The organism is Thermococcus eurythermalis (assembly GCF_000769655.1).
GTDB lineage: Archaea > Methanobacteriota_B > Thermococci > Thermococcales > Thermococcaceae > Thermococcus > Thermococcus eurythermalis.
Window position 1 is genome coordinate 556,848 of record NZ_CP008887.1, and the last position, 114,956, is coordinate 671,803.

Annotated in this window: 112 protein-coding genes and 1 other RNA gene (2 of these 113 cut by a window edge); 55 read left to right on the top strand and 58 right to left on the bottom strand. The window is 51.2% G+C overall.

The genetic code is table 11. The features are described 5' to 3' along the window. Window positions 1–1,513: the 3' portion of a tRNA uridine(34) 5-carboxymethylaminomethyl modification radical SAM/GNAT enzyme Elp3 gene (locus tag TEU_RS02960; RefSeq protein WP_050002375.1), read on the top strand. The gene continues 257 nt to the left of window position 1, outside the view; 1,513 of the gene's 1,770 nt are visible here — the last part of the coding sequence; its start codon lies off the left edge, out of view; it ends in the stop codon at window positions 1,511–1,513. Between the two features lie 84 nt (window positions 1,514–1,597). Here the strand turns inward: TEU_RS02960 and TEU_RS02965 are convergent, their stop codons facing one another. The 4 genes from TEU_RS02965 to TEU_RS02980 form a co-directional block, all read right to left on the bottom strand. Beyond that, on the bottom strand, window positions 1,598–2,074 hold the full coding sequence (locus tag TEU_RS02965) for an HdeD family acid-resistance protein (RefSeq protein ID WP_227738760.1): 477 nt from the start codon (window positions 2,072–2,074) through the stop codon (window positions 1,598–1,600). A gap of 100 nt (window positions 2,075–2,174) precedes the next feature. Further along, window positions 2,175–4,109, bottom strand: coding sequence for an NEW3 domain-containing protein (locus TEU_RS02970; RefSeq protein ID WP_081947189.1), 1,935 nt, complete (start codon window positions 4,107–4,109; stop codon window positions 2,175–2,177). Then, window positions 4,109–5,104, bottom strand: a complete 996-nt coding sequence (locus TEU_RS02975) for an ABC transporter permease (protein ID WP_050002377.1) — start codon at window positions 5,102–5,104, stop codon at window positions 4,109–4,111. Before TEU_RS02975 ends, TEU_RS02970 begins: the two co-directional genes overlap by 1 nt. Next, entirely contained in the window at window positions 5,101–6,036 is a 936-nt protein-coding gene (locus TEU_RS02980; protein WP_081947190.1) for an ABC transporter ATP-binding protein, read from the bottom strand. Before TEU_RS02980 ends, TEU_RS02975 begins: the two co-directional genes overlap by 4 nt. Window positions 6,037–6,128: 92 nt before the next feature. Between TEU_RS02980 and TEU_RS02985 the strand changes: the two genes are divergently transcribed. From TEU_RS02985 to TEU_RS03030, 10 genes are all read left to right on the top strand, one after another. Next, window positions 6,129–6,644 (top strand): YkgJ family cysteine cluster protein, encoded by a 516-nt coding sequence (locus tag TEU_RS02985; RefSeq protein WP_050002379.1) that lies wholly within the window; start codon window positions 6,129–6,131, stop codon window positions 6,642–6,644. A gap of 30 nt (window positions 6,645–6,674) precedes the next feature. Next, window positions 6,675–7,181, top strand: a complete 507-nt coding sequence (locus tag TEU_RS02990; protein WP_050002380.1) for a PUA domain-containing protein — start codon at window positions 6,675–6,677, stop codon at window positions 7,179–7,181. A gap of 670 nt (window positions 7,182–7,851) precedes the next feature. Next, the gene (locus tag TEU_RS02995; RefSeq protein ID WP_050002381.1) at window positions 7,852–8,124 is read left to right on the top strand and encodes a hypothetical protein; all 273 of its coding nucleotides are present in this window, start codon (window positions 7,852–7,854) and stop codon (window positions 8,122–8,124) included. A 15-nt stretch (window positions 8,125–8,139) separates the two neighbouring features. After that, a complete protein-coding gene (locus TEU_RS03000; protein ID WP_050002382.1) occupies window positions 8,140–9,147 on the top strand; it encodes a hypothetical protein in 1,008 nt (335 codons plus the stop codon). Next, on the top strand, window positions 9,144–9,914 hold the full coding sequence (locus TEU_RS03005) for a hypothetical protein (RefSeq protein WP_050002383.1): 771 nt from the start codon (window positions 9,144–9,146) through the stop codon (window positions 9,912–9,914). Before TEU_RS03000 ends, TEU_RS03005 begins: the two co-directional genes overlap by 4 nt. Continuing rightward, entirely contained in the window at window positions 9,911–10,330 is a 420-nt protein-coding gene (locus tag TEU_RS03010; RefSeq protein ID WP_050002384.1) for a hypothetical protein, read from the top strand. Before TEU_RS03005 ends, TEU_RS03010 begins: the two co-directional genes overlap by 4 nt. Beyond that, window positions 10,327–10,983 (top strand): ABC transporter ATP-binding protein, encoded by a 657-nt coding sequence (locus tag TEU_RS03015; RefSeq protein WP_174412691.1) that lies wholly within the window; start codon window positions 10,327–10,329, stop codon window positions 10,981–10,983. Before TEU_RS03010 ends, TEU_RS03015 begins: the two co-directional genes overlap by 4 nt. After that, window positions 10,937–12,577, top strand: a complete 1,641-nt coding sequence (locus TEU_RS03020) for a PEGA domain-containing protein (RefSeq protein ID WP_081947191.1) — start codon at window positions 10,937–10,939, stop codon at window positions 12,575–12,577. Before TEU_RS03015 ends, TEU_RS03020 begins: the two co-directional genes overlap by 47 nt. A 101-nt stretch (window positions 12,578–12,678) precedes the next feature. Next, window positions 12,679–13,425, top strand: coding sequence for a KaiC domain-containing protein (locus TEU_RS03025; RefSeq protein ID WP_050002386.1), 747 nt, complete (start codon window positions 12,679–12,681; stop codon window positions 13,423–13,425). Between the two features lie 21 nt (window positions 13,426–13,446). Beyond that, a complete protein-coding gene (locus tag TEU_RS03030) occupies window positions 13,447–13,992 on the top strand; it encodes a hypothetical protein (RefSeq protein WP_050002387.1) in 546 nt (181 codons plus the stop codon). Here the strand turns inward: TEU_RS03030 and speD are convergent. Beyond that, window positions 13,989–14,408 carry an adenosylmethionine decarboxylase gene (gene speD, locus TEU_RS03035; RefSeq protein ID WP_050003923.1) on the bottom strand — a complete coding sequence of 140 codons (420 nt, stop codon included), beginning with the start codon at window positions 14,406–14,408 and terminating at the stop codon, window positions 13,989–13,991. The two genes, TEU_RS03030 and speD, sit on opposite strands and share 4 nt — an antisense overlap. Window positions 14,409–14,722: 314 nt before the next feature. Here speD and TEU_RS03040 point away from each other — a divergent pair, with 314 nt between their 5' ends. From TEU_RS03040 to TEU_RS03110, 15 genes are all read left to right on the top strand, one after another. Beyond that, complete coding sequence (locus TEU_RS03040) at window positions 14,723–15,631, top strand: protein translocase subunit SecF (protein WP_050002388.1); 909 nt, start codon at window positions 14,723–14,725, stop codon at window positions 15,629–15,631. Further along, on the top strand, window positions 15,628–17,148 hold the full coding sequence (locus TEU_RS03045; protein WP_050002389.1) for a preprotein translocase subunit SecD: 1,521 nt from the start codon (window positions 15,628–15,630) through the stop codon (window positions 17,146–17,148). Before TEU_RS03040 ends, TEU_RS03045 begins: the two co-directional genes overlap by 4 nt. After that, the gene (locus TEU_RS03050; RefSeq protein ID WP_050002390.1) at window positions 17,148–17,825 is read left to right on the top strand and encodes a potassium channel family protein; all 678 of its coding nucleotides are present in this window, start codon (window positions 17,148–17,150) and stop codon (window positions 17,823–17,825) included. The genes TEU_RS03045 and TEU_RS03050 overlap by 1 nt, the downstream gene beginning before the upstream one ends. A gap of 170 nt (window positions 17,826–17,995) precedes the next feature. Beyond that, on the top strand, window positions 17,996–18,307 hold the full coding sequence (locus tag TEU_RS03055; RefSeq protein ID WP_050002391.1) for a V-type ATP synthase subunit H: 312 nt from the start codon (window positions 17,996–17,998) through the stop codon (window positions 18,305–18,307). Window position 18,308: 1 nt separating this feature from the next. Next, window positions 18,309–20,318 carry a V-type ATP synthase subunit I gene (locus TEU_RS03060; protein WP_050002392.1) on the top strand — a complete coding sequence of 670 codons (2,010 nt, stop codon included), beginning with the start codon at window positions 18,309–18,311 and terminating at the stop codon, window positions 20,316–20,318. Window positions 20,319–20,321: 3 nt separating this feature from the next. Beyond that, window positions 20,322–20,807, top strand: a complete 486-nt coding sequence (locus TEU_RS03065) for an ATP synthase subunit K (protein WP_050002393.1) — start codon at window positions 20,322–20,324, stop codon at window positions 20,805–20,807. Window positions 20,808–20,846: 39 nt separating this feature from the next. Next, window positions 20,847–21,458, top strand: coding sequence for a V-type ATP synthase subunit E (locus TEU_RS03070; protein WP_050002394.1), 612 nt, complete (start codon window positions 20,847–20,849; stop codon window positions 21,456–21,458). Next, window positions 21,458–22,558: a V-type ATP synthase subunit C gene (locus tag TEU_RS03075; protein WP_050003924.1), complete on the top strand. Its 1,101-nt coding sequence runs from the start codon at window positions 21,458–21,460 to the stop codon at window positions 22,556–22,558. Before TEU_RS03070 ends, TEU_RS03075 begins: the two co-directional genes overlap by 1 nt. Beyond that, complete coding sequence (locus TEU_RS03080; RefSeq protein ID WP_050002395.1) at window positions 22,555–22,863, top strand: V-type ATP synthase subunit F; 309 nt, start codon at window positions 22,555–22,557, stop codon at window positions 22,861–22,863. The genes TEU_RS03075 and TEU_RS03080 overlap by 4 nt, the downstream gene beginning before the upstream one ends. 6 nt (window positions 22,864–22,869) lie before the next feature. Next, entirely contained in the window at window positions 22,870–24,627 is a 1,758-nt protein-coding gene (locus TEU_RS03085; protein WP_050002396.1) for an ATP synthase subunit A, read from the top strand. Window positions 24,628–24,632: 5 nt separating this feature from the next. Further along, the gene (locus TEU_RS03090; RefSeq protein ID WP_050002397.1) at window positions 24,633–26,024 is read left to right on the top strand and encodes an ATP synthase subunit B; all 1,392 of its coding nucleotides are present in this window, start codon (window positions 24,633–24,635) and stop codon (window positions 26,022–26,024) included. Window positions 26,025–26,049: 25 nt separating this feature from the next. Next, complete coding sequence (locus TEU_RS03095; protein WP_050002398.1) at window positions 26,050–26,688, top strand: V-type ATP synthase subunit D; 639 nt, start codon at window positions 26,050–26,052, stop codon at window positions 26,686–26,688. 106 nt (window positions 26,689–26,794) lie between these two features. Further along, entirely contained in the window at window positions 26,795–27,562 is a 768-nt protein-coding gene (locus TEU_RS03100; RefSeq protein ID WP_050002399.1) for an oxygen-binding di-iron domain-containing protein, read from the top strand. Window positions 27,563–27,571: 9 nt separating this feature from the next. Next, window positions 27,572–28,342, top strand: coding sequence for a methyl-accepting chemotaxis protein (locus TEU_RS03105; RefSeq protein WP_050002400.1), 771 nt, complete (start codon window positions 27,572–27,574; stop codon window positions 28,340–28,342). Further along, entirely contained in the window at window positions 28,335–29,561 is a 1,227-nt protein-coding gene (locus TEU_RS03110) for an alanyl-tRNA editing protein (protein ID WP_050002401.1), read from the top strand. Before TEU_RS03105 ends, TEU_RS03110 begins: the two co-directional genes overlap by 8 nt. A 27-nt stretch (window positions 29,562–29,588) precedes the next feature. On the opposite strand, the gene TEU_RS03115 is transcribed toward TEU_RS03110, so the two are convergent. Genes TEU_RS03115 through TEU_RS03135 form a run of 5 tightly spaced genes read right to left on the bottom strand, consistent with a single transcriptional unit; the run spans window position 29,589 to window position 34,032 of the window. Further along, window positions 29,589–30,419 (bottom strand): 7-cyano-7-deazaguanine synthase, encoded by an 831-nt coding sequence (locus TEU_RS03115; RefSeq protein WP_050002402.1) that lies wholly within the window; start codon window positions 30,417–30,419, stop codon window positions 29,589–29,591. Between the two features lie 31 nt (window positions 30,420–30,450). Beyond that, a complete protein-coding gene (locus TEU_RS03120) occupies window positions 30,451–31,119 on the bottom strand; it encodes a hypothetical protein (protein ID WP_227738761.1) in 669 nt (222 codons plus the stop codon). Window positions 31,120–31,170: 51 nt separating this feature from the next. Continuing rightward, on the bottom strand, window positions 31,171–32,076 hold the full coding sequence (locus TEU_RS03125; RefSeq protein ID WP_050002404.1) for a radical SAM protein: 906 nt from the start codon (window positions 32,074–32,076) through the stop codon (window positions 31,171–31,173). 47 nt (window positions 32,077–32,123) lie between these two features. Further along, window positions 32,124–32,825: a dihydroorotate dehydrogenase electron transfer subunit gene (locus TEU_RS03130; protein WP_050002405.1), complete on the bottom strand. Its 702-nt coding sequence runs from the start codon at window positions 32,823–32,825 to the stop codon at window positions 32,124–32,126. Further along, complete coding sequence (locus tag TEU_RS03135; protein WP_050002406.1) at window positions 32,809–34,032, bottom strand: dihydroorotase; 1,224 nt, start codon at window positions 34,030–34,032, stop codon at window positions 32,809–32,811. Before TEU_RS03135 ends, TEU_RS03130 begins: the two co-directional genes overlap by 17 nt. Window positions 34,033–34,380: 348 nt before the next feature. Here TEU_RS03135 and TEU_RS03140 point away from each other — a divergent pair, with 348 nt between their 5' ends. The 8 genes from TEU_RS03140 (at window position 34,381) to TEU_RS03175 (ending at window position 43,618) form a co-directional block, all read left to right on the top strand. Then, on the top strand, window positions 34,381–36,807 hold the full coding sequence (locus TEU_RS03140; RefSeq protein WP_050003925.1) for an ABC transporter substrate-binding protein: 2,427 nt from the start codon (window positions 34,381–34,383) through the stop codon (window positions 36,805–36,807). A 179-nt stretch (window positions 36,808–36,986) separates the two neighbouring features. After that, window positions 36,987–38,036, top strand: coding sequence for an ABC transporter permease (locus TEU_RS03145; protein WP_050002407.1), 1,050 nt, complete (start codon window positions 36,987–36,989; stop codon window positions 38,034–38,036). Window positions 38,037–38,047: 11 nt separating this feature from the next. Further along, a complete protein-coding gene (locus tag TEU_RS03150; RefSeq protein WP_050002408.1) occupies window positions 38,048–39,466 on the top strand; it encodes an ABC transporter permease in 1,419 nt (472 codons plus the stop codon). A gap of 10 nt (window positions 39,467–39,476) precedes the next feature. Next, the gene (locus tag TEU_RS03155) at window positions 39,477–40,436 is read left to right on the top strand and encodes an ABC transporter ATP-binding protein (RefSeq protein ID WP_050002409.1); all 960 of its coding nucleotides are present in this window, start codon (window positions 39,477–39,479) and stop codon (window positions 40,434–40,436) included. Window positions 40,437–40,446: 10 nt separating this feature from the next. Further along, window positions 40,447–41,454: an ABC transporter ATP-binding protein gene (locus TEU_RS03160; protein WP_050002410.1), complete on the top strand. Its 1,008-nt coding sequence runs from the start codon at window positions 40,447–40,449 to the stop codon at window positions 41,452–41,454. 57 nt (window positions 41,455–41,511) lie between these two features. Further along, window positions 41,512–42,024 (top strand): hypothetical protein, encoded by a 513-nt coding sequence (locus tag TEU_RS03165; protein ID WP_050002411.1) that lies wholly within the window; start codon window positions 41,512–41,514, stop codon window positions 42,022–42,024. Continuing rightward, on the top strand, window positions 42,005–42,766 hold the full coding sequence (locus TEU_RS03170; RefSeq protein WP_050002412.1) for an NAD+ synthase: 762 nt from the start codon (window positions 42,005–42,007) through the stop codon (window positions 42,764–42,766). Before TEU_RS03165 ends, TEU_RS03170 begins: the two co-directional genes overlap by 20 nt. 9 nt (window positions 42,767–42,775) lie before the next feature. Then, window positions 42,776–43,618, top strand: coding sequence for an EamA family transporter (locus TEU_RS03175; protein ID WP_050002413.1), 843 nt, complete (start codon window positions 42,776–42,778; stop codon window positions 43,616–43,618). Window positions 43,619–43,623: 5 nt separating this feature from the next. On the opposite strand, the gene glnA is transcribed toward TEU_RS03175, so the two are convergent. After that, window positions 43,624–44,946, bottom strand: coding sequence for a type I glutamate--ammonia ligase (gene glnA / locus TEU_RS03180; RefSeq protein WP_050002414.1), 1,323 nt, complete (start codon window positions 44,944–44,946; stop codon window positions 43,624–43,626). 223 nt (window positions 44,947–45,169) lie between these two features. On the opposite strand from glnA, the gene TEU_RS03185 reads away from it, so the two are divergent. The 4 genes from TEU_RS03185 to rnpB all read left to right on the top strand — a co-directional run bounded on the left by TEU_RS03185 (window position 45,170) and on the right by rnpB (window position 47,869). After that, a complete protein-coding gene (locus TEU_RS03185; RefSeq protein ID WP_050002415.1) occupies window positions 45,170–45,574 on the top strand; it encodes a DUF61 family protein in 405 nt (134 codons plus the stop codon). A gap of 5 nt (window positions 45,575–45,579) precedes the next feature. Next, entirely contained in the window at window positions 45,580–45,852 is a 273-nt protein-coding gene (locus TEU_RS03190) for a hypothetical protein (protein ID WP_050002416.1), read from the top strand. A gap of 32 nt (window positions 45,853–45,884) precedes the next feature. Then, window positions 45,885–47,510 (top strand): hypothetical protein, encoded by a 1,626-nt coding sequence (locus TEU_RS03195; protein WP_144244804.1) that lies wholly within the window; start codon window positions 45,885–45,887, stop codon window positions 47,508–47,510. 37 nt (window positions 47,511–47,547) lie between these two features. Then, an RNA gene (gene rnpB / locus TEU_RS11415) (RNase P RNA component) lies at window positions 47,548–47,869 on the top strand. Between the two features lie 337 nt (window positions 47,870–48,206). Here the strand turns inward: rnpB and TEU_RS11845 are convergent. From TEU_RS11845 to priL, 3 genes are read right to left on the bottom strand one after another with little or no spacing between them, the layout of a single operon-like run. Further along, window positions 48,207–48,656 carry a DMT family transporter gene (locus TEU_RS11845; RefSeq protein ID WP_050002418.1) on the bottom strand — a complete coding sequence of 150 codons (450 nt, stop codon included), beginning with the start codon at window positions 48,654–48,656 and terminating at the stop codon, window positions 48,207–48,209. Then, window positions 48,653–49,690 carry a DNA primase catalytic subunit PriS gene (gene priS / locus TEU_RS03205; protein WP_050002419.1) on the bottom strand — a complete coding sequence of 346 codons (1,038 nt, stop codon included), beginning with the start codon at window positions 49,688–49,690 and terminating at the stop codon, window positions 48,653–48,655. The genes TEU_RS11845 and priS overlap by 4 nt, the downstream gene beginning before the upstream one ends. Further along, complete coding sequence (gene priL / locus TEU_RS03210; RefSeq protein ID WP_050002420.1) at window positions 49,683–50,888, bottom strand: DNA primase large subunit PriL; 1,206 nt, start codon at window positions 50,886–50,888, stop codon at window positions 49,683–49,685. Before priL ends, priS begins: the two co-directional genes overlap by 8 nt. A gap of 232 nt (window positions 50,889–51,120) precedes the next feature. Between priL and TEU_RS03215 the strand changes: the two genes are divergently transcribed. Genes TEU_RS03215 through TEU_RS03225 form a run of 3 tightly spaced genes read left to right on the top strand, consistent with a single transcriptional unit; the run spans window position 51,121 to window position 54,184 of the window. Next, complete coding sequence (locus TEU_RS03215; protein WP_050002421.1) at window positions 51,121–51,873, top strand: ATPase domain-containing protein; 753 nt, start codon at window positions 51,121–51,123, stop codon at window positions 51,871–51,873. 45 nt (window positions 51,874–51,918) lie between these two features. After that, the gene (locus TEU_RS03220; RefSeq protein WP_050002422.1) at window positions 51,919–53,082 is read left to right on the top strand and encodes a hypothetical protein; all 1,164 of its coding nucleotides are present in this window, start codon (window positions 51,919–51,921) and stop codon (window positions 53,080–53,082) included. Beyond that, on the top strand, window positions 53,054–54,184 hold the full coding sequence (locus TEU_RS03225; protein ID WP_320407205.1) for a tripartite tricarboxylate transporter permease: 1,131 nt from the start codon (window positions 53,054–53,056) through the stop codon (window positions 54,182–54,184). Before TEU_RS03220 ends, TEU_RS03225 begins: the two co-directional genes overlap by 29 nt. Window positions 54,185–54,186: 2 nt before the next feature. Here TEU_RS03225 and TEU_RS03230 read toward each other — a convergent pair whose 3' ends face one another. Beyond that, a complete protein-coding gene (locus TEU_RS03230) occupies window positions 54,187–54,498 on the bottom strand; it encodes a DUF5748 family protein (RefSeq protein ID WP_050002423.1) in 312 nt (103 codons plus the stop codon). A 94-nt stretch (window positions 54,499–54,592) separates the two neighbouring features. Between TEU_RS03230 and TEU_RS03235 the strand changes: the two genes are divergently transcribed. Next, the gene (locus TEU_RS03235; RefSeq protein ID WP_050002424.1) at window positions 54,593–55,783 is read left to right on the top strand and encodes a class I SAM-dependent rRNA methyltransferase; all 1,191 of its coding nucleotides are present in this window, start codon (window positions 54,593–54,595) and stop codon (window positions 55,781–55,783) included. Between the two features lie 269 nt (window positions 55,784–56,052). Next, window positions 56,053–57,240 (top strand): site-specific integrase, encoded by a 1,188-nt coding sequence (locus tag TEU_RS03240; RefSeq protein WP_050002425.1) that lies wholly within the window; start codon window positions 56,053–56,055, stop codon window positions 57,238–57,240. Here the strand turns inward: TEU_RS03240 and TEU_RS03245 are convergent. The 21 genes from TEU_RS03245 to TEU_RS03350 all read right to left on the bottom strand — a co-directional run bounded on the left by TEU_RS03245 (window position 57,208) and on the right by TEU_RS03350 (window position 71,370). Then, window positions 57,208–57,504 carry a hypothetical protein gene (locus TEU_RS03245; RefSeq protein WP_144244805.1) on the bottom strand — a complete coding sequence of 99 codons (297 nt, stop codon included), beginning with the start codon at window positions 57,502–57,504 and terminating at the stop codon, window positions 57,208–57,210. The genes TEU_RS03240 and TEU_RS03245 overlap by 33 nt on opposite strands. Window positions 57,505–57,943: 439 nt before the next feature. Then, window positions 57,944–58,327, bottom strand: coding sequence for a hypothetical protein (locus tag TEU_RS03255; RefSeq protein WP_050002428.1), 384 nt, complete (start codon window positions 58,325–58,327; stop codon window positions 57,944–57,946). A gap of 46 nt (window positions 58,328–58,373) precedes the next feature. Next, window positions 58,374–61,340, bottom strand: coding sequence for a hypothetical protein (locus TEU_RS03260; protein WP_050002429.1), 2,967 nt, complete (start codon window positions 61,338–61,340; stop codon window positions 58,374–58,376). Between the two features lie 126 nt (window positions 61,341–61,466). Then, entirely contained in the window at window positions 61,467–61,925 is a 459-nt protein-coding gene (locus tag TEU_RS03265; RefSeq protein WP_050002430.1) for a hypothetical protein, read from the bottom strand. A gap of 167 nt (window positions 61,926–62,092) precedes the next feature. Then, entirely contained in the window at window positions 62,093–63,031 is a 939-nt protein-coding gene (locus TEU_RS03270; RefSeq protein ID WP_158506633.1) for an ATP-binding protein, read from the bottom strand. Then, a complete protein-coding gene (locus TEU_RS03275) occupies window positions 63,012–63,476 on the bottom strand; it encodes a hypothetical protein (protein WP_050002432.1) in 465 nt (154 codons plus the stop codon). Before TEU_RS03275 ends, TEU_RS03270 begins: the two co-directional genes overlap by 20 nt. Before the next feature lie 421 nt (window positions 63,477–63,897). After that, on the bottom strand, window positions 63,898–64,239 hold the full coding sequence (locus TEU_RS03280; protein ID WP_050002433.1) for a hypothetical protein: 342 nt from the start codon (window positions 64,237–64,239) through the stop codon (window positions 63,898–63,900). Between the two features lie 101 nt (window positions 64,240–64,340). Continuing rightward, the gene (locus TEU_RS03285) at window positions 64,341–64,649 is read right to left on the bottom strand and encodes a hypothetical protein (protein ID WP_050002434.1); all 309 of its coding nucleotides are present in this window, start codon (window positions 64,647–64,649) and stop codon (window positions 64,341–64,343) included. Then, window positions 64,649–65,227 carry a hypothetical protein gene (locus tag TEU_RS03290; protein WP_050002435.1) on the bottom strand — a complete coding sequence of 193 codons (579 nt, stop codon included), beginning with the start codon at window positions 65,225–65,227 and terminating at the stop codon, window positions 64,649–64,651. Before TEU_RS03290 ends, TEU_RS03285 begins: the two co-directional genes overlap by 1 nt. A gap of 31 nt (window positions 65,228–65,258) precedes the next feature. Further along, on the bottom strand, window positions 65,259–66,098 hold the full coding sequence (locus tag TEU_RS03295; protein WP_050002436.1) for a hypothetical protein: 840 nt from the start codon (window positions 66,096–66,098) through the stop codon (window positions 65,259–65,261). Window positions 66,099–66,219: 121 nt separating this feature from the next. Then, a complete protein-coding gene (locus tag TEU_RS03300) occupies window positions 66,220–66,711 on the bottom strand; it encodes a hypothetical protein (RefSeq protein WP_050002437.1) in 492 nt (163 codons plus the stop codon). Between the two features lie 124 nt (window positions 66,712–66,835). Next, window positions 66,836–67,216, bottom strand: a complete 381-nt coding sequence (locus TEU_RS03305; protein ID WP_050002438.1) for a hypothetical protein — start codon at window positions 67,214–67,216, stop codon at window positions 66,836–66,838. Further along, window positions 67,209–67,448 (bottom strand): hypothetical protein, encoded by a 240-nt coding sequence (locus TEU_RS03310; protein WP_050002439.1) that lies wholly within the window; start codon window positions 67,446–67,448, stop codon window positions 67,209–67,211. The genes TEU_RS03305 and TEU_RS03310 overlap by 8 nt, the downstream gene beginning before the upstream one ends. Then, window positions 67,441–68,106, bottom strand: coding sequence for a recombinase family protein (locus TEU_RS03315; RefSeq protein WP_050002440.1), 666 nt, complete (start codon window positions 68,104–68,106; stop codon window positions 67,441–67,443). The genes TEU_RS03310 and TEU_RS03315 overlap by 8 nt, the downstream gene beginning before the upstream one ends. Next, window positions 68,103–68,462 (bottom strand): hypothetical protein, encoded by a 360-nt coding sequence (locus TEU_RS03320; protein ID WP_144244807.1) that lies wholly within the window; start codon window positions 68,460–68,462, stop codon window positions 68,103–68,105. The genes TEU_RS03315 and TEU_RS03320 overlap by 4 nt, the downstream gene beginning before the upstream one ends. Beyond that, the gene (locus tag TEU_RS03325; RefSeq protein ID WP_050002442.1) at window positions 68,459–68,716 is read right to left on the bottom strand and encodes a hypothetical protein; all 258 of its coding nucleotides are present in this window, start codon (window positions 68,714–68,716) and stop codon (window positions 68,459–68,461) included. The genes TEU_RS03320 and TEU_RS03325 overlap by 4 nt, the downstream gene beginning before the upstream one ends. A gap of 29 nt (window positions 68,717–68,745) precedes the next feature. Beyond that, complete coding sequence (locus TEU_RS03330; RefSeq protein WP_050002443.1) at window positions 68,746–69,156, bottom strand: hypothetical protein; 411 nt, start codon at window positions 69,154–69,156, stop codon at window positions 68,746–68,748. Continuing rightward, window positions 69,153–69,380 carry a hypothetical protein gene (locus TEU_RS03335; protein WP_050002444.1) on the bottom strand — a complete coding sequence of 76 codons (228 nt, stop codon included), beginning with the start codon at window positions 69,378–69,380 and terminating at the stop codon, window positions 69,153–69,155. The genes TEU_RS03330 and TEU_RS03335 overlap by 4 nt, the downstream gene beginning before the upstream one ends. Next, the gene (locus TEU_RS03340; protein ID WP_050002445.1) at window positions 69,373–69,870 is read right to left on the bottom strand and encodes a hypothetical protein; all 498 of its coding nucleotides are present in this window, start codon (window positions 69,868–69,870) and stop codon (window positions 69,373–69,375) included. The genes TEU_RS03335 and TEU_RS03340 overlap by 8 nt, the downstream gene beginning before the upstream one ends. Before the next feature lie 232 nt (window positions 69,871–70,102). Continuing rightward, a complete protein-coding gene (locus tag TEU_RS03345; RefSeq protein ID WP_050002446.1) occupies window positions 70,103–70,312 on the bottom strand; it encodes a hypothetical protein in 210 nt (69 codons plus the stop codon). A 56-nt stretch (window positions 70,313–70,368) separates the two neighbouring features. Continuing rightward, on the bottom strand, window positions 70,369–71,370 hold the full coding sequence (locus TEU_RS03350) for a PD-(D/E)XK nuclease family protein (RefSeq protein ID WP_050002447.1): 1,002 nt from the start codon (window positions 71,368–71,370) through the stop codon (window positions 70,369–70,371). Between the two features lie 277 nt (window positions 71,371–71,647). Here TEU_RS03350 and TEU_RS03355 point away from each other — a divergent pair, with 277 nt between their 5' ends. Continuing rightward, window positions 71,648–72,094 carry a hypothetical protein gene (locus tag TEU_RS03355; protein ID WP_050002448.1) on the top strand — a complete coding sequence of 149 codons (447 nt, stop codon included), beginning with the start codon at window positions 71,648–71,650 and terminating at the stop codon, window positions 72,092–72,094. A gap of 527 nt (window positions 72,095–72,621) precedes the next feature. Here TEU_RS03355 and TEU_RS03360 read toward each other — a convergent pair. The 9 genes from TEU_RS03360 to TEU_RS03405 form a co-directional block, all read right to left on the bottom strand. Further along, on the bottom strand, window positions 72,622–75,714 hold the full coding sequence (locus TEU_RS03360; protein ID WP_050002449.1) for a hypothetical protein: 3,093 nt from the start codon (window positions 75,712–75,714) through the stop codon (window positions 72,622–72,624). Then, window positions 75,711–76,166, bottom strand: coding sequence for a hypothetical protein (locus TEU_RS03365; RefSeq protein ID WP_050002450.1), 456 nt, complete (start codon window positions 76,164–76,166; stop codon window positions 75,711–75,713). Before TEU_RS03365 ends, TEU_RS03360 begins: the two co-directional genes overlap by 4 nt. 175 nt (window positions 76,167–76,341) lie before the next feature. After that, window positions 76,342–76,731, bottom strand: coding sequence for a hypothetical protein (locus TEU_RS03375; RefSeq protein WP_050002452.1), 390 nt, complete (start codon window positions 76,729–76,731; stop codon window positions 76,342–76,344). Between the two features lie 166 nt (window positions 76,732–76,897). Next, the gene (locus TEU_RS03380; RefSeq protein ID WP_050002453.1) at window positions 76,898–77,296 is read right to left on the bottom strand and encodes a hypothetical protein; all 399 of its coding nucleotides are present in this window, start codon (window positions 77,294–77,296) and stop codon (window positions 76,898–76,900) included. Next, window positions 77,293–77,748 carry a hypothetical protein gene (locus TEU_RS11705; protein ID WP_050002454.1) on the bottom strand — a complete coding sequence of 152 codons (456 nt, stop codon included), beginning with the start codon at window positions 77,746–77,748 and terminating at the stop codon, window positions 77,293–77,295. The genes TEU_RS03380 and TEU_RS11705 overlap by 4 nt, the downstream gene beginning before the upstream one ends. A gap of 354 nt (window positions 77,749–78,102) precedes the next feature. Then, a complete protein-coding gene (locus TEU_RS03390; RefSeq protein WP_050002455.1) occupies window positions 78,103–78,846 on the bottom strand; it encodes a methyltransferase domain-containing protein in 744 nt (247 codons plus the stop codon). Window positions 78,847–78,882: 36 nt separating this feature from the next. Then, a complete protein-coding gene (locus TEU_RS03395) occupies window positions 78,883–80,151 on the bottom strand; it encodes a M20 family metallo-hydrolase (protein ID WP_050002456.1) in 1,269 nt (422 codons plus the stop codon). A 16-nt stretch (window positions 80,152–80,167) separates the two neighbouring features. Beyond that, on the bottom strand, window positions 80,168–80,500 hold the full coding sequence (locus TEU_RS03400) for a PqqD family protein (RefSeq protein ID WP_050002457.1): 333 nt from the start codon (window positions 80,498–80,500) through the stop codon (window positions 80,168–80,170). A 39-nt stretch (window positions 80,501–80,539) separates the two neighbouring features. Continuing rightward, window positions 80,540–82,426: an OPT family oligopeptide transporter gene (locus TEU_RS03405; protein WP_050002458.1), complete on the bottom strand. Its 1,887-nt coding sequence runs from the start codon at window positions 82,424–82,426 to the stop codon at window positions 80,540–80,542. Window positions 82,427–82,646: 220 nt separating this feature from the next. Here TEU_RS03405 and TEU_RS03410 point away from each other — a divergent pair, with 220 nt between their 5' ends. Then, entirely contained in the window at window positions 82,647–83,462 is an 816-nt protein-coding gene (locus TEU_RS03410) for an MBL fold metallo-hydrolase (protein WP_050002459.1), read from the top strand. Here the strand turns inward: TEU_RS03410 and glmM are convergent. The 8 genes from glmM to TEU_RS03450 form a co-directional block, all read right to left on the bottom strand. Continuing rightward, window positions 83,440–84,810 carry a phosphoglucosamine mutase gene (gene glmM / locus TEU_RS03415; RefSeq protein WP_050002460.1) on the bottom strand — a complete coding sequence of 457 codons (1,371 nt, stop codon included), beginning with the start codon at window positions 84,808–84,810 and terminating at the stop codon, window positions 83,440–83,442. The two genes, TEU_RS03410 and glmM, sit on opposite strands and share 23 nt — an antisense overlap. A gap of 29 nt (window positions 84,811–84,839) precedes the next feature. After that, window positions 84,840–85,244, bottom strand: coding sequence for a UPF0146 family protein (locus TEU_RS03420; protein WP_050002461.1), 405 nt, complete (start codon window positions 85,242–85,244; stop codon window positions 84,840–84,842). A 32-nt stretch (window positions 85,245–85,276) separates the two neighbouring features. Next, the gene (locus TEU_RS03425; RefSeq protein WP_050002462.1) at window positions 85,277–86,395 is read right to left on the bottom strand and encodes an ABC transporter ATP-binding protein; all 1,119 of its coding nucleotides are present in this window, start codon (window positions 86,393–86,395) and stop codon (window positions 85,277–85,279) included. A 30-nt stretch (window positions 86,396–86,425) separates the two neighbouring features. Beyond that, a complete protein-coding gene (locus TEU_RS03430; protein ID WP_050002463.1) occupies window positions 86,426–89,797 on the bottom strand; it encodes a glucodextranase DOMON-like domain-containing protein in 3,372 nt (1,123 codons plus the stop codon). 9 nt (window positions 89,798–89,806) lie between these two features. Beyond that, a complete protein-coding gene (locus TEU_RS03435) occupies window positions 89,807–91,057 on the bottom strand; it encodes an ABC transporter permease subunit (RefSeq protein ID WP_050002464.1) in 1,251 nt (416 codons plus the stop codon). Continuing rightward, entirely contained in the window at window positions 91,054–91,950 is an 897-nt protein-coding gene (locus TEU_RS03440; protein ID WP_050002465.1) for a carbohydrate ABC transporter permease, read from the bottom strand. Before TEU_RS03440 ends, TEU_RS03435 begins: the two co-directional genes overlap by 4 nt. 39 nt (window positions 91,951–91,989) lie before the next feature. Continuing rightward, window positions 91,990–93,315 carry an extracellular solute-binding protein gene (locus tag TEU_RS03445; protein ID WP_050002466.1) on the bottom strand — a complete coding sequence of 442 codons (1,326 nt, stop codon included), beginning with the start codon at window positions 93,313–93,315 and terminating at the stop codon, window positions 91,990–91,992. Between the two features lie 110 nt (window positions 93,316–93,425). After that, window positions 93,426–95,384: an alpha amylase N-terminal ig-like domain-containing protein gene (locus tag TEU_RS03450; protein WP_050002467.1), complete on the bottom strand. Its 1,959-nt coding sequence runs from the start codon at window positions 95,382–95,384 to the stop codon at window positions 93,426–93,428. 71 nt (window positions 95,385–95,455) lie between these two features. Here TEU_RS03450 and trmBL1 point away from each other — a divergent pair, with 71 nt between their 5' ends. From trmBL1 to TEU_RS03485, 7 genes are all read left to right on the top strand, one after another. Then, on the top strand, window positions 95,456–96,481 hold the full coding sequence (gene trmBL1, locus TEU_RS03455) for an HTH-type sugar sensing transcriptional regulator TrmBL1 (protein ID WP_050002468.1): 1,026 nt from the start codon (window positions 95,456–95,458) through the stop codon (window positions 96,479–96,481). Between the two features lie 260 nt (window positions 96,482–96,741). Next, the gene (locus TEU_RS03460; protein ID WP_394297636.1) at window positions 96,742–98,085 is read left to right on the top strand and encodes an ABC transporter substrate-binding protein; all 1,344 of its coding nucleotides are present in this window, start codon (window positions 96,742–96,744) and stop codon (window positions 98,083–98,085) included. Between the two features lie 55 nt (window positions 98,086–98,140). Continuing rightward, window positions 98,141–99,019 carry a carbohydrate ABC transporter permease gene (locus TEU_RS03465; protein ID WP_050002470.1) on the top strand — a complete coding sequence of 293 codons (879 nt, stop codon included), beginning with the start codon at window positions 98,141–98,143 and terminating at the stop codon, window positions 99,017–99,019. Next, window positions 99,016–99,852 (top strand): trehalose/maltose ABC transporter permease MalG, encoded by an 837-nt coding sequence (malG, locus tag TEU_RS03470; RefSeq protein ID WP_050002471.1) that lies wholly within the window; start codon window positions 99,016–99,018, stop codon window positions 99,850–99,852. Before TEU_RS03465 ends, malG begins: the two co-directional genes overlap by 4 nt. 9 nt (window positions 99,853–99,861) lie before the next feature. Then, a complete protein-coding gene (treT, locus tag TEU_RS03475) occupies window positions 99,862–101,103 on the top strand; it encodes a trehalose synthase (protein WP_050002472.1) in 1,242 nt (413 codons plus the stop codon). 34 nt (window positions 101,104–101,137) lie between these two features. Further along, the gene (gene trmB, locus TEU_RS03480; protein ID WP_050002473.1) at window positions 101,138–102,163 is read left to right on the top strand and encodes an HTH-type sugar-sensing transcriptional regulator TrmB; all 1,026 of its coding nucleotides are present in this window, start codon (window positions 101,138–101,140) and stop codon (window positions 102,161–102,163) included. A gap of 40 nt (window positions 102,164–102,203) precedes the next feature. Continuing rightward, window positions 102,204–103,556, top strand: coding sequence for a glycogen synthase (locus tag TEU_RS03485; protein ID WP_050002474.1), 1,353 nt, complete (start codon window positions 102,204–102,206; stop codon window positions 103,554–103,556). Here TEU_RS03485 and TEU_RS03490 read toward each other — a convergent pair. Next, window positions 103,553–103,915 carry a ribonuclease P protein component 2 gene (locus TEU_RS03490; RefSeq protein ID WP_050002475.1) on the bottom strand — a complete coding sequence of 121 codons (363 nt, stop codon included), beginning with the start codon at window positions 103,913–103,915 and terminating at the stop codon, window positions 103,553–103,555. The two genes, TEU_RS03485 and TEU_RS03490, sit on opposite strands and share 4 nt — an antisense overlap. 72 nt (window positions 103,916–103,987) lie before the next feature. On the opposite strand from TEU_RS03490, the gene TEU_RS03495 reads away from it, so the two are divergent. Next, window positions 103,988–105,073 (top strand): radical SAM protein, encoded by a 1,086-nt coding sequence (locus TEU_RS03495; RefSeq protein ID WP_050002476.1) that lies wholly within the window; start codon window positions 103,988–103,990, stop codon window positions 105,071–105,073. Between the two features lie 21 nt (window positions 105,074–105,094). Here the strand turns inward: TEU_RS03495 and TEU_RS11465 are convergent, their stop codons facing one another. Continuing rightward, on the bottom strand, window positions 105,095–109,783 hold the full coding sequence (locus TEU_RS11465) for a glycosyl hydrolase family 18 protein (protein ID WP_081947193.1): 4,689 nt from the start codon (window positions 109,781–109,783) through the stop codon (window positions 105,095–105,097). Window positions 109,784–109,987: 204 nt separating this feature from the next. Here TEU_RS11465 and TEU_RS03510 point away from each other — a divergent pair, with 204 nt between their 5' ends. Next, on the top strand, window positions 109,988–110,791 hold the full coding sequence (locus TEU_RS03510) for a PIG-L deacetylase family protein (RefSeq protein WP_050002477.1): 804 nt from the start codon (window positions 109,988–109,990) through the stop codon (window positions 110,789–110,791). On the opposite strand, the gene TEU_RS03515 is transcribed toward TEU_RS03510, so the two are convergent. Genes TEU_RS03515 through bgaS form a run of 3 tightly spaced genes read right to left on the bottom strand, consistent with a single transcriptional unit; the run spans window position 110,784 to window position 112,896 of the window. Beyond that, the gene (locus tag TEU_RS03515) at window positions 110,784–111,233 is read right to left on the bottom strand and encodes a type II toxin-antitoxin system VapC family toxin (RefSeq protein WP_050002478.1); all 450 of its coding nucleotides are present in this window, start codon (window positions 111,231–111,233) and stop codon (window positions 110,784–110,786) included. The two genes, TEU_RS03510 and TEU_RS03515, sit on opposite strands and share 8 nt — an antisense overlap. A 2-nt stretch (window positions 111,234–111,235) precedes the next feature. Beyond that, window positions 111,236–111,445 (bottom strand): hypothetical protein, encoded by a 210-nt coding sequence (locus tag TEU_RS03520; RefSeq protein ID WP_050002479.1) that lies wholly within the window; start codon window positions 111,443–111,445, stop codon window positions 111,236–111,238. After that, window positions 111,442–112,896, bottom strand: coding sequence for a beta-galactosidase BgaS (gene bgaS, locus TEU_RS03525; protein WP_050002480.1), 1,455 nt, complete (start codon window positions 112,894–112,896; stop codon window positions 111,442–111,444). Before bgaS ends, TEU_RS03520 begins: the two co-directional genes overlap by 4 nt. A gap of 200 nt (window positions 112,897–113,096) precedes the next feature. Here bgaS and TEU_RS03530 point away from each other — a divergent pair, with 200 nt between their 5' ends. Beyond that, window positions 113,097–114,956, top strand: partial view of an ABC transporter substrate-binding protein gene (locus TEU_RS03530; protein ID WP_050002481.1) — the 5' portion only. It continues 6 nt past the right edge of the window; the window shows 1,860 of its 1,866 coding nt (coding positions 1–1,860); its start codon is at window positions 113,097–113,099; the stop codon falls past the right edge of the window.

A 114,956-nucleotide genomic window follows, 5' to 3' on the forward strand; every position in this document is an offset into this window, starting at 1 on the left:
CTGTCCCCATGGGCGCTGTATCTACTGCCCCGGTGGGCCGAGCGTCGGCTCGCCCCAGAGTTACACCGGAAGGGAGCCTTCTGCCCTTAGGGCCGTCCAGAGCGCCTATCATCCATACATCATCATGATGCGCCGCCTCAAGCAGCTCACCGACATAGGCCACGACGTTGACAAGGTCGAGGTTATAATTCAGGGCGGGACTTTTCCGGCGGTTGATCTCGATTACCAGGAGTGGTTCGTCAAGTGCGCCTTCAAGGCGATGAACGACTTCCCGTACTTTAAGGATATAGAAAACCTCGAAGAGAAGCTGATTAGGCTGATAGTGAAGAAGGACGAGTCCGTTTTTGAGGAGGACCCGAAGTTCAAGGAAGCCTGGGAGAAAACCCACTCAAAGCCCTACTACTACCTCGAAGACGAGCAGAGGAAGAACGAGAAAGCTAAGGTTAGAATGGTCGGCCTTACCATAGAGACCCGCCCGGACTGGGCCTTCGAGAGGCACATAGACAGGATGCTCAAGCTGGGAACTACGCGCGTTGAGCTTGGCGTCCAGACGGTTTTCAACTTCATCCACGAGAGGACTAAGAGAGGTCACGGCGTCGAGGAGATAGTTAAGGCCACACAGCTCCTCCGCGATGCTGGCTTGAAGATAAACTACCACATAATGCCCGGTCTGCCGGGGAGCAACTTCGAGCGCGACCTTTACACATTCCGCACAATCTTTGAAGACCCCCGCTTCAGGCCGGACATGCTCAAAATCTACCCGACGCTCGTCACGAGGGACGCCCCCCTCTACCGCTGGTGGAAGGAAGGCAAGTACCGCCCCTACCATACTGAGGAGGCCGTGGAGCTCCTCGTCGAGGCCTACAAGCTCTTCCCGAAGTGGGTTCGCGTCATGAGAATTCAGCGCGACATTCCAGTCCAGCTCATCGTTGACGGCGTCAAGCACTCCAACCTGGGCCAGCTCGTCCTCAACGAGCTGATAAAGCGTGGCATAAGGCCGAGGGAGATTCGCTTTAGGGAAGTCGGCCACATGATGGAGAAGTTCGGAATCCAGCCCGAGGTCGAGCACATCAAGCTCCTCCGCGAGGACTACGATGCCGCTGGCGGAAGGGAAATCTTTCTGAGCTTTGAGGACGTTAAGAACGATATCCTGATAGGCTTCCTCCGCCTGAGGATTCCGAGCGAGAAAGCCCACAGGAAGGAGATAAACTGCTGTCCCTCGGCCATAGTCAGGGAGCTCCACGTTTACGGCCCGCTCGTGCCGATAGGTGGGAAGCCGAGGTACGAGTGGCAGCACCGGGGCTACGGAAGGGAGCTTCTGGCCGAGGCAGAGAGAATAGCGAGGGAGGAGTTCGACGTCAAGAAGATGCTCGTCATAAGCGGTGTTGGCGTCAGGGAGTACTACAGGAAGTTCGGCTACCGTAAGAACGGGCCCTACGTTGCAAAGAGGCTCGACAGGAGCTACGCTGATTACAAAAAGAGTAAGGAGTTCGACGCCCACCTGAACACTTAAGCTTAAGCCAGAACTCCGCTTTTTTCTTTCTCAACTTTAGCCGCCAGCGCTATCGCTATGAAGTTCGCACCGCTCATCAGCAGGTCAACTGAGACGAACAGTCCGATTGCCCAGAGGCTTGACCAAGGCCACTGGAGCACTATCATTGCGCCTAGGAGGATTGTGACGACGCCTGAGAGGATCATCAGGGCCCACTTGGTTGACGTCCTTGTTCTGGAAGGCCACGCCGATCCTTATCGCGCCTATCGCTATCAGCGAGAACCCGAGGACGAGCGTCAGCACTGTCGTCGCGAGAACGGGATTCTCAAGGGTCGCTATACCGCCGATAACGTAGATAATGCCCATGAGAATGTGCAGGCCCCTGCTCTTCCAGTCCTTCGTTTTGGCGATTCCCTGCGCAATCTGGAGCGCTCCACCAACGACCATGAACGCTCCGAACACCGCAACGCTCGTTATCGTCATCAGCGGCAGGAGGAGCAGTCCCGCGACTCCAAGTGTTGTGAATATCACGCCAAGCACGAGCATCCATGCCCAGTTCTTCTTGAGCTCACCGGATTCCATGGAACCACCTCCCAACTTTTTTCACCAAAAGTAACTTTAAGTCCTTAAAAAGTTTTCTGTGGAAAAGTTAGTAAAATGGGGGAAAAGAAGAGAACGGGGCTTAACGCCTTCCGTACTTCCTCAGCAGGAGCCCGAGCACGAGGAGTGCTCCCAGGATTATGGCCATTCCCAAGTACGTCTGACCGCTTCCCTTATTTACGGTGACTCTGAGGCTCGTCTCTCTGCTCTTCTGGTCGCTGACGGCCTTTACTGTGATAACGTAGTCTCCCGCGTCGGTGTTTTCGGGAACCGTCACCTCCAACGTAAACTCGACTTCCTCGTCCCTTCCGAGGGAGGGCACTTTGCGGGGCTCCACCTTTACGTTCCACCCTTTGGGGGCCTCTACCTCCAGCCTGACGTTGGTCAGCGGGCTGGTTCCCGTGTTGTACACCCTAACGGAGGTCTTTGCCTCGTCTCCCGCCTCTACCTTCAGGCTGTACCTTTCCAGGGTCGCGGTCATCCCGTAGCTGCCCGTCAGCCTTGCCGTGAGGTCTATTTCCCTGCTCTCCCCGCTTCCCTCGGAGGTCACGCTGAGTTTTGAGCTGTACGTCCCGAGCTCGGCCGTGTCTGGGGGTATCAAGATTACGTAGAGGTGCTTTTCTTCTCCCGCCTTCACGTAGGCGCTCGTTATTCCCGTGTGAGAGGTGGGGTCTTCAACCACCATTCCGCCCCAGTTCTCTGGCACCTGCAGGCTCAATGAGTACGTGTCGTCCTGCGTTCCGAGGTTCTTCAGGACAACGGGGTAGATGAACGTCTGCCCAAGCACCTGGCTCTTTGAGGGCTCCGGAGCGCTCACCTCAAGGTAGTAGGGGAGCTTCTGCATGCTTACTTGGAGCTCTCCTTTCCTGCCCGCCCTTATCTCGACGTTTTTCTCAACCTCTCTGTAGGCCTCCTTTGAAATCCGGACGGTGTAGCTCCCTTCGGGGGCCTCTATAACTGCCGTCCCGTCGGAGAGCGTCTTTGCTTCCGCAACCATCTCCCCGCCCCGTAGAAGCTCAACCCTTGCGCCGGCGATGTACGACCCGGACTCCCTGTCTGTGACCTTGATTGAGAGCGTCCCGTTTTCTCCCGCGTGGGTTCTGTTCACGTACACTCCGAGCCGCTCTTCCGCGTCTCCTGCCTTTACGGTGATGTTGTACATTCCAACCCCTGCATCGCTCGGGACTTCTACCACCAGCGCCACCGTGCTCTCGCCGGAGACCCTAACCGCCCGAACCGGCTCTCCACCTGCGAGGAACTTTGCTCTCCATCCTTCGGGCATGTCAGCGTTCAGAAATACCACAGTGGGAGACGGCGAGGTAAGGACAAGCTGGAACTGGACGCTTTCGCCGGCTTCCACTTCCTTGACGGGGTAGTCGCACAGAACCCTAATACCATCGCCCTTTATCGTGACGTAGAGGGGCATTTGGCTTTCGCCGGCGCGGAAGGTGAGCTCAAACCTGCCAGTCTCGGCGGACGTTTTCACGACTATGGTGACCTGGGCGCTCTCGCCGTGTCTGAGGTAGACGCCGTTGATATCCGAGCTTCCGTCGGTTATTCTGGCGCTCCACCCCGGCGGGACATCAACCGAGAGCGGGACGAAAGCGTCGCCGCCTTCGTTCTTCACGGTAACCTGGAACGAGATCTCCCCACCTGGTGCCGTTATTTTGCTTGGAAACTGGGCCTCCAGGACTATGTTTCCTGGGGAATCCTCAACGCGGACGTCATCACCGATAAGGATTATGCGAACCGTGCCCTCGTTGTATTTGAGGCTCCCCGCCGTTAGATTCAATCCTTCGGCGATTTCCACCGTGTCCCCAAAGGAGAGCACGTAGGTTGTCCCGTTTACTCTGATGGCCGCCCTCCCGTCGCTCGAAAAGTCCACGAACTCAACTGGAATTCCGTTGACCCTTATGCTCTGGCCAACGTGGAGGGTTACGGTGATTGCTTTGGCAGACGCTACCGGCGTGACCAAGAGGAGAAAAAGAATCAGAGCGAGGGCCTTTTTCATTCCCATCACCTTATCTCAGCTCTAACAAAGCCGAGGTACGCCGCAACGAAGCCCACGACGAGATACGCCATCATGAAGACTATCTCCTTCTTTGCAAAGGACAGGCTCTCTGCCAGGCTGTACGTTGGCTCTTCGGAGTCGTCCATTCCAATCGGGAACATGACGTCTTCCCATGAGCGTGCGTGGGGGTTCAGGACGTACTGGGATATCTGCTCGAAGTCCGCCTGCGGCGACAGGCTGCTAATTGTCTCAACGGTCTCGAAGTATTTCTTGTTCCACTCCTTCATTTGCTCCTCGTATTCTTCCCACAGCTTCTCCTGCTCTTTCAGCTGTTCCAGCGTCATGTTCTCAAAGTTACCTGGGTCGTACGTGGGGGGCTGTGGTCGCGGGCCGGCCACGTGGTCCGCCACTATCGGAGCTATGGACTCAAAAACTACCGTGACCGCCAGGAAGAGCACGAGGGCGTACATCAGGGCGCTGCCGCTGGACTTGGAGTGTGCCGAGAACGCCACGGCTATCCCGAAGAACACCAGGAGGTAGACGTATGCAAAGACGAAGTAAACTGCCAGCCTCGTGACCGATGTGCTGTCCACGTTAACTCCCATCCACATCAGCGCTCCGAGGATAACGAGGAACGTTATGAAGACCGCCACGGCGAGCGTAACGGCACCGCCTATGAGCTTGCCAAGTATTATCTGGTCTCTGTAGACGGGGTGCCCCATGAGGACTTTCAGGGTTCTCTCCTCCCTCTCTCTGGTTATGGCGTCAAAGCCGAGGGCAAGGGCGAATATTCCCCCCGCGAGGCCCAGGTAATGCGTGACGCCCCACATGACCTCATAGACCTCTGGGCTTTCTCCTTCCTCGGTCATCCACGACATCATGCCCGTCTTTACCTGGACCAGCGCGAGCAGGGTTATGAGGAGCAGGAACCCGAAGAGAACCAAGAAGCGCCTGCTGGTTATGTAGTCGCGGAACTCTTTGGCCGCTATAGCTCCTATCATTCTCTCTCCCTCCCGTAAACCAGCTCAAGAAAGACCTCCTCGAGGGTCGGCTCGTGGAGGTGGATGTCGGTGACGGTGTAACCCATTCCCGTCAGCTCCCTAATCAGGTCTTCGCGGACGTCCCGTGAGGCGTATACGGTTATCCTGTTCGGTCCTTCCCTGTGCCAGTCAGTAACCTCCGTGCTCAGCCCGCTTATTTCGAGCGGCTGCTTCGTCTCCACGGTTATGACGACCCTTCCCTCAATGAACTTCCGCTTAATCTCCTCCTGACTGCCGCTTGCGAGGAGTTTTCCCCGGGAGATTATGCCGATTTCATCGCTAACCTCCTCGACCTCCGGGAGTATGTGTGACGAGAAGAACACTGTCTTTCCGTCCTTTTTCAGCTCCCTTATAAGCTCCCTCATCTCGATGACTCCGCGCGGGTCGAGGCCGTTGGTCGGCTCGTCAAGGAAGAGCACTTCTGGGTCGTTTATGAGGGCCTGTGCGAGTAAAAGGCGCTGCTTCATGCCTGTGGAGAACTCCCCGGCCTTCTTGTTCGCGACTTCTCTGAGCCCGACGAGGTCGAGCAGTTCCTTTGCTCTCTTCTCGGCCTCGTTCCGGGGCATCCGGTAGAACTTGGAAAAGTACAGGAGGTTGTCGAGGGCGCTCATGTTCGGGTAGAGGCCCCCCTCAGCCGGCATGAACCCGGTTATCCTCTTGACTTCGACTGGCTTTTCCATCACGTTGATTCCTGCTATGTACGCCGTCCCCTCCGTGGGCTCCACGAGGCCCAGGAGCATGAGGATTGTCGTTGTTTTGCCCGCCCCGTTGGGGCCCAGGAACCCGTAAACGGTGCCTTTCTTGACCTTGAGGTTGAGGTGGTCAACTGCGACTGTTCCATTGTAAACTTTAGTCAAGTTTTCTGTCTCTATTGCGTACACATGAACCACCATATGGGGGAAAAACTCTGGGACATATAAACCTTTCTGAAATTAAATCGTCGTTAGTAAAGCAAAGGTTTTTATCTGTGCTGAGAACTCGCCTTATGCGCTTCAAACCGAGACCCTTCAACGAACTCATTGGCTTCCGCTGTCTCTACTGCCTCGACTGCTGCAGGGGGAGACACATCTACCTGACCCTAAAGGATATAGAGCGAATAACTAAAGCTGGCTATGACCCTCAGGACTTCGTAACGTTCTCAATTGAGGGCGACAAGGTGCGCTTCGTTTTAGCTGTGAGGGAGTGGGACTTGGGCTGTGTCTTCCACGACCCTGAGACTGGTAAGTGCACGATTCACAAAGTTAGGCCTCTCATATGCCGCATCTACCCGTTTATGGTTTCAAGAAAGCCCCTCGGCGTGGAAGGGGAAAAGCCCTTCCACTACAGAGGCCAGGAGCTCTGGCTCTACTACGACGGGAGCTGTCTAGGAGTAAACGCCGACGAGCCTGAAACAACAATAACGCCTGAAGAGATAGCGGAGCTCGGCCTTGAGTTCGAGGAGGAGTTTGAGAGAACTGATATAGAGGGTTTCTCGGAGCTTTTGGAGGGGCTCGAAGGCTAAGCTTTTAAGCCCCCTGCCGATGTCAGAAACATGAGCAAGGAACTCCGCTACCGACGGGCTTCGGCCTGGGAGTACGACTTAATCCTCCGCGAGGCCGAGAAGTACGGTGAGCTTGAGCACCACTTCTTCGCCGTCGTTGAGGGTAGGTTCAGGGACGTTTACGCCGTCAACGGGAGGGTGTGGGCCGAGATTGAGGGCCTAAAAATCAAGCCCTACGCCTACGGAACCTTCGTCGGCACGATTAAGGTTGATAAGAACCTCGTGGAAAAGTTTTACCCCAACGTCGAGTTCTTCTACTTCGTTGAGGTCGAGAAGAACTACGCGGTTCTAAGCCCAAAGGCGGGCTTTCTGTTCACGACTGGCAAGGACGTGCCTAGGAGCGGTGTCCGAAAATACGTCTGGCAGGGGACTAAGAAGCTGGTAATATACGACGAGAACGGCGTTATCCTCGGTATCGGTAGGATAAACCCTGAGAGCAACCGGAAGTTCATTCTCAACGTCACTGACATCGGGGAGTTTCTGAGGAGGAACCGCTGAATTCAAATCGGTCCAGTGCCTCATGCTGCTTAAAAATCCCCAAGGTGGGCAGAGCACCATGGGTTTCCACCGAGAATACCTTGCAGAGTTGGATTTATACGTATAGTACTATGAAGATACTTTTGTTTAACAAAAGTTTTATATGGTTCAACTTTGCTCATTACATTCAACGGGCGTTAAACAGTCGAAACTCTTTTAAACTCTTATAAGTTAGTAAGACTTCGAAAAGGCCACCGAGAAACAACCCGACGAGATGAGGGGTTTCGCGTTACCCTCCAGCATTGGAGGGTTGACGCCGTAAGGCGTCCTCTCAAGACTGCCCGCTGTGGCAGTCAAAAGCTCTGATGGGTGGCCTCTAAAATGATAACCCCGAACCGCTCTGCGGTAGGGGTAACGGGCCTTAGACCGGGCCTGCGGGCTGGAGCCGAAACCGGCAACGGGAGTAGGTGATGGGCCCGCAAACCCTCCCGTCAATGGCTAGGGTAGTTCGTTAGAACCCTTGCCCTTTAGGGCGGGGAGGAGGTCAGAGTGAATGCCTTTAACGGAGGTGATATGTGTGAAAAATCCTGTGAAACTTGGATTGCTCCTCTGTCTTGTTAGTTTGGTCTCTCTGGCCAGCGTATCGGCATGGAGCTCGAAGGCTGTCTCTTCCTCATCAGGATGCTGGAGAATGTATGACCATGACGCGGACACCCCCCAGTGGGCCCCAGATGAATGGGTCTGGGCGGGTGTCTCAGGATGGCTTAACATATGCGATGGAAAAATAACCGTAGACACTTCAACCGTGAGGCATGTTGCATACTGGTCCGGCGTCAAGGTGGACAGGTCGCGGGTGGTAAAATACACCGGAGCAAGGGTTTCATACACAAAGATACCCTACGAGAGGTACAATGGTGATACCGGGGAGGCCTTTGCGCTGATTCCTCACTTCTACAAGCACTGACTCGGGTGACCTCGCGTGCGGGCTGAGATTGTGCTTGCCCTCTGCATTCTAATCTTTTATCTGGGAACCACCCCAGTGTCTGCCGCTCCGTTCTGGCTAAAGCCTGGAACTTATGTGAACTACACCGTTGTCGTCCCGGAGGACGCCCGCTTTGGGATAAACGACATCATGGTCAAAGTTGATATGCTCAACGAGCGCTCCTTTGAGGCGCTTTCTCGCTACCTAAACGTTTCTCGGGGTGAGAACTACGTTACCGTTCTCTGGCCGATGGGGACGTCTTACCTCTCCTTTAAAGTCCTCTCTGTGGACAATACGACGGCTAAAATCCGCGTCAGGCTTGAGCTCCATAACGTGGTAATTGAAAGTCCCGACATCGCGAACGCGAGCGTTCTGGTGTTCTCGGAAGTTCTTACGCTCGACCTTGAGACTGGGGCCTACATCGTAAACGGCACACCCGTTGCCAGGCCGAGCTTCTTCATTGACCCGTCCGCCCCTCCTGAGCCCGGCGCGCTTCTCCTGAACGTCACGGTTCCGGAGGGCGGAAACTGGGTGATGCGGGTTGAGAACCTGAGCTACTCCCGCTATAAAGACTTTGAAGTCCTGACATACCTGCGTACCTTCCATCCGCCGTTCATATATCTTGAATCCGATGTGGTGCCGTTCAGCCTCAGCGGCCCCAACTACAGCTGCTCTGGCGGAACTTCGTTCTCGGCGCTCTATGACTCATCGACCGGCCTTATGATAGCATCAGACCTGAGTGCAACCCCTCCCGAATTCGTCCTCATGGGGATTATCAGATCCAGCATGGAGGACGTGAACGCTTCCAGGGCCCTCCGCAGATTCCTCTCTGAGGGTGCAGACAAGCGCTGGCTTCAGGGCTGGAACCTCTATGCGACCAACGTGGGGTTTCCAGAGGAACGTTCGTTAGAGAGGCCGACCAGCCCCCTCGCATACTACTTTGCGTTCACTGTTCTTGTCGCCTTTGCAGTCGGTTTTAGGGACTTTAGGAGGTGGATTGGATGAAAATTCTTCGCTGGGAGCTTGGAGACCCGCTGAACCTCGCCGCGTTTGCCTTTGGTTTCCTGCTCATCGGCACTTCCCTGTTCATTGGGGGGATTAGGGTATCGAATCACTTTATGGTGTTCCCTCCTGAGGAGGACTCTCTCGTGGCTTTTTCATACCGGGCCATGGGGGTCAGCGTTCCCCTTCTGTCCGAAAGGGTGTATACGTCTTTTATTCTGACCGCCGTCCTCCTGTCATCTCTGGTTCTGAGAAACGATAGAGACACTCGCTTTGCTCTTTCAGTTTACTCCCTACCCGTGGGGAGGAAAAGGCTTGTTCTCTCCAAGGTTCTGGCAGTTTTTGTACTGCTGTTCACGGCCTCATTTCTCCCGTTTATTCTGACGGTTGCCTACATCTTCGGCGATACCGGAAGCTTCATTCTCAGTGCCTTCCTCTCGAAGGGTCTGCTCCTGGTATACCTCCTGTACTGGGCTCTGGCTGTCTTTTATGCAGTTGCAGTTTCCTCTTTCGTGGCTATAATCTCCCTCAACACCTTCGTCTCAATAATGGCTGGACTTTCCGCCCTCTACGTTCCCTATTCTCTGGGGGCATCATTTCTACCCCCTAAGGTTCTCAACACTGCAATACTCCAGGCGTACACTTCTGAAATCGCTCTTTCCGGCTGGATTCCCCACCTGCTCTCGTCCGCTTTTCTCCCCTGCGTTTTTCTTCCGGTTCTGCTTATCATCCTGACTACTTACGTGGCAGAAAGGAGGGATGTCAAATGAGGCTCTTCAGGCTCACGCTTTTTCTTGTAGCTGTCTTCACTCTGGTGGCACTCGTCATCCAGCACATTGAACTTTCCAAGCCTTACTCGGACTTTGCAGTAGATGCATCGTGTGCCGTCGTTCCCTCCGCGAGGGTTCTTGCCCTCAACATGAACGGACAGGACAACTATTCGGTGGCTTTCTACGATCCAGTGGAGGGCAGATTTCTCTACTCGTCAGAGCTTGTCGGCTCGGGCAGGGCGGTCGTTGAGTTCAATCACTCGGGCCCGTACTGCGTTGTTGTGTCTTCCCAGGCGCCGGCTTCGGTGGCAATCTCGGGCATGGGGAGCTACCCCTCTTCGAGGGCGCTTTCAATTGAGTACCTTGTTGGCGGCACATCTGCGCTCCTGTTTGTCCTTACGGGGGTGCGGAGATGATAATCCGGACAAAACACCTTACAAAACGTTTTGGCCACATAACAGCGCTCGATTCGGTCAGCATCGGAATTGGTGAGGGCGTTACCTTAATCCTGGGGCCCAACGGGGGAGGCAAGAGCACCTTTCTGAACCTCTGTGCTGGAACGTACAGGCCCACTGAAGGTGTGATCCGGGTCTTCGGGGGCGATCCCTGGGCCGACGCGAACGTTAGACAGAGGTTTGGTGTGTCTTTTGACCCTCCTGCCCTACCGAAGCACAGGACGGGGCGTGAGTGGCTTGAGTTCCTGGCTGAGATTAGGGGCGGGTCTACGTCGGATATCATTGAGGCGTTTTCACTTGGGGGCTTTCTCGATAGGAGGATTTCCACGTACTCGGCAGGAATGATGAAGCGGTTGAGCATAGCATCTGCGTTCGTGGGGGAGCCAGAGCTTGTCCTGCTGGATGAGCCGCTTGTGAACCTTGATTTTGATGCGATACCTGAAATCGTCGGCCTGTTGGAGCGTTTTGCCTCTGAGGGTCTGTCTATTGTTGTGGTTTCTCACATATGGAAGCCGTTCCTTGAGTTCGCGGACAGGGTGGTAGTCATAGCAGGAGGGAGGGTGAAGCATGATGGTAGCGTGGAGGAGGTTGCTTCTGCTCTCAGTCTTATTTAGCGGGCTCTTGGCGCCGTCTGCATCTTCGACCCCTGTGTTTTTTGAGTTTGACGGCCAGGTAAGGGCTGGAAACCTGACTTCGGTGGCCCCTATCGTGCTGAACCTGAGTGAAGGGGACTGGCCCGTTGAGCTCTCCGTTGGAAACGTTACCCTCGTTCTCAACGTGAGCGTTGGTGATGCTCCCCTGGTGGTTGAGATTAATGAGTCGCTTCTGAGAAGGTCATTGGGCGGTTTCTCGACAGCCACAGTCTTTCTTTCAGGCAGAGAGGTGCCTTCAATAGAATCCGAGAAGACCCCGTGTATGGCGGCCCCGGATTGGAGTGAGGGTGAAGGCGAGAGCTCGGCGAGGGGGCCTTCAAGGCCGGTTCCAATGGAAACTGTTCTCTTCTCGCCGTGTCGCGAAAGGGAATACCTTCTCCTTCCCAGCGGCGTTCCTGTGGTCGCCGAGTATGGGGGTGTCAAAAAATACTGCCTCATCAGGATTTCTGAGGGAGGCGGCGGCTGGAGCTCACAGGGAGGGTGCTCCTTCGCGTATATTGAAAACGCGGTATCTTCCGTCCCCGTGGAGATAACATCGAGACCCTGCAACGCTACCGTCTACATCAACGGCTTTCATCTCTTCGGGGAGTGGTTCACTCCTATGGTGGTTCACCTTCCGCTCACTCCTGAGCTGAGCCCCTACAATGTATCCATCGGTGCGAGAGGCTATCCATTTGTCTCTGGCGTCGTGAATTCAACTGAAAAAAGGGTAGCCCTTTATGCGGATCTATCCGCTCTCTCACGCGTTGTTTTGGTCCACTCCGGGGCGGGAGTACTTGAAGTCCTAACCGAGCCTGCCAATGCTAGTCTAAAAATCTTTGCGGGAAATAATGAGGTTTTCTCTGGTAGAAGTCCCATTAAACTCGTCCTTCCTGAGGGAGTTTACACGCTCAGTGCGTCTCTTCCAGGGTATGGGGGCATCGTTGAAAACGTGACAGTCCCCGCCAACGAAAGCGTTTCGCTCGACCTCACCCTTAGCCTTCTGCCTGCGAACCTCCGTATTACCACTGTCCCTTCCGGGGCAGAGGTGAGAATTGGGAACGTAACCTGTACTTCTCCCTGCTCCCTGAACCTGACTGCAGGTGTCTACAACGTTTCTGCTTCGCTTCCAAGGTATCTTCCAAGCTCTGTCCTTGTTGGGCTCGCACCCGGAGAATCACAGGCCATCTCCCTGGAACTCGTTCAGATGCCCGTCCTGAGGATTTTAACATCGCCAGAGGGTGCTACCGTTACTGTGGGTGGCGAACAGTGCTTCACTCCCTGCAACATCACGTTGGCTCCCGGCAGCTACAGCGTGACCGTAGAAAAAAGCGGCTATGAGAAAGCCGTGCTTGTGGTATCCCTTAACGCGGGTGACGTGAGCGTGGTCAACGTCTCCCTGAGGAAAGAACCGTTGCCAACTTCACCTTCCCCCGTGGACGCCCTTAAAACCAGTCACGAAGTCAACAAAGTTACGGAGACTGTGTCGCGGCAGGAGGGGATAAACTGGAAACCGGCACTGGTAGTTTTTTCATTGCTGGCTCTTGTCGTTGTGTTTGCCAAAATGCGTGGGTGAGGTTGGATATTGGGTCAAATGACCTCTCCCCCGTAATCTTTTTAAGACCTTCCGCATAGAATTCAAATGGTAACCAAAGGTTACTAAAGGAGGTGACGCTCATGGTCAGGAAAGTCAAGACGGGCATCCCTGGCATGGACGAAATTCTCCATGGGGGAATCCCCGAGAGGAACGCTGTCCTTCTCAGCGGCGGGCCGGGAACGGGGAAGACGATATTCAGCCAGCAGTTCCTCTGGAACGGCCTCCAGATGGGTGAGCCTGGCATCTACGTTGCCCTTGAGGAACATCCCGTTCAGGTAAGGCAGAACATGGCCGAGTTCGGCTGGGACGTCAGGAAGTACGAGGAAGAAGGAATGTTCGCGATGGTCGATGCCTTCACCGCGGGCATTGGTAAGAGCAAGGAGTACGAGAAGTACATCGTCCACGACCTCACCGACATCAGGGAGTTCATAGACGTCCTCAGGACGGCCGTGAAGGACATAAACGCCAAGAGGGTCGTCATAGACTCAGTGACAACGCTCTACATCAACAAGCCGGCGATGGCGAGGGGCATCGTCATGCAGCTCAAGCGCGTTTTGGCCGGTCTTGGAGTTACGAGCATACTCGTGAGCCAGATAAGTGTCGGCGAACGCGGGTTCGGCGGTCCGGGAGTTGAGCACGGCGTTGACGGCATAATAAGGCTCGACCTTGACGAGATTGACGGCGAGCTCAAGCGCTCGTTGATAGTCTGGAAGATGCGCGGGACAAGCCACAGCATGAGGAGGCACCCGTTCGATATCACCGACAAAGGAATAGTCGTTTACCCGGACAAAGTTCTCAAGAGGAAGACCGTTGTTGAGGTTGAGTGAAAACTGAAAGGGGGTGAGAGAATGGAGGTTCCGCTGAACCCGATTGGGAGGGAGGAGATTCACAGGCTTGAGAGCATACTCCTCTTCGCGACGCTCTTCAGGCCCGAAGTTATAGAGCTCATAAAGGATCCGGCAGAGAGACTGACCTGGGTTGACAGCCTTGCAGTCGCTGCGGGTGCCATAGCCAGGGAGAAGGCTGGCATGACCACCAGCGAAATCGCCGAGGAGCTCGGCAGGACTGAGGCGACGATAAGGAAGCACCTCAAGGGTGAGACCAAGGCCGGCCAGCTCGTCAGAGAAACTTATGAGCTCATAAAGCAGGGCAAGCTCGACGAACTCGTGAAGAACGTCGAGGTTCTGGCCAAGGGCGGCCAGCTCGTTGCTATGGAGGAGTACGAGAAGCTCAAGAAGGAGAAAGAGGAGCTTGAGGCCAGAGTGGAGGAGCTTGAAGAGAAAGTCAAGAGCCTCGAAGAGGAGAACAGGGCACTCAAGGCGAAGCTTGAGAACGTCAGGAAGATACTTGACGACGCTTTGAGCAGGATAAAAGAGATAGGGAAGCTCCTTTAACTTCCGTTTCCATTCTTCCTCAGGGCCTCTTCCCACGTCATTATCATGTGGGTGAAAGTCTCGTCGTCCTCCTCGATTCCGCGCTTTATCTCGGAAACGTGGGCGTACTTGGCCTTGAGCTGTTCGAGGATGTAGTCAACGGCCTTCTCGGGCTCGGCCTTGGTTCCGCAGGTGTAAACGTCAAGTGCGGCGTAGCCCTTCTCTGGCCAGGTGTGGATTGAGATGTGGCTCTCGGCGACGATAACTACACCGCTGACGCCGGTCGGTGAGAACTTGAAGAAGTAGCTTGACTTGACTTCCATGTTGCCTACCTTTGCCGCCTCAAGGAATATCTGCCTTATCTTGTCAGCGTTACCGAGAACCTCTGGATCGCACCCCGCGGCTTCAACAACGTAGTGAAACCCAATAGTCTCGATCTCGCTCATGGTCTCTCACCTGGGTGGTGGGTAGTACGCTCCCTTTTTAAAGTTAATCCCCAAAGTGAACAGGAATTAGCGGGCCGTTTCGGCTCTGAACTGGCCAGAATTGAATTTTATGGATTTAAACTGAAGTTTTCTGGTAGTTTTTGAAAAATCCGGTTACTTACTGACAAAACGGACTTTGAGGCGATTAAAGCCGTTTAAACCTTTCTGGTGAACAGTGTCCAGTTTAAACCAATGAACCACTAATTTTAAAACTCGCATTTCAAACTAACCACAAGTCGAGATTAAAAGCTTTCAGGGGTGAACGTATGGCCAAGAAGAAGGCTAAAAAGCCCGGGGAGACCAATGAGTTCCGGGCGAAAAAACGCGAAAAGCTCCGGTTTTTGGCTGAAATGGAACCGAAAAAGATGATAACCTATCCACTCGCCGTCTTTATAGTGGCCCTGCTCTTAGTGGCGGTTCACTTCCCGCCGCTTGGCATTGAGCTCAGGGGCGGTGTCGTGGTTACTGGCTACGGGATAAGCGCCGACCCCGACCAGGTCGAGAAATGGCTGGGTGACCAGCTTGGGTTCTCCGTCAATGTCGAGAGCTTTACGAGCGTTGATGGGTCAAAGGGAATTCGCGTTTACACCCCCGCTAACGCTGACCCCACCCAGATTATTAAGGCCCTCAAGCAGAAGTACCCAGATGCAGACTACACTCACAGCGAGGTTCTTCCAACGTTCGGTGAGCTCGCCAAGAGACAGGGCATTAGGGCCATAGCGTTTGCCTTCCTGGCAATGGCCGTGGTGGTCTTCCTGTTCTTCAGGAACCCGGTCTCGTCGCTGGCGATAATTTTCTCGGCACTCTCAGACATGATAATTGCAATTGCGCTGATGGGTGTCTTTGGAATCCAGCTGACGACGGCAACGATAGCGGCCCTGCTGATGCTCATCGGTTACACCGTTGACAGCAACATACTCCTCACCACCAAGCTCACGCGCAGGAAGGAGGACACCATAGAGGAGGCCTACCTCAGCGCTGTTTCAACGGGCTTCACCATGAGCACGACGACCCTTGGAGCTCTGTTTATGCTGTGGCTGATTTCAACGTCGCCGACGATAGACAACATAGCCATAGTCCTCATATTCGGTCTCCTCGCGGACTTCATGAACACCTGGGTCTTCAACGCCGGCGTTCTCCGCTGGTATCTCACCACCAGGGGGGTTAAGGCATGAACAGGAAGCTTAAAAAGCTCCTCCTCAACTGGAAAGTTCTCCTGCTCATCATCTTTGTCGCTGGTTCGATAGCGACGCTTGCTGTACGTCCATTGACCTACGGAATAGACATCGCGGGTGGAGTCGCCCTCATAGCCCAGACTGAGCGCCCCGTTGATTCCAGCACAATGGAGATTGTGACAGACTCGCTCCAGGAGCGTTTGAACACCTTTGGGCTGAGGGAGGTCCAGATTCAGGCGCAGGGAAATGACATTGTCGTTGTTAAAGTGGCTAACGTGACGAGCACTGAGGAAGCCAACTCCCTCAAGAAGGTCATTGAGAGCCAGGGTGTCTTCTACATGGAGTTCAACGGGGTAATATTTGGAACGGGTAAGGACATAACCTACGTTGGCGTTTACCAGGTTAAGTCTGACAACAGCTGGGCAGTTCCCTTCAGGATTTCCAAGGAAGCCGCTGAGAAGTTCGCCGAGCTCGCCAAGGGTAAGCCGGGCTGGCCCGTTGACATGTTCCTTGACCCGCCCGCTGACTCGCTCCTCGTCGTGCCCAGGAGCATTTACGACCTCATGAACAGCACAGCCTTCAACGCCAACGCCCCTGAGGCCCCGTACCTCATCGAGAGGATAGAGAGCGCCTTCAATACTACCACGGTGGTGTATGCAAACCAGAGCGCTGAGGAGCTGAAGAGACTCGCCAACGGGAAGCAGATTGTCCTCGCTGGAGTTGGTGCGGAGCTTGTAGATGAGCTCAAGGCAATGAACGTTAGCGTCCGCTACATCCCGAAGCAGAGTGGCGTTACGGACGAGGAGTTCATCAAGAAGGTTCTCGGCCTCTACGGCCCCTACTCCCTCGGTGCGGAGCTTGCCCAAGGCGAGCCTCAGACCGATGTACAGATAACAGGTCATGCCTCTAACAGGTTCCAGGCCGAGCAGGAAGCTAGGACCGTTTACACAGTCCTCAAGAGCGGTTCCCTCCCTGTTAAGCTTAAGGTCATAGGCATGGAGTTCATCTCGCCAAAGCTCGGTGAGAGCTTCAAGACCCAGGCGCTCTACGCGGGGATAGCCGCCCTGATGGCGGTGCTGCTCATCGTTTACCTTCACTACAGGAGCTGGAAGATAGCGATACCAGTCGCAAGCACGAGCCTCTCCGAGGTTATCATCATACTCGGAATCGCTGCCCTGATAAAGTGGAACCTTGACCTTCCGAGCATAGCAGGCATTATAGCGGCCATAGGAACCGGTGTTGACCAGCAGATAGTCATAACCGACGAGCTTCTCGGCGGGGACAAGTCCACCAAGATAACGAGGCGCTCCAGTACCCTCAAGAGGATTGGAAGGGCGTTCTTCATCATCTTCGCATCCGCGGCAACGACGATAGCGGCCATGAGCCTCCTTCTGGTATACTTCGTCGGGACGCTGAAGGGCTTTGCCGTGACGACTATAATCGGTGTCGTTATTGGAACCCTGATTACGAGGCCCGCCTACGCTGAGATAGCAAAGTACCTCGTTGGTGAGAAGTGATGTACGTCATAATAATGGGTGCCGGTAGGGTTGGATACCTGGTCGCGAAGATGCTCGAAGCGGACGGCCACGACGTCACGATAATAGAGATGGACAGAAATAGGGCGAAGGAGCTCTCGATGCAGATAAACGGCCTGGTCATAGAAGGTGACGCCACCGACCCGAGGACTCTCGAAGAGGCCAACATAAAGCAGGCCGACGCTTTCGCGGCGCTTACGGGCAAGGACGACGCCAACCTGCTCGCGTGCATCTTGGCGAAGCACCTCAACCCGAATATCAAGACGTCGCTGAGGATAAGCAACCCCAAGAACAGGCTCATATTCGAGGAGGTAACTGACCTCAGGAAGTACTTTGACTTCGTAATCTCCCCGGAAGTGATAGCGGCGGAATACATAAGCAGAAACATAGTCACGCCCGGCTTCGACCGCGTCCTCTTCCCGAAGGAGGGGGCGGAGATAGTGCGCTTCAACATTGACGAGAACAGCAAAATCGCAGGAAAGCTAGTTAAGGAGCTCAACCTACCAAAAGACGCTCTGATAATAGCAGTTTACGACGAAAAAGGCAACCTGATAATCCCGTCGGGGGACACGAGGCTCCCTGAGAAGGGTCAGATTATAGTTTTCGCCAAGAACTCAGTCCTTAAGGACGTTAAGGAGCTCTTGGAGGGCGAAGATTAGCCAGCAAACTAACAAATTTGGACGGTATTTGTGGTGTTTTAAATTTTAAACATTTTTCATAATTCTCATTTCATTAATTCATGAACACCATAAACTATTTAAAGCTGGTTAGGGAAGCCAAAACCGTCAAAAGGGCTCACCTGTTTTCATTGTCATCGGAGGGACGGTTCATGGAGGACGTCATCAAGCGGATTGTTGAAGCAGAACGGGAAGCAGAGGAACGTATTGAGCGTGCGAAGGAAGAGGCCAAAGCCATTGTCCGCAATGCCAAGGAAGAGGCCAAGACCATCGAGGAGGAAATTCTCGCCAAGGCCCAGGCCGAGGCCGAGTCCCTCGTTCAGAAGGCGAGAGAAGAGGGCGAAGCCGAGGCCAAGAGGATTATTGAGGAGGGTGAGAGGGAAATCGAGTCCCTTCGCTCAAAGGCCGAGACGAACTTCGAGACTGCCATAGCCAGGGCGATAGAGCTTGTGAGAGGGGGCTGAAATGTTCAGGCCCGAGGAAATGGTCAAGCTCGAGGTCATAACCCTTAACCGCTACAAGGACGAGCTGCTGACTTACCTCCACGAGGCCGGGCTCGTTGAGATTCGCGAGCTCGACGTTAAGGTCGCCCAGAGGGACGCCCCCAACGAGTACTACCGGAAGGCCGCTTCGTACAGCATAACAATATCCAGGATTGTGGACTTTCTGAAGGCCCACAAGAAGACCTCCGGAGGGGGACTGAAGGGGTTCTTCTTCCCGAAGGAGCGCGCCAGAAGGACTTACCACTACGAGGGCGTTGAAAAGCTGATAAAGGACGTTGAAGAGTTCCTATCGAAAGTTGAGCCCGAGATAAAGGCCCTTGAGTCCCAGATGAACGCACTCCAGAGCGAGATTGAGCGCATCAACGAGTCCATTGAAGTACTTGAGACTCTCTCGCCCCTTAACCTGGACGTCCGCTACCTCAGGCACTCCGGGCTCGTAAAGGTCACAGTGGGTACTCTGGACAGGACGAGGCTGAAGCCCCTCATTGAAGACCTCAAAGGGGTCACGGAGGGTAAATTCGCCCTCGTTACGAAGGACTCCGGTGAGAAGGTTCTCCTTGTTATAGCGACCCTCAGCAGGTATCAGGATAAGGTCAATTCAGTCCTTGCAAAGCACTCCTTCGAGAAGATAGAGGTTCCTGGGGGTGAGGGGACTCCCGCGGAGCTCCTCAAAGAGTACAGGAGAAAGCTTGACGCCAAGCTGAGGGAGCTCGACGAGATCAGAAAAGAAGAGGAGAGCCTGGCCGAGAAGTACTACGACGACGTCGTTTTCTATAAGGAGCTCCTTGACAACGAGCGCGACAAGGCCTCAGTGCTTCCAATGCTCGCGAGGACCAACATGACGTTCGCTTTGACCGGGTGGCTTCCAAGGATGGACGTCCCCAAGGTTCTTGAGGGGATAAAGGACGTAACGGAAGGAAAGGCCTACATAAACGTCCGCGAGCCCACCGAGGCTGAGCTCGACGAGATTCCGATAAAGCTCAAGAACCCGAAGTGGGTCAGGCCCTTCGAGATGATTACCGAGATGTACGGTGTCCCCAAGTACAACGAGATAGACCCAACGCTCATCATAGCGTTCACGTACTCGTTCTTCTTCGGCTTCATGCTCACTGACTTCATGTACGGCCTTATCATCGGCGTGATTGCGGCATTACTCGTTAAAGGACACAGGAAGTTCAACGACGGAACCTACAAGTTCGCCTACACCCTCCTCTGGAGTTCGTTCTTCACGATGCTCATGGGTGCTCTCTTCGGCAGTTACTTCGGCAACGCGGGGGACATACTCCTCCAGCACATCACGGGCAACTCAAACGCCCAGTTCCCGCGCATAGCGGATCCGCTCAAGCAACCGATGACCGTGCTGATGATGGCCCTTGCCATAGGTCTGGCGCACCTCTTCACGGGCTATGCCACCGGCTTTGTCGTCAAGTGGAAGAACGGCGACGTCAAGGGCGCGGTGTTTGAACAGCTTCCATGGATGCTGATCATAATTGCCGTAGCCCTCCTTGCAACCAAGAATACCTCCATGACAATGCTCGCCAAGGTCATCTTCGGTGCTGGTCTGGTGCTCTTTGTGGTGGGAGAAATAGTCAGCAACGGCGGACTCGCGGCCCTGATGTTAATCTCGGACTTCTTTGGCTTCGTGGGCAACTGGCTCAGCTACGCCCGTTTGATGGCTTTGGCCCTTGCAACCAGTGGAATAGCGCTGGTCATCAATATCCTGGCGGAAATGGTCTGGGGAATCAAGGTAAGCGTCGTTCCCATTGGAATTGTCGTAGGTTTGATTATATTCTTTGGCGGTCAGCTGTTTTCAGTGGCAATAAACGCCCTTGGAGCGTTCGTTCACTCGCTCCGTCTTCACTATGTTGAGTTCTTCGGAACCTTTTACTCGGGTGACGGGAAGCCGTTCACCCCGTTCAAGTCCAAGAGGGAAGTTTCAAAACTTGAGCTGAAAGCTGATGGAGGTGCATGAAAGATGGATCCGATAGTTTACGTATCCCTGGGCGCGGCGCTCGCCGCGGGTATAGCTGGTGTCGCTTCGGCCTTTGGTATTGGTATAGCAGGTACTGCAGCTGCAGGAGCGGTGGCAGAGGACGAGAAGAACTTCAGGAACGCGCTCATACTTGAAGGTCTGCCGATGACCCAGAGCATCTACGGCCTCATTACGCTGTTCCTTATCCTGATGAGCGCGGGGATTATAGGCGGTGGCTTCAAGTTCACCGCCAACACCCCTGAAAACATCGTTAAGAGCGCCATACTCCTCGGTGCTGGCCTCACCGTTGGCCTTACCGGCCTCTCGGCCATCCCGCAGGGTATAATCGCAAGCGCCGGTATCGGTGCCGTTGCCAAGAACCCGAAGACCTTCACCCAGAACGTCGTCTTCGCCGCTATGGCAGAGACCACCGCAATATTCGGTCTCGTCGGTGCGCTCATTATGATAGCCACCGGAGTCGGCCTTTGAGCCAATCTCCTTTTTTTTACAGCCTGAGGAGGACTGAAAATGGAGGGTGCAGAACTCATAATTCAGGAGATAAACAGGGAAGCGGAGCAGAAGATACAGTACATCATCAACGAGGCGAAGGAAGAGGCCGAGAAGCTCAAAGAGGAGGCCAGGAAGAGGGCCGAGGCCAAGGTCGAGTGGATACTCAGGAAGGCAAAGACACAGGCCGAGATTGAGAAGCAGAGGATAATAGCCAACGCAAAGCTTGAGGTCAGGAAGAAGAAGCTTGCCGCTCAGGAGGAGCTGATAAGAAAAGTCCTGGAGTCCCTCAAGGAGAGGCTTGCCAGCCTGTCCGAAGATGAGTACTTCCCGATGGTCGTCGGGCTCACGGCCAACGCCGTTGAGGAGCTCGGGGTTGATAGGGTCGTTCTCCGCTCGAACGATAGAACCCTCAAGCTCATCGTTGAGAGGCTCTCCGAGTTCAAGGAGAAGCTCCGCGAGGCCCTCGGGAAGGACGTCGAGGTCATCGTTGGCGAGCCGATTCAGACAATCGGCGGAGTCCTCGTTGAGAGCCCCGACGGGACGGTAAGGGTCGACAACACCTTCGAGTCTAGGATAGCGCGCTTTGAGAGCGAGCTGAGGGCTACCATTGCGAAGGCCCTCTTTGGGTGATTAAGATGGAGGCAGTAACGGGAATCCTCAACACCACCATCGCAGTCATATTTACGTGGGTGGGCTACAAAACGGCCAAGATGGTCTGGAAGTACACCCCCTACTCGTACCCGAACGCGAGGATTAAGGTAATGGAGGCCAGGCTCCTCACGGAGCAGAAGTTCAATGAGCTGGCGGAGAGCAAGACCCTCCAGAACTTTGTCGTGAGCCTGGAGGACACGGAGTACAAGGAGTACTTTACCGACGTTTCCACTTACTCAATCGAGGAAATCGAGAGGGCCCTTGAGAAGGCTCTCGCTGGAACCTACGAGCTCATGTTCAAGATACTCCCCAAGCGCTCAAGGGGCTTCTTCGAGCTCCTCCTTGAAGGCTGGGACGTCAGGAACATAACCAACGTCGTCAAGGCCAAGCTCGCCAACGAGCCGGCGAGCGACTACGTCATCGAGCTCGGTACGATGCTCCCCAAGGTAAAGGCCATGGCCGAGGCGAAGACCCTCGAGGAGATTCTGGTTATCCTGGAGGGCACCCCTTACGAGGGGCTCTACCAGAAGCTTCTCCTCGGCGAGATAGACGTTACGCGCTTTGAGGCCGAGCTGTACAGGATGTACTACGAGAAGCTCCTGAACTACGCCCTCTCAAGGAAAGACGACGAGAGAGCTGTCCTCGAAGACTACGTCAGGTTTTCAATCGACAAGCTCAACATGCTGACTGCCCTCAGGGCCAAGAAGGCAGGCCTCCCTGCGGAGGAGATAAAGGAGATGCTCGTCCCCGGAGGAACCATCGAACTCGACCCAATCCTGAACGTGGACTCCTTTGAGATGGCCCTGGCGGGACTTGAGTCTACCAAGTACGGCCACATCATCAGGAGCGTCAGGGAGGAGATCGAGAGGGACCTGAACGCCCTCGAGAGGGCGCTCAACGACTACATGATTACGAAGGTCTTAGAGCTGGAGCGCGTCTACCCGCTCAGCATCGCCACTCCGCTCAGCTACGTCCTCATGAAGGAGAGGGAAGTCAGGAAGCTGAGGGCAATAGCCAAGCTGGTGGAGAACGGAGTCAAGCCCGAGAGGATAAAGGAGCTAGTGGGTGAGGTGGCATGAAGATAGCCGTCCTCGGTGACAGGGACACTGCCCTGGGCTTCAAACTTGCAGGGGCTCATGAGGTGTATGCCTTTGAGGACACACCCCTCGAGATGGAGAGGCTCAAGAACAAGCTTATGGAGCTCATTGAGAGGGGCGACGTCGGAATAATACTCATAACCGAGAGGTTCGCCCAGAGGGTTGAGCTTCCCGACGTTACCATTCCAATCATCCTTCAGGTGCCGGACAAGTCCGGCTCTACGTTCGGTGAAGAAGCCCTCCGCGAGATAGTCAGGAGGGCGATTGGTGTTGAGCTCAAGAGGTGAAGGAAAATGGGAAGGATAATTCGTGTTACCGGACCACTCGTCGTTGCGGACGGCATGAAAGGAAGCAAGATGTACGAGGTTGTCCGCGTCGGTGAGATGGGCCTCATAGGAGAAATAATCCGTCTTGAAGGTGACAGGGCGGTCATTCAGGTCTACGAGGAGACTGCGGGCATAAGGCCCGGTGAGCCCGTTGAGGGAACGGGTTCATCGCTCAGCGTTGAGCTCGGCCCGGGACTGCTTACCTCGATGTACGACGGTATCCAGAGGCCTCTTGAGAAGCTCCGCGAGCTCAGCGGTGACTTCATTGCTAGGGGTCTTACCGCTCCGGCTTTGCCGAGGGACAAGAAGTGGCACTTCACGCCCAAGGTCAAGGTCGGCGACAAGGTCACCGGCGGAGACATCCTCGGTGTTGTCCCCGAGACCAGCATCATCGAGCACAAAATCCTCGTTCCTCCATGGGTCGAGGGTGAGATAGTCGAGATAGCCGAGGAAGGTGACTACACCGTCGAGGAGGTCATAGCCAAGGTCAAGAAGCCGGACGGAACCATCGAGGAGCTCAAGATGTACCACCGCTGGCCCGTCCGTGTCAAGAGGCCCTACAAGAACAAGCTCCCGCCGGAGGTTCCGCTCATCACCGGACAGAGGACGATAGACACCTTCTTCTCAATAGCCAAGGGTGGAACCGCCGCCATTCCGGGTCCGTTCGGTTCAGGAAAGACCGTCACCCAGCACCAGCTGGCGAAGTGGAGTGACGCACAGGTCGTCGTTTACATAGGTTGCGGTGAGCGCGGAAACGAGATGACCGACGTCCTTGAGGAGTTCCCCAAGCTCAAGGACCCGAAGACCGGTAAACCGCTCATGGAGAGAACCGTTCTCATAGCCAACACTTCAAACATGCCCGTTGCCGCCCGTGAGGCTTCAATCTACACCGGAATCACCATCGCCGAGTACTTCCGTGACCAGGGCTACGACGTCGCTCTGATGGCAGACTCGACCTCAAGATGGGCCGAGGCTCTGCGTGAGATTTCCGGAAGGCTTGAAGAGATGCCCGGTGAGGAAGGTTATCCGGCCTACCTCGCGAGCAAGATTGCGGAGTTCTACGAGCGTGCCGGCCGTGTAGTTACCCTTGGAAGCGAGCCGAGGGTCGGTAGTGTCTCCGTCATCGGTGCCGTTTCACCGCCTGGTGGTGACTTCAGCGAGCCCGTCGTCCAGAACACCCTGCGTGTCGTCAAGGTCTTCTGGGCCCTCGATGCCGACCTCGCGAGGAGGAGGCACTTCCCGGCAATCAACTGGCTGAGGAGCTACTCGCTCTACCTCGACGCCATTCAGGACTGGTGGCACAAGAACGTTGACCCAGAGTGGAGGAAGATGCGTGACACTGCCATGGCCCTCCTCCAGAAGGAAGCCGAACTCCAGGAGATTGTCAGAATCGTCGGTCCAGATGCACTGCCCGACAGGGAGAAGGCCATACTCATCGTCACGAGGATGCTCCGTGAGGACTACCTCCAGCAGGACGCCTTTGACGAGGTCGATACCTACTGCCCGCCGAAGAAGCAGGTCACCATGATGCGCGTAATCCTCAACTTCTACAACAGGACGATGGAAGCCGTGGACAGGGGCGTCCCAGTGGACGAGATAGCCAAGCTCCCGGTCAGGGAGAAGATTGGCCGTATGAAGTTCGAGCCCGACATCGAGAAGGTTAGGGCGCTCATAGATGAGACGAACGAGCAGTTTGAAGAGCTCTTCAAGAAGTACGGGGCGTGATGCTCATGCCGGGAATGGAGTACTCCACCGTTAGCAAGATTTATGGCCCTCTGATGATTGTCGAGGGCGTCAAGGGAGTGGCCTACGGTGAGGTCGTCGAGATAGAGACCGAAAGCGGAGAGAAGAGGAAGGGACAGGTTCTTGAGGCCAGGGAGAACCTCGCGATAGTCCAGGTCTTCGAGGGAACCCGCGATTTGGACGTCAAAACAACGAGCGTCCGCTTCACCGGCGAGACGCTCAAGGTTCCCGTTTCAATGGACATGCTGGGAAGGATCTTCAACGGTATAGGCAAGCCCATAGACGGCGGGCCGGAAATTATCCCCGAGGACAGGCGCGACGTCCACGGCGCCCCGCTCAATCCAGTTGCGAGAGCATACCCGAGGGACTTCATCCAGACCGGTATCTCCGCCATAGACGGTATGAACACCCTCATCCGCGGTCAGAAGCTCCCGATATTCAGCGGTTCAGGTCTGCCACACAACATGCTCGCGGCCCAGATAGCCAGGCAGGCCAAGGTTCTCGGTGAGGAGGAGCAGTTCGCCGTCGTCTTTGCTGCCATGGGTATCACCTACGAAGAAGCGAATTTCTTCAAGAAGAGCTTCGAGGAGACCGGAGCCATTGAGAGGGCAGTCCTGTTCCTCAACCTCGCCGACGACCCGGCCATTGAGCGTATCATCACCCCGCGTATGGCCCTCACCGTTGCGGAGTATTTAGCTTTCGACTACGACATGCAGGTGCTCGTTATCCTCACCGATATGACCAACTACGCCGAGGCTCTGCGTGAGATTTCCGCTGCTAGAGAAGAGGTTCCTGGAAGGCGCGGTTATCCGGGTTACATGTACACCGACCTCGCCACAATCTACGAGCGCGCCGGCCGTGTCAGGGGCAAGAAGGGAAGCATAACCCAGGTGCCCATCCTGACGATGCCCGACGACGATATCACCCACCCGATTCCGGACCTTACCGGTTACATCACCGAGGGCCAGATAGTCCTCAGCAGGGAGCTCCACAGGAAGGGTATCTACCCGCCAATTGACGTCCTTCCGAGTCTCAGCCGTCTGATGAAGGACGGTATCGGTAAGGGCATGACCCGTGAGGACCACCCGCAGCTCAGCCAGCAGCTCTACGCGGCCTACGCTGAGGGAAGGTCTCTCAGAGACCTCGTCGCCGTCGTTGGTGAAGAAGCTTTAAGCGAGACCGACAGGAAGTACCTCAAGTTCGCGGACAGGTTCGAGAGAGAATTCGTCGCCCAGCGCTACGATGAGGACAGGAGCATCTTCGAGACCCTCGACCTCGGCTGGGAGCTCCTGGCGGAGCTTCCGGAGAGCGAGCTCAAGCGTGTCAGGAAGGAGTACATCCTCAAGTACCACCCCAAGTACAGGAAGAGGGGCTCTTAACTTTCCAACTTTTTAGGTGGTCGAGATGGCAGAACTGCTCAACGTCAAGCCCACCAGAATGGAGCTCCTCAACCTGAAGAGGCGCATCCAGCTGGCCAAGAAGGGCCACAAGCTCCTCAAGGACAAGCAGGACGCTCTGGTCATGGAGTTCTTTACAATCTACGACGAGGCGCTTCAGCTGAGGCGCGAGCTCAACCTTAAGATGAAGGAGGCCTTTGAGGCCATTCAGATGGCCGAGATAGAGCTTGGAACGCTCCGCCTCAAGGAGATAAGTCTCTCGGTGAAGCCCAACAGGGAAGTCGAAATCCTCAAGAGGAACGTTATGGGCGTCTCCGTCCCCATGATAGAGGCCGAGAGCTTTAAGAGGAGTGCCGTGGAGCGCGGCTACGCCTTCGTGTCCAGCTCTGCGAGGGTCGACACCGCAGCAGAGAAGTTCGAGGAAGTCCTTGACCTGGCGGTCCGCCTTGCTGAGGTCGAGGAGACGCTCAAGAGGCTCGCGAAGGAGATAGAGGTCACGAAGAGGCGTGTCAATGCCCTTGAGTACATCATAATCCCGCGCATGGAGGCCACCGTTAAGTTCATCAAACAGCGCCTCGACGAGATGGAGCGCGAGAACTTCTTCAGGCTCAAGAGGGTCAAGGCGTTAATCGCCGCAAGGGGCTGAATTAGGGCTTTTAGTGCTTTTTTAAATCTCTTCTCTCTTATGTAGGTGTTTGTGTAGGCAAATCGCTTAAATATAATTTGTCCGTAATCTCCTTTGGTGATCGGGTGTGGGGGAGTATTTTATTGAGCCCGGGCTTGACCCGCGAAAGGATCACGTTCTCTACCGTGACGAGGAACACCTGGTCGTTTACCTCGGGACGCAGGAGGGGGGAGAAGACGTCGACGTCAACAGCTACCTCATAGTCAGCAGGGGGAAAGGTATCCTGATAGATCCAGGAGGGTACAAGATTTTCTCAAAAGTTCTCGCCAACATCTCCAAATACATAGACCCCCGGGACATCGAGTACGTTTACATATGTCATCAGGATCCCGACGTCGCGGGGAGCCTTCCCCTCTGGAGGGAAGTCAGCAACGCGAAAATAATTGTCCACTGGCTCTGGACGAGGTTTTTACCTCACTTCGGCTTCGAGGACGCCAAGAGCATCACACACGAGCTCCCTGATGAAGGTGAAACGCTCTCATTCGGGGCAACGACCCTTGAGTTCATTCCCGCCCACTTCCTCCACAGTCCCGGCCATTTCACAATATACGACCACAGGAGCAAGTTCCTCTTTACCGGTGACATTGGCATAGCGCTCCTTGACGAGCCATACATCGTTGTCGAGAATATCGAGAGACACATTCAGGCCATGAGACCCGTCCACGAAAGGCTAATGGCCAGCAACAAGGCAATAAAAGCTTGGCTGGACAAGGTCAGGTTCCTTGACGTTGAGGCAATACTGCCTCAGCACGGGGCAATCATACCCAAAAAGTTCATACCGCGCTTTTACGACTTCCTTGAGAACCTGAAGTGCGGCGTTGACCTCTACCGCTGAGGTGGTAGCATGAACATCAGAAGCATCGAGAAGGCCTCAAATGCGCTGGCCCAGTCAGTTCGTATAAAAACGTCCAGCAGGGAGTCCAGTAAAATCGTTGATGAACTTGCAGAGGAGATAAGCGGGCAGTTCCTGGACAACAACCTCGCAATAATAGAGAACATAGAAAAGCTGTCCAGGGTTATGAAAGAGCTCGAAAAGTTCCAGCAGGAGTTTTTACCCTTTTTCCAGCGCTTTGAGGTCTTTGCCAGCGAGTTCAACACCCTTGTTGAGAATCTTGAATACATTTCAAAAATAAGCGATTCAATAGCCAGTGTTGCCAAACAGACAAACCTGGTTGCCTTGAACGCCTCAATCGAGGCGGCCCGTGCGGGAGAGGCCGGGCGGGGCTTTGCTGTCGTTGCCGAGGAGATCAGGAACATGGCCGTCCAAACGATGAACCTTGCCAAGGAGATTAAGGACTTCAACGCCCGTGTTATGGGACAGCTGGAGACACTCCGCGATGCTCTGACGGTCATGGATCGCATTAAGGAGGGCACCGAGATACTGGGGAGGGATATAGAGGTAATGGTCGAGATTAGCTCCGTTTTGGAGGAAATTTCGAGAGAACAGGAAGAGATAGTCAACGACATCAAGAGGCTCAAGGGAATAGCCCTTGCCCTCAGGAAATTCGCCGACATGCAGGATAGGTATAACAAGGAGCTGGCTTCTCTCCTTAGGATGATGGTTAGTGAATACGCAAAGGAGCAAAAGACTGAAGAGGTGTTTGATGATGACTGAAAAGCTGTACTACAAAGACCCCTATCTCAAGGAGACGACAGCAAGGGTAGTTGAAGTTAAAGACCTCGGTAACGGTCTAGTTGAGCTTGTCCTTGATAGGACTATCTTTTATCCTGAAGGCGGGGGTCAGCCCTCTGACCGGGGGCTCATAGAGGGAGACGGCTTTGCAATTGAAGTCACCAACGTCAAGGAGCGGAAGGAAATCTGGCACGAGGGGGTACTTGAGGGCAGGCTTCCAGAGAAGGGGGAGGAAGTTACGCTCAAGCTCGACTGGGACTGGAGATACGAGAACATGAAGAACCACACCGGCCAGCACATTCTCTCCGCTGTTCTCAAGAAGCTCTACGACCTCGACACGACGGGCTTCCAGATTTTCGAGCACTACAACAAGATTGAGGTCAACGGCGAGCTTGACTGGGATATGATTACAAAGGCGGAAATCGAAGCAAACAGAATAGTGGCAGAGGGTATTCCCGTAACCGTCGAGGAGTTCAAGTACCTTCCGGAGGAGCTACTTAAGACGCTGAGGAAGCACGTGAGCAAGGTAACCGACAGGGTCAGGATAGTGAGCATCGGCGACGTTGACAGGACGCCCTGCGGCGGGACGCACGTCAGGAACACCTCTGAGGTCGGGCTTATCAAGGTTCTGCGCTTCTACAAGAAGTCCAGAGACCTATGGAGGATAGAGTTCGTGGCCGGCAACAGGGCTTTGAGGACACTCAACGAGCTCCTTGAGGACTACTGGAGTTCCCTTGAGGAGATGCCCAACAAGAACAGGCCCCTCATCGAGCGCGTCAAAGACCTGAAGGCCGAGATGGGCTCCCTTGAAGGGAAGATTGAGGAGCTCAGGCGTGAGCTCTGGCGCTGGAAGGGCCTGGCCTTGATAGACAAGGCGGAGGAGATTGGCCACTATAACGTCGTTACCCTCGTCGAGAAGTGGCCGATGAAGGACGCCCAGGCCTTCGCCGTCAACTTCGTTGAGAACAACCCCGGCTCGATACTCCTCATTGCCGGAGAAAACTACGTCCTATTCGCGAGGAACGAAGAAGTGGAGGTCTCCATGAAGGAGCTCCTCTCAAAGGTCATCGAGGAGCTTGGGGGCAAGGGTGGGGGAACCGACAACCTTGCCCGGGGAAAGGTGGAAGCCGAGCCCGAAGACGTTCTTGACGTTGCAAAAGAAAAGCTGAGGGAGCTCATAAACTCCTCCGGGGACCAGTGAGCTTTCATTTTTGCCCTTCCGCTTTCTTTAATCCAGCGCGTCTTCCGTTATTCCCAGTTTTTCAAGCACAACCCTCCACTGCTCCTCTGGCACCTTGGGCTTTTTCAGCTCTTCCTCGGCTCTCTCCCTGCTCATCAGCCCGTAGCGGACTAAAGCAGCTATCCTTCTGTGCTCAAAAGAATGGCCGTGCTTTTCCCAGTAGCGCTCCAACGCCGGGCCGAGGACGAGGCAGTTGGTCGTGTAACCCGGCAGCTCTGGGAACTCAAAGGGGAGCTCTTTCAGTATTTCAAAGCGCTCCTCCTCGGTCATCATTGAGAGGAGCCTTATCTGAATCACCCCCCCACTCATGAGCCTGTAGGGGTGGTGGCCGAACGGCAGCTCGTGGCCGGTGATGATGTAGCGGTAGCCGTTTTTGAGGGCGTACTTCCTGAGCTTTTCCATAGTCCTCTTGGAACAGCGCCTGCAGGGGGATTCACCATTTAGCAGGGCCTCTCTAAAGATGTCCGAGTAGTCATAGCGAAGAACCTTGAACGGAACTCTCAGGTACTCAGCTATCCTTTTTGCGTTCTCTATCGCTTCCTCCGCCATGAGCCCGTGGTCTATCATGACTGCTTCAAGCTCCGGCACCTTGTAGACTTCCTTTGCGAGATAGAGCGACACAACACTGTCCTTTCCTCCGGAGTATGCGACTACGGCCCTATCAACGTCCTTCATTAGCTCCTCGAGCTCTTTCCTGATTTTCTCCCCCTCAATCGGGTGCTTGAGATAGACCTGGCACTCCCTGCATATTGGCTTCCCGTCGATGATGTCTATTTTGGCTGTCCTTTCATCGTGGACGCAGAGTGAGCACTTGAGCATGGCGAAAAGAAGGGAGGCGCGTTTTATAAGGCTACCTCCTGTACCTTTCGAAGCCCTTGAGGGTTTTGAGAACCGGCTCAATAGTTTTCTCCTTACCCTTCTTCCCCGCAAAGAGCAGAACCACCGTTATCTGGTCTTCGAGGAGAATGCCATCGTTGTTCCTCGCCATAAACCAGCCGAAGATGGCCCCGAAAACGAAGCCTGCTAACCAGAGGGCCATCACGAAGAGCGTCGTTGATGTTCCTGTTGAAGTGGTTGTCAGGGAAAGGGCCTTGTAAGCCAGCGCGAAGGCAACAATGAACATACCTTCTAGAAGCAGGCTTACCTTAACTGCTTTCTCTAGTATTCCGAAGACCCTGTCATCACTGGTGTATCTTTCAATAATCCTGCCGTCGTGGATGCTATAGACGAGAGTTCTGGAGACATTCGCGCCGCTTCTGAAAGCCAGAAAAGCAAAGAGCATGGCCAAGTAGTCCCAGCGGACTTTCCAGACCCCGTAGATGCCAACTATGATACAAATCAGTGTGAACAGCCTTTCAAGGGTTTTCTTCTGGTTCCCTGGAACGTCAATGCGGAAGGTTCTCCTTAGCGTTATTCCAGCCAGCTTGCTCATGAGTCTGGCCATCATTAAAGCTAAGTTCATGAAGAAAAATGCCAGCAGGAGAAGAATAGCCATAACCTTGGCCAGCAACGTTATCACTGTATTTACTACGCGTTTCAGGTTTTAGCCCTTTTCTGAGAAATAGGAAAGTTAGAGTTCTTCCCTCTTCCTTTTTACAATGGGTGCAACCTCCCGCGCGACCCTCTTGACGCTGAAGAGCGTGAGTGAGTCCATTCTCTTGAGCTGTGCCAGGAGGCAGCCGCTTATCCTGACGTCTATGTATTTCTTTGCCTCCATCACTGTCTTGAGGAGCTCCCTAACGCTCCCGGCCCTTTCAAAGTCCAGTCCGGCCTTCTTAAGCCTCTCCACGTTGAGCTCGTGGATTGTCAGCGGCTGGAGCATCATCTCGTCTATTCCGAGGGAAGCGGCAAGCTCTGCTATCTTCGGTATATCCTCGTCGTTGATGCCGGGCATGAATATCGTCCTGACGACGGAGCGGACGCTCTTGTCGGCGCCGACTATTCTGAGAGCGTTCACCACGGCGTCGAAGGTGTCGGCGTTGGTTATCTTCAGGTGTTTCTCACGAGTGGCCGCGTCGAGGCTTATCATGACGATATCGAAGTCGAGCTTCTCCCACAGCTCCTCAGTCAAAAGCGAGCCGTTCGTCTGGAGGTCGAGCCTCGCCTCCGGAAACCTCTCGCGGAGCATTCTGTTGACCTCTACTATTCGCTTGCTCAGCAGGGGCTCGCCGTACTGCGAAACGGTGATTGCCTTTGGGTTCTCCCAGCCGTAGTAGCCGGGTTTTGGAACCTTTCCGAGCTTCACCGCAACGTTGGAGTAGCAGAATATGCAGTCGTGGTTGCACGCGGGGGTTAACTCGTAGCTCGGGTGGTGAACCGGGTTTGGGTTGCTCAAATCAAGGCCCTGACACCCCTGGCAGTGGGTTGGGAACTTAAGATCCATGACAAACTCCTTTAACAGCCTCGCCTCTTTGTTCTCCAAAATCTGGGGCTCGACGCCCATCTTTCTCGCGAACTCCTCCCAGCTGTACTTCATTCTCTCACCGGTGGGAGCGGAAAAAAGGGCCTTAAAAAGGTGATTGGTCAGAGAAGTCCCCTCAGTTGAAGGCCGTCAAAGACCGGGCCGTCCCTGCACACGAGGTATTTTCCGAGGTTGCAGGAGCCGCAGACGCCTATGCCGCACTTCATGTAGCGCTCGGCCGAGACCTGGACGTTCCGGTAGTCCATGACCCGCAGGACTGCCCTCAGCATGGGCTCCGGGCCGCAGGCGTAGACCTGGTCAAAGTCGTCCTTCCTTTCGGCCAAAACGTCCGTTGGGAAGCCCTTAACCCCTGCCGAGCCGTCGTCGGTCGTGATAATCACTTCGTCCACGTAGTTCTCGATATCCATCAGTGCAAGCTCGTCCTTTGAGCGGGCGCCGTAGATGAGCGTTACCTCTTTGAATATGCCTTTATACTGTCGTGCTAGGGCGTAGAGCGGCGGAATTCCTATACCTCCCGCCACGAGTGCAGGTCTGTCCCCCCTGAGTTCGAAGCCCCTTCCATAGGGTCCGCGAATCCACAGCCTGTCCCCTTCCTCCAGGCCGAAGAGCCTCGACGTGAACGGCCCGACGCGCTTGACAACGAGCATGTCCCTCCACGCCAGGCTGAAGGGCTTTTCCCCGGCGCCGGGGAGCCAGACCATAACGAACTGCCCGGGCGTAAAGTCAAACTCCCCTGAGAGCCTGAACGCCCGGACGTCCCTCGCGACTTCCCAGGTCTCCTTAAGCTCAACTACCCTGTACATTTAGGCGAACCCCCTTTGGCTTTCCAATAATTTCATCGTCCTCCATAACGACTTCTCCATGGAGAACCGTCATCACGACCTTTCCTCTCAGCTTTCTGCCCTCCCAGGGGCTCCATTTGGCCTTCGTGTAGAACTCCTCGGGTCTAACCCTCCACTCCCTCTTCAGGTCAATCACCGTGAAAGTTGCATCGTTTCCGGCTGCAAAGTCCCTTCCCCTAATCCCGAAGACCTTGATGGGGTTCTCGTGCATCTTCTCAACGATGTCAAAAACGCTGATTACTCCCCTGTTCACGGCGTCGAGGAGCAGCGCCACTTCGGTCTCAAGCCCGGGAATCCCGGCCGCTCCTGCTTCCTTGTCCTCCAGCGTGTGGGGTGCGTGGTCACTCGCTATTATCGGAATTTTTGAGAAGTTTCTCCAGAGCGCTTCAACGTGGTCTTTCGTCCTCAGTGGCGGGTAGACCTTTAGGAGAGGGTTTCTCTCGTAGCCTTTTCTTGTGAGAAATAGGTGGTGTGGAGTAACTTCAAAGCTGACCCACGGAAGGTTTTTATCCAGTATTGCCTCCAGCCCACCTTTCGTTGAGACGTGGCATATGTTCAGGGGCTTCTTGAGCCTCCCGGCGCTTTCGAGGGCTTTATGTATCGCCTTTTCTTCCACTTCCGGTGGCCTCTCCGGCATTTCTCTGATTAGTTCGGCATCCTCAGCGTGGACGCTCAAAACTCCCGGTGCACAGGCGTAGTCGTCCTCAAAGTTTTCCGAGTATATCCCACCGGTTGATGCGCCCATGAAGGCCTTGTAAAAGTCGGCTCCCGCGGTTATCGCCTCTTTGCAGTTGTCCTTCATTAGAAACCCGACTGCGTAGTCGGCATAAGCTTTTTTCTGGAACAGCTCAAGGCGTTTTTTGAACGTTTTTGAGTCCATCACCGGCGGCTTTGTGTTGGGCATGTCAAAGACCGCGGTGATTCCCCCGTGAAGGGCCGCCTTTGTCCCGCTCTCGACTGTTTCCTTCCTTTCCTCTTCGAAGTCCCTGAGGTGAACGTGGGTGTCTATCAGGCCCGGGAGAATTAGATACCGCGACAAATCCAGCTCCTTTTCTCCGGTTAGAGTCCGGGTTGCTATCTGCGATATTTTTCCGTCATCAACCGCTATACTGCCCTCGACGATTCTTCCCCTGAGAACGAACTTTCCTTTTAATACGAGCTCGTGCATTAAAGCCCGCACATGGGTTTTTTGGAGGGGGTTTTAAGATTTTTGCATTATGAAATTGAGAGGAAATGCTTTTTTCGGGTTTCCCCAAGCGTGTCTCAAGATTTTTTCAGAATTGTGGGTGAATTCTAACTTTTACATGATTCCAAAGCCACGTTCATGTCGCATTGTCTCTTTTGAACCCTTAATGCTTTTCTGTCCATGATCGAGTCTTTTTTCCGACAGATCTGTTCTGGTGGTTTGTACACTAACGTAACCCTTAAATATTACTCGAATGTATAGCTTCATGCCATTATACCCTATATATGGCAACACTGCTAAAAAGTGGAAAAGGAGGCCGAATAAATGAATATGAAGAAAACCTGGGGCATGATTGCTGCAGTTTTGTTGTTGTTTAGTTTGATAGCGACCCCAGTGGCCAGGCCAGTAGCTGCCGCAGAGGGCGACAAGGTCCTCAAGACCGTCATCTACTCTTCAACCGGTGCCCTCTTCATGGGTGTCTGGAACCCGAGCTCCAGCGGTTACAGTGACACTTACTCAAGGAGAATTGCTGACCTGGTTTTTGACAGTGGATTCCCCTACGGCGTTGAGGGTCTTCCCGTCCCCTACCACTGCCGTGTGGTCGAATACAAGAAGGATGTAACCGTCCCTGAGGACGCTGTGATATTCAACTCGACAACCGACACCTGGGTCGCCGCTCACGCCGGCGAGACTGCCAAGACCTATGCCAAGATTGAGTGTGACAGGCCCTACTTCCACGATGGCCACAAGGTCAGCGCCGCTGACGTCATGTATAGCCTTGCCTGGAGCTGGGAGTGGATCCACCAGGACGGTGATGACGACCCGTATTACGACGCCAGCGAGGCCGACTGGAGCGGTGACTCCATGGCAACAATCCTCGGTATCAAGTTCGTTGAGCAGACCGACGACAGGATGGTCTTTGAAGTCTACCACAACTACTACTTCCCGCCGAGCGAGATAATGACGGCTGCCTACGTTGTCCCGTTCACTGGCACTCCCTGGCAGCTCTGGTACGCAATGAGCGAGCTCGTTGCCCACAACGAGAAGTACTCCTGGAGTGAGTCCACCGAGGAGATTGAGCAGCTCGACCAGATCAACCCGAAGCACGCCCAGGCCATAAAGGAGGAGCTCCTCGAGCTCAAGAACTCCAAGCCGATTCCGGAGTTCCTCAAGCCCTACATCGAGAACGAGAACGAGGCCATTGCTGCTTACGACTCCATAGCCAAGTTCATTGACGAGCACCACCATGCCGTCATCGGCAATGGTCCGTACTACATTGATGAGTACCAGCCCGAGAACCTCTTCGTCAGGCTCAAGAAGTTCGACAAGTGGACGGTTCCGGCCTTCGCCGAGGGCAAGTACAGGGCCGAGCCATACTTCGAGACCATTGAGGTCTATGGTCTCCAGAACCAGGACACCGCAATCCTTGAGGTCGCCAAGGGCACTTACGACGTCCTCTGGTACCCGTTCCCGGCCTACAGGTTCACAGGCCTAAGTCAGGAGCAGAAGAACGCGATTGACCTTTACAAGAGCACTGCCGCCTTCGGTGACTTCGTCTTCAACCCGGTTCACGACCCGGACAACCCGTATCTGATTACCGCTGGTGACAAGAAGTACTTCAACCCGTTCGCCGTTAGGAAGGTCAGGTTTGCCCTTGAGTACCTGATAAGCAGGGCCCACATCGCTCAGAACATCTTCCAGGGTAGCGCCGGTGCCATGTACACTCCGTGGACATCAACCGAGACTGGTTACGAGTACATCAAGCCGGTCGTTGATGCGTTTGAGCTCTCAGAGCAGCCGGACGAGACGTTTGCCCTCCAGCTGATTGAGGAGGGCATGCAGGAGGCCGCCCAGGAGCTTGCCAAGATGGGCTACGAGCTCAAGAAGGTTGACGGCAAGTGGTACTTCGAGGGCGAGCCGGTTAAGATTGTCGGTATCGGCCGTTCCGAGGACGAGAGGAAGGACGTTGCCCAGTACCTCGTGAGCGTTCTCAAGGATGCTGGCTTCGATGCGGAGGCCCAGATTGTTGACAGGAGGACCGCGAGCGGTATGGTCTACACCAGTGACCCGAGCTCATACCAGTGGAACTTCTACACCGAGGGCTGGGTCTCCTCGAGCAACGTTAAGTTCTCGCCATCTAGGATTATCCAGTACTATTCTAGCATCTGGTATGCTCCAGGCCTTGTTGGCTGGAAGTGGAGCCCGGAGAACACCGAGAGGGCCACCCTTGAGGAAGTCCTCAAGTACCTCGGTGACGGGGACATCGCCAAGGGCCTCAGCAAGCTTGGTCTTGACTACTACAACACCGTGGACAAGATCCAGCCGCTCCTTGACTGGACTGCCGACGACTTTGCTCTGGTAATCTACGCGGGTGAGAACAAGGGCGTTAAGATGGACAGCGAGGACAAGTACTGGGACTTCAACAGGCTCGGTACCGCCATTGGTATCTACGAGAGCTTCAGGGTCTTCACCTACGAGAACTGGGAGTTCTACGCCGTGAACAAGAGGGTTAAGATCGACGTCGTTGACCCGGTTGCCGGTCTGGCTTCTAGGTGGGCACTCAGGAGCGCCAAGCCTGCTAACGTTGAGTCCACCACCCCGACTGAGACCAGCAAACCGACCGGGACTACCAAGCCAACCGAGACCACTAAGCCCACCGAGACCCAGGAGACCACCGAAGAGGGAGGAGGAATCTGCGGACCTGCGGCCCTTGTTGGGCTTGCAGTGGTCCCGCTGCTCCTCAGAAGAAGGAAGTGATTCCTCTCTTTCCCTTCTTCAACTTTTGTTGGGGTACGTATTTTGACATTCTTCGATTCGCTCTTTTGCTTGGGCTTATGGTCGTATGCGTAAAGTATTTAAATAAAGTTTTACAGACAAGAAAAAGACAATGCTCAAAATTGAACCTAGCAGTACAGAACAGTGAAGGAGGGAATTTTATGGGATTTGGAAAATATCTGGTCATTAGAATACTGAATGCTCTTATAGTGCTGACTATAGTTACATTAGTGATGTCCGCCCTTTTCGTTAAAGTGGCGGAAAAGGACCTCCAGGAGACAATAATACAGCGAGTGAATGCTGAGTTCCAGGCCCTCCAGCAAAAGGGGCAGACCCCCGAGGACCCCGACGCCTGGAGGGCACAGAGACTTGAATACTATAGATCCATGTACCACCTTGACAAGCCCTACTGGTGGAGGGTTCAATACTACTTTAAGCGCACGCTGACATTCGACTTCGGAAAGACCAAGAACCCTGTGTTTGGTTCCGAAAAGGACGTCGTGGCCATCCTTAAGACTGCAATTCCCCGCACAATCCAGCTCTTCACGACCGCGCAGATAATAATCATAGTTTTGGGTATCCTCCTCGGTGTAAAGGCCGCCCAGATGGTCGGCAGTCTCTTCGACAGGGCACTTTCAATCATAGCCCTGATAATGAGCAGCATCCCGATGTGGTGGTTCGGGATGATAATGCTGCTCGTGTTTTCGTTCAAGCTTGGATGGTTCCCGTCTAGGGCAATCCCTGACCCGAACCTCACCGGGTGGGCTCACATAGCCGACATCCTCAAGCGTATGACCCTTCCGGTGTTGACAATAGTTATCGTCTCCTTCGGAGCTTGGGCGTGGGTTATTAGGAACATCATGATCGGTACGATGCAGGAAGACTTCATTATGGCTGCAAGGGCAAAGGGTATCCCCGAGAGGAAGGTTATATACGGCCACGCCCTTAGGGCAGCAGCTCCCCCGGTTGTTACGATGATCATCTTCAGCCTCCTCGGTTCCCTTGGCGGTGCTATAATCACCGAGAGCGTCTTTACGTGGCCTGGAATGGGTAGGGTTTACTGGATTGCAATTGAGACCAACGAGACGAACCTCATCATGGGTCTGACATTCGTAAACGTGCTGCTTTACCTCGCGGGTGTTATCATCGCGGACCTTGCATATGGATTCCTTGACCCGAGAGTTAAGGTTGGTGCATCTGAACACATGTGAGGTGACGGGCCATGCGTTGGGTTGACTTTAAACAGTCCCTTTCAGAGTTTTGGAGTGACTTCAAAAGGCAGAAGTCCGGTTTACTGGGTATAGGGTTGTTAATCCTGTTCATCTTTACTGCAGTCGCTGCCCCGGTGTTGACGTCACCTGACATCCCTGATAAATGGCAGGAGTTCTGGCTTGACAACCCTAAGAACGTGCCCCCAGTCTGGGTAAACGCATTTTCCGGCGAAAAGAAGGCCGCCCATTTGATAATCGAGGGTGAGGCCCTCCAGAAGCTCATAACGGAGACCGACTCCGGCTACCGCATAGAAGTTACCTACAACAACGAGTACGATGTTCCGCCCCAGGACATAGTTATAAAAGATCTCGTCGGTAATGCCGACGGAGGCAAGCCCTCAATAACGGTCATGGTTGAAAGGCCCGACGGCAGAGAGGTTACTTTAATAGAGAACTACAAGTTCTCAGGAAAGATTGTCCTCCAGCTCGGTACCCACCCGCAGGTTAGGGCCAACCTCATCAACTGGATTAAGAGCGAGGGCATACAAATTGACCCGCTTCAGGAGTTCCAGTACAGAACCCTTATGGACGCCACCAAAGTAATCTTCGGAAAGTTCAACGAGAACATCCTCGAGCACCCCGAGCCCCTGAAGGGTACTTACAAGTTCACTATACTCGTGAACGTCCCTGAAGGCACTTCCGTTTCCTTTGATGATGCCAGGATTATATTCACGGGTAGAACCTACGGCTGGCTCGGAACAGACTTCAAGGGAAGGGACCTGCTTTCAGGTATCATCTGGGGTTCAAGAGTATCCCTCGTTATCGGTATCTCAGTTGCCGTTGTCAGTGTCCTTATCGGAATATTCTACGGTGTTACGAGCGCGTACCTCGGTGGATGGAAGGACGAGATTATGATGAGGTTCCAGGAGTTCATGGCATCAATACCCAGCCTTCCGATACTCATCCTCATGGGTGCGTACTTTGGAGGCCACATCGCGCTCTGGCAGATAGTCGTGCTACTCGCAATATTCGGATGGGTCGGTATAGCGAGGGTTGCCAGAAGTATGGCGCTCCAGATTAAGGAGCAGACTTACGTTGAAGCTGCCAAGGTTCTGGGTGCCGGTACAGGTAGGATAATCTTCAAGCACATGGTTCCACAGCTCCTTCCGTATGCCTTTGCCCAGATGGCACTCAGCGTTCCCGGTGCCGTGCTTTCAGAGGCTTCACTGAGCTACCTGGGTCTCGGTGACCCGACCGCGGTTACGTGGGGGCAGATACTCCACGATGCACAGACGGCCGGTGCGGCAGTGAACGGTTACTGGTGGTGGGTTATCCCGCCCGGACTTGCAATCGCCCTCGTCGGACTGACGTTCGTGCTCATAGGTACCGCCCTCGACAGAGTGCTCAACCCGAGATTGAGGAGGCTGTGAGGTGGTAAAAATGGCAAAACCCGTCCTTGAAGTTCGCAACCTTAAGATGTACTACTTCACCAACAGGGGTGTAGTGAGGGCAGTTGACGACATAAGCTTTGACATAAAGAAGGGTGAAGTCCTTGGACTTGCCGGAGAGAGCGGATGCGGCAAGTCCTCCCTTGGTTTTACTTTAATGGGCATGCCCACGCCGCCTGGAAAGATTGTGGACGGCAGCATCAAAATCGACGGCAGGGAGATAGTCGGCCTCCCCGAGAGTGTGCTCAGGAAGGAGATACGCTGGCAGAAGATATCCATGATCTTTCAGGGTGCTATGAACGCTCTTAACCCCGTTTACACCGTCGGCTACCAGATGATAGAGCCCCTGATCTACCACAAGGGAATGAGCAAGGAAGAGGCGCTCGACAGGGCCCAGAAATACCTTGAGCTCGTTGGTCTCGACCCCGAGATCGTCTACCGCTACCCTCACGAGCTCTCAGGTGGTATGAAGCAGCGTGTTATCATTGCAACCGCGTTGCTCATGGAGCCGAGCGTCGTCATAGCCGACGAGCCGACCACGGCCCTTGACGTCGTTGTCCAGGCCCAGATTATCAACCTCATGAAGAGGCTGAAGAAGGAGCTCGGCCTCTCGATGATATTCATTACCCACGACCTCAGCATCCTCGCTGAGATTAGCGACCGCGTTGCCATCATGTACGCGGGCAAAATCGTGGAGATTGGAGACAGCGAGAAGATTTACTACGAGCCTGCCCACCCGTACACCCAGAAGCTCCTTGCCGCCATTCCAAGGCTCCACGAAGACGTCGAAAAGCTCGAATTCATTCCGGGACAGCCGCCCAACCTCCTCAACCCGCCGAAAGGATGCCGCTTCCACCCGAGGTGCCCGTATGCAATGCAGGTTTGTAAGGAGCAGGTTCCCGAGATGAAGGAAGTTGATAAAGACCACTACGCTGCATGCTGGTTGCTGTGAGGTGTGAGACATGGCCGAGCCGGTACTTAAAGTTGAAAACCTTAAGAAGTACTTCCCAATCAAGAGGGGCTTCCTTGCCAGCCTTCGCGGTGAGCCTCAGCGCTTCGTCCACGCCGTTGATGGGGTAAGCTTTGAGATAGGCAAGCAACAGGTCTTTGCCCTCGTCGGTGAGAGCGGCTGTGGAAAGTCCACCACTGGAAAGCTCATAGTGAAGCTCCTTGAGCCCACGGAGGGTAAAATATACCTGGAGGGTCAGGATGTCACTGAGATTAGGACAAAGGAAGAACTCCTCGCATACAGAAGGAAAGTTCAGATGATATTCCAGGACCCGTTCTCTTCAATGAACCCCAGGTTCAAGATATACGACGTGCTTGAGGAGCCCCTGCTGATCCACGGAATCGGTGAAACGAGGGCTGAGAGGGAGGAACTCATTTACAAGGCCCTTGAGATGGTTAAAATTACCCCTCCCGAGGAGTACGTGGGCAGGAACCCCCACATGCTCTCGGGTGGACAGAGGCAGCGTGTGGCAATAGCAAGGGCCCTCATCCTTAACCCGACTTTCATCGTTGCCGACGAGCCGGTCTCGATGCTTGACGTTTCAATCCGTGCGGAAGTCCTCGAGCTGATGAAGGAGCTCAAGGAGAAGATGGGAGTTACTTACCTCTACATCACCCACGATATGTCCACTGCAAGGTACTTCGCCGACTGGATGGCAGTCATGTACCTTGGAAGGATTGTCGAGATGGGCCCAGCGAAAGTCGTCATTGACAACCCGCTCCACCCGTACACGAGGGCACTCCTGGCCGCGGTTCCAGAGCCGAAGCCCGAGCGCAGGAACATCATCAAGGAGCTCCCGATCAAGGGTGAAGTCCCCAACGCCGTGGACATACCGCCTGGATGCCGCTTCCACCCGAGGTGTATCTACGCCCAGAAGGGTCTCTGCGACACCAAACACCCGCAGCTCATCGAGTACGAGCACAACCACTGGGCGGAGTGCCATCTTGTCGGGAAATACTGAGCCCACACAACTTTTTTATTTTAATTCTCTGTCTCTCGTTGTTGAAGGTGGTACCTGATGAGTAGCTTCAGAGAAGGTATTACGTATCCCCCAATCAGAACTGGCCTGATACTGCTGTTGCTGGCTTTTCTGATGTCCCTTGCCGCCTCTTATAACGTGCTCAGAGAAGACGTTCGAACTGGCGTTTGGGGGCCCGGAACTCACTCCATTGGTGACGAGATTGAGGTGTCTGGGGAAGTTGTGAGTATAAGCCTTGAGATTTCCTCGGACAACGCTTCGGTCAGGGTAATCGCCGATGGTGTGGAAAACACCTACACCCTGTCTGGGAGCAGCGAGAGGTTGGAACTTTCTTCGCCCCCGTCTGTTCTGGTCGAGAACGGGGAGGTCAGCTATTCGTATGCTGTAAAGTGGGTGGAGTACCCGTATTCTTATCTCGGCTTCCTGGCGTTTTTCATCATGATCGTGGGAAGCGTTATCGCCTTTAGGGGGTACCTAAGCTTCATGGAGTCCCTCAAAGAGAAGGCAACGGCAAAGAAGAGGGGGGAGAAAAATGAGGGCTCTAAACTATGATGTCGCTATAAAAACCACCGTGGACTTCATAAAAGAGAAAGTGGGCGATGCTGGGGCGAATGGAGTTGTGATTGGAATCAGCGGGGGCATAGACAGCGCGACCGTCGCGTACCTCGCCGTTAGGGCCCTTGGGAAGGATAGGGTTATGGGGCTCATCATGCCCTACTACGAAAACCGCGATGTTGATGACGCGAAACTCGTCTGTGAGAGCCTGGGAATCGAATACGAGCTGATAAACATAAAGCCCATCGTAGATGAGTTCGAGAGGGCCGTTGGAGGGCTCGACACCCTGAGCAGGGGGAACGTAATGTCAAGGACGAGGATGGTTCTCCTCTATGCCCACGCCAACGCCAGGAACTACCTCGTCCTGGGTACCTCCAACCGGAGTGAGTTTCTGACCGGCTATTTCACCAAGTGGGGCGACGGGGCGAGCGACTACGCTCCGCTCATAAATCTCTACAAGACAGAGGTCTGGGAGATAGCAAAGCGTCTGGGAGTTCCTGAGGGGATAATCCAGAAGAAGCCCTCTGCCGGCCTCTGGGAGGGGCAGACCGACGAGGACGAGCTGGGAATAAGCTACCGCCTCCTTGATGAAATCCTGTGGCGTCTAGTTGACTTGAAGATGGAGAAGGGGGAAATAGCGAGGGAGCTTGGCGTTCCAGTTGAGAGGGTAGAATACGTCGAAGGCCTCGTGAAGAAGAGCGAGCACAAGAGGAGACTCCCCATCGGGCCAGAGTTCTGAGGTGAGCGCATGAAGAGGGGCTACATTCTCGTTTTTCTCGCTGCGTCTATGTGGGGGACTCTCGGTATCTTCGCCAAGTACCTCGACGGCTTTGGCCTCAGCCCGTTCACTATGGTATTTTACCGCGTCCTTTTTGCCCTGATACTCCTGGGCATGTACCTTAAGCTCAGGGGTATCGGGCTCTCCATTGAGAAGGGAAGGCTGAAGTTCTATGCCCTTTACGGGTTCTTCAGCATATTTCTCTTCTACACGCTCTATTTCTACACTGTAACTATCTCCTCGGTCTCCTTTGCTGTCCTGCTCCTCTACACCGCGCCGGTGTACTCGATAGTCCTGGGACGGCTGGTCTTTGGGGAGCCGATGAGCAGGGAAAAGCTCGTTGCGCTGGTCATGGTGATGGTTGGAGTTGTCCTCGTCAACGGTTCTGGGGCTGAATTTTCCGCCAGGGCGCTTGTATTCGGCCTCCTTACCGGGCTGACCTACGCCCTCTATGGGGTTCTTGCAAAGCTCGCCGTGAGAAAAGAAGAGCCCGAGAAGGCCCTCTTCTACACCCTGCTTTTTGGGTTCTTCTTCCTCATCCCGTTCTCTGACTTTAGCGTTCCGACCGGTGCGGTCCCCTACCTCTTCGCACTGGCACTCTTCCCGACGTTCCTCGGCTACGTCCTCTACAACCACGCTCTGAAGGAAGTGGAGGTCAGCAGGGCAAGTATAGTCGCAACTATAGAGCCCGTTGTCGCAATACTCCTCGCATACATTCTCTTCGGGGAAAAGCTTACGCTGTCCCAGGTGCTTGGTGGGGCCCTCATAATCGGGGCCTCTGTGCTGGTTCACATCAAAGAGGAGAAGGGCTGAGGGACTCAAATGTAGAAGTACCTCTCAAGCTCCCACTCCGTCACTTTTTTCGTCTTAACCGGCAGTCCTTCACTCTCAAGGTAGGTCACGTATTCGCTCCATTCGTTCTCTTTGTAGGCGATGAAGTTTCTGTACGCCTCGCCAAGGGCGTCTCTCACAATCCTGTCCTTTTTGAGTTCTTCGAGTGCCTCTCCAAGGCTTCCGGGCAGGGTTTCGATTCCCCGCCTGTTTCTTTCTTCCTCGGTCATGTTGTAGACGTTGCCCTCGACGTATGCATCGGGTTCGAGCTTTCTCTTTATTCCGTCGAGTCCTGCCATCAGAACCGCGGCTATTGCCAGATATGGGTTGGCGCTGGGGTCCGGGCACCTGTACTCTATCCTCGCCCCGCTGTTCTGGAAGGCTGGAATCCTCACGAGGGTGCTCCTGTTTCTGTAGCCCCAGCTGATGTAAACGGGGGCCTCGTAACCGGGAACGAGGCGCTTGTAGCTGTTCACCGTTGGGTTGGTTACGGCGGCGAGGGCCTTTGCGTGCTTCAAGATTCCGGCTATGAAGTGGATTGCAGTCTCGCTCAGTCCGTCTCCCCCTGCGAAGGCGTTCTCTCCGTTCCTCCAGAGGCTTATGTGGAGGTGCATCCCGTTGCCAGGGAATCCGTAGAGGGGTTTTGGCATGAACGTCGCGTGGAGGCCTCTCATCTCGGCTATGGCCTTGACGAGGTACTTGAAGCTCACGAGGTTGTCCGCGGTCTTTAGGGCCTCGTCGTAGCGGAAGTCAATCTCGTGCTGAGCTTTGCCAACCTCGTGGTGGAGTGCCTCAGGCACGAGGCCAAACGACGGCATGTAGAGTGCTATTTCTCTCCTGAGCTCCCTCGCCTTGTCGAGCGTCACCAGGTCAAAATACCCTCCACTGTCTGGTATGTGGAGCTCCCACGTGCCGTTCTTCTTGAAGAGGTAGAACTCCGGCTCTGGCCCTATATATGCCTTGAACCCTTCCTTTTCGAGCCTTTTGAGGGTCCTCCTCAGGACTCCTCTGGGGTCTGCTCCGTAGGGCTTTCCGTCCTTGTAGATGTAGCCGTAGACCCTTGCTATTCCTTCCCAGGGGACTTCTGCGTACGTGCTGGGGTCTGCCTTAAAGATGAGATCGCTGTCTTCTATGCCCTGGAACCCTGGGATGGAAGAGCCGTCAAAGGCTATGCCGTCCTCAACGGCCTCTTCGTACCTCTCGATGGGAATTTCCAGGCCCTTTGGGACGCCGTTTATGTCCACGAATATGAGCTGTAAGAACCTCGGCCTGGTGATATCAACATTTGGAAATTTTGCACTTATGTTCATTTTTTCATTCCTCCTTTGCTTAAACGTCTAATTATTTCCGCCTTTTGGTGAACAAATACTCCTAATTAACCCTTTCTCCTGGATTTTTGAACACGTGACAAAAAACGGCCGGCGTGCTTAATCTTTTTGACATTAAAATGCATATTTTGTTGGTTTCCAGCTGTTCTTTTGACAAAAAAATGCTAAACAACGTTTATCTGTCTTGCCCTGGATTAACACCTGTATGAACCCTGAAAACTCAATCCTAAAGGAAATCTACCGCATAAACAGTCATCTTCCTGCAAAGAGACCGACCCTTGCCCAGCTCCTTGAAGAGAACAGACCGTCGGTCAGGCTTAGGGACGGGAGCGAGCACTCTTTTAGACGCGCTGAGCTTGAGCGCATCAAGGGTTTGCTAGATCCGGGTGAGGATACTCAGCTCCTGCTCCCCATAGTCCTTGAGATTGTGAGCGACTTCAGGGGCTACTTCCGCGTCAGGGGAAAGGTTGCCGTCAAGGTGATAGACAAACTCCTCGGTTCATACGACCCCTTAGACGAGCCCGTGGAGAGGCTCTACCCGAGGTACCTGCTTTCGAGGGTTAGACGTGAGCTGCCGACGACAACGACCTACGCATTCATAGCGGAGTGATGGGTATGGACGACGAGAGGGTGTTCCTAAACTACCTCATCTTTACGGTGCCCCAGGTTACCGTACTTGTGGGAGCGATTTTTGGAATCCTCGTGCTTGTTGGGGTAGAGACCCCAATTGTCCTTGGGATTTTTGCGCTCCTTTACGGGGTGATGCTCCTCGCGGTTGCCCTCATTGCCAGGGAGCACTTCTCAGGCTTGATGTTGTATTGGCTGTTCTTGTTTTTCTCCATCGTTCTGGCCCTTTCGGGCGTTGGCATACTGGTCTATAACAGGTAACGTTTTATATTTTCCAGTTGTATAACTTTAAGGTGATGCTGATGCGGAGAATTTCTTCAGTGACGCTCATTGTACTGGTATTGCTGGCGATTCTGCCTCTGACAGCCGCTTCTTCGGACCAAGTGATTCAGGTCATAGCGGGGGACTACTCGGATGGAAGCGTCGTTGTTCTGAATCCCCACAGGGTGAACTACAAGCTGGCTTCAGTGAGGGAGGTCTGGGTTGAGTCGCCTGACGGAAGGCGCGTGGAGGGCTTCAATGTAACGATATCCCCCCGTGTGGTTCAGGACTGGGGGCTGGGGGAGGGAATGACGTTTAGATACAACGTGAGCTGTGCCCCAACGGTAGCACCCGGGGGCTATTCTCTAAAAATTCGGTTTCTGGGGGTTCTTCCTACCGGGGAGCTGTCAATATTCATTGTCTCCGTGCCTTTAACCGTCTTGGAAAGCCCGCTTCACTTTGGAGACGTTAACGTTTACACACTCACAGGGAGCTGGCCCAGGGTTTTTATTGGGGGCGAGCTGGTGGTGTATTCCTCGGTCTATAACATGGGTCATGTGGCCGTTAATGGGACGGCTTTTCTGACAATCTCTCGCGGCGGGAAGACCTACGTAAGCTTGAGTAAGGCCATTGTCTTTGAGCCTGCTTCAGATTCTACTGTGCTCTTTAACGTGAAACTCCCCTACTCTCTCGGGCAGGGGGACTATACCCTAAAATACGTCATAAAGACCCCGCGGGGGACGTTTTCTAAGACCTTGACTTTTTCCCTGGAGTGGGGGGTTTCCCTTCTGGGCGTTTCCCTTGAAAAAGACAGGGTTTATGTTGGAGATTCGGCCGTCGCATACGTCTCTGTAATGTCTCAGCGAAATATACCTGCCAATCTAACGGTCCGGTTCATCAATGATAAAGGGGAACACGTGGACACTTTGCTCAAGCAGCTTTCCCTTGGGGAGGGTTCCTTTGTCTTTGAAGTGCCTCTTTTTACAGAGGCTCCCGGCCGCTATAACATATCAATCTCCATAGGCGTCGGTGAAAATGTTATCGGCACAGCGTCCGCAACCTACGAAGTTGTTGAGGCCCCCAGGATTTCCTCGGTTGTCCCAGTGTACTCAGAGGAGAACCTGGAGTTTCGTGTCATGATTTCAAACCCCGGCGCCGCGGCTTCGGGTGTTATCTCATACCTGCTCCGCTTCGAAAACGGTACTGTGTACAAAGGCTCGAAGGTCATTGACGTTCCATCCGGGAATTCCACCGTTGTCTTTGTGTTTCCATCGGGTGCCGGTGACGTTGAGTACACCTTCAATCTCTCCGTCGGCGGCCGCGTTAGCTCGGCGAGCGGGACGTTTGAGCAGCCCTCTCCCCCAACACCGGGACCTGCTCCCACAAACACTTCAACTACGCCTGTAGAGAACACCACTTCGAGCTACACTCCATCAAACTCAACGGGTGCGCCGACGTCCGGTGGGTTGTGGTGGCTGTTCGCAGTCCTGTTGATTACTGCACTGGTCGTGAGTGGGGCGTATTGCATCCACAGAAATCAGGCAGGGAGAAAGCGCCGGGGGAAGCGTGGGCCAAAACGTCGCTCTCCTCTCGGGAGATTCAGGAGGCCGAGGCCTCCTACGTTCTGGGAAAGGGACTCTCTCCCCAAAAAGAAGTGACCAAACCTTTTTATTCTCCCTTTTCTACTTCCTTACGGCGAGGGGGTCGGGGGCTCTCGGGGTACTCCCGAGGAAGTTCCGCCCACCGCACCGGGGCCGCGGTGCCGCAAGGCACCTCCCGAGAGGGAGGGCAACGGCGCAGAAACGACACGGCCCCCGGGAGATGTGAATGACGCGTGCGAAGGGCCCGGCGACGGGTCCCGAGCTAACCCGCAGACAATCCCGGGGGATGCGGTGAAACGGCCGTCCCGCGGGGTGCAAGGCCGAGGGAGGGGCGATGAGTTCCCGGTGTGAGCCCCGTGGTAGGCCGCTCAGTCGAATGCCCCCTTGATACAGAAGGCGGGCTACGACCCCCTCGCCAAATCAATAGATGAAACTTCTACGAAGACCAAGAACGCGTAAACTATCGCGCTCAGCGGGTCGAGGTAGCTGAGCAAAGCGGCGTCTTTGACCTCGACCTTTTCAGCCCGTCCATGTAAAGGTAGGGAGCGAATACAGTATGCACGAGAACGAGAACCGCTATTGCCCACTAGACCGGGTTTCCGACGTTTTCAACGGCCACGAAGGGGACTAAAACGGCAGAAGCTACCGCCAGCTGGAGGAACGTCAGGCTTTCGCCGTCAATCTCCCTGAGGAACCTGCCCAGGTTTGGGATTAGAGCATAGAAGAACGCCGCCAGGAATGCAAGGACTATTCCTATGAAGTCCCTGTCCGAGCGGCTGATTTTCTGGACGATGTTATAAGGAGCAGTCCAGCAAAGGCCATCCCGATGCCGGCTATTTTCCGCCTGTCAAGGCCCTCTCCGAGGAAGCGCCACGAAATCAGCATCGCCAGGACGGGAGAAACGTAGTAAACGAGGACGGCGTTGGCTATGGTAGTGTAGTTGAAGGCGGTAAACAGAAAGGCCCAGTTAAGAGCTAAAGACGCTCCCAGTGCCAGCAGGTGGAGAGGCCTCTCTTTTAGCTTGCCCAGCGTGTATCCCAGCTTTTTCCTGAACTTCCGGATTGGGAGGAGGACGAGCACCCCAAGCGAGACCCTTGCAAAGGCCACACCCAGTCCGGACAGGCCGGAAAGTCTGCCGAATACCCCGACGCTTCCCCATATCAGCATTGCGACCGCTATCTGTGCCTTTGGGTTTATCCTCATTCCAGGGAGCCCTCCCACTCCTCGTACGCTTCCTTCACTTCCTCCTTTCTGAACTCTGGAACCGCGTCCCTGAACGGGTCGAAGCGCTCAAGATTTTTCTCGTCACCCCCTATGTACGTGGCCACCAGCCCAACTTTTGAGTGAAGGCTTGAGGGCAGGCGTAGGATTCTCTTGATGTCCACGGTAACCCTTCCGTCAAAGTATGCCTTTGAGAACGTGCTTGATATTGAGAACAACCGTATGAGCGTTTTATATCCCACCCCGCTCGGAAATGCTGCCAGCAGGCCCTTCTCAACGAAGCTTTTGACTATCTGCTCCCTGCTCTCCTCGCTCAGTATCTTTCTTGCGAGGCCTTTCTTTATCCCAGCACTTATTAGATGGTTCTCGTTGGCCCTCTTTATGAAGTAGCCGAACCGGAGCCTGAAGGTTCTGAAGTAGCCGCTCGACAGCATAATCCTCCGGCTCATGACGTCCTCAAATGTCACTTCCTCAGAGGTGCTGATGTATGCGAGAATCCTCTCCCTCGCTTTGGAGTCCAGCCTTAGCGCCCACTCGTCAAGAACCCTTATGTGGTATCCCCTGCCCGAGTAGACCACGTGGACGTTCTCAAAGCCGAAGTCCTCCTTCAGGACCACCAGCGTGTCCTTCGCCAGCTCCTTGGCGTCCTCAAGGCAGATTGGACAGACCTGTCCGCTCGGGTGCCTGTCCATACACCGCCTTAAGGGCAGGTCTTTGGCGTCTATGTCGAAGACCAGCTCCGCACCTAGCCAGCCCTCCATTTCAGCCGGCTCCCTGTAGAGGGCAACCGAAGTGTAGACCGCGTAGGGAGATGTCGCCTTGATGTAGTCCTCCAAATCCCTAACATCGGCGAAGACGTTTTTCCTGTCGCTCGGCCCTTCTCCCGTATGGTCAAAGCCAAACTCCCGCTTTTCGAGCTCCTTTAAGATGAACTCTGGTATCATCTCTGCCTTCCACTCACCCTTATAGTAGAGCTCCCTTTCTTCCCTGCTGACCTCTCTGAGGAGCTCAGCCACTTTCCTCACCCCCTTGAGCCTCGCTCCGCTCTTCCCTCGCGAGCCTGCGGAGGTAGTAGGTCAGCGGGTTTTTTACTCCCCTGCAGTGCTTGTCCGGCTTGCACAGCTGGGGCGCGTTGGCGCGTATCTTGTCGCAGTTCGGGGGGAAGTACCAGGTTGAGTTCCCGCTGTCCTCAAGGGTAGGGCTGTCGGTGAGGCCGAAGCCGAGGTGGTACCAGATGTTCTTAATCTCGTGGGGCTGGTCTTCGAAGAGGGGTGGTTTACAGCGGTTTCCGGCCTCGATGATAATCGGTAGAATTTCCTCCTCAATGATTCTCAGGTCGCTCACGCAGTCCTTGACGCGGACGTCCCTTTTTGGCGGGTTCGGACAGAGGCGCGCGTAGCTGAGGAAGCTCGTTAGGAGGACGGTAATCGCGTAGTTCCTCATTCCCGCGGGGACGCCCTTCAGGGCCTCCTTTACGCACGGCGGGAAGAGGTCGAGGCGGAGCGGTTTGGCGCCGACTTTTCCAAGCTTCTCGAGCCTCTCTTTGAAGTACTCTCCCGCAAGTTCCTCCAGCTTTTCTCTCAGCTTCTCATAGAACTCCGGTAGCTCGTCCCGCACCTCTGTGAGAATGCTGACCGCCCTGTCGAACCGCCTCTCGAAGGCCATCTCCCAGAGCCGTAGTGTTTCTTCCCATCGGAGGTACGCGTAGCCCCTTCTGATGTAGATCTCTTTCAGAGACCCGTCCCACAGTTCGATGAATTTGCTCAGGGGCATTCTGTATTTCAGCTTGAGCTTCTCCTTATCCTCTTTCGGCAGGTTTCTGTCCATTGCCCTCTCAAGTATCTTTCTATCTCTTTCCGGAACTTCCTCTGCCGGCTCAATTTCTAGGAGGCTCCCTTCAAGTGAGCCTTTTCTCTCTATCCGCGCGCGGTAGAGCTTCGCGGTGGCCTTTCTCACGAACTCAACTTCAATGCCGTACGGTGAAAATGCGAGGGCCCCCAAGAGAGCGTAGAATCTGAAGAGGTCTCTAAGCTCTTCGAGAGCATCAATCTTGAGGAGCTCGGCGGGGGGTTCGCTCGAGTCAGTCATCCATCTGACGAGTGAAAGGGCCTCATCTACACCTATGCTTGAGGGGATTCTCTCCAGGAGCGTTAAAATGTCCCCAAACTCACGCCGTATTAACTCCTGTGCCTCCCTTCCAAAGGGGTCGGGCATGGTTTCACCTTCCAGTCACTTGGGGTTATCCAATAAAACGTTTCCCCTTCTATATATGGCCGCGCGTTGGTTCTCTGGTTTTGGGGTATGTTCCATTGCAAATCTTCCATCGGATTGCAGTTTATTTCCATTATCTTCCAAAAGTTTTATATCTACAAACCATCAATTAGGTATAGCAGTAGCATGGGAATGGATAGAATGGAAATTCCAAATAGCACTCACGGTGATTCCTATGACCGGAAATGTTTGGCAGGTTCCGAGAGTCAAGACCGGGATTCCCGGTTTTGATGACCTCGTTGGGGGAGGATTTCCAGCGGGGACCACAGTTCTCGTGACTGGTCCCACTGGGAGCGGTAAAACGACGTTCGCCGTTCAATTCGTTTACAAGGGTGCCGAGCTCTACGGTGAACCCGGCGTCATAGTCACCCTTGAGGAGCGTGCCCAGGACCTGAGACGTGAAATGAAGGCCTTTGGTTGGGACATTGAAAAATATGAGCGCGAGGGCAAGATAGCCATAGTGGACGGTGTCAGCGCGGTGGTTGGTCTCCCGTCTGAGGAGCAGTATGTTCTTGAGGGCAATCTCAACACCGAGGACTTTCTTAGGTACATCTACCGCGTTGTCAAGGCTATTAACGCGAAGAGACTGGTTATAGACTCCATTCCATCGATAGCATTCCGCCTTAAGAAGGAAGAGGACATCAGAGAAATGCTCCTTCAGCTCAATACAATACTCCTTGAGATGGGCGTCACCTCAATCCTTACGACCGAAGCCCCCGACCCTGCCAGGGGTAAGATTAGCAGGTACGGCATTGAGGAGTACATTGCGAGGGGCGTTATCCTGCTTGACTTCATTGAGAGGGAAGTTGAACTCAAGCGCTACCTTTTGATCAGGAAGATGCGTGAGACGAGGCATTCCATGAAGAAGTATCCCTTCGAAGTGACCGAGGACGGTATAGTTGTTTATCCAAGCGGGGAAATCTACTGACCTTCAACCCAAAATTTTTTAAAGTTCTGCTTCTTACTAAGTTTGATGGTGTCTAAAAAAGAACTTGTAGTTGCCCTGGCGTTGTCACTCATACTCGTTTCTCTTGCGCTTAGCCGTTACTCTCTGGAACGGGATTCCTTTACTGGTCTCTGCGTTCGCTCGTCCCCATCGTTCTCCCTCCTCTACGACGGGAGGGAAGCTGTTGCAGTGGGACGACAGCTTAATGTTGGGGAGATATACACCGTGGAAGGCAGGCTTAGAAAAACCGAGAACGGCCTGTGGATGGACGTTGCCTCGGCGATTCGGTCGAACGCGACGTTTCCCCTCGAACGGATTGAGGGTGCGTACTGGTACTCCAACGGCCCGCTCCTCTTAACTCCCCGCCGCGTCTACCTGCCCTATCCGCTGAACGTTTCGAAGGGTGCTTTTGTAAGAGTTCAAGGTCTGACCTACGGCTCGAAGTTTTATCCTGTTAAGGTGGAGGAAATTGGCAGTTTTCACGAGCTGAGGAACGGCATGCCTTACTCTGTTGATGGTGTTGTCCTATACGGCGGAAACCCCGCAACCCTCTGGAACGGGAGCGAAGAGTTTAGGGTTTACCTTCCATACGGCCTAACCCTCAAGCCAGGCTCCCGCGTGAGGGTTCTCGGCATAGCGAGGCTGCACTCGACGGTTATCCTCTACGCTGGGGACGGGGGCGATGTTGAATTCCTTGGGCCCGCTGAGAGCAAGCCCCTCGAAAACGCCAAAATCGGGGAAACAGCGACAGGGGAGTGCTTGGTTATTAAGAGCACCTCCCGGTACTTAAACCTCAACTGCACGTCCCTGCGGCTTTACGGCTTTCGGGCGAGGCCAGGGGACACGCTTCGTTTCAAAGCCCTCAGAAGAAAGTCGAGCCTGCTCTGTCTGGAATGCTCTGTTGTGAGGCCGAGGGAGAAACTTCCCAACGGAATATGCTCTTTTAGAGAAGGCTCCTTCGCAAGAATTTCCGGGACTGCTGTCCGGGTCAAAACCTACAGAAACGGTTTCGGAATAGCGAACGTTACGAACGGCACGTGCTCGGTCTTACTGAAGCTGCCTTCGAGGCTCGGCGTTTCTCTGGTTGAGGGAGATAACGTGACTGCTTACGGCTTCTTTACACTGTACAAGGGAAAACCGGCCTTTGAAGTCCAGTCGGGTGATGACCTTTGCTGCGGGAAGCGCTGTTAGGGCTTTTCCTCGGCACATTCACTGGAATAACACCTGGAATCCACGTGAACACGCTGGCCTCCATGCTCCGCGACGTTGTGCTGAGTCCCGTCGTCCTCTTCGCCATGGGGCTGCCCACACTTTCCTCGATGTTCTCCCATCAACGTTTCTCGGTGTCCCAGACGGAGGCACGGCCCTTAGCGTTTTGCCCGCTCACAGGCTCGTACTTAGGGGCAAAGGCCTTGAGGTAGTCAGAATAGCGCTGGTTGCGAGCTTCTTAGCAACTCTCTTTTCTATCCCTCTTATTCCGATATACATTCGTCTTGCCCCTCTCTATCGGCCGGCTGTGGGGAAAATCGCTGTCATCTTCTTGATAGTTCTCCTCGTGGCAACCGAAGACGGCGTGAAACGTCTCTATGCGCTCTTCGTGGTTTTTGTATCCGGGGCAGTGGGCTTCTTAGTCCTTTCCCTGTCCATGGAGGAGCCGTTCTACGCGCTTTTCACCGGGCTTTTTGGCGTCCCGGTGATAGTCTCTTCAATAGGTTCCGGAACAAGAAATATAGAACCGGGGAAGCCTGAAGTGGAGATTGCTCCGACAAAGCTCGCGTTCTTCTCCTTTTACGGGACGCTCTCAGGCATGCTTGCGTCTCTGTTTCCGGCCTTCACCGCGTCGCAGGCGGCCCTGCTCGGCACTTTTGTCTCCCGGGACGAGCGGTCTTTCCTAACTGTTGTTTACTCACTGAACACTGCCAACTTTCTCTTTGCGTTCTTCAACTTCCTAAAAACTGGGAGAGAAAGAAACGGGATAGTGGCGCTGATGGAGCCCTTAGGCCTTGAGAGCCTGCCCCCGTTTGTCCTGCTTGCGCTGTTTGTCGGCCTAGCGACCCTTCTCTACGGCGAAGCGCTCGCGGCCCTCTGTGCGGGGGCCCTTTCGAGGCTTCCATACCGGCTCATCAACTTTTTAGTCCTGGTGTTTTTGATAGTCCTGGCCTTCGTTTTTGATGGCGTCTTGGGACTGCTGGCGCTTACGGCATCTTCAATTACCGGCTACCTTGCGGTTCTTCTCGGCGTGAAAAGGACAAACTGCATGGGCTCCCTGATGCTCCCTGTCCTCCTGAGGTGAACTCAGGCTGACTTCTTCTCTTTCATAATCCTCTGGAACTCTGAGTAGTCGGTTACAATCCTCTTGCCGTCCAGCGTCTCGAAGTACACCTTCTTGACCTTCACCTTTTTGACGTCGGTGTACTTCATCTCAGGTGGGTCGTAAGAACCGGGCTCGACGACCTCGTCTTCTATTACATGGGTCTTTAGTTCGGGCTGGCCGACGTATTTCCATACCTCGTAGAAGACCTCCGGCTCGAGGTGTATCTCACCCTCGAGCTCTGTCCAGTCGGCCCCAATTTCTTCCAAGAACTCCTTCACAACCTCGAAGTGCATAGAAACCACCGCTTTATAATATGACGCCGGGGGTTAAATACCTATCGCCGGGCAGGTTTTTAAACCCCCTTCTCTAACTCCTCCGGTGGTTAAGATGGCGAGGGTAATCGTTGACGCTCAGGCTGCGAGAGCTATCGGTAAGGGCGCGATGATAGTCTTCAAGAAAGGGGTGGTGAGAACAGAGGGCGACTTCGAGCCGGGAGATATAGTCGAGGTCTACACGCGCGGGGGCAAGTTCCTCGGGAGGGGCTTTGTGAACCCGAACTCCAACATCATGGTTCGCCTGCTCATCAAGGACAGAGAAACCCCGATAACGAAGGAGCTCTTCAGGGAGAGGATTAAAAAGGCCAACGAGTACAGGAAGAAGGTTCTCGGCTACGACAAGGCATACAGGATGGTCTACGGCGAGGCGGACTACCTGCCGGGCCTCATCGTTGACAGGTTCAACGAGATAGCCTCAATCCAGATTTCGAGCATCGGTATGGAGCGCTTCAAGCTTGACCTTGCGGAGGCCATAATGGAGGCTGAGCCCGAAATCGAGACGGTCTTCGAGAAGAACACCGGGCGCTCAAGGCGGAGGGAGGGCTTGCCTGAGATAGAACGTGTCCTCCTCGGAAAGGAGAAGTACCGCACGATAATAGAGGAAGGGAAGGCAAAGTTCATCGTGGACATGCGGGGTCAGAAGACCGGCTTCTTCCTCGACCAGAGAGAGAACCGCATCGCGCTTGAGAAGTACGTCAAACCTGGAATGAGGGTTCTCGATGTCTTCACCTACACCGGCGGCTTTGCGATACACGCGGCAGTTGCTGGCGCCGATGAGGTAGTTGCCGTTGACAAGTCCCCTTGGGCTATCAACATGGTCATGGAGAACGCCAAGCTCAACGGGGTTGAGGACAAGATGAAGTATATAACGGGCTCCGCGTTCCAGGTCATGGAAGAGATGCTCAGGAAGGGAGAGAAGTTCGATATAGTAATTCTCGACCCGCCTGCCTTCGTCCAGCACGAGAAAGACCTCCAGCGCGGGCTCAGGGCGTACTTCAACGTCAACTACGCCGGCTTGAAGCTCGTGAAGGAAGGGGGAATCCTCGTCACGGCCTCCTGCTCCCAGCACGTTGATATGCAGACCTTCAAGGACATGGTGATAGCGGCCGCTGCTAAGGCGGGCAAGTTCCTCAAGATGCTTGAGCCCTACAGGACTCAGGCTCCAGACCACCCGATACTCATGGCATCAAAGGACACCGAATACCTTAAGTGCCTGTTCCTCTATGTTGAGGATATGCACTGAAGCTTGGGACGATGACGAGAAAGCACAAAACTCTTATCTTAACTCTACACTATTTTGAAAACTATTATTAATTTTGTTCATTGTTATTGAAAAGAAGGCTTCTGAGGGCTGTATCTACACTGAGATACAGTCATCACAATTGACAAAATACTTATAAACTTTTAGTGACTTTTAGTCACCTCTTCTTGACAAACTGTCTAATTACAACATTGAGAAGTATGGATAATCTTTATAAAAGAGCAGTGACTAGTATTCATTGGTGATTGGTGATGCAGTGGGATAAGTTGTACACATACAACACAAGATTTGAAGTTGTTGATATGTTTGTTGAGCAGAGCAAAGAAGTGTTTGTGATAGTGTCAGACAATGACTTTGAAGGTTGGTTGATGTACAAACAGAAGATAGGAACCACAAAAGATTGGATGAGAAACTTGAGAAACTGGACTAGACAGTTCAGAGAAATGATGAGGGATGAGTTCCCACACCTAACAATTGTTAGGTCTGGGGTGTACTACTATCAACTAAATAGACAAGTTATACACAGATTTATGATGTATCTGTTCAACAAGTACAGTTACAGAAGCTATCAGAAGTTCTACCACAGCTTTTTTGACTTCTTAGATTGGGTAGCAACAAACATTGATTTGACTGATGAAGAGTACAAGAACTTACTTGTATTACAATCACTTAAAAACAAGTACAGTCTCAGAAAGCTTGTTAATCAACACCAGTTGGCTGAATACAGAGATAGCAGAACAATAAAGGCAGTGACAACAGAAGACATTAGAAAGAGTATTGAGTTGATAGTTGACTTGTACAATAACAGTAACAAAATGAGGTTGACAGATTGGTTTGTGTGGAGTTCATCAGTTGCACTCACAGTTATGAGTGTCACAGGAATGAGGTTCAGGGATTTGAGAAGCATTAAGTTCAGAGATGTGGACTGGGAAGCTAGAATGATTATAGGAAAGAACAACAAGATTGGAGAGCTAGACTTCTACTTTTTGAATGATGAGGCTCTGGAACTTCTCATAAAGTACAAAGAGTTGTTTGGACTCAGTGACAGTGATTACATTGTTGGGTACAGGAGACTTGATGAGGCTTTCAGGAGAATCAGAGAACAGGTCTATTCAAAAGAGCTGATTAAGGCTAGCAGGCTCTCAAACAACACAATAATACAGATTCTCTACCCTGTGCAGTTGAAGATGTGCAAGAAAGCTTATGTGAATAGATTGGTTGAAATGGGAGTCAAAGAGCCTGTACTCAGTCTACTTACCCACCACAGAAACCCTAGTAGAGGATTGGAGAACAGTCAGGTTGCAAAAACCCTCTGGAATCACTACATCAATAAGGTTGTGAGGGCAGACACCAATCTCTATAAAATGTTAAGAGAAGAGTATGATAAGGCTTTCAAATCTTTGAAGCTACTCCCTGAGAGCTTCTATGAACTCTTCTAAGTTTACTTTTTCTTCTTTTGCTATCTTCTTCCTCTCTAGTAGCTTCTGATGGTAAAGCTCTATGAAGTCATCAATCAAATTCTTCTCTGCTATTATTGTTATCAAAGCATCAACTACAGCTGAGGTGTCAGCTCTCTTGTTTGTTGTTACTTTAACCAATTCTTTGAGTTTCTTGTATTTCTCAAAGGCTTTGTCATCTAAGAAGACAGTGTGGGTTGCTCTCCTCTTTGTCTTCTTTTCAGTCTTCTTCACCATAGCAATCACCCAGTTAAAATTAGCATCTTAAAAATAAAAATTTGTTGGTATCTACTATTAGATACAAGCTGATAAAAAAGAAAAGTTAGTCATCTGAGTGACTTAAACAGTATTATTATTGAGCTGGTGACAGCATAAGCTTCAAATATGAGTCTTAGTGATGGGTCTGGGTTTATAGTGTTCATAATCATTAGTGTACCTATCACATTCAAAAAAGCAACAATGAACCCTGTCAGACCTCTGACTTTACTCTTTATGAACATATAGAACACAAATAACATTATTATGATTGGAAAAAAGAACATCATTGCATCTTGTACTGTCCAACTATCAAACATTACCCCCACCTCACAAAATAATAATGAAATTTTTGCTTAGAATTTAACAAAAAATGGTGTATCTCATAGTAGATACACACAGAATAAAAAGAAAAATAGAGAGATAAGTTTCATCCATCCCCAATGAATGGAATCACTTTCACAAGCAGTGCAAATAGTCCATAAGCCATTGGGAAGTAGTAGAGGAACATAAATAAAACACCTAGCACAAAACTGATTGTTTGTATCTTTTGTATAAGGCTTTCAGGATACACTAAGCTTTTAATCCAGTTCCAAAAACCCCAGTAACTGTTATTACTATTATCTGAGTTATATCCAACAACTTGATAAATAGCATCTGATGATGAGGGTGTATCTACATTCTGATACACACTCAAATCAGGATTCTGCCAACTCAAATCAGCTTGTTGATTATCCATTACTGCTAATGTATAATTTAATATGTTACTGAGGAATACAAAGAAGATACCAAATGTAATTAATTTAATATTCATCCCCAATCACCCCCTTTTGGGTGTGGAGGGGAGGGGTGAGTAGTCATCAGTCAGACCCCCCTCTAGTCAGTTTATCACTTAATTTGAGGCTAGCTATTACAATTGCTATCAGGCTTATTAAAATGAGGTAGGCACTGCTTATGATGTGTAGAGCAACAAGCACTAAGAATACAAGTGCCCCAGACACCACAGCAATCTTATCTGATAGTGTGAGATACTTCACAATCACAACTAGAGCAATTATGATTAACATTGCCCAGAACTGGGTGTTCAGGAAGAAGTCCCTGAACATCCTCTTCTTCTCAATCTGATTCTGTAAGTCTTCTGTGAGGGCTATATTGAAGTTGAATGTATCTAGTCTCTTGTATTGCATATTTTCATTGTAATCAAACTGTTGCATCTGAACCCCCAAATCAATCACTCCAAATAGCACTTTTGCTATTTTTGTCTGTGCAGACACATAGACATTGTAAGTCATTCCATCCAACAGGACTTTTCTGTCAATAAGACAAGCATATGTTGTGTATCTTGTAGTATAAGTTGCAGATTTTCTATCAAAGATAACCTTACAGCTGTATTCTTGAGTTGGTTTGAGCAGGTTGATGATTGCATTGTCTTGTTTGACCCCCTGCAAGACCATATTACCTTCAAATTTAATTGATATGTCTATATTGTTGATTAAATCATCTCTAATGTCATTGTAATCTAATTGTGAGAGGGTCTGGTCTGTATTAAAGTAGAGGTTTATGAGGAGCACAAACTTTTCATCAGAATCATAAGCAAATATTATTGTGTCTTCATTCTTCTTTAGAGCTGTTGTGTCAATCTCCCTTACAAGCTTTCCATCCTTGTAGACTTTTATTGTTTGAAAATCAGGCAAACCATCCCCATCCTGGTCAATCTGAGACCAATCTATGTATATTCTACAGTCATCAGTGACTTTGAAGTTCAGAACCTGCCCATCTTCTGTTTTGAACACATAGCTCTGCTCATCACATACTTGCTGTAATGTGTCATCATAAATCACAAAATAGTACCCATCACCAAATGTGTCTTCTCCTTCTCCTGAACTTCCCTCATCTGATGAACTGTTACTGGAAGCTGAAGTACTCATATCAACAATCTCAGAATTGAGTTGACCATTTGCAACCCAGTTTGTGCTCTTCTGATAGATTATTGCTCCCTGGTCATTTTCTATACTTATTACAACAGTACAGGTTTTTGAGTAGTCTTCTTGTGAAATCCAGAACCTATTATAAGTATTATCATCTTTTGTTACTTCACAATCTGTGCTCTCTACTCTAATGTTTACTGAATCAGTTACATCAGCACCATTCTTGTCATAAACAGTAACATCATATGCTGTTTTTGGCCAGTTGACCTGAGCAACAAGCTTAAACCAGTTCTCTTGGTTCAGGTCAGGGAAGAGGTAGTGATATCTGTTAATATCATCAGTATCAACAGCATCAGTTCCTGCTGAGTGTATTCCTGTCACAGGGTCTTCTGTTATAATTTGTATGTTAACATTGTAATTATCATTATTGTAATCAAATTGTTGGTCTGGGTCTGTTATAAGTCTTGTGACAGTTGTAACATCAGCATCCTTAAACCAATCAGCAAGTTTAAGTGAATATTTTTTGAATGTAGCTGTTCCTGTATCTTCATCTAGATATTCAACAATTATTTTCATATCATCTTTGAGATTATCTGTAAATATATACACATTCTTTGCATCAGCAAACTGTTCAAAATCTTTTTGTTTAACATTAATTAATAATAATCCTAATCTTGTGTTAAAATTAAAGTACACAAAAATGTTTCTATAAAAGTCATAGAATATGACATCATTATAATTGTGTCTATACACTCCTGCCTCTAATGTATACCCATCCCCCAATTGTGTTATTAGTTTATCAGATATTTTTGCTTCATACTCTTGTTCAGTTGTTGTTTTTGAAATATAATCCTGTTCAACAAGTTTCACTGTGACAGTTTTATAGTGTTTGTTTATAATAACATATGCATAATATATTTTACTATTAAATTTAATTGGTGTTGAAAATATACCAGCAACTGACCTGAAGTCTTCTAATTCACCATCACCATCAGTATCAATTTTTTCTGGGGTATATGAGATACTATGCTCTGAATCATAGTGTATTGTTACTGTTTGTGTCCAACTGTAATATCTTGATGAAGCTGTAACACCAACAAACAAGTCTGCAAAATCATTATTATAAACTCTAGCAAGCTGTTCACCTGTCCATTCTTGTATATTATAATAATTCCCTGAACCAGAGGAATAGTGATAACTAACAGACAATTTTTTTGTTAGATACTTATCTGTATCATTTTGTACATCTAAGTCAATTGACAACCAGTTAGCTGTTATCCAGTTCAGTGTCCCTGAGCTATATTCTAAGTTTGTTTCAAAATAATCAAAATCCTCAGCACTACTAAAATCAATTTTGAGTATGTTTTTGATTGGGTACAACACATCTTCTGATGTTGAACTAAAAATTGTTGGGTCATATTGTTTGTGTTTGAGTATAAGATAATAAGCATTGTTATCATTCACACCAATGTTTGTTATTGTATCAGGTAAGGGATAAAAATTAGCATTCAATAGTTTCACAAGAAAATAAGTATCAAATATATAGTTTTGATTTGTGTCAGTTAAATCAACATATGATAGTTTTATGTCAGTTGTGTGAAAATACATATCATACCAACCCATTTTTTTAATAACAGTAAAATTATACTGTGCTGTGGTGTCATTAGCATAAGTGTTGTGTAACCAGTTCCAAAAGTCTAAGTATTGATTTTGAGCTATATCCTGTTGTCCATTTTCATAAACAAAGCTGAAAACAGCTAATTCAAAGTTATCATTGATTGGTTGACCTGATTCATCATAAATATTAATAGTGAATTCTTCTAGAATTGCACTCACATACCCCCATTCAATCAGAACTAGAATGAGAAGTGTGAGCACAATAACTTTTCTCTTGCTCATACTCACCCCTCCCTTGTTTTTCAGTCTCAATATATATTAAGAGTGAAAACTGCTTAGATTTTAACAAAAATCAGTGTATCTACTATGAGATACACTCAGTGTAAAAAGAAAAAGAAGAGAAGGGAATCAGACAGTTTGTAGCTTCTCTCTAAAAGTAACAACAGTTCCAATGCCTCCAATTATAGCTGAGAGGAAGATGAGAGCAACAATCTGGTAGAGGCCTCCAAGAACCCACATTGATATGAATTGTCCCAGCCACATTGGCTCAGTAATGAGAACTACTAGATAGCCTATTAAACCCATCACAGCACCTTTTATGTCATTTCTGGTTATGAGATAACCTGGAAGCCCAATCAGAGCAAAGAGAAGTATTATGTTTATGAGCCTGACAAGTGGGTACTCTTGCTCAGCTTCTTGCATTGTTATTGTTGTCTGGTTACTGACAACTTGTTGTAAGTCTTCATCATATTCAATTCTCTCATAAGTGATTGTGCTGTGCTCATTCATAAAGTTGTACTTAACTGCTAGAATAAGCAAGAATCCTGCCACAATTATAGCTATAACAAACTTCATAGCTCTGTCCATTACCAATCACCTCTTTTTCTTTGTTGTTGAGGTGGTGAGTACCCCAGTGTCTGGGGTACTTCATTATATAATATATCAAAAAATACTTAGCATTTCAAAATAAAACATATACAAACAGTGTATCTATATATAGATACACTCAGACAAAAGAAGAGAAAGAGAGGAGGTTATTGTTTGTTTGACAGAACAGACTCAACAATATCTTTTTTGATGTAAGTCTTGTTACCTTCTTTAATCAAATAGTCTTGGACAGCTTCAAGGAATTGAGCTAATTGGGTGTTTGACAGTTTATACTCTTTCTTAAGTTCTGAAACACTGATAAGGTCATCCTTTGAAAGTTTATTGATAATGGACTGCTTAATAATCTCTTTGTGTTGAAGCATCCTCTCCCATTTGATTCTATAGTACTTGCTGAACTCCTCTTCTGGGATAGCTTTGAATTTGATTACTAGATTGGGTTTGGTCTGAATCATATTGACTGCTGTAGATACATTGAAGCTTCTACTGTATCTCCTTTTGAGTTCCAGCAACTCAACAAGGAGCTTGTCCTTGTTTGAGTGGAAGTAGACTTCAGCAACACCCCTATCCCTGACAACAATGATTAAATCAGTCCTTCTGAGAACATCAGCATTCAAATCTATGTTGATTGAATTTAGAATGTAAATCTGTTTGAGTGCCCTAGAAGTCTTAAAGAAGTTGATGAGGTTTCTACTCACTGCTGTTGAAGTTTCCTGTGCTGAGAGCAGGTTGTGGGCTTCATCAAAAATGTGAATCTGTAAGGGTTCTTCAATGTTCTCAAAGAACCTCACTAAGTCTATTTTGTCTACATAGATGTAATTCAAATCAAAAGAGAGTGTATCTCTAATGAGATAATTGAGATACATTGCTATTCTAAGTGCCAAGGTGCTCTTACCACTGCCCTCTTGTCCTAACACTAAAATCATCAAGTCATAGTCTTTCTTTTTAATGTATCTCACTAAATCTCTAAGTAGTTGTTTGAAGAGTTTTGATAAACCTGGTTTTCTACATCTAATTATAGATACATCATCTGATTCAAATTGTATGGGGGATGAGGTGAGCTGAATTTTAACCTTGCTCACCCTCATCACCCCCAGCAAACTCTTCTTTATCTTCATCATCAAAAGTATCAATTAGTGTTTCAGGTTTAGTTAGCTGGAAGACATCCAACAGCCCATTTTCAACCAACACCTGCATCTGTAGTTCTTTAAGTACATAGACTTCATCTACATCTAGAACTTCATTATTGTAGATTTTTTTGAGAAGGTACTGATAGAGCAATAAATCATCTTCAGATAGTGTCCTATCAAGCAAATGTGCTATAAAATTGTGTAGAGTCAGTATTGATTCAACAGAAGCAATATAAAGGTCATAATCAACAGTTTCAGTGCTAGAATAGATTGCTTTCAGCTTAGAGGTTGTCTCATTCAGCTTTAAAGCAATAAAGCTTATGTAGAACCTTGTGAAATCTAAGGGAACAGCAAAACTCTGCTTGTACAAACTGTACTTGCTGAAAAGTTCATCAAGTTTCATAACTCACACCACCCACAAATAATTTTCCAAATAATATTAAACTGAAAACTGCTTAGAATTTTGTTAAAAGTAAAACACAACTTCCAGGGTCATCTCACATATATAGTATGTTCTTTTTTGAGATGTTTTCTCAAACTTTTCCCAGAAAAAGTAAACAAGATGAAAGAAAAATTTTTCATTTGAAATATTTTCCAAATAAAAAACAAAAATAAAACAGATGAAAATTTTTTGAACAAAAACATATAATATATATTGTTGAGAAATTCTCACAAGTACACAAAACCCAGAACAAAATTTTCACACAAAAATAAAACAAAAAGTTTTCAGAAAAAATCCAGAATTCAAAAATTTTTTCAAAAATAAAAATAAAATAAAAATTTTTGTGAAAATTTGAAATGACATCTCAAAAAAATCTAGGAAGTCAGAATTTGATGAACTTCACAAGCTCTAGCTCTTTTTTGAAGCTTTCAATGTTTTTAAAAAACCAATCCAACACAAAATCAGCAACATCACTCTTTTTGAGGTCACTTCTCCTCTCACAGAGGTAATTAAACTTGTTTAGAACAGATAAGGACACACTAAGAGATTGTGCTGTGGAATGACCCCACCTCTTCTTACTATAAGCCTTATCAATTGTATCCAAGGGGAACTCAAACACTGCAATAGAAAAGATGTCAGAAACTGAGAGTTTTGTTTGATTTGAAAGTTCAAGAAGCTTAACATAATTATCTTCACTGATTGACACCCTGAGTACAAACTTCATATACATCACCATTATTGCTTATTCATATATAATATATATGATATACTGTTTAGCCTATACAATAATACTAATTCCTATTATATATTATATAATAGGAATAATCACTCTTCATCAAGAGCATTCATAGTATCCTTAATTTTGTCTCTGAGCTTCTTAAGTTCTTGCTCAGGGATGTGCTCAATCTTTGAGTTCTTCTCTTTGAATGTGAGTCTGTAGAGCAAAAGAAGCCTTCCTCTAGCTGTTTTTTCTGAAATCTTCCCTGACCTGTAGTCTTCAACAATAGCTTTCTTAATCTTTAAAAAGTCCTGGACTGAATCAAGCCCTTTTTTCTTTGAGTCTTTAACTCTAGAACCCAAGTACTTGTATCTGTTTTTGGAATAAGCTGACTTCACAATCTTCTTATATCCCATCACTCCTCACCCCCTTCTTCATTCTCTCTTCTAAAAATGAGGTCTCTCAGCTTTTTGAATGCTGAAACTTTTGCCTTATCAACTAATTCTTCTTTCTCATCAATCTGCTTCCTCTTTTCAGCCAAAGCCTCTTGCTTAAACTCATTCTTCAGAATGTACCACATTGGACTCTTTATTTTATGACCCAAAAACTTAGTTGCTTTTGCCTCAGCTTTCTGCTCAGCTTCATTCTCATAAACCTTCTTAGTATTATCTTTGATTATGCCATACATTTGTTCTTTTAATTGACTATATCTCAGCTTGTAATGGTTTGCTTCAGCATTTGTGAGTAAACCCAACCTCTGTGCTTTATCAATCTCAATTTTAATAGCATCAGCAATCAAGAAAAGCTTCTCAACTCTCCTTTTGTCAGCTTCACTCCTCACAACAGTTCTCTCTGCTTTCCTGAGAAGCTCCTTCTCACCCTGCTCCAGGAACTTAAGGACTTTTTTCCTATCACTCTGAAGGGATTTGAGATGTCTAACTGCTTTATTTAAGTTCTTACTGTATGAGGCTCTGACAATTCTCTTGTACCCCACTGCTCACCCCTCCCACAAAATAATAAATAATTCAGAGTGGGTACTCTCCTGACCCCTCAACTTCAAAACTAACCTCAGCAGACTCTGACACTCCAGACCCACTTTCTGATGACTTTTCTGAAGAACTAATAAGTGATTTTAGTCCTTCAGTGATGCTCTTCTGTGATTTTGACTTCTTAGCTTTCTTCTTCAGCTCATTATACTGCTCACTTGCCTCTTCTTTTGCTTTGTGGTAGATGTCATCAACCATCTTGTGGTGTTTCATAATGTCTCTCATATAATTGCTTAGCCCTTCTTCATATCTCTTCAAAACAACATCAGCCTTCTTTGACTCTTTTTCAATTTCCTTAATCTTCTTTAGAAGCTTCTCTCTCTTTTTGGGGTCTTTCTCACTATTAGCTCTCTCTTGCAATCTCTTTATGACAGCATCCTTATCCATAAACCTATACTTAAGGTACTTTTCATAATCAGTGGTTACAGAATTAGCAGAGTCTCTAATGGCATCCATCTTAAACAATGTATATGTCCTTTTTTCAAGCTCATCAAACTTCTTCATATATTTTTCAGCCTCATCCTTGTTCAAAAGCCCCTGTTTAATGTTTTCTGACAAGAGAATCTTTGTGAACTGAATTTGTTTGAAGAAAGTCTTCAATTTTTCCTGGAAGTTTTTTCTAGCCTCTTCATTCTCAGAGGCTATAGAATATTTGCTTTCAGCAAGTTCAGTTGCCTTCTTCCTCAACTCAGTCACAGAATTATCAAGATATTTGATTAGCTTCTTCCTTCTCCTCTCAGCTTGTTTAGAAGTTGTATAGAACTTTTTAAGGCTCTTTGAGTAAGAAGCAGAGATAATAGTCCTGACCTTATCCCCCATAAACAACACCCCCTGTTCAAACAAGTTTCTCAAATAATACTAAGTCAGAAACTGCTTAAAATATTAGAAAAGACAGTGTATCTATATGTAGATACACCCATAAAAGAAAAGAGGAAAGGTGTTATGGTAAGTTGATATTGGGTTGTTGGGGTTGAACTGTTGAAAGTTGCTGTTGCAATGTTTGAACAGCAGTCCAGAGTGCCTGAACCATTTTTTCAAGGTTCTGAAGCTTGTAATAAAGCATTATAACAGCTAAGAGACTGAATACAGTTATTGCAATCATAATGTATTGATTGTTTTGTAGCTTTTCAAACCACTTTGAACCAGCATTAGCTATCTGTCTGAGCACTTCTGATTGAACAATTAACTCTACATCCTCTGAACCAATGAGTTTAACTTTATCACCCTCTATCAACTCAATAGAGCTTATTTCATTACTGTAACCCTCTATGAAAATGTGTGTGCTCCTATCTTTAATTGGGTAGTACTTATGATTGTTTATGATGAAAGCACCTGTTTCATCTCTTGCTTTTTTGAAAACTTTGACCTTACCAGTCCTATACACAAAAACAACAGTTTCCTGGTGTGCAAAAATCCTATCAAGAATGCTCATTTTGAAACACCTCCTTTACTTTCTTTTTCAACTAACTTAGTGATTGAATATGAAACAGCAAACAAATACACCAATAAAAATAGAAAAATTGATAAGAGAAGCCCATTCATCTCAATCACCCCTCTCAATCCCCTGGTGTGTTGAAGAACTTCTTTCTGACCTTATCTATCAGACTCTCATCAGTCTCCTGTTTGTGCTTATCATTTCTGAGAAGGCTCTGTATTGCCTCTTCTCTACCTTTTCTGTTGTGAGAAACTCTGAGTTCTAACATTGTCTTCACATAGTCTCTAGCAAACTTTCTAAACCAATCAGAAACCTGTTGGTATTCAGCAAGCATCAGAAAATTTGTGACAAGGGTAATTTCAGACTTCTCTAAATCAGTAATCAAATGAATAAGCTGTTCTCTTGTTTTAGAGTCTTCAGGGTAGAGGATTGAAAGTACAGCAGTGAGGTCATTCCTCCTAACAAAAATCTCCTTTCTGAGCTGTTCTTTTACATTACTCATTCTTATCACCCCTAAGTTGTTTTCTGATGTATTTTCCAGCAACAACAAGTTCAAAAGTAATCACTATTGCTAGGAAGTATAACACTGAGATTATGTAATCAATAACCCCAGTAGTACTAGTTATTGCTACTAACACTGTCAATAATAGCAACATTGTGAGTGATATTGCTTTGATAAAGCTGATTACTGAATAAACTTCATACAAAACATCTTTCTTCACCATTTCACTCATTCCCATCACCTCCTTTCTCCAAAATAGCCCATTTCACTCTTCTCTGGGGCTTCTCAATCAGAATACCCCTCTTCTTTGCTCTATGAATTGCTACAGCCACAGCACTGTAAGAATAGCCTGTGAGGTCTACAATTTCTGAAATAGACTTACCTTCTTCCCAGAGTTTGAAAATAAGCTTGTAGTTTAATTTTCTAGGTCTACCAATGTGTTTTCCTTGCTCTTTTGCCCTCATAAGCCCCTCTCTTGTTCTCTTTCTGATGAATTCTCTTTCCAAGTCAGCAAATAGTGAAATTAAGGTTGTCATAACCTTAAACTGAAAAGCATCTCTGTGACTATCTAAATTCTCCTTACAGCTGATTACCCTGACTTTTTTCTCCCTAATGAGCTTGTCCAAGACAAAAATGACATCACTAAGGTTTCTCCCCAATCTACTGAGTTCTGAGACAATAAGAACATCCCCAGACTGAATCTTACTGAAAAGATATTGAAAGCCCTGTCTCTGAAGAGCAGGGACACCACCACTTATGCCTTCATCTTTGATGACTTCTATGTCTTCCTTTTTAATGTTAAGCTCTTGTAGTTTCTTTTTTATAGATTGATATTGACTTTCAATGTCTTGCTTGTCTGTACTAACTCTGAGATAAACATAAACCCTCATTCAACCACCTCCTTGTGAATAATATCACTAAAATAAGCTTCAAAGACAGACTGATAGTCTCTCATTATTGTGTTCAGAGTGAACACAATGACCAGCACCCCAAGAGCAATGACTATCTTTGATTGAGGTTCTAAAGTTGTGAACTGAATGAGCACTATCATAATCAGCAGAAAGAATGTGTTCACAAAACCAGTCAAAAAACTGAGCCTTGCACCAATAAACCAAAACCTGCTGAGAAAATACTGTTTCCTAGCTCCTAAACTGAGAAAATCAGTGTATGAAAGTCCATTTTTCTCAAACTCATTAATCATCTGATTATAGAGTTTTTTGTGAAAATTTTCTTCAATCTTCATCACCAATCCCACCCCCTAAAAAATTGCTTCAAATAGATTGGATAAAGAACTAAGTGCTCATCTCTCTCTTTTTCAGAATTCAATTCATCTGGGGTTGTGAAATTGATGAATCTCTCCTTCCAGACCTGAATCTCATCAGAGTATCTAACAACAACTAGAAAGAACTCACCACACTTGTCTTCTAGTCTATATCTCTTAAATTCAACTTTTTCTGTATCTTTCAGTTCTTCAAAGATGTTTGTTTTTGATTCTACCATTACTCACACCTCCAAACAAAATAAAAAGTTCAGAGAAGCTCATCACTGAAACTATCATATCTCTTGTCAAACTTGTACTCAGTCTCTATACTCTTCTGAATCTCCCTGTAAACCTGCATAAACTCTTCTTTTGTGAAACCATCTTCTAAAAACAATTCAATAAGCCTTTCAAGACTAATAGAGTCTGAATCAGTGATTTGATGCTGAATTGAGTAAACTTCAACAAGCACTGAACCATCCTCTTCTTGTTTGATTATAATCCTTCCTTCATCTTTGATTGAGAAGAGGAGTCTTTCTGGAGCATTATTGAACTTATTAAGTTCCCAAATTTCTATTCTGTTTGAAACAGAGTCTTTTGAGACTTCTAGAGTGTGGCCTGGGGTGGGTGTGAACTTCTTTCTAAAAATGAGATTATAAGTAACAAAGCCCCACACTGTCATTCTCTCACCTCCTTGAGTTTTTCAGCAACATCATCAACTGTAGACTTAAGTATCACAAATTCTACTGAATTTATGAGAAACAGAAGCTGAACAATGTTTTCAGTAATAGCTTTTTCTAGTATTCCATACAATGCAATCACTGCAATAATGATTGATAGTATAAGTGCAATTGAAGTAGCTGTGTGAATAGCATACAAATCATCTTTTTTGATGATTTCAGTCATTCTTCATCACCTCTTCTACATTATCTTGCTTCTTTTCAAGAATAGAGTCAAGCAGAATCTCAACAAACTCATCTGAGAGCTTCTTTACCTTCTCTGAGAACTTTGTCTTCAAAATCTTTTGCTCAATCTCAATTTTGAGTGGCTTCTCAGCCCTGAGAGAATGGAACAGGTCTATAACAAGCTCTTTAGCTATGTAGCTCATTTCTCTTTCAATGTTTTCATTATCAACCAGTCTCTCAATTGTGTATGGGTGTCTGTTAGTGTGCACACTGAGTTCAACAACTTCAACATCAACCCACTTAAACAGCTTTATGATGTTGTTATACAGTATTGTGAGCTTTTCTAGAAGCTCTATGATGCTGTTTATCTCCCAGTTGTATGTTTTGTTTAGTCTTTGTGCTGTTTTTTCAATGTTGAGAGCTTCATCAGCTTTGAACAAGAATTCACCAAGCCTAAGTGCCTTTTCATCTGTGACTTTGAACTCTACCATCACAGTCACCATAGAATATAATAACAAAAACTGCTTAAGATTTACAAAAAATAAATGAGGGTATGCAACACATATTACATATTATGTTACCAATAGTTTGTAATGAGAAACTGATTGAATTAACACATTCTCATTACAATTATTGTGGTGGGTTTGTAATTTACAAAACTCCCCTTTTGTGTGTACAAAAAAGTACATTATGATGAAAGTATCAATAAAAAATGAAACTCACTCAAACATTCATAACAACAAACTTCTCAATCTTCTTAATTTGCTCAATTAGTTCCTGTGCAAAATCATCAGAAATCCTATTATCTTGCTTCCCCTGTTCAATTAAGTTCTCAAGAGCTTCTAACTCTTCAAACAAAGCATCTCTGATAACTGCTTCAGTTCTCAACAAATCATTAATCATTTCACTAATACTCTTCACTTCCTTAATCATCACAATACACCCAAAGAAAAAATATAAAGAAGGGTTTTATAAGTGTTTTTAGGGGGTCAGAAGAAGTAGCTAATCTTGTTTAGAAGTTCAAGAGTCTTATCAAAATCTTCAAAATCACTGAATTTGACTTTGTTCTTTCTGACAAAGAGTTTCAACCCATCTTTGATGTTCTTCTGTTGGACAAGCCAGTAAACTTTACACTTCTCTTTATAATCACAGGCCTCACAAAAGTCAATATTGAGTAACACAGGGCTGTCAGGGTTCTTAATTCTCTCAGCATAATCTTCAAAATACTTAATCCAACTCTCTGCTTCCTCATCTCTGTAATGTATTTTTATGTTCATATCATCATCAAACATCAAATCACCCCTTCTCTGACCCTTCTTTGTGTTTTGAGTGATAAGCTTCCAGTCTAGAGCTTCCTTCTTCCAGTATCTGTACAGATAGGGACTAAAGACAATCACAGCATCAAAGAACAGCTTGTAGAACTGAAGCTGTAAGTAGTCAAACTGATGAATGTGCCTACTCTTTATCTCAATCCCAATCTTTTTTTGATTAGGTGTGAAGAGGACAACATCAATTCTGCTGTAGAACAGAACCCCCTGAAACTCCTCTTCCACAACAACATCAAACTCAACAAAATCACTGAATCTTGTTTGTGAGAGCTTGTACTTCAAGAACCTATCAAACCAAGTCCCAGTCTTCTGACTCCAACCCTGATTAAGGTAATTTGTCTCAGAGAACTGTGAATCACTAACTTTATAGTAACCATCACCATATCTATCAATATGCTTCTTTCTGAGCATATAAGCCTGATACTCACACCTGCTCAAATGAGAGACAGCTATTGCATCAGCAGGGATTAACCTAACTTCTTCAGACTCTGAAATCTCCTGCTTAAGTTCTTCCCATTTTTCTGTCTCATACACTTGCTCAAACTCCTCAAAGATTTGATAGACTTCCTCTAAGAACTCTTTAACAAACTCTAAATCTTCATCAGAGAGTCTGATTGGGTATGATTCAAACTTTGATTGTGGTTGACTGATGACCCCAGTCATTGTGATTCCCATTCATAATATAGTGAAATTTTCACTTAGCAATTAGAATAAAACAGTGTAAAGTGATGACCATATATCATATATTATATAATATATATGAATAAGAGTGTGGGGTTCACTGCAAATTGAATACCACAACTAAATCTCTTACCACCTTTCATTGTAAAGGATAATTGTATGGTGATAAGCTGGGTTATACAAAACAAAAATAGTCACAAAATGAAGGGTTTCAATATATGATGAAAAAGCTTTTAATCCATTATTCATATTATATAATATGAGTGAGCTTAATTATTATGTTGGAAAGATGGTGTTTGATTTTATCAAAGCACAGTATTTGAACAGGGAGATACTAGAACAAGAAGAGCTTGTGATAGACTTAAACAAAATATCTGAATACTGCTTTGAAGACATTTCTGACAAATTTGTATATGATGAAGCAATAATACACTATTGTGGTGTTTTAATATACTACAAAAAACACACAAAAGACAATGTTATTGTGTTTGATGTGATGATTGACTTCTACAAAGAAAAGAAGACTGTAACAGATACAATCTCAATAGTACTGTACCCCAGATTCTTTGATTGGGGTGAGATTAATAAATATGAGATTAAAGCTGAGTTGTACAGTACAACAGCAAAGACAAATGAAAGCTTCCTCATTGTACTGGGTGATGATGAGAGTGCTGTGGTTGAGGATGATATTGATGATGACATCTAATGTAACCTCAGCACCAAAAATCTTACACAATCTTACAAATCTTACAGCTTTCTCCTGCCTTCTTTTATACTAAAGAAGCCCTATTAAGGCTTATCTCTGTTTTAGCCAAATAAGGCCTTATACAGCTTTCTTTCAACAAACAGAGAATTATGGTTGATGTAAGATTGTAAGATTTGTAAGATTAATTAAATTGTGAGAACATTAATGTTATTGACAAATGTAAAGGGTTATGACAAGAATGTAAAGATTTTTTGAAAAAGTTTGATTGTATATGATTTTCAATCTTACAATCTTACAAATAGCTCCCCTGTGAAGGCTCTATTTCAAAATCTGAGGATTTTTAGGCTTGTAAGATTGATGGTTTTCAATAGTTTTAGAAGGTCTGTGAGACCTTCTTTGATACTAAGGAAGCCCTCTTCTGTCTGTAAGATTGTAAGATTTGTAAGAATGGTAAATCTTACAGTTCATCTTACAAACTTCTTACACCAGAAAAGTTTGTTTTTGAAACCAAGTAAAAAGAAAAGACATCAAATTCTTTTCACCTTGAATACTGGTACTTCACTGTTGTTGAGTAGTGATGACATTTCTGTTCCCAATAGTTCTATGTTCTTTCTAAACTTTGTTAATAATAATTCCTTCACTTTTTCTGCAACCTTTTCTTCATCATTAACACTGATTCTAGTGAGTAAGAGTGAGATAAACTTGTCAAAGCTGATTGAATCATAATTCTTGACTTCTTTGAGCAGTTGATACACTTCTTCTACAAGCTCTTCTTCATCAGTTTTGTTTGTTCTAACCTCTGTTAAATCAATTAGAAGCCCCCAAACTGGTTTATTGTTGATTCTGACAGTCTTGAGTTTAGCAATGTTCTTGTACTTGTAGTTGATGAGTGTTTCTAGTTCTTTGAGACTTCTAATCTCTTCAAACAGTTTGTTTGTTTCTCTTAGCATTCTAAGTACTGTTGAAGTAACAAGCAATTCACCCTTATCTGTTCTCTTGATGAATGTTGCTGATTCCAATTTTTCAATAATGTCATCAACATAGAGTACTGATTCTGAGACATCATTTTGTATAGCTTCTATTTGTTCAATAATCTCTGTTGAGTGTTCTGCTATGTATTTGAGCTTCTCTTTGAGTTTTTCAACACCAAATGCTTCTGCAAAGTCATACAGTATTACAAGCCCTGCCCAGACTTGTGCATACAATTGGAGTCTTCTGGAGTGTACATTCAGGTTAAGCTCTTTCAGAATCTTATAACTCTCTTTAACAAGGTCTGTGAAGGTTTGATTCTTTGCTCTGAAGTACTCTACTAAGAGGTCTGCTATTCTATAACCAACACCCTCTGTTAGCTCATAAATCTTGTCTACTGTTTCTTCTGTTTCAAAAACATAATCTTCTAGCTTTATCTGTATAACCCTGTCTTTGAATGCCTCATCTTCTACCATTAGTTTATTATTACTGGTTATCATAAGAGTGGCTCTAAGGTCAATATTCAGAGAACTGAGGTCTGCTCTACCCCTTGTTACACTCTTGACACCTGTTAGGTATGCTTTCACAAAATCTCTTAGGTTCTTGTCTATTTTGCTAACATCATCAAGGGCAATCATAAAGTGTCCAAGGGAGAGTGCTTTCACAATTCTGAAGTCACTCTTGACCTCTTGTACTGAAAGCTTCTTTATTGCAAATGCTTTCTCTGTGAGGAGTTCTGCTAGGGTTGATTTACCAATCCCAGCTTCTTTGCTCCAAACCCACAACAATGGTTTCATTCTGAGTTCATTATTGAAGTAGGAGCTTATGAATGTCCCAGATACTGTGTAGAATAGGTTGATGTCCTGGATTTCTGAGAGAATTTCCAGGAATTTTCTGATGTCATCATCAGAGACCATCTGGTGGTAGTTTCTAGTGTCAGAGAGTGAGTAAGTCTCATTCCAAAACTCAATAGCATTGTGTGTGTATCTCTTCTTTTCTTCATCCCAGTTCATTTCAAAAGTCTCTGAGAGCTTTGTTATCTTAATCTTGTAATATCTGATGAGTATTTCAAACACAGCTTGTAGGATTGTCTCTATTTGCTGTTTTGACTTCATTCTGACCAGGGGTGAGCCATAGAGGTATTCTGCAATCTTCTTGAGGCTGGCCTGTTTGAATTCTTCAGTAGTGAAGTCTGAGATGATTTTGACAGTGTAGAGCCACTCAGAAGTCTTTTTCAGTTCATTTCTCTTTATTGTGACCTCTTTGAGGATTATTCTTGCTTTTATGAAGTTCTCTCTCCCAATCAGTTTAAGTTCATTCTCATCAGTTCTTTTGTAGAATGCAAGTGTTACTGAGTCTCTGAAGACTTCAACATCAACAATTCTTCCTTTATTGCTTATTCTAACCCTTCCTAGGAACTTTTTGTTATAAACATAACCCTTCTGCTTCAGTACTTCTATTATGTCTTTTTTGAGCTTTATTATGATTTCTTTTGCTTCTTCTAGCTCTAGTTTGTTAGCATTAGCAAATTGTGAGAGTCTTCTGTCTTCTATGATGTTCCCTTGCTCATCTTGTGTGAAGAAGAAACTGACTGTTGCTATCTTCTCTCTTCCAGAGAACTCTTCTTGTTTGACTATTGATTTAACAATGCTTATTCTTTGTTTTTCTTCATCATCATTGAGCAAACTGATGAGTTCTTCTGTAATAAACCTTAACTGTTCTTCTGTTATTCTACTGTATTTGTATATGGTAGATAGGGTAAAGAACATCAGATTGTGTCTTGTACTCTGTTTATAGAAGTCTTTAATTACTAAGTAAACATCTCTTGCTACTTCTGTGAGCTTGTCATCATCAATATCAATTACTGTATCATCATCAAATTCCTTTTCTGTGTTTTTCCTTGCTTCTCTGAGCTTCTCTAGTTCATTAACCAACTCTATGAACTTCTCTTTTTTAGTTGTTTCTTCAGTTTTGTAAACAATCCTAGCTTGCTTTTTGCTTTCTTGATTTATGCTGTATGGTAGTCTAATAATCCTAGCAAAGTCATAGATATTATCAACTTTGAAGTTTGAGTCTCTAAAGATTTCTGTTAACAGAGAGAGCCTCTTATATTCCTCTTCTGATAGGAGTTGTGAGAGCACTATCTTGATATGGATTCCTCTTCCACTCTGAATTACACTGTAGTGGATTTCTCTGTTTGTGAACCACTTCTGCATAATTTCTCTGATGTCTTTGTTGATTTCCTTGATTGATATTGGTTGGTGTCCCTGTTTGTCAATGTCAATAAATACAACCCTGCTTTCTTTGATTGCAAATTCTGCTTTTCTTTTTGCTTGTTGGTAGATGAAGATGCTGTGGTATAGGTTGTACTCTTCTATGTTTTCAATTATCCAAATCTTAATTTTTTGAGGCTCTTCTTTGAGTTCTTTGATTGTGAAGTAGAAGTCTATCTTGCCTTTATTCTCCTTGTTGAGTCTGGTGAGGCAGAAGTACCAGTCATCTCTGTCAGCCCAGCCTTGCTCTTCTAGATAGTATTGTTGAAGGTACTTAACAATTTGTTCTGCTGTTTGTTCTTTATTAATTTCTAAGTGTTTTTTGTCTTTATTATTACTGAGGGTCTTTTGTTCCTGTGGGGTTGGGGCTGTCATCATTCAGCCTCACCCCCTATCATCTCTTCTTCAAATTTCTTGAGGTCAAAACATCTCTCAATTTCCCACTGTGGTACTTCCAGGATTAGTTTCTGAGTGTTCTTCTCTACATCAACAATGATTGTGATGTTGACTGTGAACCTGAACCCTGAGAAGCCAAATTCTGTTCTTAACATATCAACTATGATTGTTGGGATTTGATAGTTGATGTTGTATTGTTTGTAGTTGTACATTTTGCTGAGGAATTTAATTTTCTGCCCAGCAATTATCATTTCTGTCTTAATTTTGTCTTTCTTTTTCAGCTCTATGAGGCTTGTGATGTGTTTCTTTTTGACTGAGAAGTATCCAGCACCATTTATGATGCTGACTGTTCTCTCAGGAATGATGATTTTGAACTTTGTTTGTGCTATCATTTCAACAACAACATCATCTTGATTGTGAACCTTACCCTTCATAGCATCACCTCCATTACACATAATACTATAGACCACTTAGTATAAATCAAAAAATGAAAGGTTGACAGTAACCCCACAACATCAATTCTGAGTGCTCTGATGAGTGCTATTGTGAGAAGTATGAGTTGTAGCAGTGCTATGATTGTGAAACCCTTCTCATTGACATTACCCATCATCATTCATCACCTCCTTCTTCATTAGTATATAATATTATAGAGTACTTAGGATAAAGAAAAGAAATTGAGTCAGTAGAGACCCCTTCTTCAACTACTATTATTTTATCATCAATAACAGTAATATTGACCCTCATCCCTTGTTCAACATATACTTCAGCTATTGTTGATGGGACTTTGAATCTGATGAGTTTGTTGTGTTTGAACTTCTTTGTTTTGAACTTTACAGTCCCCTGTTTTGTCACAAGAACACACACATACTCTTCTTTAAACTCAAAGTCTTCAGGGACTGTTCTCTTATAGATAACTAGTTGTGAGCTACTGTTTTTGAGCTTGTGTATTTTACCCTTCATTTCAATCTTCTCAACTTTTTGATTGTGTGTGTCAGTCATCTTGTTATCACCTATTATATAATAGTGATAAAATCACTTAGTGTTTCACTAAAAAATGATGAGTGAGTTTTTATAAAAATAAGCATAACTTCAAACAATGTTGTACACTCAAAAACCAATTATTCATATATATAATATATATGAATAATGGAAATAGAAGAGAGGGTCACAGTGATTGCATCACTTCTTCTAGCTTCTCTTCAGCTTGCTGTGGGAATTTAAGTATTGAGATTTTTCTGTTTTCTACATCAATCTTTAACCCAAGAAATCTTCTATTGAAAAGATTTAGCAGTTGTGAGGCTGTGGTGTTGAATGTAAGTTGTAACCCTGACCTCCACCTTTCTAAATTTTCAGTGTAGCTTGCTTTGTTTCTATAATCTTCTATAAGCCATTCTCCTTCTTCTAATCTCAGTTCTGAGCAATCAGTTGCATTAAAGAAGACTTTCATTGTGTTGTGTTTCTTATCATAGTGAAGCTTCTTAATAAGCACATTTTTGATTACACTGTTATCTTTGTCTTTTACATTAGTTATAAAGCTTGAAGAAGAGACTTTCTTGTACTTCATTCTATCATCACCCCTTCATCATCTTCTTCTATGTCTCTAAGAACTTCAATTGGTGGGTGGTCTTCTATGAATGCTTTGTACTCATACTGTTCAATCAATTGTTCTTCAATATCCCAATCCTCATCTTCCTCTTCTTCTTCATCACAGTCCTCTTCTTCATCTTCTGTTCTCTCTTTGAGAAGTTCATAATAGTCAAAGTCTTCATCACCCTCTTCTTCAAATTCAATCTTGTCTTTGAGTTCTTCATAAACTTCTAATGCTCTTGTTGAATAATACCCTGTTCTGGAAACAATAACAACATCTGAGTTCTGCACAACTGCTGTGGTGTCATCTGCATAGACTAGTTTTCCAAAAAGGCTCATTTCACCTAGCCTTGTGTCAGAAAAAACAACATAAGAACCAACCTGCTTAACCCAATCCTTGTTGTGGATGTTGAACCTTTCACCAATCATCATATCACCATTATATATTGATAACAAAAGGTACTTAGTGTATCTAATAATAGATACAAAAATCTTAAATAATTACATAAAAAGGTACATTTCAACTGGAGTGGAGCTAGTGACTTCTTTTAATCATTCATTGTAACTAAAAAAGTTTATAAGGAATTTTGTTCATTGTGCTCTGATTTGAGCATTTTGAATGGGGTGTTTTTGGTGGAGCTGGTGACTCATCCTTCAACAACTTCTAGTTTTAAGCTATGAGAAAGCCTTAAATTTGTCACTCCTGTACATTGTAGTATGGGGACTGTGACAAGAAAGCACCTCCACTGAGAGCCAATGCTGAGACGCCCACGGTCGGAGTCCCTAAAGCGTTAAAATCAGGCTGTGTCTCCACCGGGTTCCCGCCTTAAAGCGGACGTCCTTCACCGAGTAGTCAAGCTCCTTTCCTTTTTCTGATATCGCGTCTATCAAGGGTTCTTTGTCGGGCAGGAAGAGGGCCACCCTTCCACCGGGTTTTAAGTAGTCCCTAGCCTCTTCGAGGAGCTTCACCGAGAACGCCTCGCCGTATTTGCCCCCTCCAACCCCTTCCCGCTCCGTCAAAACACCCCTCGTCGGTTTCTCGTAGTAGGGCGGAGCGGAAAAAACTACATCAAAACGCTCCCCCTCCGGGACGACGCCCCGGATTATTCCACCGTTGCTTTTGAGCAATCTAACTCTGGCGCCGTTCCTCTCGATGTTCTTCCTTGCGTACTCGAAGAACTCCTCATCGAGCTCCGTCGCCGTAACGTCGCACTTGAATAGCTTCTCTGCCATGAGGGCTATCATTGCGGTGTGTCCCGTGCCGATTTCCAGAACCTTCTCTCCTCCGCGCAGGAACGTCTTCAGGAAGAGGTAGCGCGAGACCGGCGTCGTTACAAGTCCTCGCGGGTGGTACTCAATCTCAAGCCCGAAGAGGGCCTTTGCTATTGCCCTGTTGTAGAGTATCCTCGTCTCCCTGTTCGAGAGGTCGAGTCTTCCGCGTTTGTCGAGGTATTTTTCAAGCTCCGGGAAGAGCTTTACCGCCTCTTTGACCGGCAGTCCGAGCTTTCCGTCCTTCCAGAGGGGCATAACCCAAGGTGGAAAAGAGGAAGAAAAAGCTTTTGCTCAGAGAAGCGCCAGCGCTGCCATGACCTTCGCGTCCTCGACCATGTTGTCTATCTTCGCGTACTCGTTGGGCTGGTGGGCCATCTCGTCGAGTGTCGCCCAGACCACCGCCGGGATTCCGAGCTTCCTGAAGTAGGCCGCGAAGGTTCCGCCGCCTATTCCGCCGACCTTGGCCTCCTTTCCGCGGAGCTTCCTGAGGGCCTCCTGGAGGAGCTTCACTATCTCGCTGTTCGGGTCCGTCGGCTCCGGGGCATCAACGCGCTGGAGGACTTCGAACTCTATCTCCGGCAGGACTTCTCCGTCAACTTCCTTCCTGTGCCTCTCCTTGACCTCTTCGGCCAACTTCTCTGCGTCGGCGAGGACCTCGTCGAGGTTATACCTCGGCAGAACCCTGCAGTCGAAGACGAGCTCGTGCTCGCCGGGGGCTATGTTCGGGCTGTCCGCGGGGTTTTTGACCATCGTCGGCTCGAAGGTGCTCTCAGGCGGGTCGAAGAGCTCGTCCCTCTCGCCGTACTTCTCGTGGAGGAGTCTGTCGAGGTGGTAGGCGAAGTCGAGGGCAACGCGGTGGGCGTTGAGGCCCTTGTCGGGCATGCTCGCGTGAACCTGCTTGCCCTTGACCCTTACCTTGAGCCAGAGGATGCTCTTCTCGGCGACCTCTATGAAGGTTCCGTCCTCGTTTCCGCCGTCCGGGACGAGGACAAGGTCGTCCTTCCTGAAGAGCTCCGGGTGGTTCTTCATCAGCCACTCGACGCCGTACTTGCTGCCGGTCTCCTCGTCGCTGACGAAGGCCAAAATAACTGTCCTCTTCGGCCTTATGCCGAGGTTCATCATGGCCCTTACCGCATAGAGGCTCGCCACCAGGCTCTGCCCGTTGTCCTCGCTTCCGCGTCCGTAAACTTTCCCGTCCTTCACGACCGGCTTGAAGGGCTCGGTAACCGTCCACTTGCTCAGGTCTCCGGGCGGGACTACGTCAAGGTGCGTTAGAATCCACAGGCGCGGGCTCTCCTCACCCTTTTCGCCGTAGTAGTAGGCCAGAATGCTCGGCCTGACGCCGTTTTTGGCCCTCTCGTCGGGCGCGTTGTAAACCTCAACCTTGTCGAACGGCCAGTCCTTGATTATCTCAAGGAGCTTCTGGGCCTTGTCGTATTCGCCCTCGTAGCCGTAGTCAGGACTTATGGCCGGAATCTTAATCAGCTCGACGAGTGTTTTTACCATCTCGTCGCGGAGCTTTTCAATCTCCTGCGAGACCTTTTCAAGGACTTCGCTCACGGGTATCACCACCATACTATAGCTCGCTTACCCTTTTAAACTCAACCAGATACCTCCTGGCCAGCTCAAAAAGAAAAGTCACCAGGCGCTCGTAGAGGGGCTCAACTTCTTCTCCAAAGCGGGCCTTGAGGGCCTTACCAATCTCCCTCACAGTTCTCCTGCCGTCGCAGAGCTCCCACGTGTATGCCCCTACCTCGTCGAGCTCTATCCTTCTGTAGTCCCCGTGGAGCCTCCGGGCCAGAAAGTCCAGCTTTGAGTCCATGGGGATTAAGAGGTAGTACTTGCCGTCAATCTTCTTCAGCTGGACTTTGGGGTTTGGCACTGGGACAAGCTCGAGGTACTCTTCCATGAAAGTCCCCTCCAAAAGAGGAAATAAAGGGACGGGCCTTCACTGGCCCTCTTTTCCTATCTTGTAGAGCCAGCCAAGCAGTCCAAAGAGGAAGAGGGCTCCGAGGACGTTGCCGGCGGTCGTGGTGGAGACGGAGGGCGCCACGTCGCCAATGATGAGTGCGGCGAACACTATTCCCATGAGAGCCTCTCCCGTTATAAGGCCCGCCGCTCCGAGGACTCCTGGGTCGGTGAGGCTCTCACCCTTGGCGCCCCTGACCTTGTCGACGAAGTACCTAACGATACCGCCGAGGAATATCGGGACGCCAAGTGAAAGCGGCAGGTATATACCGACGGCCACGGGCATTACCGGAGTCCTGAAGCTTGAGCCCTTCATGGCGAGTATCTCGTCGAGAATTATGAGCACTATTGCAATTCCGGCACCGATGAAGACCATGTTCCACGGCAGGTTGCCCTCGAAGACACCCTGGGTGACCTTTGCCATCAGGAAGGCCTGCGGTGCGGCGAGGGCGTTTTCTTTTGCCGTGGGAGTTCCTGCTATTCCGTACGCCTCAATCAGGAGGTTGAGGACGGGAGCCATGACGAGGGCCGCCGCGAACACACCGACAATCTCAAAGACCTGCTGCCTCTTGGGTGTTGCACCGACGATGTAACCAGTGGCAAGGTCCTGCATGGTGTCTCCAGCTATTGCTGCAGCGGTACACACGACGGCAGCGACGAGTATGGTGGCGACTGCGCCTTCAATGCCAGTAAGGCCGAGGGCCTTGAGGATGAGGGCCGTGAAGAGGAGGCTCATGATGGTTATTCCTGAGACCGGGTTGTTTGATGAGCCGACGATACCCGCGAGGTAGCCTGCTATTGCGCTTCCGAAGAAGCCCAGTATGAGCATGAGAACTGCCATCACCGCAGCGTGGAGGACGCTATCGAGCACGTGCATGTACAGGAGGAAGAGCGGAATGACGAAGGCAACGATGAGGACTATTACGTAGTTAAGAGGCATGTCCTCCTCTGTCCTCAGGACAGTACCTCCGGCCTGCCTGTGCTTAGCGGCTTCGAGACCGGCCTTGATACCTCTGCTTATCGGCCCCCTGAGCTTGATGAGGCTCCAGAGGCCACCGACGACCATCGCACCTACTCCCATGTACCTAATCTTGGTGCTCCAGATGGTCCAGGCAAGGTCGACGGCACTAAGACCATCGGGGTTGCCGTATGAGGCGGCATAGATGGGAATCGCTATGAACCATGCTATTGCACCACCGAGGAAGACAAGGAAGGCTATATTAAGCCCAACGATGTAACCGACGCTTACCAGCGCGGCGGAGAGGTCGCTTCCAAGGTAGAGAACCCTTTTTCCAATGAACTTCGCGCCTTCAAGGGTTCCCTTCCACACGCCGATGCTTCCGAGGAACTTGTAGAGCGCACCGAATATTCCACCTATGAATATCGGCTTCGCGTGGCTTCCACCCTTGTCACCGGCTATGAGGACTTCCGCACAGGCGGTACCCTCCGGGTACGGGAGCTTCTCCTCGGCTATGAACGCCCTCCTGAGGACGATTGTGAAGAGCGCACCGAGGGAACCGCCGAGAGCCGCTATCGCCGTGACCAGGTAGTACGGGAAGGTCGTGTAGTACTCGAGGACGACCAGCGCCGGGAACGTGAAGATGACTCCCGCCGCGAGGGACTCGCCTGCTGAAGCCGCCGTCTGCACCATGTTGTTTTCGAGGATGTTCTTGTCCTTGAACGCAAGAAGTATTGCCATCGATATAACCGCTGCTGGAATGCTGGCGCTCACGGTCATACCGGCGTACATGCCGAGGTAGGCGTTTGCCGCGCCCATTATCACTGAAAGCACAATACCCAAAACAAAAGCCTTCAGAGTGTATTCGGGCAGGGATTTCTCGGGTGGTATATAGGGTTTGAACTCCATTGTTGTCACCCCCTTAATTGGGCATAGTAATTAGGTGCCGCGTCATAAAAATGTTTTGTTGTGTTCATTTACGTTTGTCTGTGTGCTTGGTGGCACCCCTCTTGAAAGTTTTCCACTGCCATGGTGCTCTCTGCTCTTTTTGCTCCGCCGATGTGGGGCAATGCCTTATATACTCCCGGTTGTATATTTCACCGTCCGCAAAGGATACGGAGGTGGGGAAGTGATAGAGATAACGTTCCTGGGGAGCGGTGGGGGCAGGTTCATTACCATAACCCAGTTCCGCTCCACGGGAGGGTTCCACATAAGGGCCAGCAGGAACGTCTACGTTGACCCTGGGCCCGGGGCGCTTGTGAGGAGCTGGCGCTACAAGCTCGACCCGAGGAAGCTCGACGCCATCTTTGTCTCCCACAGGCACGTAGACCACTGCAACGACCTAGAGGTCATGGTTGAGGCGATGACAGGCGGTGCTCTGAAGAAGAGGGGGACGCTGATAGCATCTAAGAGCGTCGTCTACGGCGACGAGGATCACACGCCGGCGATAAGCAAGTACCACATAGACGTCCTGGAGAGCGTCCACACGCCGGAGCCCGGCAACAAGATAACTATCGGCGAGGAGGAGTTCCTGATAACTCCCAGCAAGCACTCAGACCCGACCACGATAGGCTTCCGCATGAGGACAGCCTACGGGGACATATCCTACATTCCGGACACTGCGTATTTCGACGGCCTGATAAAATGGCACGACGGGGCGAGGGTTCTCATAGCGGCAATTACGAGACCAAGGGACATGGGTATTCCGTACCACCTCAGTACCGACGATGCCGTCGAGATGCTGAAGAGCATGGAGAAGAAGCCTGAGGTGCTGGTAATGAGCCACATCGGAATGAAAATGCACTTTGCGAACCCATACAAGGAGGCCAAATACATAGAAAACGTCACGGGCGTAAAGACCTACGTCGCCAAAGAAGGGTTCAGGGTAATGGTGGACAAAAAGGAAATAGCAGTCAGAACGCTCAGGCCTGCCCGCTTTGTTTGAGCTTTTCCACTTCTTTTGCGACGACGCTGTAGGCAAGCTCAAAGAGCTCGTCGCGCCTCTTCTCGCTCGGGGCCTCGACCACGACGCGAATCTTCGGCTCCGTTCCGCTCGGTCTCACCAGAACCCAAGAGCCGTCCTTGAGCTGGAAGCGGTAGCCCGAAATCGTGAGGACTTCCTTAATCTCGTCCCCAAGCTTTTCTTCAAGAACCCGGTGTGCCCTTTCGAGGACGGCCTTTTTGAGATCGTCTGGGCACCTCACGTTCTTCTTGGTCAAGTAGTAGGTTGGTATCTCCTCCTTGATTATTTGGGAGAGCGGCTTTCCGCGCTCGTCTATGAGCTTTATGAGGAGCCCCATCGTCACGAAGCTGTCTATCCACGGGCCGAACTTCGGGTGGACGAGCTTCCAGGGCTCGGCGGCAAAGATGGCGCCGTACTTCTTTATTCCGTCGTGGGGCTGGCCGAGGGGAATTCTTACAACCTTTCCGCCCGCTTCCTCAACAACGTGGTCTATCCTTGAGCCGGTGTCTATCGAGACGACGACAGTTCCTCCTCCGTGCTCCTCCACGTAGAGTTTGGCGAAGAGGGCTATCAGGGCGTCCTCGTTCACGTACTGACCCTTCTCGTCGAAGACTGCTATCCTGTCGGCGTCGCCGTCCTGAGCGATGACCAGGTCAGCGCCGAGCGTCCTCGCGAGCTCGCCGAGGTAGGCGATGTTCTCGTACCTCGGCTCCGGCTTCCTTCCCGGGAAGTGGCCGTCGATGTGGGCGTTCACGCTTATCACTTTGGCGCCCATCTCCCGGAGGAGGTACGGCGCCACAACGCTTCCAGCACCGTTGGCGCCGTCGTAGAGAACCGTTAGGTTTGTTTCGTGATTGACAAAGTCGAGAACAGCCTTAATGTATTCATCCCTAATGTCGAGGCTTTTGAGGCCCTTTATCTCGTCCCACTGGGCCTTTCTGAAGTTCTTGGAGAAAACGAGCTCCTCAAGCTCTCTCTCCTGCTCAACGTAGAATTCCGTCCCGTCACCGTTGAAGACCTTTATGCCGTTGTCCGTCGGGGGGTTGTGGCTCGCGGTTATCATGACCCCCCCGTCGGCGTATTTCCTCGTTCCCCACGCCAGGGCTGGCGTCGGAATCAGGCCAAAGTCAAGGACTTCCTTTCCTGTCGAGAGGAGCCCGGAAATGAGCGCGCTCTGGAGCATCACGCTTGACGTCCTGCCGTCCCTGGCAACGGCCACGGTCTCTCCGTCAACGTACGTCCCCATGGCCTTTCCAATGTCCATCGCGAGTTCCGGCGTGACCTTCTCCCACAGAGTCCCGCGGATTCCAGCCGTGCCGAAGAGCTTCATAACACCACCGTGTTTAGTTGGGCGGGCCCTTAAATATCTTTGGTGGTGTAGATTGATAGCCTTCGGTAGTTTACCAGCCGCAGTCCCCTCGGGACGGAGTCGCCGCTCAGCGGTAGAATTACTAGGGGAACCCTTACTTTCCGGCTTAACTCAATAATCGGCCTCATTATCTCTGGTGTTGGCCTCACGGAGTAAAGGGCAACCGCGTCGCTGTAGAGCTCCAGCTTCGGCCTGAACAGGTCGTCCCGAACGGCTTTAATCCCCGCTTTCCTCGCGTTTTCCACGGCTTCCTCGTTCCAGTCCACTGCCAGAACGTCGTATCCGAGCTCCTTCAGCCTGAGCGCTACCTTTATTTGGAAGCCTATCCCCAGCTCGACTATTTTTCCCTTTGGAAACTTCTCCGCCAGAAAATCCGCGAAGTCCTCAATTGGCATGGGAGAAAATAGAAACGGGGGTTTAAAAAGCTTCAGAACACGGCCTTTCCGCTTCCCTTCTCGAAGATGTGGGCCTTATGCATGTCGAAGACAACGTCGACCTCCTGGCCCTCCACGACCTTGGACTCGGCGCGGAAGGAGCCAAGGAAGGTCACGTTGCCCACGCGGAGGTGGACTATCTTCTCGCTTCCGAGGTTCTCTATGATGTCCACCATAGCCCTGACCATGTTCTCCCCCGGAATCTTCACCTGGGCGAACATGGCATCGTAGAGGTCTTCCGGCCTGATGCCGAAAATGACATCCTTTCCGACGAGGTTCTTCTCCTCAAGAACCTCAAACTGATCTGGTAAGAGCTTGAGCTTGAACTCGCCGAAGTCCACGAAGCCGTCTTCTGTGACGGTTGCATCAATGAAGTTCATCGGCGGTGAACCGATGAAGCCGGCAACGAACGTGTTGGCCGGCCTGTCGTAGACTTCCTCGGGGGTTCCAACCTGCTGGAGGACGCCCCTGTTAATGACGGCAATCCTGTCGCCCATAGTCATGGCCTCAACCTGGTCGTGGGTGACGTAAATCGTGGTGACGCCGAGCTGTCTCTGGAGCCTCTTGAGCTCGGCGCGCATCTTTACACGGAGCTTTGCGTCAAGGTTGCTCAGCGGCTCGTCCATGAGGAAGACCTGCGGCTTTCTCACGATTGCCCTGCCGAGGGCGACACGCTGTCTCTGTCCACCGCTGAGCTCCCTTGGCTTTCTGTGCAGGAACTCCGTGAGACCGAGCATCTCCGCGACTTCTCTCACTCGCTTGTCAATCTCCTGCTTCGGAACCTTCCTCAGCTTGAGCGGGAAGGCTATGTTGTCGTAGACGGTCATGTGCGGGTAGAGCGCGTAGCTCTGGAAGACCATTGCGATGTCCCTGTCCTTTGGCGGGACAAAGACTCCCTTCTCCGGGTCGGCGACGAGCTTGTCTCCGATGTAAATCTGGCCTTTCGTGGGCTCTTCCAGACCGGCTATCATTCTGAGGGTTGTGGTCTTTCCACAGCCGGACGGCCCGAGGAGTATCATGAACTCGCCGTCCTTAATATCAAGGGTCATGTCTTTGACGGCGGTAAAGTCGCCAAACTGCTTCCACACATGGATGAGCTTAACTTCCGCCATCTCACCACCCCTTAAAATTTAAAGGAAAGGTCAGCGCCTCCTCCTGAGGAGGAGCGGCACTATTGCGAGGCCGACTATGAAGGCCGGGCCGCAGATTCCGCCACCCTCCTCAGTCGAAGTGCCTGCCTGCTCAGTAGTAGTTGTCTGCCCGGTGGTGGTCGTGGTAGTTTCCTCGTTAGTAGCATTCGTCGTAGTAGTCTCCTCAGTAGTGGTGGTTGTGTTCGTGCTCGTCTCAGTCTCAGTTGAGGTCTCGGTCTGGGTCTCTTCTGCCGGAGTCTCTGTAGAAGTCTCTTCTTCCCCGCCAGTTCCCTGGACGAGCGGTATCATGGTGACGGTTGCGAGTTTCATGTTCTGGGTGTCGTAGGAGCTGAGCTGTTCCTCCTGGGTCGGTTTGAAGCCTTCTGGGACAAGGAGGTCGTAGACTCTAGGTGCGACGCCGTTTATGACAGCGTCTGGGTCGGCTCCACCACCCTTCCACTGTTCAGCCTCGACTGCTACAGGCCTCCACTTGTCCGGGCCGTAGCCGTCCTGCGAGCCGACGAGGACTGTGGCGTAGAGCCCGTACTCTCCAACCTCTGGCAGGTACTTCTTCGGGAGTTTGACTATTATGGCGTTCTTGACGGGGTCTGCCGAAATCTGCATCTCGCCCTGCAGGGCGGTTCCGTCCGGGAGGACTATGAGGTTGCCGTAGTCCCAGCCGGCAATCCTGAAGGCCACGTCCCACGGGTGGTCTGGGTCAAGGTTGACATTGCTTCCCGGCCCGTCGGGGAACATCTTTATCGCCGAGCTGTTTCCGCCCTCCTTGAAGTCGAGGTAGACTTCGATTATCTGGAGGCTGAAGCCGTTTGGCCCGTTCCACGGGTTGTCAGCGAGGTTCTTGAAGTAGAACTCCATGACGTAGGCGTCGGTCTGCTCAAGCACCCTGAAGCGGAGGAGGTCGAGGTGTCCCGGTTCGAAGACCTTGTCGGTCGGGTAGGTGTAGGTTCCCGGCCCGTGGTCATCTCCTTCAGGGTCGGCGATGTCAACGATTGTTACTCCTTTGACCTCTGTCGGGAGCTTAAGTTCGACAGGGGTTGTTATGACCTCAAGTTCTCCGTCCTTGACAGTGGAAACCGCGAAGTAGAAGTCCTCAGGGGTCTCTATGTAGTCGAATGGCACGACGACCTCAATTCCCTCGTCGGTCTTCCTGACGGTCGCCTCTCCAAGCTTCTCGCTCCTCTCGTAGTCGGTGGCGGTGTAGACCTCGGCCTTTCCGTCGCGGTAAACGATGTGCTTGGTTATGAGGAGGCCGACGCTGTCCTTTGAGAACGGGAACATCGAGTACCTGAGCTCGGTCGGCCTCTCCTGGAGGAGGGTGAACGTGTTGCCGACGCGCTTGCCCTTCTCCCAGATGCTCACCTCAAACTCGCTGAGGTCGCCCTTGACCGCGAAGTGGATTCCGTCTCCGTCGAAGTAGACGCTAACTCCCTCCGCGAGGGGTGACATGCTGGAGTACTCCTTCACCTGGCCCTCTCCAAGGCCGTCGAGGGCCCTCGTAACGTATGGCTCGCCGTCCGGGAAGTAGTTTCCGAAGAGGTAACTCGGCGGCTCGACTCCGGCCAGCTTGTAAATCTCATAAAGGTAGGTCTTTAGGTAACGGTCAAAGGAGTAGTCCTGGCCGCTGTTCTGGTCGCTCCCGTACCACCAGAACCAGTCGCTCGCCTCCGCTCTCAGAAGATACTCGTAAGCCTTCTCCCAGTCCTCCTGGCTCATCTTGTCCCTGTTCTCCATTAGAGCCTTTCTCGCGAGGTAGAGCCAGTACCAGCCGTAGTTCTCCTGAGGCTCGCCTATCCATGTTGAAAGGGTTCCGTCAATCCAGCTGCTCTCTGGCCACTGCATCTCCTCATTAACTCCGGCCATGTCGTAGAGGTCGCCGAGGCTCTCGGCCTTGAGGAGGGCGTTAACGTTCTCGCCGGTAAGGTCGAGGCGCTCCATCATCTTTGGGGTGAGCCTGTTGGCCTTGTCGCCGTAGAGCTTGATGTACTCGCTTGGGGTGACGGTTCTGATTAAGCCAGCCTTCTGGAGCTCGGTGAGCTTCTTGTAGAGCGTCTCAAGGAAGAGCTGGCCGTCGTAGGGGTAGTTCTCCCACGGGTTCTCGCCGTCGAGGGTGACGACGTAGACCAGCGAGCCGTCGTAGTTCTGCTTTTGTATCTTGAGGAGCTCGTTCACGAAGTCCTCAACTGCCTCGTACTGGTTCATTCCGCCGTATGTGAACCCAACGCGGTCGCTGAGAGCGTGGTCGCGCGGGAAGAGGTAAATCTTCTTTCCGTTGAACTCGGCCACCCAGGGCTTGTAGTAGTTCTCGACGGTTCCCTCGATACCGAGCCTCTCCAGGACGAGCTGGTCTGTCATGACCCAGGTCCAGCCGTTCTCGGCGAGGGTTTCCAGAGTTTTGTCGTTGAGGGCACTCTCGGCGGCCCAGCCTCCAACCGGGACGGCGGTTCCGTTTCCAAGGTACTGCTTGTACAGCTCGTCCGCCCTCTTCACCTGGTCGTCGAAGTCACCCTCCCAGCCGAAGTCGTTGAGTATCGGCCCTATCGGGTGGGCGTAGGGGACGACGGTCACCTCAACGTTGCCGTTTTCGAGGAGGAGGTTTATCTTCTCGTGCTCCTCGAAGGTGTGGTTGAGGAGCCACATCTGGGCTTCGAGGACAGTCTTGACGTCCTCCCTCGTGTAGCCGCCCTCATCGACCTTCTCGTAGAGGGCCTTGAGCTCGGGAGTGTCCGTTATGTACTTGTAGTCAATCCAGGCGAGATTGAAGAGGACGGCGAGGTCGATGTAGTCCCCCTCGGTGAACTCGTTCGTCACAGCGGCCTTCTGCTCCTCGAGCGGCAGGTTGGCGTACTTGGCCTTTGCGGCCATCATCTTGTCCTTCAGCTCTGTGTAGCGGTTCCAGAAGTCCCTTGTCGGGTTGCCGTTCGGGTCGGCTATCGGCTCGCCGTTCCACGGAATCGTGTGGTCAAAGAACCCTCCGGGGGCCTGGAGCATGAGCCATTTCTCCTCGACGGTGAGGGGCTCGCCGTTGGCTATCTTCTCGGTGATTATCTGGTAGGTGTCCTTCTTGCCGTTCATGTAGTCCGCCAGCTGGGCTATTAGCGAGCCGGAGAGGTCAATGGCAACATGAACGTCCGGATACTGGCTCAGGTAATAGGCCATCTTCCAGTAGTTGTTCGCCGCGTGGAGTCTGACCCAGGGCCTGGTATAGACGTCCTGGATCGGGTCGTAGTAGTAGGGCTGGTGCTGGTGCCAGACTATTATGACGTTGAGCGGCTTCGGCTCGGCCGCTCCGACCGTTTTCGCGTTCGCTCCAATCAGACTCCCAACCATCAAAAAGGCAAGGAAAAGGGCAGCGACCCTTCTCATTCTATCACCTCACTCCTTTAGACCTCCAACTGTAAGGCCGCTCCTTATGTAGTTCTGGGCGAGCATAAACATCACGAACACCGGCAGGGCGAACAGCAGGGCAGCGGCCGCGAAGTAGCTCCAGTCTATTCCCCTGCCTATGCCGCCCATGAGGGTGTATATCCAGACTGAAAGTGGCTGGTTGTTCCCGGTCAGCAGCAGGCTTGCAAGGACGAACTCCGTCCAGCCGCCTATGAAGGCGAAGATTGCAACGGTCGCTATTCCGGGCAGTGCCATTGGGAGGAGGACGTACCTGATTATCTGCAGGTAGCTGGCGCCGTCGACAAGCGCCGCCTCGTCGAAGTCGGGGCTTATGGAGTCAATGTAACCCTTGAGGAGCCACGTGTTGAACGGGACGCTTCCGGCGGCGTAGATGAGGGACATCACCGGCAGTTTGTCGTATAGGCCGAGCTTGACTATCATACCGTAGAGCGCTATGAGCCCTGCGATTCCGAGACCTCCTGACACTTGAGTGAACATCAGGTAGAAGTACAGCACGTGCTCCCTGCCGAAGAACTGCATTCTGGAGAACGCGTAGGACGCTGGGACGACGAAAACGAGGGTCAGCAACACTGTTAATGTGGCTATGATGAGGCTGTTCTTCAGGTAGCCGAAGAACTTGGAGTTCACGAACTTGCCGATGGCCGTGAAGCTGACGGTTCCGCTGTTCCTGACGACAACATACTTCTCCATCGGGCCTGAGACTGAAGTTCCGTCAACTGTTCCGCTCTTCAGCTCCACGTCCTTTATTACCGCAAAGCCGATTGTGCCGTCTTCGTTTATTCTCGTGAGGGTAAAAACACCTCTAACTTCTCCCTTCAGCTGTCCCTGGACGTTCTTTTCCGCTGAGACGTCGAAGACCTTGTTTTTAACGGGGACTTCAAATACCAGTCCGGTGAATGGCCCGTACTTGACCTTGCCCTTTATCGTTCCCTCTACGAGGTACAGCTTGCCGTCCTTGATGTAGGCGCTTCCCTCGATGGTTCCAGTGAAGTTCTCACTCACCTTACCTCCGGAGAACCCGAAGAGCACCTCGCGGTATGAGTCAAGGCTGACGTTTCTGGGTATCAGGTGGAGTTCAGTGGTCGCGAGCGTTGAGCTCGGCTCCAGCGAGACTGTGAATATGTAGTACACCGGGAAGAGTATGATGAACATGACGAAGATGGCCAGCAGGGTCATGAGGAAGCTCTTAAGGACTTCCCCCTTGCGTCTCCCCATCATCCTTTGGCACCCTCCTGGAGCTTCGTTATCCTGACGTTAACGTACATGTAGACGGCAAGAACCAGCGTGGCTATCACCATTATCGCCGCGGCCCTGCCGTAGTGCGGGCTGGCGCCGAAGGCCTTCCTGTAGCCGTAGAGCAGTATGAACTTGTCCTCGAAGAGGCCCGCGTTGTAGATGTATGGCACCATGAAGTACTGGAAGCTCGCCGCGCTGGTGAGTATCGTTGCGAATGCTATCGGCTTCCCAACGACGGGCAGGACGACGTGCCTGACCCTCTGCCAGTAGTTGGCACCGTCGATTATGGCCGCCTCTATCAGGGTGTCCGGAATCGACTGCAGTGCCGCTGTTATTACAGTCACCATGAACGGGTAGGCAAGCCAGACCTCAATCAGGTTGAGTGCAATGAAGCCCCAGGTGGGGTCGCTGATCCAGTTCGGCCCGCTGATTCCGAGGGACTTGAGTACCTGGTTTATGGGGCCAAAAATCGGGTCAAACATAAACTTCCAGACGGTGACCGAGAAGAGCAGGGGCAGGGCCCAGGGGATTATGAGCAGGGAGCGGTATATCATCTTACCCTTCACGTATTTGCTGTTGTAGAGCAGGCTGAGGAGGACGCCGACGACGACTTTCAGGGTGACGCTGGTCAGGACGAATAACCACGTCCAGAGAAAGGCCCTCCTGAACTTCTCGTCACTGAGTACCCACTTGAAGTTCTCCAGTCCGACGAGCTTAAGCGGTGGCGCATTGGGGGCCTGGATAGGGAAGTTTCCGAGCTGTGCGTTGGTGAACGCCAGGTAAACCGAGTACAGTATCGGCCACATGTTGAAGAACAAAAATGCTGCAATTCCTGGGAGTATTAGGAACAGGGCAATCATTGTTGTTTTCTTCATATTTGACCCCTCCAAGAAAAATTGTAGAAAAGTAAGAAGTCAACCCTCTATGTTTTCAAGTATCTCCTGCTGGTGATTCTTGAGGATCTCGGCTATGTTGGCGTTGGTCGGGTCCTTGAGTATTTCGTTGATGGCTCCGTCAACACCGCCCCAGACTGCGCCCATCTTCGGGCTCTTTGGCATCAGGTAGGCGTGCTGGACTGCCTGGCCAAAGCCGTAGATGACGGGGTCAGCCTGGATTTCTGGGTCGTTGAGGACTCCCTTAAGGACTGGAATGTATCCGAGCTGGAGTGAGAGCTCCTTGATAACGTCGGGATTGGTGGTGAACCACTTGACGAACTTCCAGGCGGCCTCCTTGTTCTTTATGCTCGCGGCGAAGTAGATGTTCTTGACTCCGCCGTAGGGCCTCGGCCAGTACTCCTTGCCGTCCTTGGTTATCGGCGGGAGCGGGACGACGCCGAAGTCTATGCCAGCTTTCTTGACGTCGCTTATGCTCCACGGGCCGTTCACCATCATTGGGGCGCGCTTTTCAAGGAAGATGCTCTGCTGGGTGTTGTAGTCGGCGGTCGGGGCCATGTATGGCCAGATGTTCTTAAAGAAGAACTCGAAGCCCTCTATTGTTTCGGGCTTGTCAAGGCCTGGCATTTCAGTCTGGTCGTCGAAGTAGTAACCACCGAAGGCCTGGGCAATGCCGGAGATGAAGTAGGCGTTTATCGGCCAGGCTATTCCGTACTTCTCGTTGTCCGGGTCGTAGTACTTCTCCATTATGGCCTTCATATCGTCGAAGGTCTTGGGTGGCTCGCTGACCATGTCCTTGTTGTAGATGATGGCGACGGTCTCAGCGGAGAAGGGCATGGCGTAGTAGTGGCCCTTGTACTGCATTGCGTCCTGGCCCATCGGGACGAAGAGGTTTAGGATGTCGTCGGTGACGTAGTCGTCTATGGGCTCAAGAAGGCCCGCATCGGCGAACTTCCCAATCCAGTCGTGGGCCCATATGAAGAGGTCTGGGCCCTGGCCGGTCGGGATGGCGGCCTTGAGGGCGTCCTCAAGGTTCGGCTTCTGCTCGAAGACTATCTCAACCTCGGGGCACATTGCCATGTACTCCTCTGCGAGGCTCTGGAAGACCTCAAGCTCGTTGGGCTGCATTTTGTGCCAGATTACGACCTTTCCGCTTCCACATTCCGTCTCCTCGGGCGTAGGAGTGGTTGTCTCCGTGGGGGACGGGGAGCTCGTGGTTGTTTCATTGGGGCTCGAAGAGCTGGTGGTTTGGCTCGTGCTCTCCTCGTTCGAGGAGATGCAGCCGCTGGCCACTACGCTAAAGGCCATAAGGCCTACCAAAATCAGGGCAAACAGGGCCTTTTTCATACTTTATCACCCGCCTCATCTTTGGTGATTAAGTATCATTCTTGGTGATATATATATCTTGCGCTCACCTGCCCACTCTTGTGGGTCTGGATAAAAATGTACATAGGGGTCTACTCCTTGAAAGTGAGCACAGCAAAAGACCACGGGCGGAGCACAATGCGCTGTGCTCCCCTTACTTTCCGATATCCTGCAGGAAGCTCCAGTTCTGCTTCTTCTCCTGAGTAGTTTATGGCCACCATAACTTTCTCCTCCTCGTAGGCCCTCTCGTAAACGAGCAGGCCATCCTCGAACTTCAGCGGTCTGAAAGTGCCGAGCTGGAGTGCCCTGCTCTCTTTCCTTAGGTTAATGAGTGTCCTCGTGACGTCAAGGATTTCGGTGTCCCACTCTCCCAGGTTCCAGGTCATTGGAGCCCTGCCTGCGCTCAGGCCGCCGTTGAGCCGACCCTTCAGCCCTATTTCATCGCCGTAGAATATCGAGGGGATTCCCTTGTACGTCATCAGGAAGGCGAGGGCACAGAGGTACTTTTTCTTGTCCCCGACGAGGTCGAGGAAGCGTTCGGTGTCGTGGTTGTCGAGGAAGTTGTACATAGCATATTCAGCCGGGCCCAGGCGGGCGCTTAGGAGCTCAAGACCGTTAAGGAACTCCTCCGCTGTGATTTCCCTTTCCACAAAGAACCTCAGGATGAGGTCGTAAAGCGGGTAGTTCATGGTGCCGTGAAAGGCGTCGAAGACCCAGGGCCGGGCGTCGTCCATGACCTCCCCCATCAGGTACGCGTCCTCTGGGAGGGCTGACCTGACTTCCCTCCAGAGCTCAGGGGGGACGCCGTGTGCGACGTCCAGCCTCCAGCCGTCTGCCCCCCTGTCGAGCCAGTACTTCATTACATCCCTCACGAAGCTCCTTACCTCTGGGTTGTCGTGGTTGAGCCTCGGCATCGCCCATACAGAGAAGAAGGACTCGTAATTCCATTTTAGCTCCTTGAGCTTCCTGTATTTTTCCACCCCTGGGAGGTCGGAGTTCAGGACTTCCAGGAACTCTTCAGGGACAGCGGGGAAGTCCAATATCCGGTAGAAGTCCTTGTAGCGGCTCTTCTCCCCCTTTGTGAGAACGTCCTGGAAGTACGGGTGGAAAAAGCTCGTGTGGTGGAAGACCCCGTCGAGAATGAGTTTAATGCCCCTCTCTTTAAGCTCCTGGACCAGCCGGGAGAAAGTCTCGTCCCCTCCAAGCTTTCTGTCAACGTGGAAGTAGTCGGTAACGTCGTAGCGGTGGTACGTCATGGACTCGAATATGGGGGTGAGGTAGAGAGCGTTTATACCGAGCTCTTCGAGGTGCTCCAGCCTCCGCCTTACCCCCTCAAGGTCGCCGCCGTGGAACTGCTCCCCACGGAGCCCTTCTTCTGGCGCATTCTGAAGGCCCTTCTCAAACCTGTCCGGCATTATCTGGTAGAACACCCTGTCAAAAACCCATCTCGGGGCTTCCAGTTTATAGGGACTAGCCCTGAAGGGCCCGAGGGTCTCGATTTCTCCATCTTTTCTCCGGATTTCAAAGCGATATTCGATCTCGCCTTTTTTGGGCAGGACGGCCTCAAAGTACTCAAAAAGCTCATCGCCGGCTTTTCTCCTCACGGGAAAGCTCTCGTTCCCAAGAACAACGGAGGCTTCTTTTACCAGATTGGGCTCAGACCGTAATATGATGTGGGTTCTCCCGGCGAAGGAATACAGGTAGACCGCACTGGGTCTGTGGAAAAACTTCCCCGGCCCCTTGATGACGGCGACGCTCGTCTCCTTCTCGAACTTGTACGATATACGTCTGTATGCTTCTCTCCTGGGATTTTCGGGGTCTACGGTGAACTTCCCCCCAAGGGAAAACGCGTAGTGCCAGACGCCTTCAGGGAGCTCGACCGTGATGCTCCACCGTTCTCCTTTCTTTTTCATTCGGAAGGAGCCCTCGTTGAAGGCGTTGAAGCTTCCGAGGAGATACGCATACTTTTCTCCCCCATAGGGGATTGAAAACTCGACTTCGGCTACTCTGCCAAATTTCTTGTCAGCCCTGAACCCGAAAGTTTTATACACTTCCACCACCACGTATCACTACTGATGAATAAACTGCCGCCGGTGAAATTTAAAAGGTTGGAGGTCATATCATGAGGGAGGAGGAAATAATTGAAAAGCTCCAGAGGCTCGGCCTTACTAAGTATGAGAGTTTAGCTTACATAACTCTTCTCAAACTCGGCCCCAGCAAGGCCACGGACATAACGAAGGAGAGCGGGATTCCGCACACGAGGGTTTACGACGTTCTCAGCTCCCTCCACAGAAAGGGGTTCGTTGACGTCATGCAGGGCTCGCCCAGGCTTTACAAGCCCGTCAACCCTGAGGTCGTTCTGGAGAAGATAAAGGAGGACTTCATAGAGGACATCGAGAACCTCAAGAAGGCTTTCCTTGAGCTCTACCGCGAGGTTCACGGCGAGGACCTGCCGGAGGTATGGACAATCCAGGGCTTTGACAACACCGTTGAGCGCGCGGAGTATGTGATAAGGACTGCAAAGCACGAGGTTCTGATAAACACCCCGTTGGAGTTCCTTAAGCTCTTGAAGGGCGATATCAGGGCTAGAAAGGATATAATCTTTGTTATAATCACGAACGTGGGTGAGGAAATTCCGGACTGGCTCAGGGCCGACAACATACTCCTCGCGAGGACTGGAGGAGCCCCCTGGTTAATGGCCAGCTGGGTAATCGGTGACATAGATTACGCCCTCTTCTTCGGTGCCCTTCCACGGGATAAAAGACGCGAGAAGTTCTACTCCTTCTGGGCCAAGAGCCCCAAGATTATCCAGAACTACATGCACTGGTTCTACACGATTTACTTCGACAACAGCGAGGTCGTAAAGCCCCTCAACTACGAGGCCCTGCCCAAGCCCCTGTCGCTGGTGAACATCAGGACTCTCATTACAGTCCTGAAGTACGTCAAGCTCCCGAAGAAAATTGAGGTCGTTGGAAGGCTCGTTGACACCAAGGAGCCCGTTACCATTGAAGGCGAAGTAGTTGATTACGAGTACACCCCGCTGACCGCCAACATAACCGTCAGGAGCGACGGTAAGGAGCTCAAGGTCGGGGGAATCGGAAGCTACTTCGAAGACGTCGAGGGAGAGAAGTTCATACTCCTTGAGTGATTCCGCTTTTCTTTTTATGGCTCTGTTGTATACGTCGAGTATATAGCTATATCCTCAAAGGTCTTATAACCTGTCCGGTCGAGTTTTGGTCGTGGAGAACGCGTTTTTGTGGATACTCTATGGTGCAGCCGAGATTGAAAAATTGGTTCGATGTTAATTTTTGTTCTTTGGTGTACATATCGTTTCTTGTGCCTGTATCGGTACCACAAAGCATATATACTTTTAGTATACATACCATCATGAGGTGTCCTCATATGAGCATGGGGAAAAGGCCCCTCTGGGGGATAGTTCTGTTGGGTCTTGTGATATCTGCCGTGATAGCCAGCGGCTGCATTGGTGGAACCTCAGAGTCCACTACCGGCACTGAGAGCACCAAGCTTGAAGGGAAGATTGTTTTTGCAGTTGGCGGTGCTCCAAACGAAATTGAGTACTGGAAGAATGTCATTGCTGAGTTTGAGAAGGAGCATCCGGGAGTCACGGTTGAGCTTAAGAGACAGGCAACTGACACCGACCAGAGAAGACTCGACCTCGTGAACGCGCTGAGGTCCAAGTCGAGTGATCCTGATGTCTTTCTGATGGACGTCGCCTGGCTCGGCCAGTTCATTGCGTCCGGATGGCTTGAGCCTCTCGATTCTTATGTTGAGAGGGACAACTACGACCTAAGTGTTTTCTTCCAGAGCGTCATCAACCTTGCCGACAGGCAGAACGGAAAGCTCTGGGCACTTCCTGTTTACGTTGATGCCGGCCTGCTCTACTACAGGACAGACCTCCTCCAGAAGTACGGCTACGACAAGCCGCCCGAGACCTGGGATGAGCTTGTAGAGATGGCTCAGAAGATACAGGAGGGCGAGAGGCAGGGCAACCCCAACTTCTGGGGCTTCGTTTGGCAGGGTAAACAGTACGAAGGGCTCGTGTGTGACTTCGTCGAGTATGTATACAGCAACGGCGGCGAGCTCGGACACTTTGAGAATGGCAAGTGGGTTCCGACCCTGAACAAGCCTGAGAACGTCGAGGCCCTTCAGTTCATGGTGGACCTGATACACGAGTACAAGGTGTCACCGCCGAGCACCTACACCGAGATGACCGAGGAGCCCGTCAGGCTTACGTTCCAGCAGGGCAACGCCGCATTTGAGAGGAACTGGCCGTACGCATGGGGACTCCACAACGCCAACGACTCCCCTGTCAAGGGCAAGGTTGGGATAGCCCCGCTCCCGCACTTCCCTGGACACAAGAGCGCGGCCACCCTTGGAGGCTGGCACATCGGTATAAACAAGTATTCCGACAACAAGGAGCTCGCCTGGGCCTTCGTTAAGTTCGTTGAGAGCTACGAGCAGCAGAAGAACTTCGCCATAAACCTCGGCTGGAACCCCGGAAGGACGGATGTCTACGATGACCAGGACGTCTTGAAGGCCGCTCCCCACCTGAAGAACCTCAGGAGCGTTTTCGAGAACGCAGTTCCGAGGCCAATCGTCCCGTACTACCCACAGCTCAGCCAGATTATCCAGAAGTACGTTAATGCGGCCCTTGCAGGTAGCATGAGCCCACAGGAGGCCCTCGACAAGGCCCAACAGGAGGCCGAGGAGCTGGTCAAGCAGTACGGCTGAAGTTCCTGTTCTTTCTTTTTTCAGCGGGTCTGCGACGTCCAATGAGGTGGTGCCAATGGGTGGTGCAAGGTACCCCGAAGAGAAGCTCGCCTATGGAATGCTGTCCCCCATGCTGGCGTTTGTGGTGCTCTTCATCATAATACCTGTTCTTGGAACCTTCTGGATAAGCCTGCACAGGGACGTGACCTTTATCCCGGGTTTTAAGTTCGTGGGGCTTGATAACTATATTAACGTGCTCAGCAAGAGAGAGTTCTGGTACTCCCTCTTCGTTACTGTGTCGTTCTCCCTCGTGAGTGTCGGTCTTGAGACGATACTCGGTCTGGCCTTTGCGCTCATACTGAACGAGCGTATGAAAGGAAGGGGAATTTTGAGGGCTATAGTCCTTATCCCTTGGGCGGTTCCCACCATAATTTCTGCCAGAACCTGGGAGCTTATGTATAACTACAGCTACGGCCTCTTTAACTGGATTCTGAACTCAATTGGGCTGGGTGGTGTTAACTGGCTTGGAAGCCCCCTGAGCGCGTTCTTTGCGGTGGTTTTTGCAGACGTGTGGAAGACAACGCCCTTCATGACGCTCCTTCTCCTTGCGGGGCTTCAGGCCATACCCGGTGACACGTACGAGGCCGCCATCATAGACGGGGCGAACATGTTTCAGAGGTTCAGGCACGTGACCCTGCCCCTCCTCAGGCCTGTCCTGATAGTCGCGGTGACGCTGAGGACGATAGACGCCCTGAGGGTGTTCGACGTCATCTACGTCCTCACAGGCGGGGGGCCGGGCGGAGCCACGATGTCCCTCTCCATGCTGGCCTTCAACTACTACAACCTCGGTGACTACGGCGTCGGCTCTGCAATCTCGATAATCACCTTCCTGACTGTCCTGAGCTTTACGGTGGTGTACCTCAAGGTAGGACGGTTCCAGGAGGGATTGAAATGAACGAGAAGTTCCTCAAAAAGGCCCTGCTAATCATCGGGGCGGCCCTGATGGTGCTGGTGTGCCTCTTTCCATTCGTCTGGATGATAATAATCTCGTTCACAAAAGACGCGACCTTCCTGGGGTCCCCCTACGTCCGCTTCGAGTTCACGCTGGATAACTACAGGACAGTCCTCAGCGACCCGACGCTCCACTTCCTGGACTACTTCAGGAACAGCATTGTCATAGCCACCATTGTGACAATCACGACCGTCATGACCTCCGCCTTAGGAGCGTACGCGGTCTCAAGGATAAACTTCAGGGGCAGGCTCGTGGTGCCCATCTTTGTCCTTGGAGTCTCGATGTTCCCGCAGATAAGCCTGGTGGGTTACCTGTTCAAGTTCATTGAAAAGCTGGGGTGGATAAACACCTACAAGGCCCTGTTTTTCCCCTACGTGGCGTGGACACTGCCCCTGGCCCTCTGGATGCTCCTCAGTTACTTCTCCCAGCTCCCCAAGGACCTCGATGAGGCCGCCATGATAGACGGCGCATCGAGAATTCAGACGCTTTACAAGGTCATACTGCCGCTGTCTGCACCGGCCCTGTTTTCAACGGCCCTCCTGGTCTTCATAGCGGCCTTCAACGAGTTCATGTTTGCCCTGCTCTTCACGACGGACTACAGAGCCAGGACGGTGCCCGTGGGCATAGCCCTGTTCCAGGGAGTTCACGGAGAGGTGCCCTGGGGCAACATAATGGCCGCCTCTGCAATCTCGACAATTCCGCTGGTCATACTGGCGCTCATCTTCCAGAGGTATATCGTCAGCGGGCTTACCGCTGGTGCCATAAAGGGAGAGTGAGGTGGTTGCATGTTTGAGGTAACTGAGTTTGGGGGAACGGGAAAGAGGCTCCAGGACTACAAGGGAATAATCGGTGAGGAAGCCCTGAACAGGATACTTGAAAAGGCGGAGCGCGTAAAAGGCGCGACCTTTGCCAACGTGAACTCGACGTCCTTTGGAGGTGGCGTCGCCGAAATCCTTCACAACCTCGTTCCCCTGATGAGGGACGTTGGGCTGGACGCCAGGTGGTTCGTCATCGAGGGCACCGATGAGTTCTTCAACGTCACGAAGAGCTTCCACAACGCCCTCCAGGGGAACAAGGAGCTCCGCTTAACCGAAGATATGAAGCGCCTCTACATTGAGACCAACAGGAAGAACGCCGGGGACGTTGACTTGGGCTCCTTCGACTACGTGCTCATCCACGACCCGCAGCCGGCACCGCTCGTCGAGTTCTATGAGAAGAAGCGGCCGTGGATATGGAGGTGCCACATCGACCTGAGCGACCCCAACATGGAGTTCTGGAAGTTCCTGAGGCGGTTCGTGGAAAAATACGACGCGTACATATTTCACATGGAGGAGTACGTACAGAGCGACCTTGAGGGGGACAAAGTCGTCATAATGCCGCCATCAATTGACCCCCTCAGCGAGAAGAACATGGAGCTGAGCGAGACTGAGGTACTCATGACGCTTGAGAGGTTTGACGTCGACCCGGACAGGCCAATCCTCACCCAGGTCGCCCGCTTTGACCCGTGGAAGGGCGTCTTCGACGTCATTGACGTTTACAGGAAGGTCAAGGAGAAAATCCCCGACGTCCAGCTCCTCCTGGTCGGTGTAATGGCCCACGACGACCCGGAGGGGTGGGTGTACTTCGAGAAGACCCTGAGGAAAATCGGTGAGGACTACGACGTCAAGGTGCTCACTAACTTCAACGGAGTCCACGCGAGGGAGGTAAACGCCTTCCAGAGGGCAAGCGACGTAGTCCTTCAGATGTCCATCAGGGAAGGCTTCGGCCTGACAGTTACCGAGGCGATGTGGAAGGAGAAGCCGGTAATCGGGAGGGCTGTTGGGGGGATAAAGCTCCAGATCATCGACGGGGAGACGGGGTTCCTCATTAGGGACGTCAACGAGGCCGCGGAGAAAGCCATATACCTCATCAAGCACCCCGAGGTCGCAAGGGAGATGGGCAGGAAGGCCAAAGAGAGGGTCAAGGGGAATTTCATCATCACCAAGCACCTTGAAAGGTACCTTGACCTTCTGGCCAAACTTTCTTAACACCTTTATTTTTTGTGCATGTGGGTGGTGACGAATGGAAATCCCCTCAAACCTCATGCAGGCGCTGAGCGAGATTGGCTTTACAAAATATGAAATCCTGACATACTGGACGCTCCTCGTCTATGGCCCCAGCACTGCAAAGGAGATATCAACAAAAAGCGGGGTGCCATATAACAGGGTCTACGACACGGTTTCGTCCCTGAAGGCGAGGGGGTTTGTCACAGAGATAGAGGGCAGCCCCAAAGTCTATGCTGCCTACTCACCGAGGATAGCGTTCCTCAGGTTTAAGAAGGAGCTTGAGACGATAGTTGAGCAACTGGAAAAAGCTCTGCGCGACGTAAAGCGGGACGACCACCGGCCAGCAATCTGGAGGAGCAGAAGCCTTGATGAGGCCCTTGAAATGTTCAGGGAGGCGATAGATTCCGCCGAGAACGAGGTAATCGTTGTTGTCCCCAGCGAGTTCTGGGGGCAGCTGGAGGAAGACCTGCTCCGGACGTTCGAGCGGGGAGTAACACTTTCTGTGTACACCGACAAGGCTCCGGATCCCTCCAAGTTCAGGGGCAGGGGCAACCTGTTTGTGAGGGAGTTTCAAAGGCTCAACCACATTATAGGGATGGCCGACGGCAAGGAGGTTGTTGCCGTCCAGAACGCTGCATTCAAATCAAAGAACCTTCCCGCCTTTAGGTCAACCTACCCTGAGATAATATTCTCTCACTACAGCCTCATAATAGAGATTTTCAAGGAGTCGGCGCTGAGGCTGGAGGTGATTAACAACCCCGACGACCTCCGGTTTTTTGCCATGTTCCACGCGGTTGATTTTGCCTCCAGACACCTCAAGGACAGGCGCCTCATGGCCACAATCAGGGCCAAGCACGTTGAGACCGGGAAGGAGGAGACCATAAGCGGGCTCGTGGTGGGGTACACCCTCTCGCTCAGGGAGGCGATTAACAACCTTCACGTAGAGACTGAGGGGGGAATTGTGAAAGTTGGGGGCATGTTTGCTGTCCTGGAGGACTACGAGAGCACGGATATCAGACTTACGGTAAGCGAGCCGTTGTGATTGTGTTCACCCTTTGATTAGCATCTGGGGGTGTATCCTAATGAAAGTCTTAACGCTGGGTTTCGAGTACCTTCCGGTCAAGGTTGGAGGCCTTGCAGAGGCGATAACTAGCATAGCCGAAGGCTTAGTTAAGCTCGGCAACGAGGTCGTTGTCTTCACGCCAGACCACGGGCGGAACCTCGGGGAAGTAATCGGCTCCATTAAGGTCTCCGCCTTCGGGGAAGAAGTCGAGGTAACAGTCAGGAGGAGGGAGCAGAACGGCGTCCTCGTTTACTCCCTCGGCGGCGGGCTTTTGAGCGAGCAGGACGTCTACGGGCCGAGCTGGGAAGCCATGCTAAAAAAAACTGTCCTCTTCGGAAAAGCGGCCGTCGGGCTGATGAACGACCTCATTGAAACGTTCAAGCCGGACGTAGTCCACGCCCACGACTGGCACACCGCCTTTGCCCTCGGCCTCCTGAAGAAGTACTTCGGGGTAAGGAGCGTATTCACAGTCCACAGGCTCAACAAGGCCAAAGTCCCGGCCTGGCTCTTCCACGAGGCGAACCTGAGCGAGCTCGCCCCCTACCCGGACATTGACCCTGAGCACACGGCCGGCTACATCACAGACATGGTCACCACCGTGAGCAGGAGCTACCTGTGGGAGGAGTGGGACTTCTTCAGGAACTTTGACGGCAAGGTCACGCACGTCTTCAACGGCATAGACTGCTCCTTCTGGAATGAGGAGCTCCTTGAGAACGCGGACAAGCCGAGGGAAGAGCGGAGGAAGATAATACTGGAGCGCTTCGGCCTGAGCGACGGGAAGGCCTTCATGTTCATCGGCCGCTTCGACAGGGCCCAGAAGGGAGTTGATACGCTCCTTAGGGCTATAGAGATACTCTCTTCAGACCCTGCCTTCAAGGACATGAGGTTCATCATAATCGGTAAGGGCGACCCAGGATTGGAGGCCTGGGCCAGGGCCGTTGAGAACCGCTTCCCGGAGAACGTTAGAGTTGTTACTGAGCTCCTCAGCAGGGAGACGGTCAGGGAGCTCTACGGCTCGGTGGACTTCGTGGTGATTCCGTCTTACTTCGAGCCCTTTGGCTTAGTCCAGCTAGAAGCTATGTGCCTCGGCGCAGTGCCGATAGGCAGTGCTGTCGGCGGACTCAAGGACACAATAATAGACCTCAACACAGACCCCGAGAACGCCACCGGACTGCTCGTCCCGCCGAGGGACGCATTTGCCCTTGCCAGGGCAATGGTGTTCGCGAAGGAGCTGGACGAGGAGACTCTGAGAAGGCTCCGCGAGAACGGACGGAAGAGGGCAACGAAAGACTTCACGTGGGAGAACGCCTGCAGGAGGTACATGAGGGTCTACGAGGGGGCCGTTGACAGGGCCGTCCCGTTCCTCCGCTAACGCCAGCCGAACTCGGCCAAAAATTTCTTTTTCAGCCTTTTTATTGTTCCGGAAACACCGAGGGTTCTGAAGATGGCCTTTGAGCCGTTTATCTCGGTCACGAGGGTCAGGGCAAAGCGGAGCTCCTCAACGTGCTTCCTGTCCACCCTGACTATCCCGGTCTGGCTCTTCTCGTCGAACTTGATGAACCAGGGCTTTGCCCTCGCCGATCCGAGGGTTCCCAGCGTTGAGAGGCTCGCGTCCCAGATTGCCCTCTTTATCTCGTCCTTCTTAAACGGCCTCTCCCCGATGACCTGGAAGGCTATGTAGCGGTGCTTCTCGCGGAGCGTCGGCGGCAGGTACTTCGGCTTCTCCCTCATAGGCATCTCCACAACTTTGCCCGCCAACCTTTTTAAGCTCTCCCCCGCGTTTAGGGTTAGCGAGGTGAGTCGATGGTCAGGGAGACGCCTTACTTTTCATACGCTGTGAGAGAGCTCCCCAAAGGCTGTCAGCTCTGCGTTAGAGGTGAGAAGCTCGTCCTCTTCACAACTGGAGCCTGCCCGAGGAACTGCTTTTACTGCCCGCTGAGCCCCTGGAGGCGTGGCGATGTCGTGTATGCCAACGAGAGGCCAGTCAAGAAAATTGACGACGTCATTGAGGAGACCATGATTCAAGAGGCCAGGGGAGTGGGCGTTACTGGCGGAGACCCGCTTGCTAGGCTCGACAGGACGGTTGAGTACATCCGGGTCCTCAAGGAGACTTTTGGAGAGGACTTCCACGTCCACCTCTACACCACCGGCGCCCTCGCCACGAAGAAGAACCTTGAGAAGCTCTACGATGCCGGCCTCGACGAGATACGCTTTCACCCTGACCTCTTCAATCCCAACTCGAAGCTCTTCAAGGTCGAGATTGAGAACATAAAAAATGCCTTCGACTTCGACTGGGACATCGGCGGCGAGATTCCCTCGATTCCGGGGCAGTTCGAGAAGATGAAGTGGTACGCGGAGTTCCTTGACAGTCTCGGCGCGAAGTTCCTCAACGTGAACGAGCTTGAGTTCAGCGAGGTCACCCTTAAGACGATGCTCGACATGGGCTACCAGCCGGTAAGCGACGAGAGTTCCGCCATAAAGGGCTCCCTTGAGCTCGGCCTCAAGCTCCTCGAATGGGGCGAGGAGAACACCTCGCTGAGCTACCACCTCTGCACCGCCAAGCTCAAGGACGCCGTCCAGCTCAGGAACAGGCTCAGGAGAATGGCGAAGAACGTGGCTAAACCTTACATGGAGGTAACGGAGGACGGGACGCTCCGCTTTGGCATCGCTGAATACGACGACCTCGACGAGCTCTACCGGTTCCTCGTGGAAGAAGCGGAGGTTCCTGAGGAGTGGCTCTACATCAACCGCGAGAAGGGCAGGATTGAGATGCCGGAAGAAGTGGCAGTCGAGCTGGCGGAGGCAATCGAGGGCGACGTGAAGTTCTTCATCGTTGAGGAGTACCCCACGTGGGACAGGCTTGAGGTCGAGAGGATTCCTCTGCCGTAAAGAGATAAGGAAAGAGAAAAATCATATCGAAACTGCGACCGCCTGGGGCACGACGCCCTGGGGCTGGAACGCAGTCATGAACTGCACGAAGACGTGGCTGTAGGCCCAGTCAGGGTCGCTGGTTCCCCTGTGGAGCGGCGAGACTTCTCCCTCAGGCCCTGGGTGGTCGCGGTCCACGCTCCAGAAGGCGAGGGACCTCAGTCCGTGCTGAACTGCCCACTCAACGAGCTGCTGGGCGTCGCTGAGCGTGAACACGCTCTTGTCGTCGTTGGTTCCGATCATCGGGGTCAGTCCTATCATTCCCCATATTTCCCTGTCCGTTTTGTTCGGGTATATCTGTTTGAGCTGTCTGAATGTGTTTTCCGCGACCTTTATCGCGTTCTCGGCGTTGGCCGGCGTCCAGTAGTAGTCCATGGTCATCGGGTTGACCCTGTCAACCTCGACGCCGTTCTTGGCGAGGCTCTCTATGAGCCCGTATCCCCTTGCGACTCCTATTCCTGGGTCCGCGGGCAGTGTAAGGCTGAACTTGACCCAGGGCCTCTCCCTCTGCACTATCTTGAGGGCCTCAATGAACACGTTTTCATTGACACCGCTCTCGATGTCAAAGTCGAGGTACGTTGCGTTGTACATGTCTATTACTTGAATGTACCACTGGGCCAGCTGTTCGGCGCTCTGGGCCTGCTGGCAGAGGTAGGGCCCAACCGCACCGCCGAACGCTATTATGACATCGCCCCCGGCCTCCCTCAGCTCCTTGACCTCCTCAACGAAGGCATCGAGCGGGAGCTTTCCGCCCCAGCTGGGCCCGTTGAATGCCTGGCTGTAGATGACGAAGGCCAGGGTGAAGTACGGCGTCCCGGTGAGGTTGTAGTAGTCCACAAGGGGCCTGTGGACGCCCAGCGTCACGTCAATGTACGGGGCAAAGAAGTGCTCCGGAAGGCCCGGGCCGGCTGGGACGTAGGTTGTGTTGTCGGGGATTGTTTCGGTCTGGTTCTGGGAGGGTGTCTGGTCGCTCTGGTTCTGGTCAGGTTGGGATATTGAGCTCCCCTCTGGCCAGATGTCCCAGATTTCCCCGTTGATTTCGAGCACCATCTGCTCCACGGGTTTGCTTCCCGTTGCTATGAAACCGAAGGTGGCCGTTGGCCCGCGGTTCCAGCTCATTGGGGTGAACACGATGTACCCGTCCTGTTCGGCCTTGTTGGTGCTCCAGTGGGAGCTTATAGATGAGCCCTCTCTGAGCTTCACTTTCAGCGTCCAGTCGTAGGTTCCCCCGAGGTCGAGTGTGACATCGTACTCGGTGTTGCCCCAGTCGTTGAGTGTAACCTTAATTGCCCCCGGTCTCACAAGCGTGACGTTGCCGGCGGGGTTCTGGTCTCCGCTTGAGTCGGTGCCGTTGTCTGTGTTGTCAGGTTGCTCGGTGTCGGTCTGGTTGTTGTCTGGGGTGCCCTCGTTTGAAGTGTCCGGCCGTGGAATCGGGCCGAGTTCTGGTGTGAAGTCCAGGGCCGGGAGGCCGCTCTGGTCTGTGTACTGGTTGAATATCCTGCTGAACTCGTAGTCCTCAATGTCGGGCAGTCCTGAGTGGCGCGGGGAAACACCGCCGCTTCCCGGGTGGTCTCTGGTCATTGACCACATCGAGAGCATTCCAACGCCGGTTGAGTTTGCCCAGTCCATGAGCTTCCAGGCGTCGCTCGGGTAGAACACCTCGCTTGTTATATCGTTCACTCCTATCATTGGGGTAATGGAGAGCATCTGCCAGATTTCAGCGTCGCTCTTGTTGGGGAACAGCTCCTTAAGCTGGTTGAACGTGCTCTTGGCTGCCTGAATCGCGTACTCGCCCATCTTTCCATCGGGGTTGGGTGCCGCCCAGTCGCCGTAGTCCATCGCCATGATGTCAACGCGGTCGATTCTGACGCCGTTCTCGATGAGGTTCTTCAGGAAGTCTATGCCTGCCTGGGTCAGGCCGCTGGGCAGAACAGGAAGGGTGAAGCTGACCTTTAGGTTCGGGTACTTCTTCTGAATCATTGCGAGGGCCTTTGCGCGCTTGTCGTTGTCTTCCATCTTCTGGAGGTACGCCCCCTCCACGTCAAAGGTGAGCCACGTGGCGTTGTACGTTGTTATGACTTCTTCTATGGCCGAAGCCAGGTCCTCCGGGGAGGAGCACTTCTCTGCCAGGTACGGCCCGTTAGCGCCTCCGAAGGCTATGAGGACGTCTCCACCCATGCTCCTGACCCTGTTTATCTCCTCGAGGTAAAACTTGTCTGAAACCTTGTAGGCCCCGGCCCACGCGGGCTCGCAGGCCCCGCTGGTGGACGCCACGATAAACGCCAGGTTGAAGAACCTGACGCCCGTTTTCTTCATCATCTCGCTTATTGATGGGGTCGGGTAGAGCGTTATGTCGACGTAGGGTGAGAAGACCTTTGCCGGCCACTGAACCTTCGCCGGGAGTGCAACGTCTCCCGGTACCGTGTTGTCGTTTGAAGAGTCCCCTGAAGACCCGTTGAGTCCGCCGAATTCCGGAGGCACAGGTGTCCCTTCGGGCCACACGTCCCACACGGCCCCGTTTACCACGAGAACCGCGATCATCTCTGGGTTGCCGCCGGTGTAGGTGAACCCAAAGGTTGCAGTTGGCCCGCGGTTCCAGCTCGGGGGCGTGAAGACAATCCAGCTTCCGTTTTCCGCTTTATTGGCGCTCCAGTGGCTGGCCAGGCTCGCGCCTTCGAGCTTTACGTAGAGCTTCCAGTCGTACTCGCCTCCGAGGTTTAGGGTTATGTCGTATTCACCGCCGGTGCCCCACGAGGTGTGCTTTACGGCTATCGCACCCGGTTTTACCGGCTCTATGGTCTGGTTTGAAGTGTCTCCGGTGTCAGTTGAGTTGTCCGGGCTCTCTTCTGGCTGGCCGCTGTCGTTACCGCCGGCCCCGTTGTCCGGCTGTCCTGTGTCGGTCTGGTTTCCGTCTCCGGTGTTGGGCTCTTCAGAATCCGTGCTGTTGTCATAGCTCGGTTCCGGGATGGTCAGGTTTGCCGGGACGCTTGCACCGAGGTAGTAGGTGTCGGGAATCCACGCCGGCGGCTTTTCTCCGAGGTGCTCCAGAACGGTGTCAAGGAGCGGGTGGTCGTTGGTGCCCGGCTTTCTATCCGCGGTTATCTCCCATACCATGACGCCTCCGATTCCGTTCTTGAGCATGTAGTCTACCTTTATGCCTATGGCCCTCGGGTCGTCAAATGTTATGAATATCTTCTTCGTCGGTGAGTACAGCCATGCGACCATTGCCACGGGGTCCCAGTAGTAGTTGTACTCCGAGCTCTTGTTTTTCTCGGCCACGTCCCAGTAGTCCATCACGCCGTAGGTTTCCCAGGCTGGCCCCCACGTTCCGTCGGGGGTTCCGCTGAAGGGCTGGTACAGGCCGTTGTTGGTGGGCGGAACGTTGGCAAAGCTCCTGCTGTAGAACGGCAGGCCGAGAACGATTTTGGTCTTGTCAGGGACGTGCTTGATGTACCACTGAATGGAAGCGTTCACGTTGAAGTTCCATTTTATGTTCGGGTTGGTGTACGGGGCGTTTGGGTCGGCGTAGAGCGGCGCGAGGTGGCCGGTGATGCTGTCCCATGCGCCGTGGTAGTCGTATGTCATCACGTTTATGAAGTCGAGGTACTTGGTGGCTTCGGCCCAGTCTATCCTTCCTGCCTTGACTGGGTCTGCCGGGACTGCCGCGGTGAGGAGGTACTCCTTGCGGTCCTCAAGCTCCGCCCTGTCGAACACCTCTCTGACGGTCTTGAGGAGGAGGACGAAGTTTTTACCGTCGTCCGGGCGCACGTGGTTTCCTTCCATTCCGCCCCCGCCCGGGTACTCCCAGTCAATGTCGAGGCCGTCGAGGTTGTACTTTCTGATGTATTCAAGGGCGCTCTCCGCGAACCTCTGCCTCTTGGCTGGGTCTGCCGCTATGTCCGAGAAGTACTTGCTCAGGGTCCAGCCGCCGACGCTGATGAGCACCTTGACCTGCGGATACTTTTTCTTGTACTCCTTCAGGTCTTCCAGGTTGAGCTCGTCGCCGTAGCTGTCGAAGAAGCTTATGCTCCCGTCCTCGTTCGGCTTCAGGAAGGCATAGTTCACGTGGGTGACCTTCTCCCAGGGGATATCGCTGACGTAGAACTTCCTCGCGTACCTGCCCCAGGAGATGTAGTAGACCACGACCCTGTACGGCTGGGCGGGCGTCGTTACGGTCAGGACGTTTGAGGGACTGCCTCTCGAGCCGTCTGCCAGAACCGGAACCACGGCGTAGTAGTAGGTCGTGTTGGCCTTGAGGTTCCACTGATCGAGGTAGTTGGTCGTCGGGACGGCGTCTCCAAGAAGGGTCCATGCATCGCCTCCGGGGACGCTCTGCGTCCAGTACTTTGCCCGCCATATTTTGCCGTTGTACTCAACGATGTCACCCTGATTGTAGACCTTTCCAGGTTCGTACTGGGGGTAACTGCTCCAGTTAACCGTCGCTACGAGGTTGCTGGGGCTCAGGATTGCGTTTGGGTCTGTTGAGCGATAGACCTCATAGGCCTTTGTCCCCTCGTAGGGGCTCCATGTCAGGTTCACGATGTCCCAGGCGATGGCCTGGCCCCTCAGTTCTACGGTCGTTGCTCCAGAAACCCAGGGGTAGTACACCTGCGGTGCCAGGGAGAGCACCAGCAGGGCTACGAGTAGCAGGGTTGCCTTTCCACTTTTCATGTCGCGACACCTCAAGGGTTGTCGCATTGGATATGCTCCAATTATTTATAACTTTTTCCAATTTTATATTTATGCCATTTTTGTAATTTTGGAACATCGTGGTCAGTGCCCCCATAATGTTGGCCATGTCGTCACACAGGCTGGGTAGAAACTAACCAAAAACATTATAAAATTGACAATTTTTATAAAACGGCGGTGGTTGAGTTGGCCTTCGAGGAGTTTGATGACTTTGAATCCGCCCTGAAAGCGCTTATAGACAAGCTGGATTTTGACCTGGAGAACCCGCTCAATGACGTGGACAAGGTTCTCTGCATTGAGCCCCACCCTGATGACTGCGTCATCGGCATGGGGGGCACGATAAGGAAGCTGACTGAGATGGGGAAGGAAGTCGTCTACCTCTGCCTCACCGACGGCTCAATGGGAACCACCGATGAAAGTGTTAGCGCCCACGAGCTGGCATTAACCCGCAGGCGGGAGGAGGAAGAGAGTGCAAAAATGCTCGGCGTGAACAGGATTATCTGGCTCGGCTACAAAGATACGGAGCTCCCCTACACCGTTGAGGCGAGGAACCAGATAATCAAGGTCATAAGACGCGAGAAGCCTGACGCCGTTCTCGCCCCCGACCCCTGGTTGCCGTATGAGGCCCACCCCGACCACGTAACCGCCGGCAGGCTCGCCCTTGAGGCAGTTTCGTTCTCCCCGTTGCCAAACGTCGTTCCGAGCGACCTCCAGCTGGGCATAGAGCCCCACCAGGTTGATGTCCTCGGCTTCTACTACACCGCGAAGCCCAACTACTTCGTTGATATAACCGACCTTATGAAGCTGAAGCTGAGGGCGGTCAGGGCCCACCGGAGCCAGTTCACCGACGATGTCTGGGAGAAGTGGGAGCCGTTCCTCAGGACTGTGGCGCTGTATTATGGAAAAAAGGTCGGGACAAAGTACGCCGAAGGCCTGCGCTTTATCCCCGGGCTGTTCCTGCACATAACTCCCTTTGCGGAGCTCATTTGAGCTCCTTCTTCACTATCCTTTCGAGCTCGCCGAGGAACTTCTCCAGGGGCATCGTGTCGAGGCCGAACTGCCTTATGGGCTCGTAGCGCTTGGGGTTGTCCGTTACGAGGAGGCTGTTGGTGCATATTGCCGTTGAGGCCGTCAGTATGTCCTCAAGGTCGAGCATGATGCCCCTCTGGAGGAGCTGGCCCTCTATCTGGGCCCCCTTGGTTATTATCCTGTCGTCGAGAGGGATTATGTTGTAGATGTCCTTGAGGACTTCCAGCTCCTTCTCGACGTTCCTCTTGAGGTAGGCCTTGGCCGAGAGGTAGCGGTAGACTGTTATTATCGAGAGGGAGACGTTGAACTTGGCGAGCGTTATTTCTAGCTGTCTCTTTCTCTTCGCTGTGTGCATTTTGAGGAGCGTTATGCTGTCGAAGGTTATGTCGGGAGGCAGCGGCATGGTCAACTCCCCTTCTTCTTTTCGAGTATGTTAATCAGAGTTTCTGCCTCTTCCTCATCAACGATTACGTTGTCCACCTTCTTGTCGAGCTCGACGAGGTGCCACGTCTCTATGAGCTTCTGAAGAACCTCGTCGTAGGAGCGGGCATCGAGCTTGTCCTTGAGCATCTTAATCTTCTTCCACGTCTTCTCATCAACCGCTATCGTCTTCATTCCAATCCCTCCTTTACAACCTTGCGGTACGTTTCAACGCTGTTCCTCCTTGGTATGCGCTCCTTTGTTATCATGTCCACTTCGTAGAGGCCGAAGCGGATTTTGAACCCCATGGCCCATTCGTAGTTGTCGGTCAGCGCCCAGTGGAAGTAGCCCCTAACGTCTATTCCGTTCTCGACGAGCCTCCTGACTTCCTCCACGTGCTCAACTATGTACCTTGGGCGGAGTATGTCCTTTGAGTCTGCCACGCCGTTCTCGGTGATGTAAACCGGCTTCCCGTACTCTGCGCCCTCCACGGTGGAGTCGTATAACCCTTTCGGATAGACCTCCCAGCCGAAGTCACTAGTCGGATTGTTGTCCGGGGAGACGCCGTTCGGGTTCCCGGAGTAGCCGTAGCCCTCAACCCCAACGAAGGTCACCATCGGGAGCTCCTTGAAGCGCGGCTCAACCCACTTGACGACCTCTCTCGTGTAGTAGTTGTTGCCTATCCAGTCGTTTCTTTCCAGGTGGGGGATTTTTACCGGGTTCCAGTCAAGCTCCAGGTCAACCCTACCCCGGTTCAGGGCCTCCAGGAAGAGCCTGTTGTGGAAGTAGTCGTAGTTCTCGGCGGCTTTGACGTCCCTGGCGTCGCTGGGGTTTAGTGGGTAGGCTGGGATTATGTTGAGTATTATCCCAACTGGCGCTTTTGTGTGCTCCTTTATCGCGTCATACGCCCTCGCGTGCGCCACCATCTGGTTGATTACAACGCGCTTCGCTGCTTCGGGGTTTAGGATTCCCGGCGGCCAGCCGACGTACGGGGCCAGATAGCCGAGCTCGACGGTCACCATGGGCTCATCGAAGGTCGCCCAGAAATCGACCAGCTCGCCGAACTTCCAGGCCGAATAGGCCGAGAACTTTACGAACTCGATTATGCTGTCCTCGTCCACCCAGCCCCTCGCCCTGCTCCCCTCGAAGTCGCTCCTCGTCCAGAGGGGGTCGTGAACCCAGATGGGCAGCGTCTGGTGGTTCAGGGTCACAAAGGTCGTGAAACCGAGCTTTTTGAGGTTCCTGAGAACCGCCAGGTAGTGGAGGATCTCCCTCCTGTTTGCGAGCCGGTCAAGTTCTTCAAGGGCTCCCTTTGTAACCTTCACGCACTTTATCAGGCCGTAGGAGTCCCTCTCGACTTTAACCTCTACCGAGCGCGTGGGGCAGGGAAATACCCTGCTCCACTCAATTGTGAGCTGGTAAGCGTTCAGTCCGAGGCCTTTAGCCAGGCGGTGGTCTATCTCGTAGAGCTCGTAGTTGTTTATCCCGTCTTCGGGCAGGTCTCCGCTCACGAGGTCGTTTTTGATGTTAAACGGGTCTCTGACCCAGTGCCACCAGTCGCTCCGGGAGTCTATATTCCTTCTTAGGGGATCTCCCATCTCGAACTGAAAAGCCGACTGCACGACACCCCAGAGGAAGTTGGACATATCCTTTCACCGCTTTTTGTTTTATAACTTTGTAATTATTTGTGGTTCTTATGGCTTTTATAGTTTTTGAGTGTGGCGGGGCACATTTCTGTAATTTGCGCACAGTTTATGCATTGAGGGACATAAACGTCCGCCAAAAGCTTTATATAGAATCCCAAAATGTTATAAAATTGACATTGTTTATAATGAGGTGACAAACTATGAAAACTGCAAAACGGTATCTGGCCATGGCCGTTGTGGCCGTGATGCTCGGTAGCGTTTTTGGTTTTGCTCCAGTCAGCGCTGCTTCGATGTATCCAAGGAGTGAGACGCTGTACACTGCCAACAGTGCTCCTCCGACAAACGCAAACCCGTTCCAAGGCGGCAATATCATCGGTCTCGATGGCCTCATATTCGAGCCCCTCGCGATGCTGAACTTCATGACCGGCGAACTTAAACCCTGGCTCGCCGAAAGCTGGGATTGGGTGGAACCAAACGTTTTCCAGGTCAAGCTCCGCTCAGGGCTCAGATGGCAGGACGGTGAGCCCCTCACCGCTGAGGACGTTAAGTTCTCCTACGAGTACTACCAGGAGATTGGGCTGAGGGACTGGACTGCCCTCGGCCTGGAGGAGATAAAAGTTGTGGATGACAGGACAGTCGAGTTCGTGTTTGACGGCACCCCTAACTACCAGCTCTGGCAGCTTCAGCTCTTCTACGGCTGGGGGCAGGGTGCCCTCATAATTCCGAAGCACATCTTCAAGGACGTTGACCCCAAGCAGATACCCAAGATGACGTTTCTCGGTGACGAGAAGAAGTACCTTGTCGGTTCTGGCCCTTACAAGCTTGATGAGGTCGTGGAGCAGCAGAAGGCGATTCTCGTCAGGAACGACGACTGGTGGGGCAACGACGTCTTCGGCAAACCGGCTCCGAAATACATCATCCAGCTCTACGTTAAGGACAACTCCCAGGCCGCGAACATGTTCATCAAGGGAGACCTCGACGTTGGAACCTACTACATTGACATCGTCCAGGCAAAGAAGCAGAACCCGAACCTCGCCAGCTGGCTTGAGGAGCCTCCGTACTTCCCGCCGGTTGCCCCGGTTCTGCTCTACTTCAACACCAAGAAGCCTCCAATGGACAACCCGCAGTTCAGGAAGGCCATAGCCATGGCCATAAACCCAGACCAGATTGTTAAGAACGGTCCCATCGGCGGAAAGCCCGCGGAGATACCCTTTGGAACCGGTCTCCTCCAGAAGTGGGCCGACAAGATAGACCTCGACGGCCTCGTTGAGAAGTACGGCTGGAATTACGGGGACATCGCCGAGGCCAACAGGATACTCGACGAGCTTGGAATGAAGAAGGACTCGAACGGCTGGAGAACCTACAACGGCAAAGAAATCGAGCTCCACCTCGTCACCTGTGCCGGCTGTTCTGACTGGATTTCGGCCGCGGAGATAATCCAGAACCAGCTCAGGGCCCTTGGAATCAAAGTCGTCATAGACAAGTACGACTGGGGTGCAATGATGGACAGGTACCACAACGGCGAGTTCGACCTCGGTCTCCACTGGTCCGGAACCTTCCAGCCGACCGCCTACGCTGTCTACAACGCCCTTCTCAGCGAGGGGGGTGTTGCGAACTTCGGAAACTACACAAACTCCGAGGCCCAGGGTGTGCTTGACGAGTTCTCTAAGACCACCGATCCAAACAAGGAGGCAGAATACGTAAAGAAGCTCAGCGAAATCTGGCTCAAAGACGTTCCCGCCGTCCCGGTTTACATGGCCACCCTGTTCTACGAGGCCAACACCAAGTACTGGACCAACTGGCCCAACGAGAAGAACCCCTACGGCGTCCCGATATTCTGGGCCAAGTATGGAACCTGGGGAACCGCCCTGGCGCTTCTGGGAGTTAAGCCGGCCGGCGAGGCTCCAGCAACGACCACGGAGTCTCATACAACTTCACCCTCGCAGTCCCAGGAGACCACGAGCACGCCCTCCAGCTCGACCAATGAAGAGGGTGGAGGAATCTGCGGCCCGGCCCTCATTGTGGGCCTTGCAGTCGTCCCGCTCCTGTTGAGACGCAGA

Coding starts and splice junctions, on each gene's coding strand:
- TEU_RS03355 (WP_050002448.1), top strand. CDS start 71,648: ATGAGTGAGCTTAATTATTATGTTGGAAAGATGGTGTTTGATTTTATC.
- TEU_RS03145 (WP_050002407.1), top strand. CDS start 36,987: ATGGGATTTGGAAAATATCTGGTCATTAGAATACTGAATGCTCTTATA.
- glmM (WP_050002460.1), bottom strand. CDS start 84,810: ATGAAGCTCTTCGGCACGGCTGGAATCCGCGGGACTCTGTGGGAGAAG.
- TEU_RS03150 (WP_050002408.1), top strand. CDS start 38,048: ATGCGTTGGGTTGACTTTAAACAGTCCCTTTCAGAGTTTTGGAGTGAC.
- TEU_RS02965 (WP_227738760.1), bottom strand. CDS start 2,074: ATGGAATCCGGTGAGCTCAAGAAGAACTGGGCATGGATGCTCGTGCTT.
- TEU_RS03350 (WP_050002447.1), bottom strand. CDS start 71,370: ATGACTGGGGTCATCAGTCAACCACAATCAAAGTTTGAATCATACCCA.
- TEU_RS11845 (WP_050002418.1), bottom strand. CDS start 48,656: ATGAGGATAAACCCAAAGGCACAGATAGCGGTCGCAATGCTGATATGG.
- TEU_RS03185 (WP_050002415.1), top strand. CDS start 45,170: ATGAACCCTGAAAACTCAATCCTAAAGGAAATCTACCGCATAAACAGT.
- TEU_RS03255 (WP_050002428.1), bottom strand. CDS start 58,327: ATGAATATTAAATTAATTACATTTGGTATCTTCTTTGTATTCCTCAGT.
- malG (WP_050002471.1), top strand. CDS start 99,016: ATGAACGAGAAGTTCCTCAAAAAGGCCCTGCTAATCATCGGGGCGGCC.
- TEU_RS03235 (WP_050002424.1), top strand. CDS start 54,593: ATGGCGAGGGTAATCGTTGACGCTCAGGCTGCGAGAGCTATCGGTAAG.
- TEU_RS03465 (WP_050002470.1), top strand. CDS start 98,141: ATGGGTGGTGCAAGGTACCCCGAAGAGAAGCTCGCCTATGGAATGCTG.
- TEU_RS03440 (WP_050002465.1), bottom strand. CDS start 91,950: ATGAAGAAAACAACAATGATTGCCCTGTTCCTAATACTCCCAGGAATT.
- TEU_RS02995 (WP_050002381.1), top strand. CDS start 7,852: ATGTATGACCATGACGCGGACACCCCCCAGTGGGCCCCAGATGAATGG.
- TEU_RS03135 (WP_050002406.1), bottom strand. CDS start 34,032: ATGCACGAGCTCGTATTAAAAGGAAAGTTCGTTCTCAGGGGAAGAATC.
- TEU_RS03310 (WP_050002439.1), bottom strand. CDS start 67,448: ATGAGTGAAATGGTGAAGAAAGATGTTTTGTATGAAGTTTATTCAGTA.
- TEU_RS03520 (WP_050002479.1), bottom strand. CDS start 111,445: ATGAAGACGATAGCGGTTGATGAGAAGACGTGGAAGAAGATTAAGATG.
- TEU_RS03085 (WP_050002396.1), top strand. CDS start 22,870: ATGGGAAGGATAATTCGTGTTACCGGACCACTCGTCGTTGCGGACGGC.
- TEU_RS03390 (WP_050002455.1), bottom strand. CDS start 78,846: ATGCCCCTCTGGAAGGACGGAAAGCTCGGACTGCCGGTCAAAGAGGCG.
- TEU_RS03190 (WP_050002416.1), top strand. CDS start 45,580: ATGGACGACGAGAGGGTGTTCCTAAACTACCTCATCTTTACGGTGCCC.
- TEU_RS03140 (WP_050003925.1), top strand. CDS start 34,381: ATGAAGAAAACCTGGGGCATGATTGCTGCAGTTTTGTTGTTGTTTAGT.
- TEU_RS03165 (WP_050002411.1), top strand. CDS start 41,512: ATGAGTAGCTTCAGAGAAGGTATTACGTATCCCCCAATCAGAACTGGC.
- TEU_RS02990 (WP_050002380.1), top strand. CDS start 6,675: ATGAGCAAGGAACTCCGCTACCGACGGGCTTCGGCCTGGGAGTACGAC.
- TEU_RS03425 (WP_050002462.1), bottom strand. CDS start 86,395: ATGGCGGAAGTTAAGCTCATCCATGTGTGGAAGCAGTTTGGCGACTTT.
- TEU_RS03015 (WP_174412691.1), top strand. CDS start 10,327: ATGATAATCCGGACAAAACACCTTACAAAACGTTTTGGCCACATAACA.
- TEU_RS03315 (WP_050002440.1), bottom strand. CDS start 68,106: ATGAGGGTTTATGTTTATCTCAGAGTTAGTACAGACAAGCAAGACATT.
- TEU_RS03070 (WP_050002394.1), top strand. CDS start 20,847: ATGGAGGGTGCAGAACTCATAATTCAGGAGATAAACAGGGAAGCGGAG.
- glnA (WP_050002414.1), bottom strand. CDS start 44,946: ATGAACATAAGTGCAAAATTTCCAAATGTTGATATCACCAGGCCGAGG.
- TEU_RS03430 (WP_050002463.1), bottom strand. CDS start 89,797: ATGAGAAGGGTCGCTGCCCTTTTCCTTGCCTTTTTGATGGTTGGGAGT.
- TEU_RS03050 (WP_050002390.1), top strand. CDS start 17,148: ATGTACGTCATAATAATGGGTGCCGGTAGGGTTGGATACCTGGTCGCG.
- TEU_RS03175 (WP_050002413.1), top strand. CDS start 42,776: ATGAAGAGGGGCTACATTCTCGTTTTTCTCGCTGCGTCTATGTGGGGG.
- TEU_RS03040 (WP_050002388.1), top strand. CDS start 14,723: ATGGCCAAGAAGAAGGCTAAAAAGCCCGGGGAGACCAATGAGTTCCGG.
- TEU_RS02985 (WP_050002379.1), top strand. CDS start 6,129: ATGCGCTTCAAACCGAGACCCTTCAACGAACTCATTGGCTTCCGCTGT.
- TEU_RS03445 (WP_050002466.1), bottom strand. CDS start 93,315: ATGAAAAAGGCCCTGTTTGCCCTGATTTTGGTAGGCCTTATGGCCTTT.
- TEU_RS03490 (WP_050002475.1), bottom strand. CDS start 103,915: ATGAGGGAGAAGCCGAAGTACCTGCCGCCGACGCTCCGCGAGAAGCAC.
- TEU_RS03405 (WP_050002458.1), bottom strand. CDS start 82,426: ATGGAGTTCAAACCCTATATACCACCCGAGAAATCCCTGCCCGAATAC.
- TEU_RS03345 (WP_050002446.1), bottom strand. CDS start 70,312: ATGATTAAGGAAGTGAAGAGTATTAGTGAAATGATTAATGATTTGTTG.
- TEU_RS11465 (WP_081947193.1), bottom strand. CDS start 109,783: ATGAAAAGTGGAAAGGCAACCCTGCTACTCGTAGCCCTGCTGGTGCTC.
- TEU_RS03055 (WP_050002391.1), top strand. CDS start 17,996: ATGGAGGACGTCATCAAGCGGATTGTTGAAGCAGAACGGGAAGCAGAG.
- bgaS (WP_050002480.1), bottom strand. CDS start 112,896: ATGTCCAACTTCCTCTGGGGTGTCGTGCAGTCGGCTTTTCAGTTCGAG.
- TEU_RS03160 (WP_050002410.1), top strand. CDS start 40,447: ATGGCCGAGCCGGTACTTAAAGTTGAAAACCTTAAGAAGTACTTCCCA.
- TEU_RS03360 (WP_050002449.1), bottom strand. CDS start 75,714: ATGATGACAGCCCCAACCCCACAGGAACAAAAGACCCTCAGTAATAAT.
- TEU_RS03335 (WP_050002444.1), bottom strand. CDS start 69,380: ATGACTGAAATCATCAAAAAAGATGATTTGTATGCTATTCACACAGCT.
- TEU_RS03215 (WP_050002421.1), top strand. CDS start 51,121: ATGACCGGAAATGTTTGGCAGGTTCCGAGAGTCAAGACCGGGATTCCC.
- TEU_RS03225 (WP_320407205.1), top strand. CDS start 53,054: ATGACCTTTGCTGCGGGAAGCGCTGTTAGGGCTTTTCCTCGGCACATT.
- TEU_RS03460 (WP_394297636.1), top strand. CDS start 96,742: ATGGGGAAAAGGCCCCTCTGGGGGATAGTTCTGTTGGGTCTTGTGATA.
- TEU_RS02975 (WP_050002377.1), bottom strand. CDS start 5,104: ATGATAGGAGCTATAGCGGCCAAAGAGTTCCGCGACTACATAACCAGC.
- TEU_RS03170 (WP_050002412.1), top strand. CDS start 42,005: ATGAGGGCTCTAAACTATGATGTCGCTATAAAAACCACCGTGGACTTC.
- TEU_RS03095 (WP_050002398.1), top strand. CDS start 26,050: ATGGCAGAACTGCTCAACGTCAAGCCCACCAGAATGGAGCTCCTCAAC.
- priL (WP_050002420.1), bottom strand. CDS start 50,888: ATGCCCGACCCCTTTGGAAGGGAGGCACAGGAGTTAATACGGCGTGAG.
- trmB (WP_050002473.1), top strand. CDS start 101,138: ATGGAAATCCCCTCAAACCTCATGCAGGCGCTGAGCGAGATTGGCTTT.
- TEU_RS03270 (WP_158506633.1), bottom strand. CDS start 63,031: ATGAGGGTGAGCAAGGTTAAAATTCAGCTCACCTCATCCCCCATACAA.
- TEU_RS03295 (WP_050002436.1), bottom strand. CDS start 66,098: ATGGGGGATAAGGTCAGGACTATTATCTCTGCTTCTTACTCAAAGAGC.
- TEU_RS03300 (WP_050002437.1), bottom strand. CDS start 66,711: ATGAGCATTCTTGATAGGATTTTTGCACACCAGGAAACTGTTGTTTTT.
- TEU_RS03330 (WP_050002443.1), bottom strand. CDS start 69,156: ATGACAGTGTGGGGCTTTGTTACTTATAATCTCATTTTTAGAAAGAAG.
- TEU_RS03060 (WP_050002392.1), top strand. CDS start 18,309: ATGTTCAGGCCCGAGGAAATGGTCAAGCTCGAGGTCATAACCCTTAAC.
- TEU_RS03340 (WP_050002445.1), bottom strand. CDS start 69,870: ATGGTAGAGTTCAAAGTCACAGATGAAAAGGCACTTAGGCTTGGTGAA.
- TEU_RS02970 (WP_081947189.1), bottom strand. CDS start 4,109: ATGGGAATGAAAAAGGCCCTCGCTCTGATTCTTTTTCTCCTCTTGGTC.
- TEU_RS03020 (WP_081947191.1), top strand. CDS start 10,937: ATGATGGTAGCGTGGAGGAGGTTGCTTCTGCTCTCAGTCTTATTTAGC.
- TEU_RS02980 (WP_081947190.1), bottom strand. CDS start 6,036: ATGGTGGTTCATGTGTACGCAATAGAGACAGAAAACTTGACTAAAGTT.
- TEU_RS03090 (WP_050002397.1), top strand. CDS start 24,633: ATGCCGGGAATGGAGTACTCCACCGTTAGCAAGATTTATGGCCCTCTG.
- TEU_RS03435 (WP_050002464.1), bottom strand. CDS start 91,057: ATGATGGGGAGACGCAAGGGGGAAGTCCTTAAGAGCTTCCTCATGACC.
- TEU_RS03030 (WP_050002387.1), top strand. CDS start 13,447: ATGGAGGTTCCGCTGAACCCGATTGGGAGGGAGGAGATTCACAGGCTT.
- TEU_RS03240 (WP_050002425.1), top strand. CDS start 56,053: ATGCAGTGGGATAAGTTGTACACATACAACACAAGATTTGAAGTTGTT.
- TEU_RS03365 (WP_050002450.1), bottom strand. CDS start 76,166: ATGAAGGGTAAGGTTCACAATCAAGATGATGTTGTTGTTGAAATGATA.
- TEU_RS03325 (WP_050002442.1), bottom strand. CDS start 68,716: ATGGTAGAATCAAAAACAAACATCTTTGAAGAACTGAAAGATACAGAA.
- TEU_RS03265 (WP_050002430.1), bottom strand. CDS start 61,925: ATGGACAGAGCTATGAAGTTTGTTATAGCTATAATTGTGGCAGGATTC.
- TEU_RS03125 (WP_050002404.1), bottom strand. CDS start 32,076: ATGAAGTACAGCTGGGAGGAGTTCGCGAGAAAGATGGGCGTCGAGCCC.
- TEU_RS03260 (WP_050002429.1), bottom strand. CDS start 61,340: ATGAGCAAGAGAAAAGTTATTGTGCTCACACTTCTCATTCTAGTTCTG.
- TEU_RS03280 (WP_050002433.1), bottom strand. CDS start 64,239: ATGAAGTTTGTACTCAGGGTGTCAATCAGTGAAGATAATTATGTTAAG.
- TEU_RS03115 (WP_050002402.1), bottom strand. CDS start 30,419: ATGCTCAAGTGCTCACTCTGCGTCCACGATGAAAGGACAGCCAAAATA.
- TEU_RS03110 (WP_050002401.1), top strand. CDS start 28,335: ATGACTGAAAAGCTGTACTACAAAGACCCCTATCTCAAGGAGACGACA.
- TEU_RS11705 (WP_050002454.1), bottom strand. CDS start 77,748: ATGATTGGTGAAAGGTTCAACATCCACAACAAGGATTGGGTTAAGCAG.
- TEU_RS03375 (WP_050002452.1), bottom strand. CDS start 76,731: ATGACTGACACACACAATCAAAAAGTTGAGAAGATTGAAATGAAGGGT.
- TEU_RS03155 (WP_050002409.1), top strand. CDS start 39,477: ATGGCAAAACCCGTCCTTGAAGTTCGCAACCTTAAGATGTACTACTTC.
- TEU_RS03005 (WP_050002383.1), top strand. CDS start 9,144: ATGAAAATTCTTCGCTGGGAGCTTGGAGACCCGCTGAACCTCGCCGCG.
- TEU_RS03080 (WP_050002395.1), top strand. CDS start 22,555: ATGAAGATAGCCGTCCTCGGTGACAGGGACACTGCCCTGGGCTTCAAA.
- TEU_RS03380 (WP_050002453.1), bottom strand. CDS start 77,296: ATGAAGTACAAGAAAGTCTCTTCTTCAAGCTTTATAACTAATGTAAAA.
- TEU_RS03515 (WP_050002478.1), bottom strand. CDS start 111,233: ATGCCGCTGCCTCCCGACATAACCTTCGACAGCATAACGCTCCTCAAA.
- TEU_RS03220 (WP_050002422.1), top strand. CDS start 51,919: ATGGTGTCTAAAAAAGAACTTGTAGTTGCCCTGGCGTTGTCACTCATA.
- TEU_RS03400 (WP_050002457.1), bottom strand. CDS start 80,500: ATGGAAGAGTACCTCGAGCTTGTCCCAGTGCCAAACCCCAAAGTCCAG.
- TEU_RS03045 (WP_050002389.1), top strand. CDS start 15,628: ATGAACAGGAAGCTTAAAAAGCTCCTCCTCAACTGGAAAGTTCTCCTG.
- TEU_RS03285 (WP_050002434.1), bottom strand. CDS start 64,649: ATGGGATATAAGAAGATTGTGAAGTCAGCTTATTCCAAAAACAGATAC.
- TEU_RS03420 (WP_050002461.1), bottom strand. CDS start 85,244: ATGCCAATTGAGGACTTCGCGGATTTTCTGGCGGAGAAGTTTCCAAAG.
- TEU_RS03025 (WP_050002386.1), top strand. CDS start 12,679: ATGGTCAGGAAAGTCAAGACGGGCATCCCTGGCATGGACGAAATTCTC.
- treT (WP_050002472.1), top strand. CDS start 99,862: ATGTTTGAGGTAACTGAGTTTGGGGGAACGGGAAAGAGGCTCCAGGAC.
- TEU_RS03105 (WP_050002400.1), top strand. CDS start 27,572: ATGAACATCAGAAGCATCGAGAAGGCCTCAAATGCGCTGGCCCAGTCA.
- TEU_RS03275 (WP_050002432.1), bottom strand. CDS start 63,476: ATGAAACTTGATGAACTTTTCAGCAAGTACAGTTTGTACAAGCAGAGT.
- TEU_RS03130 (WP_050002405.1), bottom strand. CDS start 32,825: ATGTACAGGGTAGTTGAGCTTAAGGAGACCTGGGAAGTCGCGAGGGAC.
- TEU_RS03230 (WP_050002423.1), bottom strand. CDS start 54,498: ATGCACTTCGAGGTTGTGAAGGAGTTCTTGGAAGAAATTGGGGCCGAC.
- TEU_RS03485 (WP_050002474.1), top strand. CDS start 102,204: ATGAAAGTCTTAACGCTGGGTTTCGAGTACCTTCCGGTCAAGGTTGGA.
- trmBL1 (WP_050002468.1), top strand. CDS start 95,456: ATGAGGGAGGAGGAAATAATTGAAAAGCTCCAGAGGCTCGGCCTTACT.
- TEU_RS03495 (WP_050002476.1), top strand. CDS start 103,988: ATGGTCAGGGAGACGCCTTACTTTTCATACGCTGTGAGAGAGCTCCCC.
- TEU_RS03065 (WP_050002393.1), top strand. CDS start 20,322: ATGGATCCGATAGTTTACGTATCCCTGGGCGCGGCGCTCGCCGCGGGT.
- TEU_RS03305 (WP_050002438.1), bottom strand. CDS start 67,216: ATGAGTAATGTAAAAGAACAGCTCAGAAAGGAGATTTTTGTTAGGAGG.
- TEU_RS03010 (WP_050002384.1), top strand. CDS start 9,911: ATGAGGCTCTTCAGGCTCACGCTTTTTCTTGTAGCTGTCTTCACTCTG.